The sequence below is a fragment of the Paraneptunicella aestuarii genome, assembly GCF_019900845.1.
GTDB classification, from domain to species: domain Bacteria; phylum Pseudomonadota; class Gammaproteobacteria; order Enterobacterales; family Alteromonadaceae; genus Paraneptunicella; species Paraneptunicella aestuarii.
The window spans coordinates 1,557,131-1,672,473 of sequence record NZ_CP074570.1; the positions used below are offsets into that span (position 1 = coordinate 1,557,131).

The 115,343-nt window shown below is 44.0% G+C and carries 102 protein-coding genes and 1 tRNA gene (2 of these 103 running past the window's edge); 64 read left to right on the forward strand and 39 right to left on the reverse strand.

Annotated elements, in window-relative coordinates:
• From ileS to KIH87_RS06490, 9 genes are all read left to right on the forward strand, one after another.
• On the forward strand, positions 1-658 hold the final stretch of the coding sequence (gene ileS, locus KIH87_RS06450) for an isoleucine--tRNA ligase (protein WP_232360712.1). It extends 2,171 nt beyond the left edge of the window; the window shows 658 of its 2,829 coding nt (coding positions 2,172-2,829); its start codon lies beyond the left edge, outside the window; the stop codon is at positions 656-658.
• Positions 651-1,157 (forward strand): signal peptidase II, encoded by a 507-nt coding sequence (lspA, locus tag KIH87_RS06455; protein WP_232360713.1) that lies wholly within the window; start codon positions 651-653, stop codon positions 1,155-1,157. Before ileS ends, lspA begins: the two co-directional genes overlap by 8 nt.
• Positions 1,147-1,587 (forward strand): FKBP-type peptidyl-prolyl cis-trans isomerase, encoded by a 441-nt coding sequence (fkpB, locus tag KIH87_RS06460; RefSeq protein WP_232360714.1) that lies wholly within the window; start codon positions 1,147-1,149, stop codon positions 1,585-1,587. Before lspA ends, fkpB begins: the two co-directional genes overlap by 11 nt.
• 20 nt (positions 1,588-1,607) lie before the next feature.
• On the forward strand, positions 1,608-2,552 hold the full coding sequence (gene ispH, locus KIH87_RS06465) for a 4-hydroxy-3-methylbut-2-enyl diphosphate reductase (protein ID WP_232360715.1): 945 nt from the start codon (positions 1,608-1,610) through the stop codon (positions 2,550-2,552).
• 591 nt (positions 2,553-3,143) lie between these two features.
• On the forward strand, positions 3,144-3,725 hold the full coding sequence (locus KIH87_RS06470) for a PilV family protein (RefSeq protein WP_232360716.1): 582 nt from the start codon (positions 3,144-3,146) through the stop codon (positions 3,723-3,725).
• On the forward strand, positions 3,722-4,606 hold the full coding sequence (locus KIH87_RS06475) for a PilW family protein (protein WP_232360717.1): 885 nt from the start codon (positions 3,722-3,724) through the stop codon (positions 4,604-4,606). The genes KIH87_RS06470 and KIH87_RS06475 overlap by 4 nt, the downstream gene beginning before the upstream one ends.
• Positions 4,603-5,169, forward strand: a complete 567-nt coding sequence (locus KIH87_RS06480; RefSeq protein ID WP_232360718.1) for a PilX N-terminal domain-containing pilus assembly protein — start codon at positions 4,603-4,605, stop codon at positions 5,167-5,169. Before KIH87_RS06475 ends, KIH87_RS06480 begins: the two co-directional genes overlap by 4 nt.
• A gap of 17 nt (positions 5,170-5,186) precedes the next feature.
• Positions 5,187-9,284: a pilus assembly protein PilY gene (locus KIH87_RS06485; RefSeq protein WP_408635794.1), complete on the forward strand. Its 4,098-nt coding sequence runs from the start codon at positions 5,187-5,189 to the stop codon at positions 9,282-9,284.
• A gap of 22 nt (positions 9,285-9,306) precedes the next feature.
• The gene (locus KIH87_RS06490; RefSeq protein WP_232360719.1) at positions 9,307-9,786 is read left to right on the forward strand and encodes a type IV pilin protein; all 480 of its coding nucleotides are present in this window, start codon (positions 9,307-9,309) and stop codon (positions 9,784-9,786) included.
• Positions 9,787-10,005: 219 nt separating this feature from the next.
• On the opposite strand, the gene KIH87_RS06495 is transcribed toward KIH87_RS06490, so the two are convergent.
• Positions 10,006-10,614 (reverse strand): GspH/FimT family pseudopilin, encoded by a 609-nt coding sequence (locus KIH87_RS06495; protein ID WP_232360720.1) that lies wholly within the window; start codon positions 10,612-10,614, stop codon positions 10,006-10,008.
• A gap of 142 nt (positions 10,615-10,756) precedes the next feature.
• On the opposite strand from KIH87_RS06495, the gene KIH87_RS06500 reads away from it, so the two are divergent.
• From KIH87_RS06500 to truB, 7 genes are all read left to right on the forward strand, one after another.
• Positions 10,757-11,095: a P-II family nitrogen regulator gene (locus tag KIH87_RS06500; protein ID WP_232360721.1), complete on the forward strand. Its 339-nt coding sequence runs from the start codon at positions 10,757-10,759 to the stop codon at positions 11,093-11,095.
• Positions 11,096-11,293: 198 nt separating this feature from the next.
• Positions 11,294-11,370, forward strand: a tRNA-Met gene (locus KIH87_RS06505).
• A 279-nt stretch (positions 11,371-11,649) separates the two neighbouring features.
• The gene (gene rimP / locus KIH87_RS06510; RefSeq protein ID WP_408635803.1) at positions 11,650-12,078 is read left to right on the forward strand and encodes a ribosome maturation factor RimP; all 429 of its coding nucleotides are present in this window, start codon (positions 11,650-11,652) and stop codon (positions 12,076-12,078) included.
• Between the two features lie 50 nt (positions 12,079-12,128).
• Positions 12,129-13,622: a transcription termination factor NusA gene (nusA, locus tag KIH87_RS06515; RefSeq protein ID WP_232360723.1), complete on the forward strand. Its 1,494-nt coding sequence runs from the start codon at positions 12,129-12,131 to the stop codon at positions 13,620-13,622.
• Positions 13,623-13,648: 26 nt separating this feature from the next.
• Positions 13,649-16,291 carry a translation initiation factor IF-2 gene (infB, locus tag KIH87_RS06520; RefSeq protein WP_232360724.1) on the forward strand — a complete coding sequence of 881 codons (2,643 nt, stop codon included), beginning with the start codon at positions 13,649-13,651 and terminating at the stop codon, positions 16,289-16,291.
• 106 nt (positions 16,292-16,397) lie between these two features.
• Positions 16,398-16,820: a 30S ribosome-binding factor RbfA gene (gene rbfA / locus KIH87_RS06525; protein ID WP_232360725.1), complete on the forward strand. Its 423-nt coding sequence runs from the start codon at positions 16,398-16,400 to the stop codon at positions 16,818-16,820.
• A gap of 6 nt (positions 16,821-16,826) precedes the next feature.
• Positions 16,827-17,759 (forward strand): tRNA pseudouridine(55) synthase TruB, encoded by a 933-nt coding sequence (truB, locus tag KIH87_RS06530; protein ID WP_232360726.1) that lies wholly within the window; start codon positions 16,827-16,829, stop codon positions 17,757-17,759.
• A 23-nt stretch (positions 17,760-17,782) separates the two neighbouring features.
• On the opposite strand, the gene KIH87_RS06535 is transcribed toward truB, so the two are convergent.
• Positions 17,783-18,187 carry a helix-turn-helix domain-containing protein gene (locus tag KIH87_RS06535; RefSeq protein ID WP_232360727.1) on the reverse strand — a complete coding sequence of 135 codons (405 nt, stop codon included), beginning with the start codon at positions 18,185-18,187 and terminating at the stop codon, positions 17,783-17,785.
• A 462-nt stretch (positions 18,188-18,649) separates the two neighbouring features.
• On the opposite strand from KIH87_RS06535, the gene KIH87_RS06540 reads away from it, so the two are divergent.
• The 7 genes from KIH87_RS06540 to KIH87_RS06570 all read left to right on the forward strand — a co-directional run bounded on the left by KIH87_RS06540 (position 18,650) and on the right by KIH87_RS06570 (position 24,056).
• Positions 18,650-20,266 carry a methyl-accepting chemotaxis protein gene (locus KIH87_RS06540; RefSeq protein ID WP_232360728.1) on the forward strand — a complete coding sequence of 539 codons (1,617 nt, stop codon included), beginning with the start codon at positions 18,650-18,652 and terminating at the stop codon, positions 20,264-20,266.
• 42 nt (positions 20,267-20,308) lie between these two features.
• Positions 20,309-21,490: a hypothetical protein gene (locus tag KIH87_RS06545; protein WP_232360729.1), complete on the forward strand. Its 1,182-nt coding sequence runs from the start codon at positions 20,309-20,311 to the stop codon at positions 21,488-21,490.
• A gap of 12 nt (positions 21,491-21,502) precedes the next feature.
• On the forward strand, positions 21,503-21,928 hold the full coding sequence (locus tag KIH87_RS06550; RefSeq protein ID WP_232360730.1) for a type 2 periplasmic-binding domain-containing protein: 426 nt from the start codon (positions 21,503-21,505) through the stop codon (positions 21,926-21,928).
• Between the two features lie 162 nt (positions 21,929-22,090).
• On the forward strand, positions 22,091-22,360 hold the full coding sequence (gene rpsO, locus KIH87_RS06555; RefSeq protein WP_232360731.1) for a 30S ribosomal protein S15: 270 nt from the start codon (positions 22,091-22,093) through the stop codon (positions 22,358-22,360).
• 138 nt (positions 22,361-22,498) lie between these two features.
• Positions 22,499-22,846: a DUF3024 domain-containing protein gene (locus KIH87_RS06560; protein ID WP_232360732.1), complete on the forward strand. Its 348-nt coding sequence runs from the start codon at positions 22,499-22,501 to the stop codon at positions 22,844-22,846.
• A gap of 141 nt (positions 22,847-22,987) precedes the next feature.
• Positions 22,988-23,455, forward strand: a complete 468-nt coding sequence (locus KIH87_RS06565) for a YhfG family protein (RefSeq protein ID WP_232360733.1) — start codon at positions 22,988-22,990, stop codon at positions 23,453-23,455.
• Between the two features lies 1 nt (position 23,456).
• The gene (locus tag KIH87_RS06570) at positions 23,457-24,056 is read left to right on the forward strand and encodes a putative adenosine monophosphate-protein transferase Fic (protein ID WP_232360734.1); all 600 of its coding nucleotides are present in this window, start codon (positions 23,457-23,459) and stop codon (positions 24,054-24,056) included.
• An 18-nt stretch (positions 24,057-24,074) separates the two neighbouring features.
• Here KIH87_RS06570 and KIH87_RS06575 read toward each other — a convergent pair whose 3' ends face one another.
• The 7 genes from KIH87_RS06575 to KIH87_RS06605 all read right to left on the reverse strand — a co-directional run bounded on the left by KIH87_RS06575 (position 24,075) and on the right by KIH87_RS06605 (position 33,551).
• Positions 24,075-25,580 carry an ATP-binding cassette domain-containing protein gene (locus KIH87_RS06575; RefSeq protein ID WP_232360735.1) on the reverse strand — a complete coding sequence of 502 codons (1,506 nt, stop codon included), beginning with the start codon at positions 25,578-25,580 and terminating at the stop codon, positions 24,075-24,077.
• A 236-nt stretch (positions 25,581-25,816) separates the two neighbouring features.
• The gene (locus KIH87_RS06580; protein ID WP_232360736.1) at positions 25,817-27,457 is read right to left on the reverse strand and encodes an ABC transporter ATP-binding protein/permease; all 1,641 of its coding nucleotides are present in this window, start codon (positions 27,455-27,457) and stop codon (positions 25,817-25,819) included.
• A 26-nt stretch (positions 27,458-27,483) separates the two neighbouring features.
• Positions 27,484-27,588 (reverse strand): cytochrome bd-I oxidase subunit CydX, encoded by a 105-nt coding sequence (cydX, locus tag KIH87_RS06585; protein WP_232360737.1) that lies wholly within the window; start codon positions 27,586-27,588, stop codon positions 27,484-27,486.
• Between the two features lie 55 nt (positions 27,589-27,643).
• Positions 27,644-28,780 carry a cytochrome d ubiquinol oxidase subunit II gene (cydB, locus tag KIH87_RS06590; protein ID WP_232360738.1) on the reverse strand — a complete coding sequence of 379 codons (1,137 nt, stop codon included), beginning with the start codon at positions 28,778-28,780 and terminating at the stop codon, positions 27,644-27,646.
• On the reverse strand, positions 28,777-30,363 hold the full coding sequence (locus tag KIH87_RS06595; protein ID WP_232360739.1) for a cytochrome ubiquinol oxidase subunit I: 1,587 nt from the start codon (positions 30,361-30,363) through the stop codon (positions 28,777-28,779). Before KIH87_RS06595 ends, cydB begins: the two co-directional genes overlap by 4 nt.
• A gap of 438 nt (positions 30,364-30,801) precedes the next feature.
• Positions 30,802-33,336 (reverse strand): PilZ domain-containing protein, encoded by a 2,535-nt coding sequence (locus KIH87_RS06600; RefSeq protein ID WP_232360740.1) that lies wholly within the window; start codon positions 33,334-33,336, stop codon positions 30,802-30,804.
• 20 nt (positions 33,337-33,356) lie between these two features.
• The gene (locus tag KIH87_RS06605) at positions 33,357-33,551 is read right to left on the reverse strand and encodes a hypothetical protein (RefSeq protein ID WP_232360741.1); all 195 of its coding nucleotides are present in this window, start codon (positions 33,549-33,551) and stop codon (positions 33,357-33,359) included.
• Between the two features lie 142 nt (positions 33,552-33,693).
• Here KIH87_RS06605 and radA point away from each other — a divergent pair, with 142 nt between their 5' ends.
• The gene (gene radA / locus KIH87_RS06610) at positions 33,694-35,049 is read left to right on the forward strand and encodes a DNA repair protein RadA (RefSeq protein ID WP_232360742.1); all 1,356 of its coding nucleotides are present in this window, start codon (positions 33,694-33,696) and stop codon (positions 35,047-35,049) included.
• A gap of 22 nt (positions 35,050-35,071) precedes the next feature.
• Here radA and KIH87_RS06615 read toward each other — a convergent pair whose 3' ends face one another.
• Together KIH87_RS06615 and KIH87_RS06620 are read right to left on the reverse strand one after the other, a co-directional pair.
• Positions 35,072-35,437, reverse strand: coding sequence for a PilZ domain-containing protein (locus KIH87_RS06615; RefSeq protein WP_232360743.1), 366 nt, complete (start codon positions 35,435-35,437; stop codon positions 35,072-35,074).
• Positions 35,438-35,607: 170 nt separating this feature from the next.
• Complete coding sequence (locus KIH87_RS06620) at positions 35,608-36,753, reverse strand: iron-containing alcohol dehydrogenase (protein WP_232360744.1); 1,146 nt, start codon at positions 36,751-36,753, stop codon at positions 35,608-35,610.
• A gap of 205 nt (positions 36,754-36,958) precedes the next feature.
• Between KIH87_RS06620 and KIH87_RS06625 the strand changes: the two genes are divergently transcribed.
• Positions 36,959-37,801: an alpha/beta hydrolase gene (locus KIH87_RS06625; protein WP_232360745.1), complete on the forward strand. Its 843-nt coding sequence runs from the start codon at positions 36,959-36,961 to the stop codon at positions 37,799-37,801.
• Positions 37,802-37,853: 52 nt separating this feature from the next.
• On the opposite strand, the gene KIH87_RS06630 is transcribed toward KIH87_RS06625, so the two are convergent.
• The 4 genes from KIH87_RS06630 to KIH87_RS06645 all read right to left on the reverse strand — a co-directional run bounded on the left by KIH87_RS06630 (position 37,854) and on the right by KIH87_RS06645 (position 42,447).
• A complete protein-coding gene (locus tag KIH87_RS06630; RefSeq protein ID WP_232360746.1) occupies positions 37,854-38,528 on the reverse strand; it encodes a 3'-5' exonuclease in 675 nt (224 codons plus the stop codon).
• Positions 38,525-40,366, reverse strand: coding sequence for a putative nucleotidyltransferase substrate binding domain-containing protein (locus KIH87_RS06635; RefSeq protein WP_232360747.1), 1,842 nt, complete (start codon positions 40,364-40,366; stop codon positions 38,525-38,527). The genes KIH87_RS06630 and KIH87_RS06635 overlap by 4 nt, the downstream gene beginning before the upstream one ends.
• Before the next feature lie 101 nt (positions 40,367-40,467).
• Complete coding sequence (locus KIH87_RS06640; RefSeq protein WP_232360748.1) at positions 40,468-42,174, reverse strand: sodium:solute symporter family protein; 1,707 nt, start codon at positions 42,172-42,174, stop codon at positions 40,468-40,470.
• Between the two features lie 6 nt (positions 42,175-42,180).
• Positions 42,181-42,447, reverse strand: coding sequence for a DUF4212 domain-containing protein (locus tag KIH87_RS06645; RefSeq protein ID WP_232360749.1), 267 nt, complete (start codon positions 42,445-42,447; stop codon positions 42,181-42,183).
• A 203-nt stretch (positions 42,448-42,650) separates the two neighbouring features.
• Here KIH87_RS06645 and KIH87_RS06650 point away from each other — a divergent pair, with 203 nt between their 5' ends.
• The gene (locus KIH87_RS06650; RefSeq protein ID WP_232360750.1) at positions 42,651-46,109 is read left to right on the forward strand and encodes a PAS domain-containing hybrid sensor histidine kinase/response regulator; all 3,459 of its coding nucleotides are present in this window, start codon (positions 42,651-42,653) and stop codon (positions 46,107-46,109) included.
• A 73-nt stretch (positions 46,110-46,182) separates the two neighbouring features.
• Here KIH87_RS06650 and KIH87_RS06655 read toward each other — a convergent pair whose 3' ends face one another.
• Positions 46,183-46,725, reverse strand: a complete 543-nt coding sequence (locus KIH87_RS06655) for a hypothetical protein (RefSeq protein WP_232360751.1) — start codon at positions 46,723-46,725, stop codon at positions 46,183-46,185.
• A gap of 533 nt (positions 46,726-47,258) precedes the next feature.
• Between KIH87_RS06655 and KIH87_RS06660 the strand changes: the two genes are divergently transcribed.
• Complete coding sequence (locus tag KIH87_RS06660; protein WP_232360752.1) at positions 47,259-47,588, forward strand: hypothetical protein; 330 nt, start codon at positions 47,259-47,261, stop codon at positions 47,586-47,588.
• A gap of 84 nt (positions 47,589-47,672) precedes the next feature.
• On the opposite strand, the gene KIH87_RS06665 is transcribed toward KIH87_RS06660, so the two are convergent.
• On the reverse strand, positions 47,673-49,940 hold the full coding sequence (locus KIH87_RS06665) for a TonB-dependent receptor (protein ID WP_232360753.1): 2,268 nt from the start codon (positions 49,938-49,940) through the stop codon (positions 47,673-47,675).
• 447 nt (positions 49,941-50,387) lie between these two features.
• Between KIH87_RS06665 and KIH87_RS06670 the strand changes: the two genes are divergently transcribed.
• Entirely contained in the window at positions 50,388-50,612 is a 225-nt protein-coding gene (locus KIH87_RS06670) for a hypothetical protein (RefSeq protein ID WP_232360754.1), read from the forward strand.
• A gap of 136 nt (positions 50,613-50,748) precedes the next feature.
• Positions 50,749-51,591, forward strand: coding sequence for a LysR family transcriptional regulator (locus tag KIH87_RS06675; protein WP_232360755.1), 843 nt, complete (start codon positions 50,749-50,751; stop codon positions 51,589-51,591).
• 69 nt (positions 51,592-51,660) lie between these two features.
• Here the strand turns inward: KIH87_RS06675 and KIH87_RS06680 are convergent, their stop codons facing one another.
• From KIH87_RS06680 to KIH87_RS06710, 7 genes are all read right to left on the reverse strand, one after another.
• The gene (locus KIH87_RS06680) at positions 51,661-53,676 is read right to left on the reverse strand and encodes a flavohemoglobin expression-modulating QEGLA motif protein (protein WP_232360756.1); all 2,016 of its coding nucleotides are present in this window, start codon (positions 53,674-53,676) and stop codon (positions 51,661-51,663) included.
• Positions 53,660-54,679 carry a glutathione synthase gene (gshB, locus tag KIH87_RS06685; RefSeq protein ID WP_232360757.1) on the reverse strand — a complete coding sequence of 340 codons (1,020 nt, stop codon included), beginning with the start codon at positions 54,677-54,679 and terminating at the stop codon, positions 53,660-53,662. The genes KIH87_RS06680 and gshB overlap by 17 nt, the downstream gene beginning before the upstream one ends.
• Positions 54,680-54,825: 146 nt before the next feature.
• The gene (locus KIH87_RS06690) at positions 54,826-55,650 is read right to left on the reverse strand and encodes an SDR family oxidoreductase (RefSeq protein WP_232360758.1); all 825 of its coding nucleotides are present in this window, start codon (positions 55,648-55,650) and stop codon (positions 54,826-54,828) included.
• On the reverse strand, positions 55,634-56,890 hold the full coding sequence (locus KIH87_RS06695; protein WP_232360759.1) for an MFS transporter: 1,257 nt from the start codon (positions 56,888-56,890) through the stop codon (positions 55,634-55,636). The genes KIH87_RS06690 and KIH87_RS06695 overlap by 17 nt, the downstream gene beginning before the upstream one ends.
• Position 56,891: 1 nt before the next feature.
• Entirely contained in the window at positions 56,892-58,736 is a 1,845-nt protein-coding gene (locus KIH87_RS06700) for a Vgb family protein (protein WP_232360760.1), read from the reverse strand.
• A complete protein-coding gene (locus KIH87_RS06705) occupies positions 58,733-59,683 on the reverse strand; it encodes an NAD-dependent epimerase/dehydratase family protein (protein ID WP_232360761.1) in 951 nt (316 codons plus the stop codon). Before KIH87_RS06705 ends, KIH87_RS06700 begins: the two co-directional genes overlap by 4 nt.
• The gene (locus KIH87_RS06710) at positions 59,680-60,600 is read right to left on the reverse strand and encodes a bile acid:sodium symporter family protein (RefSeq protein WP_232360762.1); all 921 of its coding nucleotides are present in this window, start codon (positions 60,598-60,600) and stop codon (positions 59,680-59,682) included. The genes KIH87_RS06705 and KIH87_RS06710 overlap by 4 nt, the downstream gene beginning before the upstream one ends.
• 229 nt (positions 60,601-60,829) lie before the next feature.
• Here KIH87_RS06710 and KIH87_RS06715 point away from each other — a divergent pair, with 229 nt between their 5' ends.
• Positions 60,830-62,617: an anti-phage dCTP deaminase gene (locus KIH87_RS06715; RefSeq protein WP_232360763.1), complete on the forward strand. Its 1,788-nt coding sequence runs from the start codon at positions 60,830-60,832 to the stop codon at positions 62,615-62,617.
• 170 nt (positions 62,618-62,787) lie between these two features.
• Here the strand turns inward: KIH87_RS06715 and KIH87_RS06720 are convergent, their stop codons facing one another.
• Both KIH87_RS06720 and KIH87_RS06725 read right to left on the reverse strand, forming a co-directional pair.
• The gene (locus tag KIH87_RS06720) at positions 62,788-63,783 is read right to left on the reverse strand and encodes an AraC family transcriptional regulator (protein WP_232360764.1); all 996 of its coding nucleotides are present in this window, start codon (positions 63,781-63,783) and stop codon (positions 62,788-62,790) included.
• A gap of 69 nt (positions 63,784-63,852) precedes the next feature.
• Positions 63,853-64,518, reverse strand: a complete 666-nt coding sequence (locus KIH87_RS06725) for a hypothetical protein (RefSeq protein WP_232360765.1) — start codon at positions 64,516-64,518, stop codon at positions 63,853-63,855.
• 447 nt (positions 64,519-64,965) lie between these two features.
• Here KIH87_RS06725 and prfB point away from each other — a divergent pair.
• The 19 genes from prfB (at position 64,966) to KIH87_RS06820 (ending at position 87,458) form a co-directional block, all read left to right on the forward strand.
• Positions 64,966-66,064 (forward strand): peptide chain release factor 2 gene (prfB, locus tag KIH87_RS06730; RefSeq protein ID WP_232360766.1). Its coding sequence is split into 2 segments (ribosomal slippage): positions 64,966-65,040 and positions 65,042-66,064, totalling 1,098 coding nucleotides; the frame shifts between segments, so codons are not numbered across the junction.
• Between the two features lie 13 nt (positions 66,065-66,077).
• Positions 66,078-67,622, forward strand: a complete 1,545-nt coding sequence (gene lysS, locus KIH87_RS06735; RefSeq protein ID WP_232360767.1) for a lysine--tRNA ligase — start codon at positions 66,078-66,080, stop codon at positions 67,620-67,622.
• 1,242 nt (positions 67,623-68,864) lie between these two features.
• Positions 68,865-69,083, forward strand: coding sequence for a thiazolylpeptide-type bacteriocin (locus KIH87_RS06740; protein WP_232360768.1), 219 nt, complete (start codon positions 68,865-68,867; stop codon positions 69,081-69,083).
• A 501-nt stretch (positions 69,084-69,584) separates the two neighbouring features.
• Complete coding sequence (locus KIH87_RS06745; RefSeq protein ID WP_232360769.1) at positions 69,585-69,803, forward strand: thiazolylpeptide-type bacteriocin; 219 nt, start codon at positions 69,585-69,587, stop codon at positions 69,801-69,803.
• Between the two features lie 126 nt (positions 69,804-69,929).
• A complete protein-coding gene (locus KIH87_RS06750; protein ID WP_232360770.1) occupies positions 69,930-70,667 on the forward strand; it encodes an ABC transporter ATP-binding protein in 738 nt (245 codons plus the stop codon).
• Positions 70,668-70,672: 5 nt separating this feature from the next.
• Complete coding sequence (locus tag KIH87_RS06755; RefSeq protein WP_232360771.1) at positions 70,673-71,428, forward strand: ABC transporter permease; 756 nt, start codon at positions 70,673-70,675, stop codon at positions 71,426-71,428.
• Positions 71,429-71,484: 56 nt separating this feature from the next.
• Positions 71,485-74,229: a lantibiotic dehydratase gene (locus KIH87_RS06760; RefSeq protein WP_232360772.1), complete on the forward strand. Its 2,745-nt coding sequence runs from the start codon at positions 71,485-71,487 to the stop codon at positions 74,227-74,229.
• A 10-nt stretch (positions 74,230-74,239) separates the two neighbouring features.
• A complete protein-coding gene (locus KIH87_RS06765) occupies positions 74,240-75,397 on the forward strand; it encodes a lantibiotic dehydratase C-terminal domain-containing protein (RefSeq protein WP_232360773.1) in 1,158 nt (385 codons plus the stop codon).
• Positions 75,390-77,252 (forward strand): hypothetical protein, encoded by a 1,863-nt coding sequence (locus KIH87_RS06770; protein WP_232360774.1) that lies wholly within the window; start codon positions 75,390-75,392, stop codon positions 77,250-77,252. Before KIH87_RS06765 ends, KIH87_RS06770 begins: the two co-directional genes overlap by 8 nt.
• Positions 77,252-79,279: a TOMM precursor leader peptide-binding protein gene (locus KIH87_RS06775; protein WP_232360775.1), complete on the forward strand. Its 2,028-nt coding sequence runs from the start codon at positions 77,252-77,254 to the stop codon at positions 79,277-79,279. Before KIH87_RS06770 ends, KIH87_RS06775 begins: the two co-directional genes overlap by 1 nt.
• A gap of 54 nt (positions 79,280-79,333) precedes the next feature.
• Positions 79,334-80,848 carry a nitroreductase family protein gene (locus tag KIH87_RS06780; RefSeq protein WP_232360776.1) on the forward strand — a complete coding sequence of 505 codons (1,515 nt, stop codon included), beginning with the start codon at positions 79,334-79,336 and terminating at the stop codon, positions 80,846-80,848.
• Positions 80,845-81,834, forward strand: coding sequence for a lantibiotic dehydratase C-terminal domain-containing protein (locus KIH87_RS06785; protein ID WP_232360777.1), 990 nt, complete (start codon positions 80,845-80,847; stop codon positions 81,832-81,834). Before KIH87_RS06780 ends, KIH87_RS06785 begins: the two co-directional genes overlap by 4 nt.
• A gap of 5 nt (positions 81,835-81,839) precedes the next feature.
• The gene (locus KIH87_RS06790) at positions 81,840-83,000 is read left to right on the forward strand and encodes an ABC transporter permease (protein WP_232360778.1); all 1,161 of its coding nucleotides are present in this window, start codon (positions 81,840-81,842) and stop codon (positions 82,998-83,000) included.
• Positions 82,993-84,159, forward strand: a complete 1,167-nt coding sequence (locus KIH87_RS06795; protein WP_232360779.1) for an ABC transporter permease — start codon at positions 82,993-82,995, stop codon at positions 84,157-84,159. The genes KIH87_RS06790 and KIH87_RS06795 overlap by 8 nt, the downstream gene beginning before the upstream one ends.
• 21 nt (positions 84,160-84,180) lie before the next feature.
• The gene (locus KIH87_RS06800) at positions 84,181-85,305 is read left to right on the forward strand and encodes an efflux RND transporter periplasmic adaptor subunit (RefSeq protein ID WP_232360780.1); all 1,125 of its coding nucleotides are present in this window, start codon (positions 84,181-84,183) and stop codon (positions 85,303-85,305) included.
• Between the two features lie 3 nt (positions 85,306-85,308).
• Positions 85,309-85,989, forward strand: coding sequence for an ABC transporter ATP-binding protein (locus tag KIH87_RS06805; RefSeq protein ID WP_232360781.1), 681 nt, complete (start codon positions 85,309-85,311; stop codon positions 85,987-85,989).
• A gap of 52 nt (positions 85,990-86,041) precedes the next feature.
• Positions 86,042-86,485: a DUF2141 domain-containing protein gene (locus KIH87_RS06810; RefSeq protein WP_232360782.1), complete on the forward strand. Its 444-nt coding sequence runs from the start codon at positions 86,042-86,044 to the stop codon at positions 86,483-86,485.
• A 24-nt stretch (positions 86,486-86,509) separates the two neighbouring features.
• The gene (locus KIH87_RS06815) at positions 86,510-87,067 is read left to right on the forward strand and encodes a DUF7010 family protein (protein WP_232360783.1); all 558 of its coding nucleotides are present in this window, start codon (positions 86,510-86,512) and stop codon (positions 87,065-87,067) included.
• Between the two features lie 166 nt (positions 87,068-87,233).
• Entirely contained in the window at positions 87,234-87,458 is a 225-nt protein-coding gene (locus KIH87_RS06820; protein WP_232360784.1) for a hypothetical protein, read from the forward strand.
• Between the two features lie 449 nt (positions 87,459-87,907).
• On the opposite strand, the gene KIH87_RS06825 is transcribed toward KIH87_RS06820, so the two are convergent.
• The 3 genes from KIH87_RS06825 to ygfZ all read right to left on the reverse strand — a co-directional run bounded on the left by KIH87_RS06825 (position 87,908) and on the right by ygfZ (position 93,213).
• On the reverse strand, positions 87,908-91,267 hold the full coding sequence (locus KIH87_RS06825) for an amidohydrolase family protein (protein WP_232360785.1): 3,360 nt from the start codon (positions 91,265-91,267) through the stop codon (positions 87,908-87,910).
• Positions 91,268-91,571: 304 nt separating this feature from the next.
• A complete protein-coding gene (locus KIH87_RS06830; RefSeq protein ID WP_232360786.1) occupies positions 91,572-92,057 on the reverse strand; it encodes an FKBP-type peptidyl-prolyl cis-trans isomerase in 486 nt (161 codons plus the stop codon).
• Positions 92,058-92,238: 181 nt separating this feature from the next.
• On the reverse strand, positions 92,239-93,213 hold the full coding sequence (gene ygfZ, locus KIH87_RS06835; RefSeq protein WP_232360787.1) for a tRNA-modifying protein YgfZ: 975 nt from the start codon (positions 93,211-93,213) through the stop codon (positions 92,239-92,241).
• Between the two features lie 126 nt (positions 93,214-93,339).
• Between ygfZ and KIH87_RS06840 the strand changes: the two genes are divergently transcribed.
• Positions 93,340-93,591, forward strand: coding sequence for an FAD assembly factor SdhE (locus KIH87_RS06840; protein ID WP_232360788.1), 252 nt, complete (start codon positions 93,340-93,342; stop codon positions 93,589-93,591).
• Positions 93,563-94,045 (forward strand): protein YgfX, encoded by a 483-nt coding sequence (locus KIH87_RS06845; protein WP_232360789.1) that lies wholly within the window; start codon positions 93,563-93,565, stop codon positions 94,043-94,045. Before KIH87_RS06840 ends, KIH87_RS06845 begins: the two co-directional genes overlap by 29 nt.
• Before the next feature lie 14 nt (positions 94,046-94,059).
• On the opposite strand, the gene nadB is transcribed toward KIH87_RS06845, so the two are convergent.
• Entirely contained in the window at positions 94,060-95,682 is a 1,623-nt protein-coding gene (gene nadB, locus KIH87_RS06850) for an L-aspartate oxidase (RefSeq protein WP_232360790.1), read from the reverse strand.
• A 529-nt stretch (positions 95,683-96,211) separates the two neighbouring features.
• Here nadB and rpoE point away from each other — a divergent pair.
• The 10 genes from rpoE (at position 96,212) to KIH87_RS06900 (ending at position 105,164) form a co-directional block, all read left to right on the forward strand.
• Positions 96,212-96,790: an RNA polymerase sigma factor RpoE gene (gene rpoE / locus KIH87_RS06855; RefSeq protein WP_232360791.1), complete on the forward strand. Its 579-nt coding sequence runs from the start codon at positions 96,212-96,214 to the stop codon at positions 96,788-96,790.
• Positions 96,791-96,891: 101 nt separating this feature from the next.
• Complete coding sequence (locus tag KIH87_RS06860) at positions 96,892-97,518, forward strand: sigma-E factor negative regulatory protein (protein ID WP_232360792.1); 627 nt, start codon at positions 96,892-96,894, stop codon at positions 97,516-97,518.
• Between the two features lie 13 nt (positions 97,519-97,531).
• Positions 97,532-98,500 (forward strand): MucB/RseB C-terminal domain-containing protein, encoded by a 969-nt coding sequence (locus KIH87_RS06865; protein ID WP_232360793.1) that lies wholly within the window; start codon positions 97,532-97,534, stop codon positions 98,498-98,500.
• Positions 98,497-98,982, forward strand: coding sequence for a SoxR reducing system RseC family protein (locus KIH87_RS06870; protein WP_232360794.1), 486 nt, complete (start codon positions 98,497-98,499; stop codon positions 98,980-98,982). Before KIH87_RS06865 ends, KIH87_RS06870 begins: the two co-directional genes overlap by 4 nt.
• A 283-nt stretch (positions 98,983-99,265) precedes the next feature.
• A complete protein-coding gene (lepA, locus tag KIH87_RS06875) occupies positions 99,266-101,062 on the forward strand; it encodes a translation elongation factor 4 (protein WP_232360795.1) in 1,797 nt (598 codons plus the stop codon).
• Positions 101,062-101,979 carry a signal peptidase I gene (gene lepB / locus KIH87_RS06880; RefSeq protein ID WP_232360796.1) on the forward strand — a complete coding sequence of 306 codons (918 nt, stop codon included), beginning with the start codon at positions 101,062-101,064 and terminating at the stop codon, positions 101,977-101,979. The genes lepA and lepB overlap by 1 nt, the downstream gene beginning before the upstream one ends.
• Before the next feature lies 1 nt (position 101,980).
• Entirely contained in the window at positions 101,981-102,667 is a 687-nt protein-coding gene (gene rnc, locus KIH87_RS06885) for a ribonuclease III (RefSeq protein ID WP_232360797.1), read from the forward strand.
• A 7-nt stretch (positions 102,668-102,674) separates the two neighbouring features.
• Entirely contained in the window at positions 102,675-103,592 is a 918-nt protein-coding gene (gene era / locus KIH87_RS06890; protein ID WP_408635804.1) for a GTPase Era, read from the forward strand.
• An 86-nt stretch (positions 103,593-103,678) separates the two neighbouring features.
• Positions 103,679-104,326 carry a pyridoxamine 5'-phosphate oxidase gene (gene pdxH / locus KIH87_RS06895; protein WP_232360799.1) on the forward strand — a complete coding sequence of 216 codons (648 nt, stop codon included), beginning with the start codon at positions 103,679-103,681 and terminating at the stop codon, positions 104,324-104,326.
• A gap of 40 nt (positions 104,327-104,366) precedes the next feature.
• Entirely contained in the window at positions 104,367-105,164 is a 798-nt protein-coding gene (locus tag KIH87_RS06900) for a TatD family hydrolase (protein WP_232360800.1), read from the forward strand.
• Here KIH87_RS06900 and KIH87_RS06905 read toward each other — a convergent pair.
• Complete coding sequence (locus KIH87_RS06905) at positions 105,161-105,775, reverse strand: AhpA/YtjB family protein (RefSeq protein WP_232360801.1); 615 nt, start codon at positions 105,773-105,775, stop codon at positions 105,161-105,163. The genes KIH87_RS06900 and KIH87_RS06905 overlap by 4 nt on opposite strands.
• Before the next feature lie 416 nt (positions 105,776-106,191).
• Between KIH87_RS06905 and serB the strand changes: the two genes are divergently transcribed.
• The gene (serB, locus tag KIH87_RS06910; protein ID WP_232360802.1) at positions 106,192-107,187 is read left to right on the forward strand and encodes a phosphoserine phosphatase SerB; all 996 of its coding nucleotides are present in this window, start codon (positions 106,192-106,194) and stop codon (positions 107,185-107,187) included.
• A gap of 115 nt (positions 107,188-107,302) precedes the next feature.
• On the opposite strand, the gene KIH87_RS06915 is transcribed toward serB, so the two are convergent.
• Positions 107,303-107,893, reverse strand: coding sequence for a Yip1 family protein (locus KIH87_RS06915; RefSeq protein WP_232360803.1), 591 nt, complete (start codon positions 107,891-107,893; stop codon positions 107,303-107,305).
• A 221-nt stretch (positions 107,894-108,114) separates the two neighbouring features.
• On the opposite strand from KIH87_RS06915, the gene miaE reads away from it, so the two are divergent.
• On the forward strand, positions 108,115-108,870 hold the full coding sequence (gene miaE, locus KIH87_RS06920) for a tRNA isopentenyl-2-thiomethyl-A-37 hydroxylase MiaE (RefSeq protein WP_232360804.1): 756 nt from the start codon (positions 108,115-108,117) through the stop codon (positions 108,868-108,870).
• A 55-nt stretch (positions 108,871-108,925) separates the two neighbouring features.
• Entirely contained in the window at positions 108,926-109,363 is a 438-nt protein-coding gene (locus KIH87_RS06925; protein WP_232360805.1) for a nuclear transport factor 2 family protein, read from the forward strand.
• Here KIH87_RS06925 and KIH87_RS06930 read toward each other — a convergent pair.
• The 7 genes from KIH87_RS06930 to KIH87_RS06960 form a co-directional block, all read right to left on the reverse strand.
• A complete protein-coding gene (locus tag KIH87_RS06930) occupies positions 109,357-109,800 on the reverse strand; it encodes a type II toxin-antitoxin system HicB family antitoxin (protein WP_232360806.1) in 444 nt (147 codons plus the stop codon). The two genes, KIH87_RS06925 and KIH87_RS06930, sit on opposite strands and share 7 nt — an antisense overlap.
• Before the next feature lie 7 nt (positions 109,801-109,807).
• Complete coding sequence (locus KIH87_RS06935) at positions 109,808-110,008, reverse strand: type II toxin-antitoxin system HicA family toxin (RefSeq protein ID WP_332460732.1); 201 nt, start codon at positions 110,006-110,008, stop codon at positions 109,808-109,810.
• 212 nt (positions 110,009-110,220) lie between these two features.
• Positions 110,221-110,955, reverse strand: coding sequence for a coiled-coil domain-containing protein (locus KIH87_RS06940; RefSeq protein ID WP_232360808.1), 735 nt, complete (start codon positions 110,953-110,955; stop codon positions 110,221-110,223).
• Positions 110,956-110,992: 37 nt separating this feature from the next.
• Positions 110,993-111,232, reverse strand: a complete 240-nt coding sequence (locus tag KIH87_RS06945; protein ID WP_232360809.1) for a hypothetical protein — start codon at positions 111,230-111,232, stop codon at positions 110,993-110,995.
• 319 nt (positions 111,233-111,551) lie between these two features.
• Positions 111,552-112,322: a hypothetical protein gene (locus KIH87_RS06950; RefSeq protein ID WP_232360810.1), complete on the reverse strand. Its 771-nt coding sequence runs from the start codon at positions 112,320-112,322 to the stop codon at positions 111,552-111,554.
• 120 nt (positions 112,323-112,442) lie between these two features.
• A complete protein-coding gene (locus tag KIH87_RS06955; protein WP_232360811.1) occupies positions 112,443-114,353 on the reverse strand; it encodes an alkaline phosphatase in 1,911 nt (636 codons plus the stop codon).
• Positions 114,354-114,391: 38 nt separating this feature from the next.
• Positions 114,392-115,343, reverse strand: the 3' portion of a protein-coding gene (locus KIH87_RS06960) for an alkaline phosphatase (protein WP_232360812.1). 629 nt of this gene lie beyond the right edge of the window; the window shows 952 of its 1,581 coding nt (coding positions 630-1,581); its start codon lies off the right edge, out of view — the gene reads right to left on this strand; its stop codon occupies positions 114,392-114,394.

Genomic DNA, 115,343 nt, shown 5'->3' on the forward strand with positions numbered 1-115,343 from the left:
CTCTGTTGAAATGGGTAGCTTCTATCTGGATGTGATCAAAGATCGTCAATATACAGCGAAAACCGACAGTCAGGCTCGTCGTTCATGTCAAACTGCTTTGTATCATATTGCTGAAGCGCTGGTTCGCTGGATGGCGCCCATTACCAGCTTTACTGCACATGAAATTTGGCAGGAATTGCCGGGTGAGCGTGACGAGTTTGTCTTCACGGGTGAATGGTATGAGGGTTTTGGTGCTGCTGAAACCCAGGAAGGTTACGACAACCGTTATTGGCAACAGATTTTGTTGGTTAAAACTGAAGTGAATAGAGCGTTGGAACAGGCTCGCCGTGACAAAACTATCGGTAGTTCATTAGATGCAGCCGTAACTGTGTATGCTTCTGATGACGTCCGTGCTCAACTGGCGAAGCTGGAAGATGAATTGCGTTTTGTCCTGTTAACGTCTTTGGCTGATGTACAGCCATTGGATGCGGCTCCTGCTGATGCGATTGAAACTGAAATGGCTGAGGTTAAATTGGTTTTAACCAAAGCGCCTGGAACCAAGTGTGCGCGTTGTTGGCATCACAGAGAAGACGTAGGTAGTAACGATAAGTACGAGGATTTGTGCTTGCGTTGTGTCGACAACGTTGAAGGCGAAGGTGAATCGCGTCGTTATGCTTAAAGCGTTTAAGGAGACTGGATTACGATGGCTGTGGGTTGCAGCCATCGCATTTGGTATTGATCAAATCACTAAATTTATGGTGCTTGATGGCATGGAGTTATACCAGTCTATTCAAATCATGCCATTTTTTAATCTTACCCATGTACATAATTATGGTGCTGCATTTAGCTTTTTAAGTGACGCGGGTGGCTGGCAACGCTGGTTCTTCACATTAATTGCGGTGTCTGTCAGTGGATTGATTTTGTGGTGGTTACGTCAAACCAGCAAAGAGCAAGTTCTATTGCCTATTGCCTTTTCTCTTATTTTAGGTGGGGCGATTGGAAACTTGTTTGATCGCCTGGTGCATGGCTATGTCATCGACTTTCTTGATTTCTACTACCAAAACTATCATTGGCCAGCCTTTAATATTGCTGACAGTGCGATCTTTCTGGGTGCAGCGATTTTGATCCTGGATGCCTTTAAAAACCCTGATCCTATTGATGAAGAAGATGACAAATAAACAAGTGATAACCGACAAAAGTGAAGTAGTGCTGCATTTCGACTTGAAATTGCAGGATGGTTCGGCGGCTGACAGTACCCGTGTACACAATAAGCCAGCCAAGCTTGTGATTGGGGATGGTAATCTGACACCCAGTTTTGAAGCCTGTTTGTTAGGTTTGAGTGTGGGTGACAAGAAGTCTTTCACATTGGCACCAGAAGATGCATTTGGGATGCCTAATCCCGACAATATTCATCATGTGGATCGTGCCAAGTTTGATGCAGATACACCAGCTGAGCCGGGAATGATTATCACTTTTTCTCAACCCGGCGGTATTGAGATCCCGGGAATTATTCGTGAAGTGATTGGTGATTCTGTGACCGTGGATTTTAATCATCCATTGGCTGGGCAAACGGTCATTTTTGATGTTGAAATCCTGGAAGTGAAATAAGTCTGGAGCATGAGGGCATTATGAATATTCATTTGGCGAATCCCCGTGGTTTTTGTGCTGGCGTTGACCGAGCCATTACCATTGTTGAACGTGCTTTGGAGCTTTTCTCTCCGCCAATTTATGTGCGTCATGAAGTGGTTCATAACAAGTTTGTGGTTAATCGCTTGCGTGATATGGGCGCTATTTTTGTTGATGAATTACATGAAGTGCCCGACGACAGCATTGTGATTTTTTCTGCTCATGGCGTGTCGCAGCAAGTGCGTAAAGACGCTGATGAACGCGGTTTGCGAGTGTTTGATGCAACCTGTCCTTTGGTGACTAAAGTGCATATGGAAGTGAGTCGAGCCTCCAAGCGAGCTATTGAATGTATCTTGATTGGGCATCAAGGGCATCCGGAAGTGGAAGGAACAATGGGGCAGTACGACAACGACGAGGGCGGCATTTATCTGGTTGAATCGACAGATGATGTAGGAAAGCTGCAGGTGAAGAATCCCGACTTGTTGTATTATTGCAGCCAGACGACGTTATCGGTGGATGATACCTCTGACATTATTGACGCGCTGCGTGCTCGTTTTCCTAATATTGAAGGCCCCAGAAAAGATGATATTTGCTACGCGACTCAGAATCGCCAGGATGCGGTAAGAGAGCTGGCTGGCAATTGTGATTTGGTTCTGGTTGTTGGCGCGAAAAACAGTTCTAACTCTAACCGTTTGAAAGAGCTGGCGGAGAAAATCGGCGCTCATGCTCATTTGATTGACGACTCTGACGCTATTCAGGTGGAATGGTTGCAAGGTGTTGAGAATGTGGGAGTTACTGCGGGAGCCTCTGCTCCAGAAGTGCTGGTGAAAGGCGTGGTGGATAAGCTGGTTTCTCTTGGGGCTAAAAATGTTCAGGAAACCCTTGGACGAGAAGAGAACATTGAGTTTGCGGTTCCGAAAGAATTACGCATTAAGCAAGTGAGCTAGCGTTATCCTCACTGATTGAAATCACATTGATACTACAGGGTTTGCCAGTGATTTTGTTGGCAAACTCTTATGATTAGAGACTATCAGATCTTATTCTGATCCCGGCTAACACTCCTCCTAAATCATTGTGTTTAACCCTTTATTTCCTCTGATTCCCTTTTGACATTGTTTTTAGCCCTGTTTTTGGCGAAAAATTATTGTGAACTTCTTCTCAAATTTAGCTATTGCTTTCCTTGCTTGAGCATTTGTGAATTCTGGTTAGGTATTAAAAATATTACATAATTATCTTTGTTTGAATGGCGCTTTCCATAGTCTTATTTTAATTTAACTTATTGAATTAAAATGACTATATTTTTGTTTTTCTGTGTATGCCTTTCCTGTTTAGGTGTTCAAAAAGTAAAAACAGCTTCAAGTAAATTTATACCTAATAACCCCTGCTAATAACCTATCAACACCAATTTGCCCTTACCTTGTACTAAAATTTGTCGAAACAGTAATTGAATCTGGAAATTTATCGGGGTTGGAGAATCTGACAGCATGATGATGTCTTACCGTCTGTACGAGGTGCGAAATAAACAATCTGGAATTGGAATGATCGAGGTACTGGTTACCTTGGTCATTCTTTCTATTGGTTTATTGGGCGTGGCGTCATTGCAATTTATTGGCACATTTGCCAATGCTGATGCCTTAAGCCGTTCGCAGGCTGTAATGGTAGCCCAGCAGATGAGTGAGAGGCTTCGAGCCAACGCAGTGTTGTCAGCGGCGAGCAATGGAATGGTGGTTGATAATGGTTATTTTGACGATTCTATCTATAACTTTGAAAACCTTTCCTGTGGTAGTAGCGCATCCAATTTTGTTTGCCATTGTTTAAGCCATCCGCCCAGTATTCCTGATTGCCGTAATAATCAATGTACAGCGGCTCAGTTTGCCATTTTTGATGCTTATGAAGTGAGCTGCTCTGTGGCAAGCGCTAACCCTAATATCAGAATAGACGTGAACTGTGCTGACAATAATATTCTGGATGCGGATACCTGCAGTGCGGGTTCAATACACAGCATTATTTTGAAATGGCCAGTTCAAAATTGGCAAAACATTGAGCGTGTATTAAATCCTGAATGTAATGAGGGAGAGCTCAGCCCCCATGACTGCGTTGTGTTGGATGTTACTTTATGAGGCGTTTTGGTCGAACACTACCTTCCATGCATCAGCAAGGATTCACCATTGTCGAGTTGATGATCTCACTCACGATGGGGTTGCTTATTTCTGCCGCAGTGGTGCAAATGATGGCAAGTAATCAGGTAACCGATAGATTGAATCGGGCATTGGCATCAAGTCAGGAAAGTGGGCGTTTTATTATCAATCGATTACGTTCCGATTTATTAATGACAGGGCGCTATGACCCGATGGATCCAAATTTAAATACCTTGGTTGATATTGCCGATGAATCCGCTTTTGTGCAAAACCATCCTGTGGTTATTCCGAACGATTTCGTTAATAACCTGGGATTAGGCTCGGTTCAGGCCATTAACGGTGGTAATGACACCTTGGTGGTGGGTATGCAAGGGGTACGTGATTGTCGGGGTTACAAGTTAGGGTATCTGGACAATGAAGAGTTTTACGTGGTCAATGAATATTTCGTTGAAGACAACAAGCTGAAATGCCGGGGCTTTGATGGGCGAGTGTTAAGAGGGCAAAAAGTTGCAGCCGGAAATAATGGTGATGCGGCATTTACCTTGTTAGACAACGTGCTCAATTTTCAAGTGCTGTACGGGATAAGTGCTAATGCGGGCACAAATGACAATACAGGGAGACCGATAAACTATGTTACTGCCGATCAACTTTCAGCAGAACGTGTTTTAGGAAGTCATGTTGTGGCGATCCGTATTGCATTGGTTGTTGAAGGGGATGGTGAAGCCTTTATCGATCCGGTTCCTTCATTCAAGTTGCTGAACGAACCTGTTTATACCCCACCGGGGCACAGTTTGTACAAGATGTATGAAACAACCGTGACCCTTCGGAATATGAAGAATTTTGTGAGAGCTAGAAAGACATGAAGCAACAAGGTTTGGTTTTGGTTTTTTCTCTGCTGGTATTACTCAGCCTTACCATTTTAGGGGTAACGTCAGTCACCAGTGGGTTATTACAAAGTAAAATGGCAAGCAGTCTGGAAACACAATCTTTGGCATTTGATGCTGCCGAAGCCGCTATTTCCGGAGTGGTGTTTGAATCAGAAGATCAGGTTGTGTTAACCACTGCTGCATTAACCGACCCTTTGTCGGAAGCCCGCCAGCTGAATGCCATTGATTTAACCAATCAGAATCTCAGTTGTTTCGACACTATTAATTGGGTTGATAGACAAATTACAGAAGCGGGTTTGACGAGCGGTGTACGACAAGTAGTGGCGGGGGATTATAACAGCAATCCGAGTGTTGCCAGTTGGTCAAAAACGGCCTTTGTTCGCGAACAATCCTGTTTGGGATCCAGCAATGTGATTTCTGGTAGCAGTATCAGTTGCCATGTATTCCTGATTCGAGGTTGCGGACAGTTGGCAACGTCAAGTTATGCGGTGGCAAATACCTTAACTGCCGCCGTGTTTGCCCCTGCTTCGAGCAATTAATCTGGAGGTTTATAGATATGTTAATCAAAGGGTTAATTGTCAAAAGGTTTATAGTTAAACGGTTAGTCGTCAGTGCCTCTGCTGCATTATTGTCAGCCATGACTGCGGTGTCTGTGTGGGCCGATGATCTTGAAATATATCTGGGGACGGCTGGGCAGCAAGTGACTTATGATCCGAATGTGCTGTTTATAATGGATACATCAGGAAGTATGACAGACAAGGATGGTGGAACCGAGTCACGCATGTTGCGGGTACAGAATGCGTTAAAAGAAGTATTGGGTTCAGCCACAAACGTTAATGCTGGATTGATGCGCTTCTCTGATTATGGTGGCCCTGTGCTTTACCCTATCAGACCTATTGATGATCCTGTGGTACCTGAATTGGTAGTGAGCGTTAGCCAATCCAGCGACGATGCACATGAAGTTTCCGGTGTGGTGACTCTGGATGCGAATTCTTTGGTGTTATCTCAGGGAACCAACACGGTAACATCAGGGTTTCGTTTTCAGAACGTTAATATTCCTCAAGGCGCGACTATATCCTCGGCTTCTTTGAAGTTTGTTTCTGATGCTAACAATATTCCTGTTACGACGATGCAAATTAGTGGTGAGTTGACGACTAACTCAGCCACTTTTGATACTACTGCCAGTAACATTTCTAATCGTACACTGACCACAAATAATGTGCTTTGGAATACGGCTAACGAGTTTCCTAATGTTGACGAACAAATATCAACGCCAGATTTAACGGCGGTGCTGCAAGAAATTGTTGATCAACCCGGCTGGTGTGGTGGTAATGCTGCCAGCTTTATTATCTCTTCATCCAGTGCTGATCCCGCAAGTGGCAGGCTTGCCGAAGCGATTGATAGCGGGAACGGAAAGGCACCTCAATTGGTCATTGAGTATGACCATTTAACGGCAACGGGTTGTATTCAAGGGGAATTGGCTTATCAGGTTGCATCTGAGTCAAACAACGCGGAAGAAACCACTAACGGTTATCAGTCGACAGGTAGTGAGCTCACTTTTAACCCAAGTTACAACAGCTATATTGGGATGCGATTTAACAATGTGGGCATTCCTCAGGGAGCCACTATTTTGGATGCCTATGTTGAATTTACGGCATATCAAAATAGAACCGGAAGTGGCGCCTCATTTGTGATCAGTGCCGCCAATGAAGCTGATCCGGGAGACTTCTCTTCTTATCCACGTTATTTGTTAAAAAACAAAGCCAAAACTTCTTCCGTGACATGGAGCAATATTCCCGCATGGTACAAAAATAGTAAGTACCAAAGTCCGCCAATTACTACCGTGATACAAGAGGTGGTTAATCGAGGTGATTGGGCTGCCAATAACAATATGATGATTATTGTGTCTTCCATGGCGGGTAATCGTGGAGCCTACTCCTATAAAGGTAAGCCTTCAGGGGCACCAAGGTTGATCATTCGTTATCAGGGCAATGCTACGCCAAATTCTATCGCGACAGTACGTTCTCATTTAATTAATAAGGTGGATGAGTTAAGTGCCAGTGGTTATACCCCTATAGTCGATACCTTGTATGAGGCTGCCAGTTACTATGGTGGTTTACCTGTGTATTACGGATTGACCAGGGGGAATTCAACCGTAAGCAGTACGGTTCGACGTAACACTCGGGTTAGTCATCGTCTGTCTTATACAGGTTTGGATTCCGTATTACCGAGTGGTTGTACCGAAGATAATCTCAGCGACTACGATTGTATCAATGAATATATACCTACAGGCGCAGTCTATAATTCGCCTATCACCGATCTTCAGTGCCAAACCAATAACCATATAGTGCTACTGTCAGACGGTGAAGCCAATAACAATCACAGCGTTGACGAAATCGAAGCGCTATTGGGGGCATTTTGTTCCGGTAGTGGCGGCGAAAAGTGTGGATTGGATTTGGTACGCAATATTTCTGAATCTGATGAATCAAAAATCAATACTCGGGTTACAACTCATACGATTGGCTTTGCGGCCAATGCAACAGCGAATAACTTCTTGAATCAGTTGGCATTACAGAGTGGTGGCGGTTTTTACACTGCGGATAATAGTGATGACCTGGTGACGGCTTTCCAAACCATTATCAAGAATGTAAAAGATGTCAATGCAACCTTCGTTTCTCCCGGTGTCGCTGTTAACCAGTTGAACCGCTTAACCCACAAGGATGAGCTGTACTTCGCATTATTTAAGCCCGCAGAAGGTACGATGTGGCCGGGCAATCTGAAAAAGTACCGTCTGGATAGTGACGTTGTCAGAGATAAAAATGGTGCGCCTGCGGTGAATGATAACACCGGCTTTTTTGATGAGAATGCACATAGTTACTGGTCTGTCTTGGCGGATGGAAACGATGTGAGAAGAGGGGGCGCAGCGAATACGCTGGATTTGGTGCGCAACATCTACTTCTTTGAAGGAACCGGAGGTATCGTTTCTACTGCCAATAAAGTATCTGAAGATAACACCAATATTACTGCGCTGGATTTAGCTGTCGCCTCAGAAGCTGATCCTGCAGCAACTCGCGAAGCCGTATTGAAGTGGGCGCGAGGGGTGGATGTTTTGGATGATGATGGAGACGGTTCGACTACCGATGTGCGTTTACAAATGGGGGATCCCATTCATTCACAGCCGGTTATTGTTAATTATTCTGATACTGACAGCGCGGTATTGGTGGCAACCAATCATGGATTCTTGCACTCCATCGATCCTGACACCGGTGAAGAGAACTTTGCGGTGATCCCCAAGGAGCTGATGGCAAATCTGTATGATATTTATCAGGATAATTCCAGTTTTAACCATATTTATGGCCTTGATGGCGATATGGTATTGCGTGACACCGGAACCAGTAAATACCTCTATTTGGGTATGCGCCGTGGCGGTAATAATTACTACGTGTTTGATATTACAAGTAAAACCTCTCCAAGCGTTGCCTTTATCATCGATGGAGGTAGTACAGGATTTGAAAAACTGGGACAAACCTGGTCAAGACCCACCTTAACCAAAGTCAAAATTGGAACTGCGGTGAAAGACGTCATGATTTTTGGTGGCGGTTATGATGAAAATCAGGATAGTAAGGAAACTCGTACACCTGATGTGGTGGGTAACGCGGTGTACATGGTTGACGCTAATACCGGTGCTCTTTTGTGGAGTGCCAGCAATGCCGATGCGACTCTGAATTTAGCGGATATGAAATATAGTATTCCTGCTCGTATATCCATAATTGACAGGGATCATGATGGTATTGCAGATCACATGTACGTTGTTGATACCGGAGGACAAGTATTCCGGTTGGATATTCACAACGGTGAGAGTGGGGCTGACTTGGTGACAGGCGCTCTTTTGGCAACTTTCTCTTCTGATGGCTCTGCTGCTGATAACCGCCGCTTTTATTATGCTCCCGATGTATCAGAGATTAGCCTGGCAGAAGAGCATTATTATGCCGTTGCTGTGGGTAGTGGATATCGTGCGCACCCTTTGAACACGGTTATTCAGGATTATTTCTATATGATAAAAGACAAGGGCGTTTTTGAGTTTGATGTTGACGGAAACTATACCTTCCCTGCTGTGCCATATACCGCAGCTGATCTGTATGACGCCACTCAGCATTTGCTGACTTCCAGTGATGACAACCAAAGAGAAATAGAAGCCAGCACTTTTGCGGAGAAGAAAGGCTGGATGATTCAATTGGCAACGGGCGGTGAGAAAGTATTGGCATCGCCATTAATATTGAATTATCGCTTGTTCTTTACCACCTATTTGCCTGCCACACTGAGTACAAGCCAATGTGCACCTCCTACCGGAACCAGTCGAGCCTATCTGGTTGAATTGGTAAACGGCAATGCAGTAACAGATCTGAATAAGAACGGTATTAAGGAGCATGTTGACAGATATGCAGATTTAAAGCAGACGGGGATTGCGCCAGAGACTAAAATACTGGTAGAAGATATGGTTAAACCCGTTGTATGTTTAGGTACTGAGTGTACCGAAATTGTCGATGATGGTGATGAATGCGGTTCCGCATTTGAGTGTCTGGCAGAAAATATCTATGGTCGATATGAAAGATTACAACGCAGTAGTTGGCAGACAGAAAATGAACGTCAGTAAGGCAATAAAAAAGGAAGCGGCAATGCCAAAGCCTGGATCATCTAAATTTATGCAAGGATATTCTTTAATGGAATTGATGATTGCTGTGGCGATTGTTGGCTTGTTGGCGAGCATTGCTTATCCAGGTTATACCAATTTTCTGGTCGCCAGCAATCGCAGTGCAGGACAAGCGGATCTTATGGCATTAGCCGCAGCGATGGAGCGTCATAAAGCTTCTGTCTTTACTTATCGTGGTGCGGCTTCTGGAGGCGGTGACACTGGCGCACCTGGTATTTTTCAAACCTACTCACCTTCTTCCGAACCTGAAGCCAATAAAAAGTACGACTTAACTATTAGCACTGTGTCAGCAAATGGCATCAGCTATGTAATAAGAGCTGTGCCCGTTGGTAGCTCCATTCAGTCCGGTGATGGAGATCTTTATTACTTCAGTGATGGGCGTAAAGCCTGGGATCAGAATGGCGATGGTACGCTGTCTATCGCTGAGTATTGCTGGAGCTGCTAATTGATCCTTTGACTTGTTTCGGCGATATCTATGTTTCCAGATGTAAGCGGAAGTGGTGAGTTTCATTTTTCCGCTCTATTTTTCAGTTCTATTTTTTCTCCTCATTTTTCACAGCTCTGAGTTGATTTTCACTTTGGCATCGCATGGTGTTACAAGCTGCTGGAGAATACTGCCCATACGCACTTTGGTGCCTTAAGAGGGAGGAGACCATATATGGGGTTAAATACAAATCAGCGCTGAACCCGAGTTGTCTTCGTGAATACCATCATTGTTGGTATCCTGACTCATTTTCACTCTTCCCTGTAAGCTTATAGTTAAAGCGCGAGCAAATTTGGCATCATGGCTTTCGTGGCAAAGAAGCAGTGTACTGGGGGAGGCGACAGCGCCATTACCTTGAAAACTGATACTCCCAATTGGCCCTGATAAATCATAACCGTCAATAATGATGCCTGAACCTGCCTGAATTTCTTCATCAGCACTACGTTGACCATTACCATCCAGATCCAGAAATACCATCTTGGGATTATTCCAATCAACGCTACAGCTTGTGAAGTTTGTGGTAGGGCACATTACTGTTGTTGCTTGCTCATTTATGGCTATGTGGCGAGCGGTTTGTACAACAGCACTGATTTCATTGATTTGGCCTATGATTCGGTTCTGGATCAGAATGTCTCTTACCATCGGCCCAACCGAGGTAATTAATATTCCGGAGATCGCCAAACCTATCATTAATTCAATGAGACTGACTCCCTGTTGCGCGCTAAGGCTTTTTATCAATAATTTACCGCGCGTTAATTTACTGAATTCCCTGAAAATTTGCTTATGCATAATGTACCTACAAATTGCCACTCTATTGATTCTAGCTTTTTTTTCTAAACACTGGGTATATTGGAATGCATAATGGTAGCGAAGTGGATACACTTGCGTTTTTAATATGTTGTGCATGAACTGAGTTTGAAGAGGAAATACAATGAAAAAGATTGAGGCAATCATCAAGCCCTTTAAAATGGACGATGTTCGCTCTGCACTAGGCGAAATTGGTGTGTCTGGATTAACCATGACCGAAGTAAAAGGATTTGGACGTCAGAAAGGTCATACTGAATTGTATCGAGGCGCTGAATATCAGGTGGATTTCCTACCGAAGATAAAAATCGATCTGGTAGTCACTGATGATTTGGTCGACAGAGCTATTGAAGCGATTCAGGAAGCTGCTCATACAGGTAAAATTGGCGACGGAAAGATCTTTGTTTATGACGTTGTCAGAGCTGTTCGAATAAGAACAGGTGAGCAAGACGAAGAAGCTATTTAATAGCAAACTTATGTGCTTGGTGAAAAATATCACACTCTTTGCTTCTTAATACGTGCGCTATTTGTACAAAGTGCTCAATGTATCGGCAAACAACCGGTTTATCACAAAAAAATCATAAATCGGCTTGCGTGATGCCAGCTCCTATGTATAATACGCACCACATTGAGGCGAGGCAGCTCGCTACAATACGAGATCAGACGCGGGATGGAGCAGCCTGGTAGCTCGTCGGGCTCATAACCCGAAGGTCGGTGGTTCAAATCCGCCTCCCGCAACCAATTTAGAATCAATGTAAAGCAGATTGATTGTTAAATTAAGTGGACTCTACCAAAAGGATAGCTAAAATAGTTAATGGATGAACTGTAAAGAATTGAGTCCAGACAAAAGCCCCGCATGCACGGGGCTTTTTGTTATTCCAAATTTGCACTTTAAGCACCTAACTTATTGTCTTATATGCAAATTTAAGTTACGGATAAAGCGGTAATAATCTGGGCTGTAAGCCCTTTTTTTATTTTTGGAGCTTGGCTTTGTCAAAATTTGACGAAAAGTTGACCGAAATGTTGACCCCGGCGGTTGAAGCGTTGGGCTTTGAATTGTTGGGTATTGAATTTGTCAGGGCGGGTAAGCATTCGACGTTACGCTTATTTATTGATGGCCCTAATGGTATCACTGTTGATGACTGTGCTGATGTCAGCCATCAGGTGAGCGCCGTATTGGACGTTGAAGATCCCATTACTACTGAATATAACCTGGAAGTGTCTTCACCTGGTATGGATAGACCATTATTCAAGGAGCAGCATTACCAGGCTATTGTCGGACAGGAAGCAGCTATTCGCTTGCGTGTTCCTATGGGCAATAGACGTAATTTTAAGGGAGAAATACTGGCCGTTGAGAACGGAATTGTAAAAATTCAGGTTGACGGTGAAGTATTTGAACTCGTTTTCAGCAATATCGAAAAAGGCAATTTGGTTCCACGCTTTGAATAAAGTGTTGGGTATTAATGTCACCAGAAAATACTGAGTGAGGCGACAGGACAATGAACAAAGAAATTCTGTTAGTGGCAGAAGCTGTCTCAAATGAGAAGCAAGTTCCCAGAGAAAAAATTTTTGAGGCGTTGGAATACGCACTGGCAAGTGCAACAAAGAAAAAAAATACCGGTGACATCGAAGTGCGTGTTTGTATCGATAGAGATACTGGTGACTTCGAAACATTCCGTCGCTGGTTAGTTATTGCCGACGATCAAGAACAAGAAAATCCTTATGCGGAAATGACCATTTCTGCTGCTCAATTGGATAATCCTGAAATTCAGTTGGGTGATTATGTAGAAGAGCAGATTGAATCAATCCAATTTGACCGTATTACCACCCAAACTGCCAAGCAGGTTATTGTACAGAAAGTACGTGAAGCTGAACGAGCTCAAATCGTTGATGAATACCAGGATCGCTTGGGTGATTTGGTTACAGGTACAGTTAAGAAAGTTAACCGTGATAACGTCATCATCGACCTTGGCAATAATGCAGAAGGTGTGATGTATCGTGAAGATATGCTGCCAAGAGAAACCTTCCGCCCTGGTGACCGTGTTCGCGGTTTATTGTTTGATATTCGTCCTGAATCCAAAGGCGCTCAGTTGTTTGTCAGCCGTAGCAAGCCTGAAATGTTGGTTGAATTGTTCCGCATTGAAGTACCGGAAATTGCAGAAGAAACGCTGGAAGTTAAATCCGCTGCTCGTGATCCCGGTTCTCGTGCCAAGATTGCGGTAAAAACCAATGATAAGCGTTTGGATCCTGTTGGAGCCTGTGTTGGTATGCGTGGTTCGCGTGTTCAGGCTGTATCAGGTGAATTGGGTGGTGAGCGTGTAGATATCGTGCTTTGGGATGAGAACCCGGCTCAATATGTCATTAACGCAATGGCGCCTGCTGAAGTTGCTTCCATCGTTGTTGATGAAGACAAAGGCACAATGGACGTTGCGGTTGAATCCGATCACTTGGCTCAAGCAATCGGTAAGAATGGTCAAAACGTTCGTTTGGCAAGTCAGTTAACCGGTTGGGAGCTGAATGTCATGACAGTGGAAGATCTGAATAAGAAACATCAGGCCGAGAATGAGAAAGTTCTTTCTACCTTTATGAATGGTCTGGATATTGATGAAGATTTTGCATTGATATTGGTTGATGAAGGTTTTACTTCATTGGAAGAAGTGGCCTATGTTCCTGTGAGTGAGTTAATGGCTATTGAAGGGCTGGATGAGGATACGGTTGAAGAACTTCGTAACCGTGCTCGTGCAGTTTTAACTACTCAAGCGCTGGCTAACGAAGAATCATTGGAACAAGCGGAGCCAAAAGAAGAGTTGCTGGCTTTGGATGGAATGGAGCGCCATATCGCACTCATATTAGCAAGTCGAGGTATTGTAGACTTGGAATCTTTAGCTGAACAAGGCATAGATGATATCTCAGACATAGAGGAATTGGACGAAGAAAAAGCGGGTGAGCTGATCATGGCCGCTAGAAATATCGTTTGGTTCAATGAAGAATAACAACATCAGCAAATAGGAGCATAATCATGGCAGAAGTGCAGATTGAAAAGCTTGCCACCGACATAGGTACGACAGTAGACCGATTGTTGCAACAGTTTGCTGATGCTGGGATCTCTAAAGCATCAGGTGACACTGTCACTGAGGATGAAAAACGCCAGTTACTGGATCATCTCAGTAAGCAGCATGGTACTGGTACTGTGGCAGAAGCACCGCAAAGAATGACGCTACAACGTAAAACCACCAGCACTCTTACTGCGGGTAAGTCTCGTCAGGTTAAAGTTGAAGTTCGCAAGAAACGCACTTACGTTAAGCGTACTGAAGTAGATGAAGCGCGTGCTGCTGAAGAAGAAGCGCGTCGTTTGGAAATGCAACGTTTGGAAGATGAACGCATTGCCGCTGAAAAAGCCGCGGAAGAAGCTCGCTTGGCAGCGGAGAAAGCCGCAAAAGAACGTGAAGATGCTGAGCGTAAAGCTAAGGAAGAAGCTGAGCGCAGAGCAAGAGAAAAAGCTGAACGCGAAGCTGCCGCTGCAAAAGATGGCGAGCACAGTGAGAAGCATCAAGAAGCTGAATTATCTGCAGAAGAGAAAGCAGAGAAAGAATTAGCTAAAGAAGAAGCTGAGCGCCTGAAGAAGCAGCAGGAAGAGGAAGCTAAACGCAAGCTTGAGAAAGAAGCGAAAGAAGCTGCAGAAAAAGCACGTAAATTAGCGGAAGAAAACCGTAAGCGTTGGGAAGAAGAAGAAGCTCGACGTAAGCAGGAAGAAAACGAAGAAGTCCATATGCATAGCAACCGCTATGCACAGGAAGCCGAAGACGAAGAAGACTTCGAAATCGAGCGTAATAACCGTCGTCGTTCCCACAAAGGCAAGAAAAAAGCGACTGACAAGTTACGTCAAGGCTTTAACATGCCAGCTCAACCGGTAAACCGTGTTGTACGCTTGGGCGAAACCATTACTGTTGGTGAATTGGCGAGCCGTATGGCCAAGAAAGCCACTGAAGTTATCAAGTCCCTGATGAAACTGGGTGAAATGGTAACCATTAACCAGGTATTGGATCAGGACACCGCAATTCTTGTGCTTGAAGAAATGGGCATGGAATATGAGCTGGTGAATGACAATGCGCTTGAAGACGAATTGTTGGCTCAAACGGGTGAAGGTGAGAAAACCACCAGAGCTCCTGTTGTGACTATCATGGGTCACGTTGACCACGGTAAAACATCATTACTTGATTACATTCGTCGTAGCCAGGTTGCTAAAGGCGAAGCGGGTGGTATTACCCAGCATATCGGTGCTTACAGTGTACAAACTGACAGCGGCGAAATTACCTTCCTGGATACTCCGGGACACGCGGCGTTTACCGCAATGCGTGCTCGTGGTGCAACGGCAACGGATATTGTTATCCTGGTTGTTGCTGCCGATGACGGCGTAATGCCTCAAACCAAGGAAGCGGTACAGCACGCCAAGGCTGCAAATGTGCCTTTGATTGTTGCTGTGAACAAAATGGACAAAGAAGCGGCTGACCCAGATCGCGTTAAAACCGAGCTATCTCAATTGGAAGTTATTTCTGAAGAGTGGGGCGGTGAGCATCAATTCGTTAACGTATCTGCTAAAACAGGTATGGGTATTGATGAGTTGCTGGAAGCGGTATTGCTACAAGCAGAAGTTCTGGATTTGAAAGCCGTTCACGATGGCCCTGCTCGCGGTATCGTTATTGAATCCCGCCTGGATAAAGGACGAGGCCCGGTTGCTTCTGTTCTGATTCAGGAAGGTGAACTTAAAACCGGTGACATCTTGTTGTGTGGTATCGAATACGGTCGTGTTCGTGCGATGCGCGATGAGAACGGTGATGAAGTCAAGCTTGCTGGCCCGTCCAAGCCTGTTGAGATTTTAGGTTTGTCTGGTGTACCTAAAGCGGGTGAAGATGCCTTGGTAGTACAAGATGAGCGTAAAGCTCGTGAAGTTGCCAGCAAGCGTCAAATCAAGCAGCGTGAAATTAAGCTGGCTAAACAGCAGAAAGCGAAACTGGAAAACATGTTTGCTAACATGGAAGCTGGTGACGTAAGCGAATTGAACATCGTACTGAAAGCGGACGTTCAAGGTTCTGTTGAAGCGATTTCCGAGTCTCTGCAAAAGATGGCTACCGACGAAGTTCGCGTGAACATCATTGGTAGTGGTGTTGGTGGTATCACCGAGACCGACGCAACGTTAGCTGCTGCGTCAAACGCGATTGTTGTTGGCTTTAACGTTCGTGCAGACGGTTCAGCGCGTAAAGTTATCGAAGCTGAAGAAATTGATTTGCGTTATTACAGCGTTATCTATGATTTGATTGAAGAAGTCAGACAAGCCATGAGTGGTATGTTGGCACCTGAATTCAAGCAGGAAATCATTGGTTTGGCAGAAGTACGTGATGTCTTTAAGTCACCTAAACTGGGTGCTATTGCTGGCTGTATGGTCATCGAAGGGACAGTTAAACGTAACAGTCCAATTCGTGTACTACGTGATAACGTGGTTATCTATGAAGGTGAGCTTGAATCACTGCGTCGCTTTAAAGACGATGTACAGGAAGTCCGTAACGGGATGGAATGTGGTATCGGCGTTAAGAACTACAACGACGTAAGAGTGGGTGACCAAATCGAAGTATTTGAAACGGTAGAGGTTAAGCGCGAGCTATAATCAATACAAGCCGTAAGAAATAATAATGGGCAGGCTTGATTCGAGTGCTGCCCATTTTTTTCCCTGCTAATTGGTTTTCGCAATAACCTTGTATAGAGGTAGAAAAGTGGCAAGAGAATTTTCTCGTACAGATAGAGTGGCGCAACAGATCCATAAGGAAGTTGCCAGTATCTTGCAAAATGAATTTAAGAAACGTGATCCCGGCTTGGGATTCGTTACCGTGTCTGGTGCAGAAGTGTCTCGAGATTTGGCTCACGCCAAGGTCTTTGTGACGTTCTTTGAATCAGATGACGAAAAAATAAAAGCTTACATGAAAAGCTTGGATGAAAATAAAGGCTTTATTCGTTCCTTGTTGGCAAAGCGCATTCGTATGAGATCCGTACCAGCGTTGCAGTTTAAACAGGACGTATCCATTACCGAAGGTATGCGTATTTCTAATCTTGTCAGCCAGACAGTGTCTGACGATATTGAGAAAGCGCGCAAGGCCGGTCGTGATGTTGATCCGGAATCTGAGCAGGATAGCGAATAACCAAGCATGGGAAGACGTCGTAATAAAGGCCGTGATATCAGCGGTGTATTTCTTCTTGATAAGCATTTAGGTGGCTCTTCCAATCAGGTATTGCAGCAACTAAAGCGCTTATATGATGCCCAGAAGGCCGGGCATACCGGAGCGCTGGATCCTTTGGCAACCGGTATGCTGCCAATCTGTTTGGGAGAAGCGACCAAGTTCTCGCAATACTTGCTCGACGCTGATAAAACCTATGAAGTGACTGCTGAACTGGGTATTAGAACGACCACCTCTGACGCTGATGGTGAAGTAGTTGAAACCAACCCTGTTGATGTGTCAGAACAGCAGCTATTGGCAGCAATGGAACCGTTCAAAGGCAAGACCCAGCAAGTCCCTTCCATTTATTCAGCTCTGAAATACGAAGGTAAGCCTTACTATTACTACGCTAGACAAGGTATAGATATCCCGCGCAAATCGCGTGAGATCACTATCTTTGCATTGGAGTTATTGCGCTTCGATGGCAAGTTTGCCGACATGAAAGTACGTTGTAGCAAAGGGACTTATATACGCAGTCTGGTTGATGATATTGGTCAGGCTTTAGGTTGTGGCGCTTATGTCACGCGTTTACATCGTACCGAAGTGGCTAATTATCCCGCTGAACAAATGATGAGTTTGGAAGTGCTAACAGAAAAGCTTGAAGCTATTCCAGAAGAAGAGCAGCAATCCTATCTGGACTCATTGTTGTTGCCTATTGATGCGCCGGTCAGTAATTTGCCTGTGTATCATCTCAGTGCTGATGAAGCTCGCGATCTGAGCTTTGGTAGACAAGTGAAGGTACAAGCAGAAAATGCGGATTTAGGGCTTTGCAGAGCCTATGAAGCGCAATCTGAACGCTTTCTGGGATTGGTCGAAATAGAACATGGGCTTCTATCGGCAAAGCGTTTGGTATCTACCCAATAACTTATTAACATCTCCTCTATTCTTTAATGTTTATTATCTGCTGCAAATGTTTGCCGATATTCTTTCGGCGTACATTTGCAGAATCGTTTAAAGGCTGAATAAAAGGTTGTTTTCGATTTAAACCCTGCGGCATAGGGAATATTACTGATGGGAATTTTAATATTTCCTAATAAAACCTTTGCTTTATTTACTCGGTATTGATTAATAAAATCAAAAAAGTTAAGCCCGCCTGTTTCATTAATTGCTTGAGATATTATGTTGGTTGAAAATTCCAACTTCACTGATAGTTTCGGTAAAGACAAATCATGCTCAAGATAAGCTTCTGATGTTTCCAGATAATGTTTTATCTCGTTGAAAATAATTTCACTCTGCTGTGCATTTATCCCTGATTTCAAATACTTTTCATTTCTTCCGGCTAAGGTTTGCATCGACAAATCTCGCACACTTCCAAGCTCAGGTTAGTTAGTCTTTTAAGTTTAGTTTATGTTTCAATATTTCTCATAGTTACCTTGATGCCACTTTGTTGCTCGCTTTAAGTAGCGGTATGAAGAGCTAATTGATAGGTTGTCTTGGTTAAAATGATACTCAATTTGTAATTGTCTTTTCTTCAAAGCCTTTTCCCCTCTTTTTATGTTCTTAATTATTTCGTCCCTATAGGGAAGTTACTTACTTTTTTTTAATTGTGTCATTATCAAATCAGGTAATTGTTTCTGATTTAAAGGTTTTTTAAAAAATTGTTAAATTTAAATTGAAGCAATCAAATTATGTAGTTTGTGACTTTTAAGTCTCATTCACAAAAGTAGTGGTAATTAAGTGGTGCCAAAAGAATCAATGAAAAGAAGTAATGAATTAGACGTAAAAACTCAAAGCCTATTGGGAAAAGTGACGCTATGAGAATTGCAAAGCTGAGCATTATTAAAAAAATACTGCTAATTCCAGCAATTGGAACAATCAGTTTTATTGCTTATTGGGTGCTGGTTTATGTGACCTCCTCCAATAACGCAAGCTTGCTTGAAAACGCCAGTTCCATTCAGTTTCCCTTAGTGAAACTGTCGGCATCAGTATCTAACAATGTCAGCAAGATTGAAGTGTCGTTTAGTTCTGCGGTGACAACTGGCGATGAGGACATGTTATCTCAAGCGCAACAAACGGCCGATTTGGTGAGAACCGATCTGGTCACAATGAAAAATCTGTTCAAGGCCAGAGCAACAGAAATTCATGAACTGGAAGAATTATTTTCTGATTATTTCCAAAAAGGCAGTGCGCTTGCTAGCGGCATGGTCAAACAAGATATTGATTATAGCTTGTTGCCTCAAATGGGAGAGGAGTTGAAAGCGTCGTATGAGATATTGAAGCAAAGGCTCAAAAGCTTTGAAGTGGCTCGTAACAAGGAATTTGAAGATTCTATTTCACTGGCCAACACCTACAGTTCTCGTCTCATTTCCATCGGCATGATAGTGGGGCTGATAACCGTTGCATTGTTACTCCTTACCAGTATTCCTATTGGGCGCGGTATTCATAAGTCTATTGAGGAAATAATTCATTCGCTTCATGACATTGCAGAAGGTGATGGGGATTTAACGGTACGTCTGCAAACCGACAATCAGGACGAAATAGGGGAGTTGGTTGAACGCTTTAATATCTTCGTGAGCAAACTTCAAATCACCATACGTGAAGTGTTGGATATCGCCGAGCCTCTTTCGGTTACGGCGACTAAAGTCAGAAGTTCGGCAGAAGAAACCAGTCAGATAACCAAACATCAAAAAGATAGTGCTCAGGTCACTATTAATTCGGTTTCTGAAATGAACGCGTCGGTACAGGATATTGCCAACAACGCCTCTCTTACCGCTGATTCAGTTAACAATGCTGCTGATTTGACTCAGGAAGGAGCAGCGGTTGTGGAAGAGACAATCAATTCTATTATCGAGCTGTCCAGCAAGATTTCAGATGCAGCTCAAGTGATTTATCAGCTGGAATCTGATGTTGAACAAGTAAGCAAAGTGCTGGATGTGATCCGCAGTATTGCTGAACAAACCAATTTACTGGCGTTGAATGCCGCCATAGAAGCCGCCCGTGCGGGCGAACAAGGTCGCGGTTTTGCCGTTGTTGCCGATGAAGTTCGCACCTTGGCATCCAGAACACAAACCTCAACAGAAGAAATTCAACAAACCATCGAAAAGCTTCAAAAAGCCTCACGAGAAGCCGTATCAACAATGAATGCGGGAACTGACATGGTGTCGGTGAGCGTTCAAAAAGCGGGAGTGGCAGGAGATTCATTGAGGTCATTGGAAGACACTATCAGCAATATCAATAGCATGACAATGGCTATTGCCACTGCCACCAAACAACAGGCCGTTGTTGCCAATAATATCGTCGTTTCTATTGAAGATATTGGTGCCACGACTGAGAAGAACAGCCGCACCGCCAGCGATTTGGTGAATGTCAGTAAAGAACTGGCCGTGATGGCTAAGAAGTTACAACAAGTTACCAGTGGATTTAAGGCATAAGCCAAAAATCAGATGTTGGGTAATTCACATTGGAATATAGCTATGAATTTGAAAATTCGCACACGAATCGCCTCTTCAGTGGTATTGGCAATGCTTTATTGTTCTTCGGCAAATGCAGATTTAACCTTCAATGGTTTTGCTTCGTTTGTGGCAGGTAAACATAGTGAAGATGATGCACCATATCTTGGGTACGACAATGAAATTTCATTTTCTCCCGATACCATGATCGCACTTCAGGTGGGCAGTCAGCTCAATAACGATTTTAGCGTGACTACTCAGTTCGTCGCCAAAGGTAACAACGATTACGATCTGGAAGTGGAACTGGCTTATCTAACCTATGAAATAAAAGGAAATTGGGATGCGCGTATTGGACGCATACGTGCCCCTTTCTTCTATTATTCTGACTTTCTTGATGTCGGTGTGGCGTATCCCTGGATTAGTCCGCCAGAGGAAGTATATAGAATACCTTTTTCTTCATTTGATGGTGTAGACACCCTTTATCGAGGAGTTCATGGCGACTGGTCGTCAACATGGCAAGTTTTCTATGGTTCGCTTTCTGAAAATTTAGAATTGGCGGGACAATCCCTCACTGTGGAAGCGAATGACTTAATGGGATTAAACGTAACGATAGGGAATGACTGGGTCACTTTCCGAGGTGGTTATGTTCAAGCAGATGTTACCCAGGAAATCCCCGATGCTATGGCGCTTTACTTTGCCACCTTGGCTGGCGCTGGATTTGGTACATTGGCTGCGCATGTAGACCCTCGCACTTCCAACACGGCCAATTATGCAGCTATTGCTGCCATCGTTGATTACAACGATTGGTTGATGAATGTGGAATACACCAGTATTAGCTGGGACAGACCTTCTTTTGTTTATAATGACTCCGCCTGGTTTGTAATGCTGGGGCGTCGCTTTGGTGATGTCACTGCTCACATCACATACGCGAATAGGGAAGATGATCCTGAATTCGAAGCGAATACCATTCCAACCGGTGTTGTTCCGCAACTGGATCAATTATCCGGCATTTTGAATTCGTTTTATCGTAATGACAAAGTCAGCACGGTTACCGTGGGTGTTCGATACGACATTGACGCTTCAATCGCGATGAAACTCGATATCACCAACATGGACAATGAAGTGGCTAAGCCTTTGTATGTAGGACAGCCAGATCCACAGGAAGACGGTGTACTGGTGCGTTTCGGCGTCGATGTGGTGTTTTAAGGAGGTATGGCGATGAAAAAGTGTAAAGGGTTGTACCTGCTAAGTATCATTTCAGTTTTATTGTTTTCATCATTCTCCCATGCGGGGCTGGTAGTGATCGTGAATCCTGGTAATGCTAATCAACTGGATCAAGGCGCTGTAAAGCGGATCTTTCTGGGCAAACAGGCAGAATACCCCGATGGTTCTGAAGCTGTGCCTTATGGGCAAGAAGATGAGAGTGCCATTGTTGAAGATTTTAATAACAAAGTGTTGGAGCGTTCTGCTAACCAAATGAAAGCCTACTGGTCAAAGCTGATTTTCACTGGCAAAGGCTCGCCTCCTGAAAAACTGGCTAACGACGCAGCCGTGGTGAGCAAGGTAGCGGGCGATGTCAAAGCTATCGGTTTTGTTGATAGTCAAAGTGTTAATGACAGTGTGAAGGTGGTACTCAGTTTTTAAAGGTTCTTAGAGCCATTAAACGAGCCATTAAACAAAGGGAAAAGGAGCGAATTTCACTTGCTTATTCTGCTTAAAGCACTATAATTCGCGTCCTTTCGACTGGCTGAATTAGTGATCGGCGAGTCATTTTGGGAGACATCCCTATTATTTTGGAGAAATACAATGTCACTAACTAAACAAGAAACTGCACAAATTATCAGCGATTACGCTGTTAAAGAAGGCGACACTGGTTCACCTGAAGTACAAGTCGCTTTGTTGACTCACAACATCAACAAATTGCAAGGTCACTTCGATTCACACAAGAAAGACCACCATTCACGTCGTGGTTTGTTGCGCATGGTTAGCCAACGTCGCAAATTGTTGGATTACCTGAAAGGTAAGAGCCAAGAGCGTTATCAAGATTTGATCAAGCGTTTAGGCTTGCGTCGTTAATCTTAAAACGATTTTGTTTGAAAAAAGCGCCTTCCGGCGCTTTTTTCTTTTGTGGTGTACGCTAATCAGTATTCTGTAAACTCTTTAACAAAAACCTTCTTCAATACTTGTAATATGGCTAAAGGAACTTGATGCGTTATGGCTTTAAGTGAATTTGAAATCAAGAAAGTAGAAAAGGCCGTAGATGCATTTCTGGCTATTCGCAGACCTCCACCATCAATCAGAAATCAATTAGATATTGGTTGGCGTTTGGAGAAGCTATCAGTGTTCATTTTTGAAACTCGGCCTGTATGGCGAAATCCTTCAGAATATATGGATTATGACTTCGCCAAAGCGACTTATGTTCGTACTCAAGGGGTGTGGAAAATCTATTGGATGCGAAGAGATTTAAAGTGGCACAGCTACGAGCCCAATAGCTCAGTGAAAACTATTGAGCAGTTTTTCAAAGTAGTCAATGAAGACCTGTATGGGTGTTTTTTCGGCTAGTTGTTTAATTGTTGCGTTACTGAACCCACTTTAAATTATCTATCCAATCTCTAATGATTGGGTTAAGAGTGTTTGCTTTGACTCCACATAGCTGATGTACATGATATACTTGAGAACATGCTTGGTGAGCAAGGGGACTGTATGAGTATTTCAATAACTAAGGTTTTGAATTGTAAAAATGCCGAAGAGCTAAAGTTGCTAGGTTCATATTTGAAACTGAAACGAACCATTGAAAGCGAACTGGGTTTTAAGCTTCGAGTTAAAGGTTTTAGGGAGCTTTTTGATCGTATTCACGCCCTTAAGGGAATTGTTTCTAAAAAGAAAGATGAGCTTGAAAATATGGCTGACATTTTGCCTTTTATTGAGGCAAAACCTCAAGCTATTAGAGCTATCGGATTCAAACTTGAAGCAAGGACACCACATGAACTAAAGCGTATGCTTAAGTCATTAATATCACTATTTTCAAATACAAGCTTCAGCGCATATGAGCGTTATGAGCAAACAAAATTCAATAATTTCATACATAGTTCCAGACTCGAGGGGATACAGATCTCTGCACAATCATCAGAGCAATCTTTGGAGAGTGTTTTAGCTAAGTATAGAGTTTAGTATGGATAAGTATGATGCCTCCAATGACCATTACTGTTACAAAGGCAGTTCAACGTTAGTTAATTTACTAAATATTGAAGATATGAAGACGTTAGAGGCTGCGGAGAGAGAAATTACAGCCATAACAGTAAAGAGAGTTACTTTTTCAAAACCTCCTTACAGTCTGGATTATATGAAAAAACTGCACAGAGAGCTTTTTTCAGATTTATACAGTTGGGCAGGTCAAATTCGTACCGTAGATATTGCGAAAGGGGGGACTCGCTTTTGTAATTGCTCACGAATTGAAGCTGAATCTAAAAGAAGATTTGACAGTCTAAATAGAGAAGATTGGTTAAATGGACTTGAACGAGAACTGTTCTGTGAAAGATTAGCTGAACACTATTGTGAGCTCAATATGATTCACCCTTTTAGGGAAGGTAATGGAAGAGTTCAGAGACTGCTGTTTGAACATTTGGCTCTTGCTGCTGGCTATGAGTTAAATTGGGAGAATGTAGGTAAGCACGAATGGGTTCAAGCCAATATTGATGGGGTTCAAGTAAATTATGAGCGAATGAATAATATATTTTTAAATGTAGTTCAGCCGATAAATAGTGGCTTCTAAACAAAGCTCTCAAATTCTTCACCCCAACTCAACAACCTTAACCACCTTCAAAGTCGCTGGCTGAATATGGCTGGCGATGATAATCAGTCGGTTTTGTGCCAGTTGATTGATTTGTGCTGCGATGGCTTCTTGTTGGTCGGTGTGCAGGCTTTCAAAGGGTTCGTCCAGCAGTAGCATTTCATGGTCGCAGAGCATGGCTCTTGCTAGAGCCAGGCGTTTTAATTCGCCGCCTGATAAGCGTCTTCCGCCTGCGCCTATCCATTCATTTAAGTTCGAGAATGATCCCAACCCTACTTTATTGAGGGCGTCTTTTAATGCTTCGTCTGTGGCGCCTGGATTTCCCAATCGTAAATTGCTGGCGAGTGTGGCGCTTAGGGCGTTGGGATTCTGTTCGACATAACACCATTGTTGAATACGACCTTGTGGTAGTGAAATGTCATTGCGTTTTCGTTCGCCTAAATGGGGCAGTAACCCGCAGCAGGCTTTTAATAGAGTGCTTTTTCCAACGCCTGAGCTACCTTTGATTAGGACGATGTCGTGCTGATTAGCTTGTAGGTCGATGGCTGGTGTTGCTGGAATATCGGCTTTAAATTGGCTTAATGAGATTGATGTTAAAGGTTTTGCGTTCAGCTCTATGGCTGGAGCCACAGTTTGCACAGGAATGTTGTCAAAATGCTGTTTGGCGTTGAGGTAGTCGGTGAGTGCCGATTGTGATGATAATCCGGGTGTGAGCCAGTCTCGGGCTGAAAATAACAGCATGATGCCGATTAGCAGCAAAGGTGAGCCTAAATCATCACTTGTTACTGATTCATTTGCGTATTGCCACAAGGCGAGAAACAGTGCGGCATAGCTATAAAGCTGAATTAACCACATGGCGTGGTTGCTGATATCGTCGATTTTAGTGCGAATTTGCCATATCGCATCGGCTTGTGGGTGATTGAGCTCTGGCATTTGATGCCAAATCGCCGAGCTAGCCAAAAACGCAGATGACTCGCGGCGGAACTCGGTCAACTGCTGAAACAGCTCTTTGCTTAGCGACAATCCCTTTAAACACAGCCATGAAATAATGAGCAAGTAGGCGACGATTGCGCCAAGCATGTAGAGCGACCAAGTGGGCAGTAACCACATAATGATAACTTGGCTGATAGTCAGCAGTATTAGCGTACTGGCATTGTGATTTATCCAGCCGATCCAGATATTGGCAATGGCTTCACTATGGTGAGCCAGCGCTTCTGTGGCGAAGGATTTATCGCTAATCAGATTGTGTTTGAGTTTGGCAAAAAGCTTAATACGTAACTGCTTAATGCTGTCGAGCAGGGCTTGATGCCCCAGCCACATTTGTCCATAACCGGATGCGATACGAATAAATGCCATTGCGCGAATGATCACGGCGGGTAGCATGTAATTGAAGTTAACGCCTGCTATGGCACAGGCGGCGATAAACCAGGAAGAAACGATGAGTAGCGTAAGCCCTGAGCTGGCGTGAAGGATTGCGAGAATGAGCGTCAGGGCTTGTTTTAGCATTTAACCTAAGCTACGCATAAGAAAACGTTTTGAGATGGCTATTTTCAGCGACTTCTTCGTTAAATTTACTTGCAATAGGTTGGCTATTGCTGCGTAAATCTGCCTCGAATTCGCAGAAAAGTAGCTCATCACAAAATACTTTAGGGTCATATAATAGATGTTTAACTTGTAATTCATTGAAATATAAGTGTTTATTTTTCAATCTTGAGCGTTTTCTTATACGTAGCTCAGGTTATTTATCTTCTGTCTTTGTTTTCCGTATTTACTTCGTTCAAGAGCCCATCACTCATATGCCAACTACGATTAAACCAGGCTGAGTTTAGCGGTTTATGGGATGCCCAGATCACCGTTTTATCCTTAAAGTTATCCCTTAGCAACTGACTAATGCGCTGATGTTGCTCATTGGTCAAATGGGCTGTCGGCTCATCTAGAAGGATAATATCTGCATCACATAATAGCATTCTTGCAATCGCAATGCGCTGTTGTTGTCCTCCTGATAGGACGGGGGCTTCACCCATCGGAGTGTCCAAGCCTTGAGGTAACGACTGAGCCCATTCTTTTAGTTCAACGAAAGCTAACAATTCCCATAATCTGGAATCGCTAATTCGACGCCCAAGCGTCAGGTTCTCACGCAAGCTACAAGGCTTTAATATGGCATGCTGGGTCAGCATGGCAATATTGGCATTGAGCACATGGCTGGCAGGGCGCTGTGCCATTAACGCTTCCAGGAACACGGTTTTACCTGAACCTGAAGCACCTTCCAGTTGTACCCAATCGCCAGCGCTGAGTTGCAGTTCATCGGCTGTTACAACAGGCGATTCAACTTTCACATTACGCCAATGAATGCCACTGAACTGATTAGGTCTTTGAATGGGGTATTCGACCTCGTAAATGGGCATTAAATGTTGAGCAGCAGCAACAGCGTGAGCCTTCTGGTGATACTGTTTTCCCAGTCGTTTTAATTCAGCGAAGATTTGTGGTGACACGAGCAACAGGAACAAACCCTGATGTAACGCTAAATGCGCACCAAGTTGCACTTCGCCTAGTAGATTAAAGCCAACAAACACTGCAACCAGTGCTACTGCCAAGGTTGAGAAAAAATCTAAAACCGAGCTGGAAAGAAATGCCACAGACACCACTTTCATGGTACGTTCGTTCAATTGCTCGCTCGCTTGTTCAAGGGTTTTCTGCTGTGACTTATGGGCGTTGAAGACTTCCAGTAAGGTTAATGCCTTCAACCTGTCTACAAAGGTGCTGCCCAGTTTTTCCAGCGCGGAAAAATGCTGACGATGCAAATTCGCTGCGCCTTTGCCCACGATATACATAAATAACGGCACGACAGGAATGGCAATAATCAAGGCTACTGCTATCACCCAGTTCACCGGCCACATAATGGCAACGGCGATAAAAGGAGTGATGGTCGCCATCTTTTTCTGAATTCGGTATTTGGTGATGTAGTCGCCCACGGCAGGGATCTTGTCTAACCAAAGTTGTTGCCAGAAATAGTGGCTTTCGTTGCGTATCATGGCATGGCTGCCACGTTCCATTTGATGCTGTAATCTTGCTTGCAGCGTTGAGCATATTCGACCATGGGTCTGATTGATTAGATTGTCTTTAATTTTGTGTAATAACAAAATAAACACAAAGGCTAATCCGAGCAGGCGCACGTCTTCCATCTTCGGGGATTGAGATTGCACGATCATCGTATCGGCAATATTCGCTAACCACCAAAACGCGCCAACTTGCAAAGCAAAGATAGCCAGTGACACTATCATTACTGTTTGTAGTGGAGCGTGAAATACGGCGCCTTGTTGTTTAAGCCAACCTATTAGCTGGCGTTCTTCATCACGATGAATAATATGTTCGTTACTGCTCATCACGTTTAGTTAACTACCTCTAAAAACTAATCGTTTCTGTCCATATCTTCGTTTGATTCCAACCACATGGCATTGATAATGCCGAAGGCACATGCCAATAAAACGCCTAAAATCCAGGTGAAATACCACATAATGTTCTCCTCCTAATACTTAAATACACACTCAAATAAGGGCTTAAAACAGCACTTAGTAAATGGCATGACTTTGGTCAAGTTGTTCTTGTTTGATGCGTCCACGCATAACCCAAAAACTGTAAGCTGTGTAGCTCAACACAATGGGCACGAAGAAGCAGGCAACAAAGAACATGACTTTTAATGTGAGATGACTGGATGTTGCATCCCACATGGTCAGACTTGCATTTAGCATCGTGGTGCTTGGCATTAGGAAGGGGAACATAGAGAACCCGGCAGTCAGTATTATACCTGCTAATGTCAGCGCACTACAGACAAAAGCGAGCCCACTTTGTCGTTTATGTGAAAAAAGTGAACACCCCAGGCCACCTAAAATTCCCAATAAGGGCGCGGCCATCATCCAGGGGTAAATTTTATAGTTGTTCAACCATGCGCCGCTTTCCTGAACCACGGTTTTATTCAGTGGATTGGAAGTGGCTGTGGTATCAATAGTTGAAGTCACCACAAAGCCATCAATGCCAAACGCAATCCAAACGCCCGCAAGGCAGAACAGGATGACGGTTAGCAGCGATAATTTAACTGACAACTTACGCGCTCTTTCTTGCAAGCCTTCTGCGGTTTTTAGTTGCAACCAGGTTGAACCGTGGTTTAGCAACATGGCAACAGAGACTAGCCCGACAAGGATCGCAAAAGGATTCAATAATCCGAAAAAGCTACCTGTGTAAGTGGGGTGGAGTTTGTTATCAAATTCAAAAGGCACACCTTGCAGCAAGTTACCAAAGGCAACGCCGAAGATGAGTGAAGGAACAAAACCGCCTGCGAATAATGCCCAGTCCCAGGCTTGACGCCATTGAGGGTTAGGTAATTTGCTTCGGTAGTCAAAACCGATCGGGCGCATCCATAATGCTATTAACGTTAACGCCAAAGCCAGATAGAAACCTGAAAACGCCGTGGCATAAATGATAGGCCAAGCCGCAAATATAGCGCCTCCAGCAGTAATAAACCAAACCTGATTACCATCCCAGTGAGGGCCAATGGTGTTGATCATGATGCGTCTTTCGTTGTCGGTTTTACCCAGCAAGGTGAGCAGGGCACCGACACCTAAGTCGAAGCCGTCGGTAATGGCAAAGCCAATAAGAAGAACGCCGACCAGTACCCACCAAATGATTCTGAGTGATTCATAATCGATCATGATTGAAACCCTCCAAGTTGTTCGTTTTCTAGCTTTTCGCGCTCTTTTTCTTCCAGTTTATCTTTGTGATATTCACTTGGGCCTTTCTTGGCAAATTTCTTCATCAGGTAAAAACCGACAATGAACATCACTAAATAAAACGAGGAATATAGAACCAGCGTTGTGACGACTTCTGCAACGCTAAGGTTCGAAACAGACGCATGTACTGGCAGAATTTCTGCGATAGACCAAGGTTGGCGTCCAAATTCAGCCACAAACCAACCTGCTTCTGATGCAATCCAGGGAAGGGGTAAGCTGAATAGAGAAGCTTTTAGTAACCAGCGCGGTTTTGTGATCTCATGCTTGGCGCTATACCAGAACGCAAGGGCAAACAGCGCTAACATGGCGAAACCTGAGCCAACCATCAAGCGAAATGCCCAAAATAACGGTGCGACCGGAGGAATACTGTAATCTACTGCTTTTTCCAAGGCTTCAGCGCTAGGCTGAGTAATGTCGTCGGTAAATGGTTGTAGCAGCATGGCGTAACCAAGGTGCTCTTTATGAGCTTCAAACTCTTCCACTTGTGCTTCTGACGCAGTGCCATTACGCACCTCATCCAGCAAACGGTAAGCTTTGACACCGCTCAAGATGCGATCCCCGTGGATGGCTTTCAAATCTTTGATGCCCATGACTTCTTCATCAATGGAACGAGTGGCGATTAAGCCCATAACCCAGGGAATTTGAATGGCGTATCGTGTTTCTTCATTTTCGTCATCGGGTATACCGACAATAGTGAAAGGGGCAGGAGCTTCGTGAGTTTCATAGGAGGCTTCGATAGCCGCCAGTTTGACTTTCTGCACTTCGCCAAGCTCATAACCACTCTCGTCGCCCAGAACGATAACGGATAACACCGATGCTAGCCCAAAGCTGGCTGCAATAGCGAAAGAGCGACGAGCAAAGGCGATGTCTTTTTTCTTAAGCAGGTAATAGCTGGAAATGGCGAGAACAAAGATGGCTCCAGTAACGTAGCCTGCCGCGGCAGTATGAACAAATTTAACCTGCGCTACCGGGTTGAATATCACATCGGCGAAGCTGGTCATTTCCATTCTCATGGATTCGATGTTGAACTCGGCTCCTACAGGATGTTGCATCCAGCCATTGGCTATCAGGATCCAAAGTGCTGAGAAGTTGGAACCAAAGGCCACAAGCCAAGTGGTGATAAGATGTTTCACCTTCGACATCTTGTCCCAGCCAAAGAAAAAGAGGCCGACGAAGGTCGATTCGAGGAAGAAAGCCATTAATCCTTCGATCGCTAAAGGTGCGCCAAAAATGTCACCCACGTAATGAGAATAATAAGACCAGTTCATGCCGAACTGAAATTCCATGGTTAAACCCGTTGCAACGCCCAGAGCGAAGTTGATGCCAAACAGCTTGCCCCAGAATTGGGTCATTTGTTTGTAAATTGCCTTGTTTGTCATTACGTAAACCGATTCCATTATGGCTAACAAAAATGTCATTCCTAATGTGAGCGGCACAAAGATAAAGTGAAACATTGCTGTGAGGGCAAATTGCCAGCGAGAGAGTTCGATGAGAGTTTCGTTCATGTTAATTCCTCGGAGAATCGTCCTTAATCTACTCAAGTGTAGGGCAGACTCGGTATTCAGCGAACCGAAATTGTGCGCTTCAGATGCGTTGCTGAGGTAAGAGCATTATGCATGCCAAGAGTTATTTTTTCTGGACGTTTGCTGATTTTATGTGCGATTGGAGGTAAATTTACCCGGGGTGTAATTAACTTGTTAAAAGGATGAAATTGAAGTGTGTATGGAGTGTTTTAATAAAGAAAACGACTTGTCATAAGTGGCATCGCATTGTCATTTTTGACTTGTTTTTGTGTCATATATGGCATTGCGAACGACATAAATGCTTACATCTTTCTCACTTTGAACAGTAAATCAACAAGCTCAAGACGTGAGTTTTAGACCATCAGATCAGTCTAACCAGGTTAACTATGTGGTTGATAAATGAGATCGGTACAGATGAGATTAATGAATTTCTCTTAGGGCGTGACTGTCTTCACCCTTGTTGCGAATGATGTGTTTTTCTAAAAAACCGCAACGTCTCATGGATTCATCGGTGACATCAATAATGTCGCCAACCCCGGTGACTTCCCACAAGTCTTTTTCCAAAGACTTTGCTTTATGCTGCGCATACATATTGACGTAACTCATTTCCAGACGAAGCAGGTCAGTATCCGGTCTGCCTGTGCGAGCCACAAAGATACGTATCGCGAAGAAGCGTCCTTGTTTTATGGCCTTGGCAATAAAATCCTGCTGTTCTTTTTCATCGCTGAAATGATCATAAAACACGCCTTTGAACGCTTCTTCCGGAGTGGCTGCATCGGGTTTATAAGCAATAAATAACTCACGGGCTACCGGGTTGGTGCTGGTAGACATGGTTTTTAATGTTTCCGGGATATATTGGCTGTCTTTCTTGTCTGCGCTGTACAGAGGCAATGCGGTTTGTGTATCTCGTTCCGGGCATCCATGGGTAAACATAGGAAGAAGGCGGTTGTAATGAGCTGGTTTGGTCATGGCATCCGGAACCAGGTGAATACCGCGTTTTTTCAGGAAAAAGCCAATGTTTAGTACATTGTTGGCATAGATGTTTTTCAGCGCTTCGCCAATACCCGGAAACTCTTCTTCGTCCAGATCGGATTTTAGCTTCTTGCGATTGTTTTTAATCAACTCACTAAAGAAACGATAGGCTACCGGAATGGAAGTGGAATCTTCTTCTTTGAAGGTTTTGAGGTTCACCACTTTGCCATCTTTTGAAATATTTCTGACTTCATAGAGTAAGCCTGAAAGCTCATATTTCTTTGTCATGGCCTGGAGTTTTGGCAAAGCCATTTCGATGATGGCATAGGTATGGCCATCAAATGGTGTTTCTAATTCCAGTCTCATGCCGCCGGGTGAGACATCATCAGTGATCCCTTTGTAGATTTTGCCCAAGTGAGACAACTCAATCGGTGTTCTTAATTGGTAACGATTCTCTGCACGCAGGTTTTGGTATTTAAAGCGAAATACCGATAAAGGATCGGGCTTGCCGGTTTTGGCATGACCGAACTTTTTAATAATTGGAAGATGGTTTTTCGCTACCTGATACTTTTGATAGGCAATGGTCGAAACCGGATCGGTAATATCTGTAACCAGCGCGATATGGCTAATATGTTTAAGCTTCGCCAAAAGCCTTGGGGCGGGAGGCTGGTTTTCCTTACGCACATTGTCGCCGATATCATCGGGCAGTGACAGCGGCCTGAAACTCTGGTTTGATGAAGCTGTGGTTAGCTGGACTTTATAAATACGCCAGCTTGCCTTGCGAGAAGCAAAACCTTGATAAGCTTTTCTGATTTCATCGTTTGAAGCCAGCTCAAAATTGCTGGCTGAATAAAAGAAGACTTTTTCGTTGCTCACATTGTTGAAGGCGTAAACGAAAAATTCATTCATGCCAGATGTGATGGCTTTGGTAATTCGTCTACTGTTAAGCAAGTTGCTAAAACAGAGTTGATTTTGTTCATCCGACCAATAATAAATCGAGGACTTATTACAGTCATTGCTAAGAATAAAGCGAGGACGGTAGATTTCGTCAATATGCTCAATGTAAACCGGGATCGAAGTAAAGTTAGGAATGTAGTATTGCTCGTAACTTTTACTCTGAATCGCTTGTAGCGTGTTGTCGATATTGACCTTGTAACGACGCTTGTTACCTTTGATGAATTGAGTCAGGAAGGTTTCAAAATTAGCGTGTTTGGGATCTTCACTGCGTTTTAGACCTATGCGCTGTTCGTCGTCGTTACGTTCTATTTTCACAACCTTGTATGGGATGCCGTTTCGGCGATCCAGTGCATACTCACTTTCCAGCCCTCGGAAGAAAACATGGTAAGTCTCATTCATCTTAAAAATGGATTTGCTGTCTGTTTTAATGCGCAAACCGTTCACGGAAAGGTCGATTGAGGTGGCCTGTACCGATTTGTTGAGCTCTGAGAATAATTCCACATTGATAGCAAAGTTCATACGTTCTTCGCTACGTTGCGCATTACTGGCGAAGCAATGGGTAGGAACAATGTAGCTGACAGGTTCTTCTTCTGGTTCAGGTTTCGCTACCTGTTTATTGGCTGAAGTGTAAAGCGGGTTATTTTGGTGAGGGTCATCACTTTGACGTTCTTTTTGCTGCATTACCCGAAAGTTGTTTTCGGTGTTGTTTACGGCTTCATACACACCCAGTGTATATTCACCAAAAATACGCACCTGAGATTCAAAGACTTCTCTGGCAACATCATCCATAAAGTGGGTAGTACCTTCGTGATCATGTGGGTGGCATTCGCCATCAACTCGGCCTCTGAGGTCTATGATTCGAGTACAGGGACGGGCAAGACGCTTTAGCTCCATTTTCAATAAAAAGCGCTTGGGTTTGGGCACTTTGGCAGCGACCTGATCCAGAATTTTATTGAAATCGGGCTCTTTTACAAAGGGCTTCAATTGCTCAATGATATCTCTATATTGTTCTAAGTCCTGATTCATCAAATCGATAACCGCTATACTTATGACCGCTCATTATTTGGCTGGCTTATTTGTTGCGTTTTTTGGTTGCGTTTGTTGCAGATCGCTTCGGCTTGCAAGCATTGCGCTTCAACTACAAGCTTATCGGCAGCAGGGCAAAAATCCTGCAGCCCGATAAGATTATTTCTAATTTCATAAATATGCAAATTATTTGCAAATGCGCTATTGAGCCACATTATTTCCTGCCATATATCTTGCGATACCTATTACAAAACGCCTGTCAAAGGTTGTACTTCTCTTATCAAGTTCAGCTAGAATCAACGCATTTTTCAACCTTTCTTGCAAGGATAATATCAAAAGGGAGCAACAGAGAGCACAATGGCGAAATCAAAAACGGCTTATGTATGTAATGACTGTGGTGCAGATCATCCCAGATGGCAAGGTCAATGTAATGCTTGTGGTGCCTGGAACACATTAACTGAGATTGTGTTGGCAAGTGTACGAGTCGATTCCGGACGTAGTGGTTATGCCGGCAGCACTCAGGCAAAAGTACAAAACCTGAATGAAATTGATTTGCAGGCATTACCGAGATTTGCTTCTGGTTTTCAAGAACTGGATAGGGTACTCGGTGGCGGAATTGTTCCCGGCGCAGCCATGCTTATTGGAGGCTCTCCCGGTGCGGGTAAAAGTACCTTGCTGTTACAGGTAATGTGTAAGTTGGCTGAAACGCGCAAAGCGATGTACGTGACAGGGGAAGAATCGCTTCAGCAAGTTGCAATGCGCGCTCAACGACTGGGTTTGCCGACAGATAAATTAAGGGTATTGGCGGAAACCAATGTAGAAAGCATTTGTAATCTGGCGCAGCAGGAAAAGCCTGAATTGATGGTGGTGGACTCCATTCAGGTCATGCATATGGCGAATATTCAATCTGCCCCTGGCAGTGTGTCTCAAGTACGAGAGAGTGCGGCCTATTTGACCCGTTATGCCAAGCAGTACAATGTGGCTATCTTTTTGGTTGGTCATGTGACCAAAGACGGTAGCCTCGCTGGCCCTAAAGTGCTTGAGCATTGTATTGACAGTTCCATGATGCTGGATGGTGATAACGATAGCCGTTACCGCACGCTACGCGGCAATAAAAACCGTTTTGGTGCGGTTAACGAGTTAGGCGTGTTTGCCATGACAGAGAAAGGCTTAAAGGAAGTACGTAATCCTTCTGCTATTTTCCTGAATCGTTCTGAGTTGCATTCGCCGGGTTCAACGGTGTTGGTTATTTGGGAGGGAAGCCGTCCTTTATTGGTTGAGATCCAGGCCCTGGTAGATTACTCACAAACTGGAAACCCTCGTCGTGTAGCCGTGGGAACGGAGCAAAACCGATTAGCGATGTTGTTGGCGGTGTTGCATCGTCATGGCGATGTACAAATGTCGGATCAGGATGTTTTCATTAACGTTGTGGGTGGTATTAAAGTGGCGGAGACGGGCGCTGATTTGGCCTTGTTGCTGGCTTTGGTATCCAGCTTCAGAAATCGTCCTTTACCCAGAGATTTGATTGTGTTTGGTGAGGTTGGGTTAGCTGGAGAGATTCGTCCGGTTCCTAATGGTAGTGAACGCTTATCAGAAGCATCAAAACACGGATTTCGCAAAGCAATTGTGCCAGCCGCGAATGTGCCCAAGCAGGATCTGGGCATGGAAATTATCGCGGTGACTCAGCTCAAGGATGCTTTGGAAGCGATATAGCGCACTTTTAGTTCTTACCCTTCTATTCATCACTCACTGCTACCAGCGTATGTAGTTCTCGATGTAGCAGTGAGTCGTTTCCCATATTGAGTTCTATTAATCGACGTAGTTCCGTCATGCTGTCGATGTCCATTCTGTCGCTTTTTAAGCCCAAATGCTTGGCACCTATGTGGGTAATTTGCCCCTCAAATTGTATTGATGCTACTGACTCCATGAAGATATTTAGATTAATAGAATCTCCTGCTTGGCCTTTAAATTGTTCTGGAATGGTTATGAGAGCGCCTTTGAGGGAAATATCAATAAGGTGACTAGACCAGACCTTGTCCTTTGAATGTAGCTCCACCTCTCCTGAAAGGAGAATGCGGGTAAAGTTACGTCGTTCACTCATCTGGATGGTTACTTAAGCAACTGAAATGTCATGCGATTAAGTATAGTTAAGAATGAGCGTATGGAGAGAAATTAAAGGAATAGGTAAGACTAATGAGCCGCCCCCAGCCACAAGAACGTGGCTGAGAGTTGCTGATGCACTTATATTGATGGTTGATATGTTTGGTTGTGCTAAGCTACAGCCTCTTCCAAAATGGCACGGCAATGCTTGATGGTTACCGATTGCGTTTCGCCTAATCGCGCCAATCCATGTGCTTTCAGGTTTTTAACGATAGCGTCGATGGCTGTAGCTTTATCACCATTGTGTTCGGTTAATTGCGTTGCGACATCCAGGCTATGATAGAAGTCTTCGATTGCTTGAATAGTGCGCTCAGCCAGGTCTTCGCTGCTTTGAAGTCCAAATACGTTGCGTCCCATTTGCTCCAGTTTGGCGCGTTTCGATTCAATTTGATTGCGTAGTAACCATGGTTGGATTATTGCCAGAGAACGGGCATGATCAACGCCATAGAGCGCGGTCAGTTCATGTCCTATCATGTGGGTTGCCCAATCCTGAGCCACGCCTGAGCCAATCAAACCGTTTAATGCCTGATTTGCCGCCCACATCAAATTGGCTCGCCATTGGTCGTCTTGTTCATTGAAGGTCTCGCCCAGTCTTTTTAGAGCTTTAAGCAATGCTTCTGAGTAACCGTCTTGAACCAGTGCATTTTCTGGGAAGGTAATATACTGTTCACAGGTATGAACCCACGCATCCACGATGCCATTTGCCACCTGACGAGACGGAAGGGTTTTAACCACATCAGGATCCATGACTGCAAATTTGGGTTGAACCAGAGGAGAAAAAAAGACCAGTTTTTCCTGTGTGTCTTCATTACTGACAACCGAACCTGCATTGGATTCTGAACCTGTGGCTGGCAAGGTTAAAATGGCGCCAATAGAAACCGCATCTTCTATTCTCAGGCGCTTTTTCAATATATCCCAACCTTCACCATTATATTTAGCTGCGGCAGCAACATATTTGGCTCCATCAATGACTGAACCACCACCCACGGCCAGGATAAAATCAATATTATGCTCTTTTACCTGAGCAACAGCTTTGTCTAACACTTGAATCGTCGGGTTAGGTTGGACACCAGAGAATTCTTGCCAGTCATGATCTTTTAACGCATCGACAACCTGATCATAAACCCCGTTTTTCTTAATGGAGCCACCGCCATATAGCACCAACACTTTTTGGTCGGTAGGGATAAGGTCGCTAATGGATGCGATTTGTCCTTGTCCAAATTGAATTTGAGTTGGATTAGAGTAGGTAAATTTCATGATGAATACTCGAATGAATTAGAAAAGAGGGATCGTTGTTTGACGCTGAAAAGTATAGAGGAGGCTTGCAGAGTGAACAAGTTAGGAATTGATTGATGACGGGAGACTTTTTCAAAGATTTCCCACGAGTTATGTGACTTTACATTCAAGGCTTGGTATTTTCACGAGTATTAAATTTACTCACCTGAATTAATCTGGAACAGGTATGAAGCAGTTATTTCTTTTGATAGCGATTGTGGTCTTCTCGTTCACTGCTTTGGCTCAAAACACTCCTGGCAAATTTAACTTAAACAAAGCGCCTTTCTCCATTGGCGAATCGATTAAATTTGATTCTCAAATATTACAGGAAAATCGGATTGTAAATGTCTATCTTCCTGCAAGCTATAGCGAAAATACTGATCGTAACTACCCGGTTATCTACCTTCTTGATGGCTCAAGAGATGAGGACTTTATTCATATCTCAGGGTTGGTTCAATTTGGCTCTTTTTCCTGGATTAACCTGATGCCGGAATCCATCGTGGTTGGTATTGGTAATGTAGATAGAAAGCGGGACTTCACATTTCCTAGCCGTAACAAGCAGGATAAAGAGGAGTTTCCTACATCCGGAGGTTCTGCCAGATTTATCGAATTCATAGAAAAAGAGTTGCAGCCCTTAGTGCAAACACAGTACCGAGTGAGCGAAAGTACGACTATTGTTGGGCAATCTCTGGGAGGTTTGTTAGTAACGGAAATTTTGTATCGCAAACCTCAGTTGTTTGATAACTACGTGATTGTGAGTCCAAGCTTATGGTGGGATGACGAGTCTTTGCTTTTGGAAAAACTTCCTGAGCATTTGCAGGCTTCATCATTCAAGGGAAAAGTATTTATTGCTGTAGGAAAAGAAGGCCAAATTATGGAACGAATAGCGCGCCATTTGCATGTTAAATTATTGAAGTCGCTTCCTCAGAATGAGCAGTTGGCGTTTCGTTTATATGAACAGCAAAATCATGGTGATGTATTGCATCTGGCCGCTTATGACGCATTTAGCTTTTTATTTCAGGTTAAATAACCTTCACAGATCATCTCTACATAACCCCATATATGGGGTTATGTAGCCAGTTTCAACTTAAATGCAGAGCCTTGGTTCTGATGAGCTGTTGCAGTTCTTCATTGCCTTTTGGCGAGAATTGGTGCAGTTGAACCAGAGCAAGTTCGATAGTCGCCATAGCATCATCCAGAGCATTGTGCGCTGGAGCTTCCTCCAGTCCATAACGATGGCGGCAGGATTTCAGCGTGAGCGCTCCGTTGACGATTGGATGTTGTTTCTTTTCCAGTAAATAGCGTTCCATCTGCAAGGTATCGAAATAAACAAAATCCGGAAACTCTATGTTTAATTGAGTACAGGCGCGTTTTATCGCTGAAGAATCGATGAGGGCATTGTGAAATACCCAAATATGCGAGTTTGCCATTACAAACAACTTTTCCAGAACTTCCTTCAAGTCTGCGCCTGCAATAATATCTTCATTGATGAGCCCATGAATTGTCGGGCTTTGGTGTAGATTGGCATCGGTACTTATGATGCTATGAAAGGCACTGGATAATTGAATCGCCTGGTGTTCACAGGCTACCCAACCCACAGAAACAATCTCGGCATCCTGCTCAAGGCTGGTGAGTTCCAGATCCAATGCAAGTAAGGGCAGCTCTTTAATGGCAATGTTGCGCCATTGTTCCGGTAATTCTGTATGAGTGAACAAGGAACGTTTAATGCGTTTAATCACGGAGGCTATACGGTTCAACTTGCAATCCCACCACTAAATTTCATTATTAAGCCTTGTTGTGCTTGCCTTATTTGCTGAAACGCTGATTTGAGTTGATATCTTTCGATAGATGATAGTTCGCTCATTGAGACAAGATTGTCTGTCGTGTTGTATGTAAGTTGATGACGCCATCTCAGTCGGTTCAGGAAGAACCAGATTTCTTTCAGATTACTACGATCTTTATTGTTCAATCCGCAACTATTGGTTAGAGCATTTAACCTGTCTACTGTGCTGGGTGCGGTAATACCTTCGGCTAATGCATAAATTCGGACGATGTCATTCACAATTGCTACAGCTTTTTCCTTGATGTTGATGCAGTCTTTGGATGGTGCTTTCTTTTCATAGGAAAATTGTCTGAATAAGGACAGCGGCACATCGACGCTATTGGCATGTCGTGCCAATGAGGCGATAAACATCGACTTTTGTAAGAGCCTGGTTCTGCTGCGAATAAACTCTTCGAATAGTTGTTCGTTACCCGATACGCAGCGAACATCCAGAAAAATATTAAAATGCATGATGGCGTCGCTGGTGGGGTTTTCTGACCAAACCCGAGCTCGCTCAATGGCTTTGGAAATGGACTTTCGTAAATCGGGATTGGAAGCCATGATGTTGCCGCCGCAGAATTTGATACCGCATTTCGCTAAGCCACTACATACGTAATCTGAAAAATCGGCGAAATATTGGCTTTCCTCGTCACTGGGATCTCTTTCCATTAAAAGGGCATTGTCTTGATCCGAACCGAGGTTCTGATCGCCCCTTGCTTGAGAACCATACACCATCCAGCAGTAATCCATAGGGGGCATTCCGTGCTGACTGGTGAAAAAGTCTATCAGCTTACGGGTCATGATATCTGTGGCTTGTGAAAGCACTTTTCCTGCGATATCAAAATCGCTAAAACGGCTGGCATAGGTCTTAAAATAATGGGGAATTTGCCATGAAGCATTGACCAGCTCATACAGGTTGTTGGCTTTTGAAATATCATCAATCACTAACAAAATATTGCTACGTTGGGCACGTAATATGTCTGAGGATGTCACCATGCCCAATACCGTGCGTTTACCTTTCTCGCTATTAGATTTAACAATAGGTAAATGGTGAATATTGTGTTGAGTCATCATGCTCAAAGCATCCAACATGGTTTTATCTCCGGTTGTTAAATGCGGATCCATGGTCATGATTTCAGAAACCGGGTAGCTGGGTGGCAACCCTTGAGCCACAACTCGGCTTCTAATGTCTTTGTCTGTGATGATACCTGCCAGACCGTTTTCGTCTGTGATCAATAAGGAAGAGATTTTCTGTTCAGTCATCAAGCGAGCGCAATCTTCAATGCTTGTGTGAGCCGTAGTTGTAACAGGTGCTCGCTGTAGTTGTGTATCAATACGTTGATGCAACCAGATATTGGATGATTCATCCAATGGGTCGGAGTGAGTTTTTTTGTCGTATCGCTCAAAGAAACGAGGGATAGACGGGTTGGTTTTTTGCAACCGTTTTATGGTGGTTACCGGCAGAAAATAGATTAAACCTGCTTCTTCAACATCCATCCTGAAATCGGGTATGTCATCCTCATAAAGAAGATGTAATCCAAAATAGTCACCTGCGCCGATAGGGCGGCTATGTCCTTTTTCGTGAACGATAAAGTGACCACTTTGGATTAAATACACATAGTCAGTGGAAGGGGGCATCACTTCCTGATGATTCTGAGCAGTGACATAAACCAGGTTGGCCTGCGCTGCTAATTCATTTAAATCATCATTCGCCAAGGCATCAAAAGGTGCGTGGCGTTTAAAGAAATCCAGAACTTGATTTGGAATATCCATCTCTGTTTACCTTTATGATTCAAGCCATAAAAAAAGCAATGGTTCCAGGGAGTGAAACCATTGCTTGTTATTATGATTCAATAATTTGTCTGGGCACAATCTTAGTGATCGTGCGCTTCTCCAGCACCTTTAGGATAACGGATGCTTTCAACCAAATCTTGAATGTCTTGAGGAGCTTCGCCTACAACTCGGTACACAATGAATGCGACACCGAAGTTGATCAACATACCGATCGTACCGATACCTTCAGGTGAGATACCTAATAGCCAGTTTTCAGGTTTGTTTGCACCAGGGTTAACAAACTTGAAGTAGATGATGTAAGCAGCGGTGAAACCGATACCTGCTAACATACCTGCAACGGCTGCCTTGCTGCTCATACGCTTGTGGAAGATACCCATGATAATGGCAGGGAAGAAAGACGAGGCTGCCAAACCAAAGGCGAATGCGACCACCTGAGCAACGAATCCTGGCGGGTTAATACCCAGATAACCTGCGATAACAATACCCGTTGCAGCCGCGATACGCGCATACATCAGTTCTTGCTTATCGGAGATATTCGGCATGATATTTCGTTTCAACAAGTCATGCGAGACCGACGTTGAGATAACCAGTAGTAGGCCGGCGGAAGTTGACAATGCTGCTGCAACACCACCTGCGGCTACCAATGCGATGACCCAGATTGGCAAGTCAGCAATTTCAGGGTTGGCCAGTACCATGATGTCACGGTCAACCTTCATTTCATTGCGTTCGTCACCAGAGTAGAACATCTTACCGTCGCCATTCTTATCTTCCCACTTGATCAAACCGGTTTTCTCCCAGTTCTTGATCCAGCTAGGCGCTTCTGCGTAATCAGTACCCGTTTGCTCAACACCATTGATAGTATTGATCATGTTTACACGAGCAAATGAAGCAAGCGCTGGCGCTGTAGTGTAAAGAATTGCGATGAACAACAATGCCCAACCCGCACTCTTACGAGCATCACGTACTTTAGGTACTGTGAAGAAGCGAACGATAACGTGAGGTAAACCTGCAGTACCCACCATCAAAGCGGCAGTAATACAGAATACGTCAATCATGCTCTTCTTGCCGCTCGTATATTCGGTAAACCCGAGCTCCGTCGAGAGTCCATCCAGCCTCTCAAGCAAATGCACGCCTGAACCATCAGCTAACGTGGCACCAAAGCCCAATTGTGGGAATACGTGACCCGTCATGATGATTGAAATGAATACTGCTGGAACAAGGTAGGCGAAAATCAATACGCAGTATTGAGCAACCTGAGTATAGGTAATCCCTTTCATACCACCCAATACCGAGTAGAAGAAAACGATTGCCATACCGATAACTACGCCCGTTGTAATATCAACTTCCAGGAAGCGGCTAAATACAACACCTACACCACGCATCTGACCAGCAACATAGGTAAAACATACGAAGATTGCACAGATAACCGCTACGGTACGAGCTGTTTGAGAGTAATATCTGTCACCGATGAAGTCTGGCACTGTGAACTTACCAAATTTTCTCAGGTAAGGAGCCAAACATAATGCCAGAAGTACATAACCACCTGTCCAGCCCATCAAATACACAGAACCGTCATAACCCATGAAAGAGATAAGGCCGGCCATTGAAATGAATGATGCTGCTGACATCCAGTCTGCTGCGGTTGCCATCCCGTTCATGACAGGGTGTACACCGCCGCCTGCAACGTAGAATTCTTTTGTAGAGCCCGCACGAGACCATACTGCAATACCGATGTAGAGAAGGAACGTTATCCCCACTACAAGAAAAGTCATACTTTGAATGCCCATTACGTTCTACTCCTCGTCTACACCAAATTCTTTGTCGAGGTCATTCATCTTCTTCACGTAGTAAAAGATTAGCGCCACGAAAATATAGATTGAGCCTTGTTGAGCAAACCAGAATCCAAGTTTAAAACCAAAAAAATGGATACTGTTTAGGGCTTCGACAAATAATATGCCGGCGCCATAAGATACTACAAACCATATGGCGAGTAGCTTGCCGAGTAGGCCAATGTTTCTGCGCCAATAGGCGACTTTTTGTTCTTCTGACTGGAAAGCCATTCTCATTCCTCCTACAGATTTGAGTACCTTGGCAAATTTTGCATTGTTGTTAATAAAATGTAGCTAAGGTACGCCTGAGTGCAATTTAATATTAACTTGCCCACAGTAAAATCGGACTTTGGTCTCACATGGCAACTTGATGATTTTACTTGTGTTAGAGTTAGCATAGACGAATACTTTCAAAGTTAAAGGTGACGCCCGCAATGACCCTTGGATGGTTTTTATTAGCCTTTGCTTACCTGGTGATCCTGTTTTGGCTTGGACGGTGGGGAGACAAACATAGTGTTAACGCCAAACGGCTCACATCGCATCCTGCCGTGTACAGTTTGGCTTTGGCTATTTATTGTACAGCATGGACTTTCTATGGCGCTGTGGGTGAAGCTGCACGAAATCAGTGGAGTTACTTGCCAATATTATTAGGACCAATATTGCTCTATACCTTTGGTCGCCCATTCTTATACAAACTGATATTGGTCAGTAAAAAACAAAACATCACCACGATTGCTGATTTTATCTCGTCTCGATATGGCAAACGTCAAACGGTTGCCTTACTGGTGACCTTGATCGCGCTGTTGGCGACTATTCCCTATATCGCCTTGCAGCTTAAAGCGATAGGACTGGCATTTGTTATCATTGCCGGCGAGAAATATGCTCAGTACGTTATTCTTCTGGCGACCTTTTTCATTGCTTTATTCAGTATTTACTTTGGTACTCAGCGCACAGACGTTACGGAATATCGACATGGTTTAATGCTGGCAATCGCATTTGAATCGCTGGTGAAACTCATTGCACTGATGATGGTTGTGGTGGCTGGCTGGTGGTTCGTGGAAGGCGATTTACAAGCCAGTATGAATACCTTGGAAGGGGGAATTTTAGATGAGAGCTTTTTCAGTGACGAAGGTGTGTCATCGGTTTTATCGTTGAGTTTTTGGGCTCAGACCATTGTCGCGGCGGCGGCGGTGATTTGCTTACCTCGTCAGTTTCATGTTGCTATCGTTGATAATCTGAACTTAAAGCACCTGAAAACCTCTCAGTGGCTGTTCCCTTTGTATCTCGGCACGATGGCGGTTCTCATTCCAATCATTGCCTCAATGGGATTGAATACCTTTGGTGTTGACGGAGTACCTTCCGACAGCATCCCCCCCGACACTTATGTTATTCATTTAGCTCTGCAAAGCGGCTGGCCAATGATCACCGGCTTTGTCTTTTTGGGCGGGTTGTCTGCTGCTACTGCAATGATCATTGTTGCTACACTGACATTAAGCACAATGGTGACGAATGATGTTATTTTGCCCAGAATATTAACGGCTTCGCCTCATGAATCACGCCCGGGAATTTATACTCAGAAAATTCTCTGGATCCGGCGTTTAGTCATTGCCGCGTTGTTGATTTTGGCATTTTTATATCATCAACAACTTTCCATTAGCACGCCGCTGACCAATATCGGTTTGCTGGCATTTTCATTGGTTATACATCTACTCCCTTCGATTGTTGGTGGTTTGTACTGGAAACGAGCCCATGCTCAAGGAGTTTATGCCGGGTGGATAGCCGGGTTTACTGTGTGGATGCTGTGGTTGTTTATGCCACTGCTGAGCGGTGACAATCATGAACATCATCTACAAAGTGAAATGATGAGTCTGGCGGCGATTTCCAGTTTGTTTGCCAACATCGCGGCTTTCATCTTGTTCTCCTGGCTTGCACACCCGCGCTTAGCCGACAAAATCCAGGCTCATGCTTTTGTTGAAACCCACGAACATAAAGTCAATTCAATGGTGGCGGCAGACCATGTCTCCAATGATGACTTAATCACAGTGTTGAATACCTTTCTGGGCATGGATCGTAGTCGCCAGCTATTGCAAGACTTTGAAAAGAAACATGATTTGGTAATTTCCGGAGTCGATGCTCCCGATATTGCATTTATTCAATTCTGTGAAAGAGCCTTGGGCGGTGTGATAGGGGCTTCCAGTGCCAACGTATTAATCAATTCCGTAGTGAGCGGTGAGCAGCTTAATTTCGAGCAGGTCATCCAGGTTTTTGATGAAACCGCGCAAGCCATCAAGATTAACCAGTCTGCGTTATTTGCTTCTTTAGAAAGCCTGGAGCAGGGCATTAGCGTTATCGACAAGGAATTAACATTAGTAGCCTGGAACCAAAAATATCTGGATATGTTTGAATATCCAGAAGGCTTGGTGAGCTTCGGCACGCCTGTGGAACAGTTGGTTCGTTACAACGCGGTACGCGGTGAATGTGGTGTTGGTGAAGTGGAAGCGTTGGTACAAAAGCGTATTGAGCATTTACGCAGCGGCAGACCCCATAAGTTTATTCGCGAGCGCAGCGATGGGCGAGTGATTGAAATGGTAGGAAACCCGCTACCAAGAGGTGGGTTTGTTACCAGTTTTAACGACATCACTGAGCACATCGAGCTGCAAAAGGCGTTGGAAGAAAGCAACATTGACTTGAAGAAACGTATTCAACATCGCTCCGAAGAAGTGCAGGAAATCAACGTTGAATTGCGCAAGGAAATCGAACGCCGTAGTGCAGTTGAAAAGCAATTAATGTCTGCTCGTAGCGCGGCAGAAGAAGCGAATGCCAGTAAAACGCGTTTTCTTGCTTTGGCAAGTCATGACGTTTTACAGCCACTGAATGCTGCAAAGCTGTATTTGTCTGCCTTGAAAGAGTACGAGTTGAGTCCTGATGTCGCGACTATCTTTGAAAAGATCGACAACAGCGTTAGCGCCAGTGAGGCCATGATATCGACATTACTGGATATTTCTCGTCTGGAACAGGGGGATATGAAGCCCTCTTTTAGTGCCGTGAATTTGAAGAAAATGCTGTCTTCTCTCATCGACGAGTTTAGCTTGGCTGCACAAAGGAAAGGGCTCGCACTTTCATTCAATGTTCCTGAATTATGGGTCAATACCGACGCCACTTATTTGCATCGGATTGTCAGAAATCTGCTCTCTAATGCATTGAAGTATACCAATATCGGAAAAGTTGAAGTGACGGCGATGACTGCTGAAGCAGGAAGCAAAGTGTTATTGCAAGTTCGTGATACTGGGGTCGGTATTCCGGAGGAAGAGCATGACAAGGTATTCACCGACTTCTATCGTGTTCAAAATAGCCAGGCTGAGGGGGTTGGCTTGGGCTTGAGTGTGGTATCTCGTTTGGCAGAGAAAATTCATGCTGAGATCTCTGTGACCTCCAAGCCTTTCCAGGGAAGCTGTTTTTCTGTTTTGATTGATGCGGCGGAACCACAATCAGAGCAGCATCATGGGCCTAATTTATCTAAAGCGGGTTTTAAACAATTACGTGTATTGTGTGTTGATGATGATCAGGAAAATCTGGAAGCCATGAAGACACTGTTGTCGAAATGGCAATTGGAAGTGGACTGCGCAACCAACTGTAAGAAGGCTATGGAATTGGCTAAGGAAAACGAACCACAAATGTTGTTGTTTGATTATCAGTTAGGTGGTGATGCGACAGGGCTGGACATGATCCAGCACTTCAGACGCACATTCAATAAGCCACTCCCTGCTGTATTAATCACAGCCAACCGTAGTGACGTAGTGGTACAGGCCGCTGCTGAGAATAAAGTGTATTACCTGACCAAGCCGGTTAAGCCCGCCAAGCTTAGGGCATTATTGCAGAGTATTAAAAAATAACTCTGTCATAGAAGAGGTTATTGAAATTAATCAGGGAGCAATAATGGATATTGCTTCCTGATCGTATTTTGGATTAATTTGACTGCAATCTGATATTTTTAATTTCATCAATAATCTTATCTGCTAATGCATTTAAAAATGTCAGTTCATCGGATTTTTCACGCAATGAGCCAGAGACAATTTTCAAGTTGAATGTAAAGCCAGCTTTGTAAATTAAGCGATTTCTTGAGATGGTGGAAATTACCTTGTTGCCTTCTCTAATTTCTATTGTATAGCCAAAGAATGGCGTACTCAGTGAATCGGATGGAAATGGAGACGCATCTCCAACAAAACGTCTTTGGTAATCCAGGAAGATAAACAAATTGTTTGCCGATTCATCATTTGTTAGCAAATTAGCTCGTTGCAATCTGTCTTCAATTTGAGGAATGATGATTTTTTTCATTTCTTCCTCGGTGTGATACTCAATTTCAGGTGTAACAAGTTGAGATAGCTTGAAATGAATATTGTCGATTTTAAATTGATTTGTGGTTTTAAATATTGGTGCTGAGGGGGTACTGCCGCAACCTGTAATGATTAATGTGCTGATAGCAAATAAAATTCCTAAAGCCCTTTTCATAAAACTACTCCGGATTAATAAAATTTATGAACGCGCCATTCTAGCTGAGATCATGCATTTAAAAAGAATTTTTAATCGCGATCAGATAAAAACTATGCTTCAGAAATAACGATAAAATTATTGCTAATATCTTCCATGTTTTCGTATTTAACCTCAGCTGCGCATAAGAAAGCGAATAATAACAATAAGAAACTCAATATATTTCAAACTGTTATTGGTCATATGAGCCCCCATATGCCACTAGAATATTTTGAGGAACGTTACTTTTTAGTGAATTCGAGGCGAGTTTACGCGCCAATAGCGAGACTATTGCAAGTAAACTTAACGAAGAAGTCGCCGAAAATAACCGACTCAAAACGCTTTCTTATGCGCAGCTGAAGTTATTTAATGTAACTGTTTGATGTTAAGCAGAGTTTTTTGCAATTTTATTTGAAAATTACTCAAATTTTACGATTCTGGTCTATCTTTTAAAGTAGTCCTGAGTATCGGGGTATCGTTTTTAGTTTGGTGTAATATCCCCAATGGAGTAAAAAATGACTGAGAAGCCTTTTCTGGTTAGTGGCAAGAACACAATTATTCACAAGATGCGCAAGCTGGATTTGTTAATTATGAACGGTGAAGATAATCCGTTGGTAATTGTGACTCATCGGGGCATTAAAGAATATACAGGCGAAGTTCCGGAAACTAAACGCGATGCCAAAATGCTGGATATGGAATTAATTGATGTGACCAGTAACGAGATTTTTAGTGATGAAAAAACCTTGTTGTTTGTTCAAACCTTGAATAGTAAAGAATACAAGATTGATTACAGCAAAGTGGGCACGCCGCACTTTATTACCATTCATCAGGACAGTGTACTTTAGTTTGCACAAAATACTTTTCCGATAAACAAAAAGCTCACCGGGGTGAGCTTTTTTGTATCAGCTATAACAGCCAGTCAAAGCTTATCAAAGTTCAATTTCTTTAAAGAAACGTAAGCCGAATTCGCTTCTGTCATTGCTACGAACAATGCCGACAAAGCCAGTTTGTTGCAGACGGCCCTGGTCGTATATTTCGTTGAAGATGTTTTCACCATAAAGGGTTAATGACCAATCACCCTCTTCCGACTCATATTTGGCGTTGAAGCCAACCAGAGTACGCGCATCAATGAGTTCGTTAGGGTTGTAGATAGATTGCCCTTGCATTTCATCACGGTAAGACACATCAGCGCTGAATGTCATGGAACCACCCGTGCTCATATCCATGTAGTAGGAAGGTGCAATCATTACTGTCCATTCAGGAGTTTGTGCAGGGGAGTCACCCTCGCCAATACCGATTACGCCCGGATCAACCTGAGTGATTTCTGCGTCGATAAAGCCGATAGCTGAGCGGATTGAGAAGTTGTCTGTCACTTGCCAACTGGCTTCCACTTCAACACCTAAGGCCTCAGATTCACCCGCGTTTTCTACGATAGTAACGAACCCACCGCCAGATGTTGGATCAGAGAAAGGCAGAGCCAAATCTGTGTATTCTGTGTAGAACATGGCAAGTAACATTGATAGGTCATTAGTGACTTTGCCTTTTAAGCCCACTTCGTAGTTAATCGCAGTGGTTTCATTAAAAGATACAAACTGTGCTGAGCCGCCAAACGGACGAGGAGGGAAGCCGCCAGTTTGATAGCCTTTTTGAACCTGGGCATATACATTCATGCCATTTTCAAACTGATATGCCGCATTTAAGTCCCAAGTGACTTCGCTGAAATCAGCTTCGACATATTTTCTGCCTGTCACAGGATCGATAAAGTCAAAGGTAGGGAACCAGGCGTTGGCGTCTTTTTTGTCTTTGGAATAGCGAACACCACCGCCAATGCTCATGCGATCAGTCAAATCATAAGACATGTTCAAATAAGCTGCGTAGGCATCGGTTTCCTGATTCAAATCGAAATAGCCGTAGCCGCCGAATGAGGGGGTAACACCGTCGCTCATTAAACCATCTGGCGTATTAAAAGGACTGAATACCCAAGGGCCAGAACGTGTGTAGCCATCTTCGTTGAAATAGTAAAGGCCAGAGACAAAATCCATGTTGTCGTAAGTGCCGTTAATCTGTAGTTCTAATGAATACTGATCTGCGCCGCCTTCTTCCGGGAATTCTGACAAATGTAATGGTGATGCATCGTCATCCAAACCGCCTTCGTAATTCGAAGTACGATAGCTACCGATAAACTTGGCAGTAATAGCACTGTTGACAAGCCATTCAGCCGTAATTGAGGTGCCCCAACCATCATGGCTGTTAGATTCAATTCCTGGCAGTGTTGTGCCCAGATCATCAGGATCTGCCGGGATCATATCCGGTGTTAATAATGGGAAATCGCCGTTGAAGATGTCGTTAGGATCTAACGCATTAGTGAATTCAATTGTGTAAGGAGATTGACCTGATTCGTTGTCTACGGCATCGAAAGAAAATATCAATGAAAAGTCAGGTCTGACATGCCAATTAGCCGCCAGGCGACCACTGAATTCTCTTTCTTCACCGATTTCTTTTTCAGGATTTTCCAGATTAACCGCATGACCAACGCCATCACGAGTTTTAAACGAACCGCTGGCGGAGAAACTAAGATTGTCGGTCAGCTCAGCATTAATGTAAATGTCTGCCGCAACACGACTGCGAGAGCCGGCTTTTAGTGCAACACTGGCAATATGCTCATCGCCAGGCTTTTTGGTGATAACGTTAACCGCACCGCCTAAAGTGTTACGTCCATACAAGGTACCTTGTGGGCCACGTAATACCTCTACGCGTTCAATATTTGGCAATGAAAGGTTCGCACCCATTTGGCGACCCAGATAAACCCCATCCAGATACACGCCAACACCTGGGTCGGTGGTGATGATATGATCCTGTAAACCTATGCCGCGAATGAAAATAGCTGCGTGGGCTGCGTTACCGACACCGTAGCGGCTAATGTTCAGGTTTGGAACATATTTGCCTACATCGTCCAGATTGCCAATATTGGCATCATCTATCATGCCTGAGCCGATAGATGTAATGGCTGTTGGTGTCTCAAACAGGCTTTCGGTACGTTTCCGAGCCGTTACCATGATTTTTTCCAGATCTTCAGCTTCGGCTTTAACTTGAGGTGTTTCTTGAGCTTGAAGTGAGGTAGAAAAGAAAAGTTGAGTTGCTGCGGCTAACAAGCCTAATTTAAACGTTTTAGTTTTGAATGTGTTGGTTAAATGCATTCAGGTACTCCGCATGAAATTTAACAAATTTTAATTTTTATAATGTTATTTTTTCTTATTGAGAGCGAAATTCTTACCAGTTGGTGAGGCTTTTTGGATAGGAATTGGGTGTTAACACTCTAATACACAAATAAGAAATGTAATCTTCCTGTGCGGGGTTAAAGTTTATACCGAAATAGAAACATGACATAACAGAAATGAAAAAAAATTTGTGTGTAAATGATGATACTGCAAACATAACTTGACCATTTGGTTATATCTGTATCACTTTCACAGAAGCCTATGAATTTCCAAGACTTACTAAATCAATTCTTTTTCTCTTCAAGATAAAGTTATTTCATTTTTCTTTTTAGCTGACCGGGCTAATACTTCAAGCGAGGATATTGCTTCCAATATTCCAGAGCGTGCTTTAGTTACCTAACTATTTTTTGAAAGTGAAAGAAAGATATGAAATACATTGCTATTGTCTGTGCAGCGTTGTGGTCATTACCAACATTGGCTGGAGACATGTCTGATGCGCCAGCAGAACTGGTTGCTGAACTGAAACAATATTGTACCGAAGTGGCTCAGGAAGAAGGCATTGAAGAACAAGCCAAAGCAGCCTATGTTCTTGAGTGCGTCAACGGCGAATTGGCATTGGAAGGTTATAAGAAGTTAAGCAAGCTGTCTTAATACTTCCTGACAAGTTAGAGCGACTTGCTCTAAAGATTTCCTGGGGTTAATTGCTTGTTCGTTAAGCCATTGACCCTTGGAAACTTGTAAATCATTCGCTTTACTGTAACTTAAAGAATATTCATATCAGATTTCAATGAGAACAATGGATATTCGCTTCCTCGCAACGTTTGTTGAAGTTGCCAAGACACGCCATTTTGGTAAAGCCGCAGAAAACCTGTATCTAACTCAATCCGCTATTAGCGCACGTATTAAGTTACTGGAAGAATATTTCGGTACATCGTTGTTTTATCGCTACCGCCACGGTATTCGACTGACTTCTGCTGGCGAAAAGCTGCTACCTCATGCTGAAATTATCAATAAGACACTAAATGACGCTAAAAAAGCGCTCGCCGAGATCGACTTACACTTTTTAGTGGTAGCAGGCACTCCCAATGCGTGGGAATTTTCCATGCAACAGTGGCTGTCTGCAATGAAGCAACATTTCCCAGAAGTGTCATTGCGAGCCGAGGTAATGAATAACGATCATCTATCGCGCCAATTACATGAACGTACTATTGATCTGGCTTTTACTTTAGAGCCATTAAAGTCAGAAGAATTTGGTACCTCTTTACTGCAAGAATCTAAATTAGCCTTATATTCCACCAAGGAAGAGCTCTCCGAAGAAGAGTTTGTTTCGTACATCATGATTGATTGGGGAGCCAAGGCTGCAGAATATATGGAAAAGCAGTTTCCTGAAACTCGCCGCTCTCATTTCAGAACCAGTTCTGTGCAAATCGGTTTGGATTATATGTTGACGAATGGGGGCTGTATTGTTTTGCCTGAAATATTAGCTGCCGACTATGTAGAGCAGAAGAAAATGCATTTGGTCAAGCCGTTACCCGAATTATCTATCAGGCTGTATTTGAACTACATGCGTGATGTAAAGCAATTGGGTTTATCTGACTATATTACTTTCTTGAAAAATACTGTCGAATAGTCTTGTTCTGAGTCTTAGAGGCAAATCAAATACAAGAAGACAGATAAAAGATAGAAAAGCAGCCTGAGATCAGGCTGCTGATGGTTTTATCGGTGACGTTTGGATCGTATTGATCAAATAGCTCAAAATCTCTGAGTTAGGTTCCGGTTTTTGTAAAAACGTTGGAATATAGTCAGGTTTGGGCAGCCAGTTTCTAGCGATTAACTCATTCAACAGCGGCAAGTATTTAAAGCTGGTTTTACCAATAAACAGCGCGGAGATATCCTGCTGATGGTACAAGCGAACTGCTTCTGCTAACCCTTTCAAATACAAATAGTCTTTTGTGAATCCACCACTACGGTGAACTCGCACCGCCAGCTTAAAGGCGTCTTCCTGAGTCATGCCGAATTCTTCCACCAGATAAACACAGGTGTGCTTAAAGTCGTGATGTTTCAGCATTTCTTTTACCGCAATAACGCGTAACGACAGGGTTTTTAAACGCTCCAGGCGCAAATTACCGCTCAGGTATTCGTTAAGAATCGCCAAGCCTTCCTGAGTCTCGGTATTGCCGGGTAAACCCAATGAGAAGATTCTAAGTGGCTGTTGAGCGGCATTTAACGTTGTCGCCATATGCACGCCTAATTCGTGATGGATCAGGGCATTGGCTTCATACTCAGACATATTCACTTGCTTGTTAACGTATACCGTTCTTTTTCCGTTAGACACCATGGCTTGAGCAACCAGCTTATTGGATGACTCAACGCGGCATTGCATATCCCACTGCTCAGCGGCCTGTTTGAACATGCTCAGTAATTGTTCTGTTCCGATGTTTTTCGGTTCCGGTGTCTCGAATTCACAAGCGTGTAACAGGAACAAGGCATTCCGCTCATCGTCCAGTGACGGTTCACCGTAATATTTCAGTGAATCGTATACAAACTGCGGTTGTCCTGCATTGACCAGCATATCAATCTTGCTGGACAAAGCGTCAATGACATCACGATACATCTGCTGAATAGCGGCATCACGGACTTCATCTACCGGCAAACGATACAGCTGTTCCCTGAATTGATAGGGATCGATTTTTAGCGGGCGATAGATAAAATTCGGTTCGTAATTGCCTTTTTGTGCGAAAAAGCGTTTTCTTTCCTGCTGAATATTCAGCGGGTTGATGTAATTTAACGTCTCAAGATCAGACGCTAAACGATGCAGTTGACGATCCAGTTTCAAAAGTGACGGCTCGATAACATCCGACAACATATCCGACTTTTGAGCACGTAATTTCTTGGTATGGCGACGACTGAAAAAGGCAGCGGTGTCGGTCAGACACTCTTTAAAGCCAACATTTAATTCATTCAGGATCTTGGGGTAAGGCTCACCAGAACGTTCATCCATGTACACTTTTTTCAATTCCGTTGGAATGACCAACGTGTTTTGGAAACGTCCGTTTATATGGGAAATCAGATAACCCCGGCCATAAAAAATTTCATTACAACCAGCGTGTACTTTGTTGTTGGACAACTCAATACGGTTTAATCCACGACGGAAGTGATGAATGACATTGCCCCAACGATCCATATCGATCTGATCAATACCTAAATTGAAAGTCGGCGTGGTTTGGGCATGACGCTGGTAGTTATAGGAATGCACATCAAAAACCAGGCAAGAACCAAACATGGTTTCAAGAACACTGATTAAGGTGTCGACAATACGATAAAAGCATTGGTGACGATCAATGCTGACTTTGCGATCCTTGGTGGGCAAAGCCGATTTCCATACCTGCTTACCCCATGCTTTTTTATAGATACAGGTAGCCAGTGGACGGTTTAAGTCGTACTGGTAGCGTGAATCATTGGCAACAATGGTAATCGGCATGGATTGTATGAATTGATCCGTGAACGGATCTTCTTCATACAGGCGTTCGGCCTCATTCAACAGGCAATGCTCAGCGATTTTGTCGGTCATACGATGTCCCGCATGAATCGCTGTACAGATTACTGGTGCATAGGCTTCAATCTTTAAAGTAAGTGAGCCGTCTTCCAGCTCACATTCAAAGGTTTCTTTCGCCTTTATTTTTTGCCTAAGCGCTTGCTCAGATAATTTCAGCATCTTCTATTGCCTTACGGAAAGCATGTTTACGCTCGATCACGCGCTCGCGTGCAGAGACTACATTTTCAATGAAATCAACCACCTGGGTTTGTAGCTTGACGCGGTTCAAACGGTTAATACGAGTAATGCCACCCGGGCTCAACACGTTAACTTCAATCAGCTTGCCGTTAATGACATCCAACCCGACAAAATACAAACCGTCGCGTACCAATTGAGGACCAATGGCACGGCACAGTTCTTTTTCTTCTTTGGTCAACACGTGTTTGACTTCTTTACCACCTGCGTGAATATTCGAACGAATATCATCGGCAGAAGGCACGCGACGCATAGCACCAATGGGTTCGCCATTGAGCATCAGAATACGAACGTCACCGTTTTCAGCACCTTCAACATATTCTTGCAAGATGACGTAGTTGCCGTTCTTCTCGCCACCGATATAGAAATCGAGCAAGGAACGGAAGTTTTGCTTGGCACGTTTTTCTACAACGATAACACCCTGACCACCGAACCCGTTTAAGGGTTTCATGATCATCTTTTCTCCGGGTGAATCTTTAAGTACCTGCTCCAGATAATCACGGTTCTTTGATACGTGTGTGGCAGGGACAAAACGGCTGGCATCACCACTAAATGACGCTGGGTACAGTTTGTTATTGGCTACACGCAGGCCATCAATATCGTTAAAGATAAAGGTGTCGTTGCGTACTGAGTCTAAAAAGTTCAACGCGATAGTGTCCAGCGGCGGGTTAGCGCGCATAACAATGGCGTCGAAACCTGCTAACGGTAATTTACTGCGTCGGAATTCTGCTCTTCTGTAGAAGTTAACAATGTTGCTTGGGATTTTCTGAGATTTCTTCAACACATTACAAAATGCATGTGCAACACTGTCTCGAATAGTCAAACTATGCGGGGTTGTGATCGCAACCGTTAAGCCTCGGCTAGCCGCTTCATGTATTATTCTTAACGTTGTATCTGTTTCAGGAGAAATGTTCTCCCATGGGTACATCAAAAAACAAATTTTCACTATAGGTAATCACACTATTTATAAGGGCTGGAAACGCCCTGGGACTTCGTTAGTTGGCGCGATTATGTGGATTCGCAATTTACCTGTACAACAATGAATATTTATCGTGACGACAAAAAGTGTTGATATTACTGAAATTCTTTTTTGGCATTTTTGCTCATTATTTGTACATAGCGCGCTGGTAATAAGGTGTGCAGCCAATAGGCAATTTTTGAAACTCGTCCCAAACGCAAATTTGATTGCTTTTTAATCAATGCGGAAATAATTTGTTGAGCGGCATATTCAGGTGAAAGTTGCTCTCCATTGGTACTTTTTTTCATTGCCCCCGGTGATGAAACCCCATTATTTACCTGTGCCATTAATTCAGGCCGTGACTTCACAAACGATGGCGAGACGATGGTGACATGGATACCGTCATCAATGACTTCCGAAGCTAGCGATTGAAAGAAACCTTCCATTGCGTGCTTGCTGGCACTATAAGCCGAACGACCGTATAAGGGAGCGAAGCCTGCGACACTGGATATAGCCACAATTTGTCCTTTACGGGCTTTCAGCGACGGCAAGCATAAACGAGTAATGTCTACGCTCGCGGTGAAGTTCACCGCCATAATGGTGTTAAACAGGCTTTCAGTAGTATCTTCAAATTTACTCATATGAGTGATACCGGCATTGTTGATCAGGATATCAACGCCACCAAAGTGGGAGGTGACTTGCTCTACCGCTTTTTGCAATGCTTCCTGATTGGTCAGGTCAACGGAAACTGGTAGCAGGTTGTCGCTTGCGAGCAACCCCTCTACATATAGATCCAGCGCCGCTATTTTGGCTCCCAGCTCTAATAGCTGTTTACCTAATGCTTTACCTAATCCGCCCGCACCGCCGGTAATAACCACGACTTTGTTCTTGAATGAGGAGCTATGTGACGAGATAGTAGAAGAACTATTTTGATTGACCATGTTCAAAGTTTTCCAAGCGGCGAATGTTACTCATGGCGACTAAACAGGTGAGGGCGCTAAGTACAATAATCCCGGCGATAATTTGCAATGCAATAAAAGGGGTAAAAGCCTGTGCCAGTATTCCAGCACCAATACCACTGGCGGCAGGAATACATTGGCTGATAATGCTATAAAAGCTCATGATGCGACCGCGATGTTCATCAACCGAATAAGCTTGTAAACCGGCTACGATAAAACTGATAGCAATGCCGCCGCTAATAGAAGCCAATATTAAAACCAGCACAGACAGGCTTAAATTGTCTTCCTGACTCAAATAACCCAAGCCTGCGCCTGCCACAGTAATGGCAAGCAGCATATTTAATCCAATGCGCCCTTTGTTTTTCAGCCACATGGCAGACAAGCCACCAACAATCAGGGAAAAAGCGATCAGGCTGAGATAATTGCCTTGCGCGGTTTCGTTTAATCCCAGCATCTGCTTGGCAATGGTGGGCAAAATCACTTGCATGGGCCCCATCAATAAATAGGTAATAGTGGCAAGCAATAGAAAGGGTTTGATGAAATCCGAGCGATGTACAAAAGTCAGGCTGCTTTTTATTTCCTGAACGGCTTTTTCCGCTGGTTTGCCGTCGAAGTTAAATCTAAGCGGTAACAACAATGAGCTGGAAACGACAAACAATACAGCCGCAACAACAAACACGGTCTGCCAGTCGAAATGAACTTGTATTTGTTTCAGTATCATGGGGGCGAGGCCGAAGCCTGTCATGACCATCAAATTCAGAGCGATAGTAGCGCCTGTAAGTTTATTGGGTTTGACATAAAAGGGCAGAGTAGCAAAACGCGCAGGAGCCACAAATGACCAACCCACACCCGAGAAAAAGGCGGCAATAAGCAACAGTGGCTGTTTGGTTTCTTCTGTACTGTTGAGCGCGATGGATAGCAGAACCAGGCTCACCAGATAACTGTTCTGTGCCGTTAAGATCACTCGTCGTGGAGAATAGCGGTCACAGTAAACGCCAGCAAACCAGCCCAAAATCAGCGGTGGGCCAAAGCATAAACCATAGCCAATCCCTGCCAGCGCATGTGAGTTAAACCATTCCAGCGCCAGAAAGATGATGCTGTAGTTGATGATGTGGCCACCAATAAACGCCAGCAAGCAAGACGCCAGATAAGCCATCAGAGGCAAATTGGATGGCTCGTCTGAGAATTTGTCAGAAGAGCCTGGTTGCCTTGCTGTGGTCATGTCATTCGTTTCCTGAAGAAGTCGAAGCGTCAGTTGTCTGCTGCTTCTTTTCTTCTAATCTATAATCCGGACGTAAGCGGATCAGCGTGGGTTGTCCATCTTCAATATGCCAGCTTGGGAAGCTGGAATTAGAAGTGAATACATCACCGTTAGGCGCAATTTCCACATCGCGAGTGAAAGTGACGCGCTTGGGCATGGGGTAGTGCGACCATTCATCCAAATCAATGTCGTAACTGTAAAGGGCATCGGATGTGTTGCCATTGATCCAGACAATGTCTCGCTCGCGGTCAACATTCAGAGAATAAGGCGTTTCGCTACCGAGCGGTTGTACCGGCAATGGGAAGTTAGTGAAGGTTTCTTTAATCGGGTCGAATTTCACAATCATGGATTCCGGGAAGGCTGCAATCCACAAGTTGCCTTTAGAGTCGCTACGCAAACGGCGAGGCCCCACAAAAGGCGTGTCATACATTTTGATTTCCAGCGTTTTACCATCAATCTTGCCAATGCTGTCGGCGTGTAGACGAGCAAACCAGACGTCACCATTAGGCGTGATATCAATGCCATAAGGTAGTGGCATACCCGTAGATTGTTTGTCGATAGGGAACCAGTTAGCCAGAGGCAAGCCCCAATCCATCAATTTCAAAATGATACCCATACCGTTAACGGTCAGGCTTTCTCTTGCGCCACGGTTGGGTAAGTCGAACATGGTGAATTTGCTGGTTTTGCGGTCAAACAGTGCGATTTGATTGGAAAGTGCCATCGTAAACCAAACACGGTCTTGTTGATCGATTCGCACCGTATGAGGGTAGTAACCATTTTCCATTTGGTGATTAATAAATTCCTTGCTGACGGGATCGAATTCCACCAAACGTTGTTGATAAGAAGTGGTAATGAAGATGTGACCGTCTTTGGGCGATTCCGCAAAAGAATGAATACCGGAAAAGGCTTCATGCTTGGGGAATGAGCTTAAGCGTTTGCCCATTAAACCGCCGTGCTTGTCGAAGTTCTCGCGCTTCATGCGGTAAACCACATACTCGCCCGTATTGGGATTTACTTCGTACAGGCGGTCTTGCAGGTTGTCGCCTACATAAACCATGCCGTTTGAATGGTAGAGTAAATCGTGCATTTGCGAGAAGGCATCGCCAATCGGCCATTCGGTGATGTCGGTGTCTGGCAAATAGGGCGACCACGGCGTGCCTTCCGGGATCAAGCCTGGGTTTTGATATAGGCGGCTGTATTCTTCAAACAGCAACTTGGGTAAACGTTCCTGCGCATCGTCGTGTAAGCGGGAGCCATAGCCGACCATACGGTAGATGATTTCGTCCCAGCTTTCCTGTTCTCTTGGGCGACGGAAAAAGTGTGAACCTTGCTGATGGCAGAAGCCGCATTGCATGATGTAATGCTTTTTCAATGACGCGTCATTGTCCAGATTCAACTCGGCTAACCAGGTATTAGCCGGGCGAGACTCAGCTCTGCGCAATGGATCATCAATGAGTTTCATGACCGCTGTTTTGGCTTCGTCGGAATTCATACTAAAGGTGGTATCTTCCATGTCGGGTGCGCGCAAGCGAATACGCACCTTTTGCCCAGGGTAAGTGTCGAAATGCACTTTGCCTTCCGGGTTGGTGAATTTGGTGTAAGAAGCATCTGCCTGGTTCAGCACTTTATCGGGCGGATAGCCTGAATCTGAAAGATCCAGCGTGTGGCCTACAACAGGCGTTTGCATCACCATGACATTTGGAAGAGGTGCTCCCTTTACATCCGTAACAGTAATCGTTGTGGCCATTGCATTTTGCTGCAAGCCAAATCCCAATCCTAATACCAGCAGTTGGGTTAATCGCTTCATGCTTGTTCCTCTTGTTGCTGCGCCAGAAATGCATCCAGAGCTTGAGATGAGCTGTAAATGGGTTGATGTGAGAAGGTGTTCTTCAATTTGCTGTTATCTAACACCGGACGATATTTGATGAATTTTGTTTGCTCAGGCCCGTATTGCGTCAACCCTAGTGGCTTGGCGATAGCAAGCACCGCTTTGATCAGCAATTCCGGCAATGGCAAATACAGTTTTTGTAAGCGTTGGGCGATTTGCTTCATGGTCATAATGCCATCGCCCGCAATGTTGAATTGCCCGGTAATATCACTTTGCAGACCTTCAATAATGTAGTCCACCACATCTTCCGACCAGATAAAGTTAAATGGTCCGGGATAACCCATCAGGCCGGTAATCATCTTCTGTTTGAACAGATCCACAACCGGGCCTTCAAAGTTCGGGCCTAATATCGCGCCGGGGCGGAATACGATTTGTTGTAGTTCAGGATAACGCTCACGATAGTCTGCCATGATGCGTTCAATTTCAGCCTTATGGGATGAATAAAAGTAGTCTTCATTACCTCTGGGCGGACGCGCTTCGGTAATAATGTCCTTGTTCTCGGGATGATAACCGTAGGCCGCACCGCTGGTGGTAATAATGAATTTTTTCACACCACTGGTAATGCAGGATTTCAATAAGCGCTTGGTGGCTACTACGTCAATGTCATAAGCCATTTCTCGGGTTAAGCGAGCCGAAATTTGTAGTACAGAAGCTAAATGAACTACGGCATCAGGTTTGATCGTTTCTACCCAATCGGTGAAGCCCGGAGCGCGTAGGTCAAAGCTTTCATAATGAAGATTATTCGAAGCTTTAAACGGATTGTTTTTGATATCCGTTGCATACAAGCTCAATGACGGAACTTGTACTAACTTTTCTACCAATCTGCGCCCCAAACTCCCGGCAGCACCCGTAATAAGAATCTTCACGATCTTGTCTCCTGAACAGTAGGGGACAACTCCACACCCCAACGACTAAGTAGGAAAGAAACCAACAGCCCCGACACAATATGCCAGGTGCCCCAAAATGCGCTAATGAGCGCCATACCTGCTTCGCCATTGAATTGGGTAAAGACAATGGCAATGGCTAAGGACGAATTCTGCATACCCACTTCAATGGTGGTGGCCTTGATATCGCGAGTGCTTAAGCCTGCGTATTTGCCCGCTCCAAACCCAAGCAAAAAGGCAATGGCGTTATGGGCTAAAACCACGGTAAATATCAGGCCAAAATGCGCCATAAAGGCATCCTGATTGCGATAAATAGCAATGGTAATGAAAGCGGCAAGTGCTAACAGGCTGGTGATTTTCAAAACTTTATGTAGCAATTTCGCGAATTCAGGCCAGCGATGTTGAATAAACAAGCCAATCAACAAGGGCACAGCCAATACGATGAGCAGGTTGATAAACAGCGCTTGCCCGCTGACGTCAATCGAGGTGATCAGCGCGGCGGTTTCAGGGTTTACCTGCGACCAAAATACAAAATTAATGGGCAACATAAAGGTAGCCAGCGCACTGGCAGCGGCTGTCATGGAAATGGAAAGTGCGGTATTGCCTTTGGATAAATGGGTGACAAAGTTGGAAATGGCACCGCCGGGGCAAGAGGCCACCAAAATCATACCCAGTTCAATGCCGGCTTGCAGATCGAGCATCAAGGTTAGCCCGGTGGTTACGGCGGGAAGTGCAATAAACTGAGCCGACAAGCCTGCAATGATGGCTTTGGGCATTTTCAGAATGGCTTTAAAATCGCGCCAGTGAATATCCAGCGCAACACCCAGTATCATGCTTGCCAGCACAATATTTAGCACCCATTGGGAATTGGCGTTGTAGTAAACTGCTCCTACTTCCATCCTATCTCTTCAACCCTGCCTTAAAAGACATTGACTCATGTGAATAGAATGTAAATTAACAGGTATGAAAAAAAATGACACTGGATGCCATCTTTTTGGCGTTTTGGGTTAGGAAAGGGGAATTTGCTATTGAACTATTGGATGTTAATCCCAATTTATGGCTGAAATTAATACTATTAGGGTTCGTAGTTTGAGCTTTGAAAACTCTGTAAATTAAAGGAGCCTTTGGGTGAAATTATCGTTCTCTGGGACATTTGTTCAATTAAAAGACAAGCTATCTGAATTGGGAGGTAGTTGGGATGAACCTATGCCTAACAAAAAGGTTTTCCGTTTAGCTGGAGGAATACTAAACTGGTTTGAGTCAACAGGAACAATTCAGTTTCAAGGAAAGGCGCCGGGAAAGGGGCTCCTTGAACAGCGAGTCCCTAGTTTACTTTATCCTGACCAATTCGAAGAGCAAACTATAAAGGAACAAGGTACTAAAGAATTGGAGGCTGAGGTAAGTGGCGTATCCCCTAAGTCTCAAAGTGCAAATAGAACTATTGAACGTGAATATCTTGAATCTAATATTAAAGATAGCGAATTGATAATTGGAATAGTAAGTGCGGTGGGAACAGAGAATAGGTTGGTGACTGAACCACTGCAAGATGGGCTGGAAGGGTTTGGATATTCAGTGGTAGAAATTCGCGTGTCTAGTATTTTGCCTGTATTTGACAAATCAGGTATTTCTAAAGAGTACAAGAGAATTCGCCACTATATGGAACATGGGGACTTGTTGCGAGAGCAATGTGGAAACAATGCGATATTGGCTGCGGGGGTTGCCTCCAAGATACAAGAAGAAAGAAAGGGGCAGAGTTCGAGGAAAACGGCATATATTATCAATTCATTAAAACATCCGAGTGAAGTCGAATTACTACGCAAAATATATGGGGATGGTTTTTATTTGTTTGGTATACACGCAGATATAAATCGTAGACGTAATTATTTAAAACAGAAAAACTGTACTGAAGTAGAAGCTAACGAGCTCATTCAAATTGACGAAGATGAAAAAATTTCTCATGGACAAAAAACAAGAGATACCTACCATTTGTCAGATTTTTTCCTCAACTTAGGCCGTAATCAAGATCAGGTTAAGAATGCAATTAAGCGGTTTTTAGAACTTATTTTTTCACACCCATATAAAAATCCTACATTTGATGAGTTTGCTATGTTTATGGCGTTCAACAGTTCTGTTCGTTCCGGAGATCTTTCTCGTCAAGTAGGAGCTGTTGTTTGTAAAGATGAACAAATAATTGCAACTGGAGCAAACGATGTACCTCAATTCGGTGGCGGTTTATATTGGGCTCGGTCAGATCCTAATACCGGTGAAGTAAAAGATGCGCCAGATGGCAAGGATTATATGAGGGAGGAAGATTCAAATAAGAGGACGCAATCGGAAATTATAGAAGAAATTTCAAAGTTAGTGGTCGATGACAACTTAATAGAACCACAAAAACATGAGCAACTGATTCAAGTTCTTAGGAAAAGTAAGATTGCAGATCTTACCGAGTTTGGGCGTATCGTTCATGCAGAAATGGAGGCTCTATTATCTTGTAGTCGAGCAGGTGTTTCTACGAAAGATACAACTCTTTATTGCACTACATTCCCATGCCACAACTGCGCAAAGCATATTATTGGAAGTGGGGTAAAACGAGTTGTATATGTTGAACCTTATCCGAAAAGTAAAGCATTAGAGTTTCATTCGGAATCTATTCAATTAAAGTCAAATTTGGATGGGGAATCAAGCCATAATCTCGTAGATTTTGAGCCTTTTATTGGGGTTGGTCCTCGCAGATTTTTAGATTTGTTTTCTATGAATCTAGGTTCTGGTTCAAAATTACGAAGAAAAGAGAAGGAAGGAGTGGCTGTTGAATGGATAAAAGAAAATGCTGTATTGAGAACTCCTTTAATTTCCAAATCATATATCGAGATAGAGAGTGCGGCATCTGAAATATGGAATGAAACTAGCTTGTCCTAAAGACGAGTCATTTAATGGGGAGAAGGAATGGTAGGAATACAATAGTCATCAAAGTTGGAATTGATATACTTCAATGACTGTTGCTAATGGATGGAAATATATTGAGATTCATGAGGAATATACATGATAATTTTGCTTGCCGTTTTCCCATTGCATCCAAATATTAGCCCTCACCCCTTCAAACAACTATCCCGAAACTGTTTTGGGGTTTGGTCTGTCCAGCGTTTAAAGGCGCGTTGGAAGGCGCTTTGTTCTGAGAAGCCGAGCATTTGGGCGATGTAGACAATCTTGGTATTGGTGTTGCGTAAGTAGCTGAGTGCCAGGTCTTTGCGGATGGAGTCGATAAGTCCGGTGAAGGTGAGTTGGTGTTCGCTGAGTTTGCGTTGCAGGGTTCTAACGCTGATTTGTAAGTTCTGCGCTGCGTCTTCTATTTCCGGGACGCCAAGGGGAAGTTGGGTGGTGATGAACTTGGTGACGATTTCTACTGGAAGTCGTTCTGCCAAGTTGTTGACCATCTTGCCTGCGTGCTGGCAGAGCAGGTTATGAATTTCGGGTTCGTGCTTGGTAAAGGGGGTGCTGGCGAGGGATTTGTCTACTTTGATACCGTGATAATCCCATTCAAATTGTACATCACAACCGAAATAATCCTTGAATTGCTGTAGGTCGGATTGGCAGCGGTGGCTGAAATATATGGCTTGCGGTCTGATTTTGTTGTTGGTCAGGTGTTTTGCCAGTGCCACCCAGCCTGTAATTATTTCTTCAACGGTGTTGTGGCTGCAATGATAGGCGGGCATCCATTTCAACAGAATATAATCTTCTTGCACTTCTTGTAGCGGCGCGCCCAGGTTGCCTACCAGAGTTTGATATTTGCGTTGATTTTCCAGTGCGGATTTTACGGATTGTGCAGTATAGGCAATGTAGCCTAGTACGCCCCAGCGATCCGGTTCGATGACTTTACCAAAATCAAAACCGATAGTTTTACATTGCAGTTTGTTTTCTGCCAACTGATATAGCGATTCGTAAATGGTGGTGCTAACGAGTTCGCCTGATTGATTCAGTTGTTTTTCCGACAGTCCGGTTTTGGCCAATAGAATGTCACGGTCGATGCCTTTAACAGATAAGTAGTTGATGAGGGATCTAACTGTGTCGAGGGCGATTTTGGGCATGACGGAGTTCTTATAATTTATATCTGCGCGGGTTAAAAATTGCGGATAAATCAACATAAAATCGGCCTGCTAGAGCTGAATTTTATAATGGTTATCAACTGCTTGAGATTGATATAACACAGGCAAAAAAAACTGTAAACTGCTCACTTCCTCAACCTGATGTCGTAACCATTGTTCCAGCATGGCGGGCGGGAATAGCTTGCTACGGATATAAAAATTAATAAGTGAACCGACAACAGGCCAGTCTGAACCTATGATGCTGTGTACTTTATAACGTGTTCCACCTGCCTCGGCGATAAATTCATGGTGAATTTGCCCAACATGCATTCCAGCAATTTCGGGCTTTATTAACATGCCGTTAGCTGAAAATTCGATAACGCGCCCAGCCCCTTTGCTATTGAATGAGCCAAACCATTCTTCTCTTGCCACCAATGCACCTACATGCATTCCTGTTTGACCATTTGTGGCTGGTTCCATGAGTTTGATACGCCCATGTTCTGTTGGATGAAATAAGTGGTACAGCGGGTAGGTTGTGCCATTTAAATCAACGGTGGAGATAGGAAGTTGTTGATAAAACCAGGCCAGCATATTTGGTTGAATACCGGATAAAAACAGGTGTTCGATTTCAATATGAAGGCGTCCGTCGTCTAATACTTCATAATGGAATTGGGCATTTCTATAGTCGGGTAAGTGCCAGGGAAGTGTTCTGGGGGAATCTCTTTCGAGATGAGGCATGGGTTTTAGCCACAAGAAAGCCATTATCAAAAGGAGTGAGATAATGCTTGCGAATACAATTTTTACTGCCAGTTTCATCATGTATTTTGGGCTGCGATTTAGCATATACAGCATATTTTTTGAAATAAAAAGCCAGTCACGAGTGACTGGCTTTTGCTTCGGTTTTTCACTTATTTTCTACGGCTCAGGGTTACATCTTTGGCTTAATGCCCAAGGTGTAATCGATTAACGGTAATATAAATTAATTAAAAAATAGTGACTTCGGACGCCAAGCTCGTTGGCATATAAAGTTAATAAAATGTAAACGCCTTGTTTTGATGATGGATTTCGGTGTTATTTGGTGGCTAATTCGGTGCGGTTTGATGCTTATCCCGCTGTCATTAAATGTTCTTTTCCGGTAAAATCCGCGCCTGAAAAAATAGTGACTAAACAGTTTATTAAGGTTTTATGTTCGAAATAAATCCCATTCACAATAGTTTGGCGGATATCCGGGAGCGTACAGAGCTTCTTAGGGGGTATCTTTGACTATGATGTTAAGGTGGAAAGGCTAGAAGAAGTCAGCCGTGAGTTAGAGTCTCCCGATGTGTGGAATGAGCCTGAGCGAGCACAAGCGCTAGGCAAAGAAAAAGTCGCACTGGAAAATGTGGTTGAGACCATTCAAGAGTTAACTCAGGGAACGGAAGACGTTGAAGGTCTAGTCGAATTGGCCGTTGAAGCCGAGGATGAAGACACCTTTAATGAAGCGCAGGCTGAATTGCAGACGTTAATTGCCAAGCTGGAAGAGCTGGAGTTTCGTCGCATGTTCTCTAAACCTCTCGATATTAATGACTGTTATCTGGATATTCAGGCGGGTTCTGGCGGTACAGAAGCGCAAGACTGGGCCAATATGCTGTTGCGTATGTTTCTGCGCTGGGGCGAAGAACATCAGTTTAAAACCGAACTGATTGAAGTCTCCGAAGGCGAAGTCGCCGGTATTAAATCAGCGACTATTCGTTTTGGTGGCGAATATGCTTATGGCTGGTTGCGTACTGAAACCGGCGTTCATCGCTTGGTGCGTAAGTCACCGTTTGATTCCGGTAATCGTCGTCATACCTCATTTGCATCGGCCTTCGTTTATCCTGAAGTGGATGACGATATTGAAATCGAAATTAATCCGGCTGATTTACGTATCGATACCTATCGCGCGTCGGGTGCTGGTGGTCAGCACGTAAACCGAACCGATTCAGCCGTTCGTATTACTCACTTACCAACCAACACTGTGGTGCAGTGCCAAAACGAACGTTCACAGCATAAAAACAAAGATCAAGCGATGAAGCAGCTTAAAGCGAAGCTTTATGAGTTGGAGCTGCAAAAACAGCTTGATGAAAAACAAGCGATGGAAGACAGCAAGTCTGATATTGGTTGGGGAAGTCAGATCCGGTCTTATGTATTGGATGACTCTCGAATCAAGGATTTGCGCACAGGAGTTGAAACTCGAAATACACAAGCCGTACTCGACGGTGATTTGGACAAATTTATTCAGGCCAGTTTGAAGTCTGGACTTTAACGCAGGAATAACCATGACCCAGCAACTAGATGAAAATAAGTTAATCGCTGAACGCCGTGCAAAACTGGATGAAATCCGCAAAGAATGCAAGGCGAACGCTCATCCAAATGGTTTTCGTAGAGAAGATTACACTGCTGATTTACAAGCCGAATTTGGCGAGCTGGATAAGGAGCAGTTAGAAGCGAAGGCTAAACGGGTAAGTGTAGCTGGGCGTATTATGGCTAAACGTGGGCCATTTTTAGTATTGCAGGATATGAAAGGGCGCATTCAGGCCTATGCCTCTAAAGACGTGCAGCAAGATCTGAAAGCCCGTTACGGTAACCTGGATCTGGGTGACATCATTGGTGTTTCCGGTGAGTTGCATAAATCAGGCAAAGGCGATTTGTATGTGAATATGGAGCAGTATGAGCTGCTGACCAAATCACTGCGTCCTTTACCTGAGAAATTCCACGGTTTGGCGGATCAGGAAACTAAATATCGCCAACGTTATGTGGACTTGATTATTAATCAGGAAACCCGTGATACCTTCCTGATGCGTAGCAAAATCGTAGAAGGCATTCGTCATTATTTGTCGAAGAAAGACTTCATTGAAGTTGAAACGCCCATGTTGCAAGTGATCCCGGGTGGTGCAACCGCCAAGCCGTTCATTACTCACCACAATGCCATGGATATCGATATGTATTTACGTATCGCGCCAGAATTATATTTGAAGCGTTTGGTTGTGGGCGGTTTTGAGCGTGTGTTCGAGATTAACCGTAACTTCCGTAACGAAGGTTTGTCGACTCGTCATAACCCTGAGTTCACCATGATCGAGTGGTATCAGGCTTATGCAGATTACAACGATTTGATGGATTTGACCGAAGATATGCTGCGCACATTGGCGCAAGACGTATTGGGTACAACCACTATTGTTAATACTGTGAAAAACGCTGACGGCGAAGTTCAGGAAACCATCGAGTATGACTTTAGTCAGCCGTTTACGCGTATGACAATGTCTGAGGCGATTATGAAGCATTATCCACAAGCCGATGCGCAAGTGGTGAATGATCCTGAAAATAATCTGGAAGGTTTGCGCGCACTTGCCAAGACTCTTCATATTAAAGAGCCAGCGGTGGAAGGCATCTGGGGGCCTGGCAAATACTTGTGTGAAATCTTTGAAGCGGTAGCGGAAGAGAATTTGATCCAGCCGACCTTCATTACAGCTTATCCGTGGGAAGTATCGCCATTGGCTCGACGTAATGATGAAAATCCTTTTATCACGGATCGTTTTGAGTTCTTCGTGGGTGGACGTGAGTTAGCTAATGGCTTCTCAGAGCTGAATGATGCAGAAGATCAGGCTGCTCGTTTCCGTAAGCAAGTGGAAGAGAAAGAAGCCGGTGACGACGAAGCTATGCATTTTGACGAAGATTATATTCGTGCGCTGGAATACGGTATGCCTCCAACGGCAGGTGAGGGTATTGGTATCGATCGTCTGGTGATGTTATTTAGTGATTCCCCAACCATTAAAGACGTTATCCTGTTTCCACATATGAAGCCTGAAGGTCAACCTCAGGGCTAAATAGCAGTGTTTAATTGTCAGTCACCCATAGAGATTTATCGCAAACTCGCCGTGGATACTTCCATGTAGGCTCCACAGCCGCTTCCCTGCGGCTGAGGGTTTGCTCCTAATTCTCTACAGGTGACTGGTAGTTTGAAACAGGTATGTAGTAGACGTCTCTCGTATTTGCATAAATAGAATAAATGCAAAATAAACGGCGCTATGTTAGTGACATTACTAACAACAAAAGCGCCGTTTTTTTATGTCTGAATGAAAGTGTCGTGCTTGATAGGACCGACCAACAGGTTACATAGATGCCTACACGTCGCATATCATCCATAGCTGCATGGCCTCTCTTCCTGCCCATCTATTCCCATCTACGCACATTTATGCATATCTAAAGCTTGTATTGCCTCTTCCTCCAGGTGCAGTTTACGTACTGATACTTTGTTTACAGAGTTGAGAAAGTGTCCCTGAGAGCATTCAAATCTGAGGCTCAATCTTTACTCCTATAGCTCGGCTTACTTATATCTTTTCTCCCTAAATAGGGTTTGTATATGTTTTTTTGAGTATAAAGATGTTTCGATTTTTCGGATGAAATATGAGCGTTTTTTCGGTTTTTATAGAGGCGTGTAAACTTCCTCAAAGTGTCAATATTGTCAATTTTTAGTCATTTGTGAAACGCTTTGTAGAAACGACAAGTGGTATATTTTGCAAGATCTTAAACGTCATAGTTTTTAAAGTGGTTCGAGCGGAAAGGCGAATAAAATAATTTCTCACCTCTTAGCCTGCTTCTTTACCGATTTAGGTTTGTTTTGCTATCAGGTTAGACCAGTTGTTCTAATGATTATTTTGTTTTGGTTGTTTTTTATCTATTTGATATTTAATGATTAATTTAAATTTTTCGGGGGCTGCATCTAAGTTTGGATAAGTTTTATTAATGATAAGGTTCCAGGTTTTAGGAAACATTTTCGCTTATTTCTCAAAAGTATGCTTTTCTTCAGTTTTATTACAAATTTTAGAATGGTTTTTGAATCATTATTTACGTTTTTGTAGGATGGGTTTTTTAAGTAAGAAAATTATTTGACTTGAAATGTGAAGGTTGACATACTCGAATCAGCAAGCTTGGGATGGATATTCTTTTTAAGTTCTTTCTAAGTTTGCACCCTAGCGAATTACGCTTGTACTGGGGCGTCTTAATAAGTAATTGTATTTTTAGTTATTTATTTAAGGCTAAATAAATTAAAAAATAGGAACAATGTTATGTTACTAGAAAACATTAATTTTGATGATTTGAACGTTGAAGAAATGAACCTTGAAGGTTTGGAAGTTGCTAACGTGACTAATGCAATGGCTCTTCCTGAAACTGGCGCTTCTAGCGGTAGTTCTTCTAGCGGTTCTTGCTCTACTTGTGGCTCTTCATCTTGCTGCGGAAGCTGCGGCGGTGGCGATGTTTCAGTAGAAACCAGCGTTGCTAAATAAGGTTAATTAAGCCTTAATCAAGTGCACACCTTGCTAGTTGTCGGGTGTGCCTTTACTCACTTGTTTTCGACATACATAGGTACAGAATTTTTAGATTAGAGCTAATGTTTTTTAAACATTCAAACATCTTTTAGTTCCGTTTTTTACTTAAAGGTGTTTCCGTTTCTTCTAGGTTGGAGTAGTAGGCAGTTTTACGGAGTAGTAATTAAATAACGTTTTTATTTTTGTGTTTTATTTATTTTGTTTTAAAACGTTATGGAAGAAATTGGAAGCACTTCATGTCTTCGGTTCCGTTTTTCCTTTCCATTTTTATGCCTGCTACTTAATGGTGTTTTTTTATAAGTGTATTTTGTTTATTTAAATTTTCTATATTGTAAATATTCAAATTGACAAAAGTGTTTGTCTTGGCATACTCGAAAAGGAGATAAAATTTATCTCCATGTAATATAAGCCTCAGTATTTTCTGTTGGCGAAAATGAATTAAAAAATAGGAACGAAGTTATGTTACTAGAAAATATTAATTTTGATGATTTGAATGTTGAAGAAATGAACGTAGAAGGTTTGGAAGTTGCTAGCGTTGCTAATGCAATGGCTCTGCCTGAAACTGGCGCTTCCAGTGGTACTTCTTCTTGTGGCTCTTGCTCTACATGCGGTTCATCTTCTTGCTGCGGAAGCTGCGGCGGTAATGACGTAGAAGTATCTACAGAAGTTAGTAAGTAATTTCTGATTAGTTACTTTTAAGCAGGCGCACTTTTAGATACGAAATATTAGAATGATGCGAATCAATACGAATATTTCCAAACCTGAAAGTGCGCATTAAGAATTAAGTAAACGGCAGTTAAAGTAATGCAGAAACAGAGTGAAGAAGTGATCAAAGTTACCTCTATAAGTAAGACTTATGGTGCAAAATATGCCCTAAATAATGTATCGGTTTCTGTATCCAAAGGGGAAACTGTGGCACTAATTGGCCCCAATGGAGCAGGTAAAACCACATTTATAGAAACCATTTTGAATTTAAAACAACCTGATTCTGGTGAAGTAAGTGTTTTTGGAATTGATATTTTAACGAATAAGAAAAAACATTTACCAAGAGTGGGTGCTCATTTACAAGAAGTGAGGTTGTTTCCTAAGGTCACGCCTAAAGATTTTCTCGAATTCTTCACAAAACTGTATGACAAAACCGCTGATGTTGACGACATCATCGCTTCTCTCGAATTGACTGATTTTGTAGACAAAAAAATCGGTGAATTATCGGGTGGTATGCGTCAACGCGTTTCTTTGGCATTGGCAATGGTCAATGATCCTGAACTGATTTTACTTGATGAACCGACAGTGGGATTAGATCCCATTGCCAGACAGGATTTTTGGCGCTTAATTGAAAAATTGCAGGGACAAGGCAAAACCATTCTTTTTACTACTCACTATATGGAAGAGGCCACCACGCTAGCCGATCGTGTCGTGATGATTCATCAGGGGCAGGTGGTATTCGATGGTACGCCATCGGAAGTTATTGGTAAGGCCGCAGAAATTAACGGCAATCTTGACCAAGCCTATTCTCATTACGTTCAAGCAGCAAATGGATAATTAGAATGATTTCAAAGAAGTTTCGCGCATACCTTGTTCTGGATTCCAAAGTTTACTTTCAGGAACCCATGGTTCTCTTTTTCGCACTGATTTTTCCTGCTGCTATGTACTTGGCGTTTGGAATGTTGTTCGGTGAAACCACTTATGGTTCTGGTGGTAACAGCTATTACGATGAATACACCGCGTCGTTTTTAGGCATTATTTTATTAAATACGGCACTCTTTAATATTTCCCCTTCTCTTGTTGTATATAAAGAACTGGGATTTTTCCGCCGTTTAATGATCACACCTTTGAGCATTAACTCCATTGTTTTCTCTACTTTGGTTAAGGCTTTCATTATTTTTGCTCTGGGTATGACAGAAGTCTTCATCCTGGGTTGGTTGATGTTTGACCGTATCCTTCCTGAATATGTTTTCCAACTGATGTTAGGGTTAGGTGTTTCCGCATTTAGTTTATTCTCTTTCGGATTTATGTTGGGCAGTTTGTTTAATCGCTCTAACTCCGCTTTTTCTGCCAGTGTATTGATCTTCCAGCCCATGCTGTTTTTGTCTGGCGCTTCAATTCCGTTAGATACCTTCAATGACTGGTTCATGATGATCGCGAATGTGGTTCCCATGTATCACGTGGTTGAATTACTGCGCCTTTCCTGGAGCGGCAACCTCTTTACCGAGGCTGCAATTGTACCGGTAGTTGTGTCTATCATTCTGGGTTCAATCTGTATTTTTGTTTCAAACAAAACCTTTGAAAAATCAGCTGTTTAGCGTCCCTTTGGGATGTGAGCTTTCAGTAAAAATTATCAATAAGGGTTAGTTGCGTTATGGCTGTAAGGACATCAAAAAACCGTCCTGATAACACATCTTTGAAAGACGGGTTTGTACTGCACCCCAATTACCTGATTCGGGTATGTGGTGAGCCTGCTAATTTAATTAATGGCACCACAACCGGGGCAACCAGCGAACATCTGGAGCGTATCTTCCAATTATCTGAATGGTTGCAAAACCATAAGGAAGATTACTGCAAGTATGTGGAAGAGCGTGTTCAAGGCTTGGATGATCGTCAGCTCTCCAACAAACTTCTGAAATTAAAGCGTAATATTTTTAATATTCGCGCCATTAATCCTGAGTTGCTGGAAGAAGTTAAAACGGTTTTTGATGCTGACAGTTTTCAAAAGGTGTCCGAAATAACCGAGCGCATTAATCAGTTATTTGATTATCGAGCGCAGTTGGAAGAGGTCTACAAAGAAGAAAACGAAACAGTCTCTTTGCACTTAAAAGAGATTTGGGACAACGCGGCGAATTTGCAACATGCGCTAAGCTATTCCAACACCAAGCTGTTTTCTGATTTTGCTTCTTTATATCGCGACCCGAATAAAAAAGTGAAGCCTAAAAAACGTCGACAGCTTGAAGCCGGTTTGCTTCGCTATGCTTCTCGCAGCTCATTAAAGACTAGTCCTTTATCCACCTTTACTCCTGTGTTTGTGGGTAAGTGGCGTCAGGCTCAAGATCCCGATAATGTCACAATGAGCGGTGAACTTGAAAACCGCATGGAAGTTAAGGCGGGTTTGTTCCAAGCCATGCTGGACAGCTTGTTAAGCAATTATGAGAAGGTCAAAACGACGTTCCCGCTTAAAGTTAATCCGAGTTTGTCTATTCAAGGTGATCAGATCTTTTTAACCAAGTTGTCTGCGGGCGCGAGCGTAAACGGACGCGTGTGGGGAACGGGTGAAACCGAGATTAAATTCAAGATTAATCAGGTTATCCAATGCATTTTGGTTGCATTTCAAAAACTGGGTAAAGCCAGTGCCACTGTGCCTGAAATCATTGCAGCTGTTCTGCAACTCGCGCCAAAACTGGAACAAGGCTTTGTTGATAAAGCCATAGGACAACTGTTTGATATGCAGTTGTTTGTTACCGATAGCAAGTTCTTCGGACAGGTTGAGCTGTTGGCGTGGTGTAAACAGGTTTTACAAACCGCAAATGATGAAGCTTCGCAACAGGCGTTGCAGCGACTGGACAATCTGGAAGCGTTATTAAAGCAATTCCCTTTCAATTCTCCCGAAGAAAGGTTAGCGACTGGTCGAGCAATTAATGACGAGATTGCCGCTATTGCAGAGTGCTTAGAGGCAACGCCAAGTGAAGAATTAGCTCATCCGGCATTCTTTGAAAATAGCTATCTGGTAGATGATTCTGTCTGCATAGATGAAAACATACTTGCGCCTTTTAGCGATGATTTTCACATGCTGTCGGACTTGTCTCCCTTTTTCGATATTCACCAATTGGCGCAAACTAATTTTGCAGATTTCTTTTTAGATCGCTTTGGGGCTGAAGGTGAATGTGATGATGTTATCGCTTTCATTAAAGATTTCTCTGATCGCTATGGCGTAGGACAACCTGATTTTGTTCCTGACCCTGAAAAGCTGTCTCCCTCATCAGATATTACTCGGGGCTTTAAACAGGCCATCGTTGATTTTGTCAGTGAGCTTCTGGATACCGTATTTGCCGACGATGAACAGGGCAAGCGTGTTGAATATGTACAACTGAACTCAGAATCATTACAGGCACATATTGAGAAACTACCGCAAGCGATTCGTAATCGTGTGGTTTCCCATAGCTATTTAGGGCAAATCGCCAGTAAAAATGATGACAAACTGTTTGTGATTAATCAGGTCTTCAGTGGACATTCTGGCTTATTGTCTCGCTTCCTTGAAGTGCTTGAAGAAGACGATCTCAAAGACATTCGTGATTATTTAAATGATGTTTCCCGTGATGGTACTTATGCCGAAATTCCCGGGTTGTTTGGTTTTAACGCCAATAAGCATCCTAAGCTGGCTGAACGTGAATTATTACTGGAACCTTTCCCGTCAAATCGTGAAGAAACCGAGAAGCTATCGTTAAAACAGTTGAAACTGGTTTACGACGCAGAGACTCACAAAGTCTTCTTTAAACAGCCCGACGGCAAGCTGGTTGATTGCTTATACCACGGATTTTTAATGCCGCTACTGTTGCCGAATATGCACCGTATTCTGACTTTGTTGAATATGAACGGTGTGTTGATTTACGTGTTGCCTATCCTGCGTAGTGGTCGCTTTAGCACGCGTGAAAAGATCGGTTTAATTCCTCGCGTTTCTGTTGGCAATACCGTGTTGATCCGCAAGTCTTACATGGTGCCTCGTGAGCTGTTGCCTTCTGTAGAATTAAGCGAGCTGGAGTTTTTTGAAGCCATTCAGTTGTTCATTAAGGAACATAAGCTGCCGAGTGCGGGATTTATTCGAGTATCTCCCTTTGATACCAACCCGGGCTCTACAGACAGTAAACTGGATTGGGCGAATCTTGATTTCAAGAATATGAAGCCTTTCTACGTGGATTTCCGTAATCCTCGTTTGGTGCAGCTATTGTATCTGGCGTTGAGCCGTAATGATTATCCTATCGTGATCAGCGAAACCTTGCCGGATGTTGACGACCAGCATTTACAGGTTGATGGAAAGTACCACGTTGCTGAGTTCCAATTTGAAATGACCAGAAAACCTGTTGTGTCAGGTGCAGAGTCAGAAGCACCGGAATAGGGAGTCAGTTATGTGGAATGTGATCCGAATTGCCTATTTCGATAACGACAAATCAGCATTGTTGCAAAACCCGGTAAAAGACGTGGTGGAGCATATTCAGCAGTTGGATTTACGTGTCTTTATGACCAGCCATTGGAAGTTTGGCCCTCATGTAGATCTTGTGGTGGATTGCGATGTTGAACAGTTTAATAACGACATTTTCCCCTATGCCAAACAACATATTGAAAGCTGGTTAGCTGACAATCCTGCAACGGCAGAGCTTAATGCACAAGAATACGAGCGTTTATCGTATCAGTTAGCAATGAGTGAATTAGAGCCACCCCCTTACTTGCCATTATTAGAAAATAATCAGGTAACCGTGGGCTTATATCAGCGTAGTCAAGCCATCAATATTGCAGGTTTTCACGATACCAAAGAACAGTTTCTGGTCGATAGCACGGGCTTATTGTTTCATTTGATGGGACTGAAAAAAGCCAATAGTGACGTGTTTTTTGTCTGCCTGATTTTCATGATGGCATCGGTGGCAGCCAAGTTTAAGCCTGATGGTATCAAGCGAGGTTACATCTCTTATCGCTCTCATGCTGAATATTTCTTTGAAAATTTTGACAAGCAGGACGCCTTACGAGGCAAGTTTGATCTGTTGGACAAGAAATATGCGCCATTGATTGATAGCAATTTGCCGTTTGTGGTGGACGATAAATTTACTGAAATGAGCTTGCCACCTTCGGTGCAATCCATGTTGCAGTATTGGAATCATATTGTGGTGACAACCTTTGACAATAATCGTCAGGTGGTCGATCAGAATTACGAACAAATTATTCGTGAAGATAGTGAAGTATCCAGCACAGAACAGAATTTTGCTGATTTGGCAGAGTCTGTTTCCAGTCAAGTGCCGGAAGACGTTAATAAACCCAGCCGGGATTACAATACGGGCAAAGTGGTTAACACGGCGTTGCAGCATGAGGAAGGGCGTCAGTTATTCCGCTCTCATGACTTCATCACTTATCGCACAACAGTGAATTACTTTTATCTGTTGTTGCCAGTGTTAGATATCACACCCGTACAAAAATTTTCCTTGTGCCACATTATCGCCAACTCGGTTGAGCGCGTGTATGGCATATCCTGGAAAGATGTGATCCCTTCAGCGGTAGGAGGGGAAAATGAGTAACGCAGCCGAACAAGATTTATTCGCACGTAATTTGCGTCTGAAAGGTCATATCTATTTTAATAAAGTCGCTGACGGCGTTTATTTCCAAGGGCAATCTGGTGGCTTTATCTTAAAAGGTGACGGCATTTATCCATTGGTTGCCAAGATCATCAGCTTTATTGATGCCGGTTTTAGCTTGCTGGATATTCAGAGCAAATTGCCTGAAAAGCTACGTCCATTCTTCACCAATCTGATCACGCAATTGGCGCAGCATCAAATGTTGATGCCTCGTGACGCTGAGCAGCTAGTGCCTGAATCATGGATGGCATTTACTCATTTCCGTGATCTGTTCCGTTATTTAAGCGAATCCTCTGCTGATTTCATCAACCTGTTTCCACAATGGCAAGAGCAAAAGATTGCCTTGGTGGGCGATGGTTATGTGTTGAAATCTGCGCTGGAAGGGGTAGCGACTTCGGGTATTCAAACGCTAACTGTAGTGATGACCAAAGAAACCATTTCCCGTCAGGAAATCAAAGATGCGCTGGACTATTACTCTGCAAAGCTTCCAGGTTTTAGCGCCGAGCTGATTTTAGCTTCCGAAGGCGCGACGACGGATGTGAGCGGTTTCGATCAAATTCTGTATTGTTCGACTCAATTGCAGGCAGGTCATAGCTATTATCATCATGCTGAACAGGCGTGTCTGGTTGCAGGCTTGTTATACGGGCAAGCTGTGGTGTCACCCTTGTCCAGTGTTTCTGGCACCGGATTCAATGACATGGCAGAGCAGTTAACCAGAGTCAGTGCCGACAGTGACTTAAGCTTCCCGCAAGCGGGGCTTTCCATGTTGGGTAGCATTGCCGCTTTGAATGTCATCAAAGGCTTTTTCGATATTGATGTTTCAGGTTTGAGCAACTACGTTTATCGAGTTTCCAGCCATTTGGAAATGTCTCGGCATCCCTTATTGCCAGTGGAAGTGAGCAGCGGCATTTCAGCGGATGAAGTCAGACAGTTTCAGGCTGAGTATGAAATGCCGGATGATCGCGAACTGGAACAATACGAACAGGTGAGGTTAGCTTTAACTGCCTATTTTGATCCTTTGTTGGGTTGCCTTGATGAATCTGTCGGTAAGGAAGTAAAACAGGTGCCTCTGTTCCATTCCAAGCTAAGACTGAGCTTCCCAAGCTCCATGGATTGCGCTGCGAAAGAGGTGATGAGCTGTGGCCTAAATGCGGCAACTGCGGGATTACGTGCGATTGCTCAGGCATTATCGTTACGCACCGCGACTCAGTTGGGTGTTCCTGTTTCCCGCATTACTACAGATTTTGACCAGCAAAGCTGGGAGAAAAACGCTTATGCGCGATTGGTGTCGGAGCAGCCTGAATTTGTGCAAAAAGCGCTGTCTGCGCGTATTAATCTGATGCAGTTGGACGATGAAGAAATGCAATTGCTGTTGCACTTTCTTCAATCTGTTGGTTATCGCCATGATGCCCTGATTTTGTACTGGGATGAAGCTTGTTACTGCTTTGTTGCCAGCATTCAATTGTTAAATTCAGACACTGCCTATTCAACAGTTGCTGCAACGGCAGAACAAGCCATTCGCGACTGTTTGTGTGGTGTTTATCTACAGGCTCAGTTTGATGAGGCAAACGTTATTGAATCGGCGATTGATTTGGCGTTGCCAGAAGTGCAGTTTACTGATCAAACTGGCGAAGTATTACGAGAGTTATTACATCATTCTGCTGCCAAATTGCCAAAACTGGAACGCGTGCAAGGTGACGTGATGTTAGCGACTCACGGCATTTATTCAGGCTATGCCTTATTAGCAGAAGAAAGCAGTGTTGAAGAGAGCTGTGTTGATAAAATAGGTGGTGTGTAATGGTAGTTGACGCACATCCAGCACTTAACACATTGAATATGCTTAATATTCATATCCTTCATGATGACAATTTACTGCATCCGGTATTGCTTGAAGGTTTAGCGGATGCAAAGCAGATCACTTGCATGGATTCGTATGAAATCCCTGAAAATGATCTTGCTGAGAATGTTGAACAATTATGGATTGCTGTAGCCAGTTTGCGTGAGCATGTCTGGTTCGATAAGGTTCAACGTGCAGCAAGAGCGCAACAGGTTCCGGTTTTGATCATTGGCCTGGAGCCCGGTTACATCTGGCTTGGGCCTTATGTGAAACAAGATGAATCAGGCTGTTTTACCTGTATGCGCCGTTGGGCACATAACAACAATCAGCAGCCGCATCATTGGGCTACGTTGAGTGATTCTGCACAAACGCGCCGTGACTGTTTGCCTTCTTCTTTAGCGCCGACAACAGCGAATCTGTTTACGCATTTATTGAGACATTATTTACAGGCAACGCTAGATAATAAATCCGCAAATGAAGGTAACAGCTTATATCGCCAAACTGTGCGTTTGGATCTGGTGAATGTGCGCAGTTCCGAACATGGTTTTATTTCTGTTGTTGATTGTCCAATTTGCGCCGATTTACCGGAAAATTCACCTGAAACGGCTGCATTTACACTGAAATCACTGGATAAAGCAGAAGGTTCAGATTCTCGTGTAGATAACCCTCATTTAAATCTGGAAAGCTTGAAAAAAGCTTTTTTGGATCGCCACGTTGGTTTGGTTCGTCACGTATTTTATAGCTTATCGTCGAACCTGATGCCTATGTTTTCTGCTGAGTTGCCTATCATGTACACCCATGAAACCGAGAGCGGTTATGGGCGTAGCGAAACTCGCCAAAATGCCGAAATGGTGGCAATTCTGGAAACCCTGGAACGCCATGCCGGGCATTCTCCCAAGCGCCATAAAACCACAGTGCGCGGTAGTTATCGTGAGTTGGCGGAACATGCCCTGGATCCTCGCGCCATGATTTTGCATGAACCTGAGCAATTGCAAGAAAACGAGTTTGTCTTGCATCCCTATACCGATGATCTTGAATACAACTGGGTGTGGTGTCAGTCGTTATTCCACAACAAGCAAATTTTGGTGCCTGAGCAGTCTATTTTCTATTACTTGCTCAACACGCCTGATGTGAAAGTAAACCGCTTTATTTATGAAACCTCTAACGGTTGTGCTCTGGGCGGAGCCTTGGAAGAAGCGATTTTCTATGGCTTGTTGGAATTGGTTGAGCGTGACGCCTACCTGACCACCTGGTATGGACAGTTTACGCCCAGAGAAATTGATTTACGCAGTATTGACGATGACCGTATTCAGGCGTTGATTCATCGTGTTGATGCCAGAGGATTGTCGCTGCATGCCTTCGATATGCGAGTGGGCATTGATGTGCCTGTTGTCTGGTGCATGATTGTTGATGATGCTGACGATGCACCGGTTAAATCTTACTGTGCCGCCGGCGCGCATTTACTACCTGAAAACGCGATTTATAGTGGCTTGATTGAAGTTACGACGTCGATGGGTGTGTATCAGGAGTCCATGCCGCCATTAAAAGAAAAGGCGTTGGAAATGCTCAACGACGATTCCAAAGTGGTGGAAATGCACGACCACGTATTGCTGTACAGCTTGCCTGAAACCTATGAGCGTTTGAGTTTCCTGTTTTCCGATGAGCCAAAGGGCACATTGGAAGAGATTTACGGCAGTGATTATCGCAGCAAGATCAATCGCAATATCACCGATGATCTCAACGATTTGATGGACAAGGTGCGAGATTATGCCGACGACGTGATCGTGGCAGATTTAACCTTCAAAGAGCTGGAACCGCACCAACTGCATTGCGTTAAGGTGATTGCTCCGGGGCTTATGCCTGTGACCTTTGGCCATCAGTATCGTCGTATCTCATTGGAACGAGTGAACAAGTTTGCGCGCGCTTCAGGTAAACCACCTTTTGCCAGCGTTGCCGAGTTAAACCCATTCCCACATAACTTCCCTTAATCAGTATCAGGTAATCAGGGGAGCCAATATTAAATGGGCGCTAAGGTGAATGAGATGCAAACGGCTAAATTGACAACACTGACATTAAAAGACGCTTGGGGGCTGGCGACAGATCGCCGCTTCGACAACCTGAATATGCCTATATTGCAGGACAGCCGTCATTACGGCGCGAAAGCGGATAAGTCGTCAAAAATGGCTAAGTTGGTGTTTTTGAATACCAATGTGCCTCGTCAGGCTCAGTCATTTGCTGATTTCCTGGCTGGAAAGCCGTGTTCGTTATCTGAATTGTCTTTTGCTGACAAAATGAGTTTGGTGCTGCGTTATTTGGCTTCTCCGGTTCGATATGAACCGTTAAATCGTCCAGATGTGCATTATCCGGTAAGCTCTTTTGGTGGTTTGTTTTCCTGTGGCATTAAGTTGATTGTTAGACATGAAAAAGAAAACCAGAGTCAGTCGAACAACGTAGACGTTTATCACTATCACGCTAACTACCACGCGCTGGAGCAGGTGGCTTCTAATGTGAATTACGGTACTGAATTGGCGGCGGGCGAATGTCATATCGCTATTGTTGGCCATTATTGGGCGGTTGCTCGCAAGTATGGTGAATATTCCCCTTATGGCGTGGTGCTGGATGCGGGAATCGTACTTACGCAGTTGCAGTATTTATTAGCATTGGCTGGCGTTGCAGCCACCACAGAAAAGACTGATTTACAGATGTTACAGTCATTGTTGGTTGAATCCGATAGCGTTCAGCAAACTTTGGCGGCCTTGAGTCTTTCCATTGACGATGAACATAACGCGTTAGCCTTTTTGCAACAGACACAAACGCATCGAGTGTCTATCTGGTCTGAGCCGGAAGGTATTCATGAACGTTTCCACAACTTGCAAAGCTTGTTAGATATTTTCGCCACGCCTTATGAGGTTTGTGAAGCTGCTCATTCTAAACAGACACTGTCGGAACAAGCTCTAGCTGAATTACCACAGGACGATGTGCTGGATGTCTTGGTTCGCCGTTCGGCAGCTAACGATGCCACTGGATTTTCTCAAATTAATAAAGTGCTGGATGCGGGCTTCCTGACTCGATTTTTGTCTGTGTTGACTGGATTGAAAAGCCGCCGAGAAACTATGCCCGCAGAATCCGCTTTGCAGGTGAAAGTGGCCTGGATAAATCCATATGGCCCGGCAATTGGTATGTACGATGGCGCAGGTGAACTGCAATACCAGCCTAATCAGACCGAAGCCTTTTTAGATATCTTGCGCGACTGTCTTTATAGCGATAACCAGAAATATAATCTGGCTTCGATGGCCTTTGAGCTGTTTGTTACGGTTGATACCGCACAACTGGAGCGGGATTACGGTGACGCTGCCATACGGTTGGCGCATATGGCGGCCGGAGCCTTGGGGCATGATATCTGCCTGGCTGCGTCTTTGTTTGACGCTTTCGCTCGTCCGGTACGTATGTTCCGCGACACCAAATTACAGCAGCGACTTGGACTGGAAGGACAGCTAGTGGTTCAGGTTCTGGTTGGTTTTAACCGCCATCACAACTTTGCATTGAAACTATTATGAGTATGAATTACACACGAAACTGGACAGCATTTCACATTTTCCTGCACGACGTTGAGCAGCAGGAGCGCTTTATTCGTGAGTGGTTGTCGGTGAAGGTGAAAGACATTAAAGCCTCTGGCAGCGCTGATGCCTGGTTCTTCTTGCGCTACTGGGATGGCGGCCCTCATGTTCGTGTTCGCTTTTTGAATCTGAAAAATGCAGAGGCTTTGCAGCAGGAAATCCAAAGCGCAGCGCAGCAATATATCAGTGTCACGCCTCTGACGGCAGAGCAGTATTACGGTAATCACAGTTTTGATGGTGAGCCTGTGGATTTTGCTTCATTGCAATGGCATGACGACGGTTCGGTCGAGATGTTTGATTATGAGCCTGAATTCGCTCGTTATGGCGGTGAACTTGCCATTACGGTGAACGAGGATCTGTTTTATATTTCCAGTGAAATTGCTCAGGCCATTATCGCAGCGACACAAGGCAAGATTGAACAGCGCTTGCAGCTTTCCATGAAAATCATTGCTTGTAGTATTTTTGCCATTAACCCAGAGCCAATGGCCTTGCAGCAATTCGCAACTTATTATGCTGAGTTTTGGCGCGGGCATGCTGGCGGTATTAATCCTGGAAGCCCAGATGTACAACTACAAGCAACATTAGAAACCTTTCGTCAGGAAACCATTAACAATAGCTCTGCTGGCGGCTCTTCTGGTGGCTCTTTTGGAGTGATAGGCACTTGGGTTAATTTTCTTAAGAAAAGTGTTCCACAATGGCAAAAGATATACGAGGATGGAGGTCTGATTTCTCCTGTTGATGGAAGTAAGGTGTCTTCAACAGAACAATTTCATATGGCGATAATGAGCATGGTGGGTTCCCAGATCCACATGCTGAACAATAGGTTGGGGGTAACCCCGGCTTACGAGTTTGTGCTGGCTTCGCGTATTCGTGATGCTCTGGCGACAAACGCTTCTGCAACAAGTTCTCCAACAGAGATAGGTTAGCGCTTATGTTGGGTGATTTGATGCTATCCTGGGCCAATATCAAGCGTAACAAGCTGAGAACCTTGTTACTGCTCTTCACTATTTGTTCCGGTTTCCTTATTTTCGGTGTGCTAGGCACGCTTAATTTTTCCATGTCTGGCGGTAGCGATACCTTTGCTCAAAGCCGTTTGATGGTCATGAGTCAAGGCGGCTTGGTGAATCCGTTACCGCTTTCCTATCAACAACGCATTGCCAAGATTGATGGTGTTGAATCGGTGGGGCACGCCACCTGGTATGGCTTGCATTATCAGGACACAGATCAGGATATTATGTCTTTTGCCGTGGATGCGGAAAACTGGATCCCACAACACCCTGAAATGGTGATGGAGCAAGGGGCGGTGGATAACTTCCTGCGTACCAAGAATGGCTTGTTGGTGAATTATCACATTGCCAAGCGTTTTGGCTGGCGAGTCGGCGATGTCGTCCCGCTGAAAAGTATTTTATTCCAGCCCAGTTCTGGTGAAGGTTTCTGGTCTTTCAAGGTGAGTGGTTTGTTTACGACAACGGATGAGTCTGGCGGTCGTAAGTATGTCATCGCTCATTATGATTTTTTGAATGACAGTCGGGTGATTTGGCAGAACACGGTGGGCACTTTCATTGTTGTGCCAGAAGAAGGCGTGGAGCCAAATCAGTTGGCGACTCGTATTGATGATCACTTTTTGCGTTCATCTAATAATACTTTTTCTGCGACGGACAAAGCCTTCCACGATGATTTCTTTAAGCAGTTTGGTGATGTGTTTTTCATTATCAAAAGTGTCGTGTTGATTTCGTTTTTATCTATCGTATTGGTTGTTGCCAGTACCATTGCACTCACTGTGCGCCAACGCACACGAGACATTGGGGTGTTGAAAGTGATTGGTTTTTCCAATGCACGTATTTTCGGCATCATTTATGGCGAAACCTATATTTTGGTGGCCATTGGTGCTTTGGTTGGCTTGGCGCTGAGCTTTGGCGTGAACAAAGCCATGATTTATTACTGGCCGATTATTCCCGATATTAATTTGCCTTCCTTCGTTGTGCTGCAAGCTATTGGAATTGCGCTGATGCTAGGTGCGATTGCCGGGCTTATTCCCAGTATTCTGGCGTTGAAAATGAAACCAGCGGAGGCATTTAAAGTCCATGAGTAAGCTTGGTTTATATTTGCATTTCTTTGCTATTTCTACGCGTTTCATGTTGAAACAGAAGTGGATGTCGTTGACCTCAACTCTGTCGATTACCTTGGTGGTGATTGTGCTGATTGGTTTTTTGTCGATGGCGAAAGGCTTTGAAAAAGCACTGACGAACTCGGGTTCAGAGAACATTGGCATTGCTTTAAGCTCTAATGCTCAAACTGAGATCACCAGTGATGTGAGCCAGGAGCAGGTAGAAATCCTGCGTGGTTTGGTGACTCAGGCGTATGGTTCCAAGCAAGTGATTTCGCCTGAATTGGTGATCATTGTTTCTGGTAATTTGCGTGGCTCGGATAAGAAAATCAATATCAACCTGCGAGGGTTATACGAGAATGCTGTGTCGCTACATGAAGGCTTTGAGTTGGTTGCCGGTCGCATGTTTAGACCCGGTACGGCTGAGTTGATTGTGGGTGAAAATCTGTCGCGCCGAGTATCTGGTTTGGATATTGGTAATGAAGTTCGATTGGGTGGCGTGGATTGGCGCATCGTCGGTACGTTCAAATTACAGGGTAATTTGTTTGAATCGGAAGTGTGGGGCAGTGTGCAAACGGTACAGAGTGACTTTGAGCGTCAGAACCAGTTTCAGTCTGTAAGAATGCCGATTGTTGACGAAGATTCCTTGATTAACCTGATGCTGTTGATTGGAGACGAGCGTCGTCTGGATCTGATCCTGCAAACAGAAAAAGAATATTTTGTGCAACAGTCCAGCAGCACGGTTGGGTTGATTAAATATATAGGTTGGCCGCTGGCGATTATCCTTTCGATTGGTGCGTTTTGTGGCACGTTCAATACGTTGAAAATGGCGGTGGATGCCAGACAGCATGAATTGAAAATCCTGAGTTTATTGGGCTTTCAGCGCAGCATCGCGTTTTTTATGTTGATGTATGAAGCGTTTATTTTCTCCTTGATTGGAGGTGTGTTGGGCATCGTTATTTCCTGGTCGCTGTTTGACGGCCTGTTGGCTTCTACTTTTGGTAGCAGCTTTAATACGGTGTCGTTTGCTTTGCATGTGGATAGCCTTACGTCGTTGCAAGCATTTGGACTGGCTGTAGCGGTAGGATTGTTCTCGGGATTAATTCCTGCGTACTCGGGCATGAAAGTGCGAGCCGGGAAGTAGTAGTAAAAAAGATAGACGACCATGACTGACAAAATACAAGCATTAAACGAACTTCGAATTGACCGCTCTGGGCAGAAAGTCCGTCGTGCCAATAGAAATAAAAAAGCGCTGGCAATAGCTCTTGTTGTTGCGTTGGGTGCTGGCTATATGGGGTGGCAGGAGTGGTCGGCGGATGATCAATCTTCGCACACAGCACGTTCTGTTAGTCGCGTAGATACTTCTTCTAACCAAGGAGGACGTGCAGAATCTAATGTTGTTGTTTCCAATACGTCTCTTTCCACAACCAGTTCATCGGATAACGACGTTAACAAAAAGCCTTCGATAACTGGCAGTATTCTTGAAGTGTCGGGGCATATTACGGCACAACGTATTGCCACGGTTTCAGCCAAAACCATTGGCTTGATCAACGAAGTATACGTGGAAGAGGGCGTTAAGGTTGAGGAAGGTCAGGCTCTTGCTAAATTAGACACTCGCATTGCTGAGCTGGATTTGCAATTGGCTGAAAGTCGTCGTGCTTTGTATAAAGCCGAAGTAGAGAAACGCGAAGCTGAGATTCTGGATGCCAAGCGCAAGTTAAAAAGACAACAGGACTTGATGAGCGAGAATTTCTCGAATCAGTCAGACATCGATACTTTAACCATTAATATCAAAGTATTAGAAGCGAATCTGGAAACCGCAAAAACCAATGTATTGCTGAATGAACTTGAGATTGAGCAGCTGCAAAAACGCTTGTCGGATCATACTATTCGAGCACCTTTCTCGGGCGTTGTCACAACCAAAAATGCACAGCCGGGGGAGATCATCTCGCCAAGTTCCGCGGGGGGCGGTTATACCCGTACTGGTATTTGCACCATTGTTGATATGGCATCGCTGGAAATTGAAGTGGATGTGAATGAGTCGTTCTTGAACATGATCAGTGAAGGGCAACGAGTACAGGCTGAATTATATGCTTATGAAGATTGGCATTTTGAAGGACGAGTCAAGAAGATAGTGCCAACTGTTGACCGCTCCAAGGCCACGGTGCGAGTGCGCATCGAAATCCTGGAAAAATCCGAGCGCATCTTACCCAATATGGCGGTGAGAGTCAGTTTTATGGAAGACCAGGCACAAGCTATAGCCGGGCATGCATTGACAGGAATGAAGTAAACCATGATAAAACTACAAAACGTTAAAAAAGCTTATCATCGCAAAAACGCTGATGTCCGGGTGTTTGATGATTTGAACTTTTCTATCAATGAAGGTGATTTTTACGCGGTAATGGGGCCTTCCGGCACAGGTAAAAGCACCTTTTTGAATTTGGTCGGTGGTGTAGACAGGGTTGATTCAGGTGAATACTGGTTCAATGGCGAACGTATCGACGGATACACTGAAGGACAACTTTCAGAGTGGCGTTCACATCATGTTGCTTTTATTTTTCAGTCATTTAACTTGCTGAAAATATTAAATGCCGCAGAAAATGTTGAACTGCCTTTGCTTCTGACAGATTTGCCCAGTGCAGATCGTAAACGTCGAGTGATGAAAGCCTTGGAACTTGTAGGATTACAGGATCGTGCTGAGCACTTACCCGATGAATTGTCTGGAGGCCAGCAACAAAGGGTAGCCATTGCACGCGCGATTGTTTCTGACACGCCTTTGATTTTGTGTGACGAACCAACGGGTAACATTGATGCGGAAGCCACCGAAGAGATTTTGGAAATATTACAGCTATTGAATAAAGAGTTTAAGAAAACCATTGTGATGGTGACACACGATTTACATGCTGCCGAGTATGCCAACCAATTGTTTTCTCTTGAAAAGGGTAACTTTGAAGAAAAGTTCGCTCAGAGCTGATGAGAGTAAACAGGCTTGGGTAAGCAAATCGACAATAATGGAGAGTGAAAGTATGCGAATTCAAAAATTGAAAACTTTGTTGGCGATGAGTTTCATGACGGTGCTGATGTCTCCCAGTGCATTGGCGGCAAATTACAACCTGACCGTAGTGGCAACCGGGATCAGCTCAGAAGCGGGTTCGGTTAGAGCGGTGTTGTGTACGAAAGAAGAAGCGTTTCCCAACACCTGTGCAATTCGAGAAGCGGTGCCTGCGAAAAAAGGCGTTGTGAAAATCGAGTTTAAAGATGTACCAGAAGGCGAGTATGCTTTTGCTGCGTTCCATGATGAAAATGATGATGGGCGTATTGATTCCAAGGGCAGAATGCCGTCGGAAGGTTTGCTCTTCAGTAATAACGCCATGGGGCGAATGGGGCCGCCTTCCTTTAAGCAAAGTGCTTTTGAATTGTTGGATAACAAGCGATTGATGGTGCAAATCCGTTATTTGCAGAAGAAGTAATTCTTTAATATGAGTAGCCTATAGATGAGTAGTGAACAACATTTGGAGCAGTTAAGACAGGATTTTGAGCGCACGACGAATCGCGCGGTGTCTTTACCTATTTCTGGCGCTATCGTTTGGACTGTGGTGGGTATTGCCAGCCTGTTTTTAAATCAGTATTACGCTACTCTCTTTTTGTTGTTTGCTACCGGTGCGATATTTCCTATGGCGTTAGGTATTGCCAAGCTACGTAAAGAAAATATCACTTCATCAGTCAATCCATTGTCCAAGCTGATGGCGTTGGGTGTGTTAATGGTCAATCTGCTTTGGGCTGTGCATGTTCCTTTAATGATGAAAGCGCCGCAATTCGTGCCGTTGAGCGTTGGTATCGGATTAGGGTTACACTGGATTGTCTATTCCTGGATAGTGCAACATCCCGTGGGTATTATCCACGCCATAATGCGAACAGTATTATGTGTTTTGGTATGGCTATTCGTACCTGTGAATACATTAACCTTCATTGCGATCGCTGTTGTTGTCTCTTATGCAGTCAGTATTTATTTTATGTTGTCTCGTGACATCACTGGCTTGGATGATCATTAACTCATTGATTTGTAGCTATTAAACCTTATTTCTGAATGGGGTTTCAAAGCCCTGTTTGCTTCTCTTCATAATCCTTTTCTCTACAGAATGTTAGTTTCTCTGTTATTTTCTTAATCCGTTAACTTCCATTACAGAGTATAAAAATATATTCCTATTGAGCTTGTGTATGTCTCAATGGTGTCTATTATTACCTTCGTGTATTTTGCAATATCATTATTTAGCCATGTATGTAGAAAAAAGAGAACTGTTGGAACTGATCAGCGAATTGCCTGAGCAATGTGAGCTGGAAGAGTTGCAGTATAAAATTCATATTCTGGAAAAACTAAAGCACGCAGAACAAATCGCCCTGAGAAATGGTGGCGTTTTATTTGAGGAAGCAGAAGGTTTTTAAATAGACTTGTGTCGCTTTCACTAGCATGAAAATAATCCAGTAGCACGGAGTATTATTGCCCTGTTTGTTTGGCAGAGAAACAGCAGGGCAATATGCTCTTTCTTTTTCTCTGTACTTTTCCTTTTAATGTTTTCTTATGCGCAGCTCGGATTAAGCAGCGAGCAGGTGTGTCGTTATGTTCGATGGAAGGATGGGCTAGGTAAAGGTAGTGATGCACGGGGGGAATCAGTGAGTGAAGACTATCACATTAGGTTCGTTAAGTTACTAATGTTGCAAAGTAATTGGAATATTTAGCTGAAGTTTTTCACGTTTTTAGCCGAGGCTGAAGAGTAAAGGGACTCGAAGTACGTGTTATAGTCCTCAAGCATCTAGTAATTATAAAGACAGACGAGTTGTATGAGAGGTAAAGTAGCCATCCCCAATGTTTTGAGGATGGCTGAAAGATTGGACTAGTGAACCCAGTGGTATAGTTCAGCTTTGTTTTGCATTTCTACCGCTGTTTCTTTTGGCATGAATTGGACATTGTCGTCTTCGAAGAAGAACTTGTGACGTTTATGCTTGCTACCTACTTCATTCATGGTTGCAGATTCGTATACGCGGCCATTTAGCACGGTGTAAGTGACGAATTCGCTTTTACTAATATCGTTTAATACATCGCCATCAATAACAACCAAATCCGCTAATTTGCCGCTTTCGATGCTACCCATGTCTTTACCCATTCCCAAATGCGTTGCACCATCAATAGTGGCGCCGCGCAGTGCTTCCCAAGGCGTGAATCCGCCTTGAACCATGCTCCATAGTTCCCAATGAGCAGCTAAGCCTTCACGTTGACCGTGGGCACCAATATGAACACTAACTCCATTGTCTCGTAGCTTTTTCGCATAAGTGGCTACGCGAGGGTGATTGTATTGCTCGTCAGGTGCTGTTGTACGGCGAATCGCACGCTCATCTAACAGGAACGAAGGTGTGTAACGCAACAAGCGTTCGTTTTTCCATACTTCTGTTCTGTCATACCAGTATTCTTCACCCATCATGCCGCCGTATGACACGATAAATGTTGGGGTGTAACCGAATTTGGTTGAGGACCAGAGTGTTGTCAGGTCGTTATAACCATATGCAATTGGAATGGAGTGCTCCAGGCCAGTGTGACCATCTACCAGCATGCTCAGGTTTTGATGGAACTTACCGCCGCCTTCTGGCACGACCATCATGTTGAGTTCTCGAGCCGCTGCCAGAATTTGCTGACGTTGAGCACGAGCAGGTTGATTGTAGCTCTTAACTGAAATGGCGCCTTGGTCTTTTAAACGCTGAACATGGAATAGAGCATCTTCGTATGAATTTACCACCGATTTATGGCTGATAAGCTCGCCACCGTAAAGGATTTTCCCGGTAGAGAATATGCGTGGTGCAACGACGTTCCCTGCTTTTTGTTGCTCAGCAGCAGCGAAGATTTCCGTACTGTTGTTCGATGGGTCGTGAATGGTGGTTACACCAAATGAGACATTGGAGTACATCATCCAATTTTGCTGTGGAATGATTTCCTTGCGACCTTGAGCGCCATGAGCGTGAGCATCAACCAATCCCGGAACGACAGTTTTATCGGTTACGTCGATAATTTCAGTGCCTTTAGGGATATCAACATTCTTTCCAACAACAACGATGCGATTGTCTTTAATCAGTACCGTACCGCCTTCGATGACTTCTTGTTCCACATTGGCATTTCTCATGGTAACAATGTTGCCACCAACTAACGCTTTGTAACCCGTTGGTTTGTCTGATTTTTGTTTGAAGCTCAGATTTAAGCCTTCAGCTTCTGGCTCTGGTAATGCTTCTGGCGCCCCTGCAACGAAGTCAAATGCGTCTTTTAGATCACGTTCAAAGAAACGAGGGCCGTGGAACCAGCTGATTGTTTGGCTGTCAGGGCTCCAATTCAGATATTGACCAGCGCGGCTTGATAATTGTTTAACCGGCATGGCTTTGTTGCTGCCGTTGAGTGTTTGGCGCTTACCTACTTCAACAAAGGGGGTAACATACACTTTGTATTGTTCAATGAAAGCAACCCACTTTTTGTCATGAGACAAACGATATTCCTGTACCTTGTCGGCTCCGTATAAATGTTCGCGACGATCTTCACCGTTAAGGTCAACACTTGCTAATTGGAGTTCAGGGTAAGGTGCTGAAACGCTGTCGGTGAAATAAACGCGATCATTGTCTCCGGCAAAATGAGGGGCTGAACCTGATTTGCTTACACGCTTGGTGTCTTGGGTTTTGATATCCAGAACATAAATGCCTGGGTCTACTGACCATTTGGGAGGAAGTAGATAGCCACCAGTGAATTTCTCATAAGTGATTTTCTTACCGTCGGTAGAAAAGCTGGGACTAACATAATGCCCCGGCTCTTTGGTCAGGGTTTTACCTGTGCCGCCTTTGGCTGACACCATTTTGATGCTACCCAGTTCCTGATCATTCCAGGTGCTGTAAACAATGTATTTTCCATCGTTGGAGTAACGTGGGTAGAATTCATCGTGATCATCTTGTTTGGTTAAGCGCTTGACGTTTCCTGATTTCAGATCTTTTACGTAAAGTTTGCCTAAGGCTTGAAACAGAATTTGTTGTCCATTGGGCGACTTCTGTGACCAGCGCAGCATTTTTACGTCAAATTCGTCCGGTGCAACATCCACATCAAAATGAAGGGCATCCGCATATTGCAGCTTGGCTTCGATGTTGACTGGAATGTCGTTAATTGAGTTGTCTTTAATATTTAACTTGTGAAATTTACCGGCTGTCCAGTAAACCAGAGACTTGGAGTCTGGCGTCCAGTCAAAGTAAGGGAAGTAACCTTCGGAGCCAAAGCCTTCCTGGTTGTCGTGCTCCATGTTCAGAGTCAACATGGTTTCTTCACCATTGTGGACGTTTTTCAGGAACAACGCGGTTTTTTCTTTTACTCTGCGGAGGAAGGCAACATAACGACCGTCGGGGGATGGTGTGGGTACAACTGCACCACCTGTGCCTGAGATATAACGCTCAACTTCGCCTTCCAAGGTATCGTAACGATTGATAGCAAACGTTGATTTCAATGGGTCACGATTGTAGGAGAAGATGTGGCCGCTAGTGATATCGCGAGTGTAATAGATGTATCTACCGTCTGGAGAGAAACTTGGATCAGCTTGGTTTTTCTGATCTTGCTTGCCATTGGAGCGTTCTTGAATGGCAACGCCTTCACCGCCTGAAACGTGATACATCCAGATTTCACCAGCAGGAATACTACGACGAGACATAATGCCTTTTGTTGCTACCAGATACTGACCATCGGGGCTCCATTTAGGGGAGTGGATCAGGTTTTTCTTTTCTGTGCTGATTTGCTTGAGATTATTCCCTTCCAGATCCATCGTCCAGATGTTGGAAATGCCACCACGGTCTGAAATAAAGGCGATGGTTTTACCATCCGGGCTTACGGTTGGTTGAATGTTCCAGGCGAAATCTTGGGTTAAGGCTTTTGCCTTGCCGCCATCGATATTCATCATGTAGATGTCACCCAGCATATCAAACACAATGTGCTTGCCATCTGGGGTTACATCCAGGCTGGACCAGGTTGTTTCGTTCGTGTCTATTTTGACACTGTGCAAAGGAAATGGAGGATTAAGAACATCCCATTCTTTTTTCTCTGCTTCTTCGGTGGTTTTGGTTAGAGATGCTTCGTTTTCATTCTCTGAGCTTTTCTCAACAGCCAATGTTGTGAAGCTCAAGCCAAGTAAACAGAGACACAGTAGTCTTTTGGTATTTGGCAGGAGTGGGAACTGATTTTTCATTCGGACTCTCTACGTAGTTATAATTCTGATTTCTGTCGCTGACAGAAGGGCTTTTTGTCTGTCAAAGGCAATCTTTTAAAGATGGTTCGGCATAGTAGCCTAAATCCTTTACTTCGGAGGGGGATTATATTGCAATTTTGTGAATGTGAAGGGCAAAGATTGCTTTACGTTTATACAAAAGTGTATGGATTTGTGTCGATAATCGACAAAATGTGTATAAAAATAATCGAATTGATGTGGATAATGGTAAGAAATAGAAAGTTGCAAGAGAGCGCCTGAATATGACGCTCCCGGAAAATAGTTATTAGTGGTTATGACCACAGCCACCTGGACTATGAGCGTGACCGTGTTGCACTTCCTCTGCAGTTGCAGGGCGAACTGAAACTACTTCAACATCGAATGACAAATCGTGGCCAGCAAGTGGGTGGTTGCCATCAACAACAACGTGATCTTCACTTACATCAATAATAATCACCGACTGGTCGCCGTGATCGGTAGAGGCTCTGAATTGCATACCAACTTGAGGTTCCATACCTTCGAACATATTTTTCGGTACAGCTTGAACCAGTTGGTCGTGACGTTCGCCGTAAGCGTCTGCTGCGGGAACGGTGGTTTGCATTTTCTCGCCAGCTTCACGGCCTAATAACGCATTTTCCAAGCCAATAATCAACTGACCGTGACCAAACAGGAATTGAAGAGGTTCATCGCCGGCGGTGCTATCAATATCGACACCATCGGGAGTGGAGACTGTGTAGTGAATTGCTACTACAGTATCTTGAGCAATTTTCATAGGATTAACCATTTATCTAGAATGAGCGCTAATTGTAACTCATTGAGTTTGAGATTTTTGCACTATTTTTGATGTGCTTTTTATCTTATATCAGTGAAAAGGAACAAGTTCTCTATCAGCCGCAGGGAAGCGGCTGTTGATAATCCATGGATTGATTCGACGAGTCGTTTGGAATCGCGAGTTAGCCCTCAAGAGAATAGGGCAAAGGACATACTTGAAAGACAATATCGGGATTGCTTTGTAAGCGTATTGATGGTGACTCTTCCAAATCATTGGGCAGAACGGCAAATGCCCAGGTTTTTCCTGCTTCTGTTGTGTTTTTCTCTGTAGCGCTGCTCTCTGTTGCACTGTATAGCACCGTGCCGATGCGACGCCAGTTTTCTCCCAATTGAAGTTCCAGAGTTTCTCCCGGAGGAATTGACGCTTCTACTGCGCTCTCCAAAATGGCTCCGGCGCGTTTGTTTTTGCCTAGATATTTGGTACGAGCCACCACTTCCTGCCCCATATAACAGCCTTTTTTGAAGCTAATGGCGTTTAATGCCTGAAGGTTCATCATTTGAGGCACGTACTCTTCGCTCAGTTCAGCGTTGAGTTTAGGAATGCCTGCCTGAATATCTAGCGCATTCCACAGGTTTTCTTCGGCGGATGTGGCGCTAGACAAGATGTTTTCTATTGTTAAGGACTTCGGTAGTAAAAGCGCAAAACGTGTCACAGGTTGGGAAAGTTGAGTTAACCAGATATCGCCATTGGCATGAGAAGCATACTGGCTGGGTGTATTTTCATCTGGGCTTGCTAACCCCAACTTTTCCATTGCCGAGACGGGAAACTGTTCCGTGATAACACCCCAATATTGGTATTGTTCGCTAACATCGGTGAATTCAATTTTGGAGAAAACCGAATACTTCTTCAATTCTCGAAGGCTGTTCTCGGTGCACCCTTTGTCAGTGATAAGTAAATAGTGATCGTCAGCACACAAGACTTGAAATATCGCCCAGGTTTTCCCTTTGGCACTGCAATGAGCGGCAAGGGTTGATTGCCCGCTGGATAACAGGGTTAAATCGGCTGTGACTTGCCCTTGAAGAAATTGCTGTCTGTCTTCACCTGTGACCAGAATGATGGATTTTTCAGTAATAGGACAAAGAGTAAGGTCAGACATATTCGTTCTCGTTATTAAAATCTGTTGAGTGCGTTTATATGCTGGCAATATGGGGCTATAATCGCAACACTCAAGCAGATTTTAATAAATTTGCGTCTGGAAAAATGCAACTTAAGTGAAGATTGAATGTTTGATAAGAAACGTGTTTCTCGACTGAAATGGGCTTGCCGTCGCGGGATGTTGGAGTTGGATGTGCTGTTTATGCCTTTTGTGGAAGAAGCATTCGACGAATTAAGTGACGAAGATAAAGAACTCTTCGAGCGCTTATTAACGTGCGACGATCCGGATTTGTTTGCTTGGTTTATGGGACATGCCAAGTGTGAAGACCCCGAATATGCCAGGATGGTTAATGTCATTCTCGATAGAGTCAAAGTATAGAATTCAGGTAACGCCTGCCCGGTTTCGCGCTTATTCGATAGTTACCATCGGGGCGGTTTTTATTTCCTCTGTCTGGTTATGGCAGCCTGATTGGTTGCCTATGCAACTGTATATGCAGTTGCTTTTAACTCTGCTGTTATTGATTCACACATATCAATTATTGCGTAAGCGATGGCGCACAGGTTTTGTGTTGTCGCTCATGCCTGATGGTCGAATGCAATCTCTTTGTGAGTTAGATAACACGGGGAGTGATAAGCAGTTCGCTTTGTTGCTTAATCCGGGCATTCAGTGGCAGATCTCATCTCGCTCAAGGGCAATACCTTGGTGTTTATGGCTGCACCTGACTAACATGCAGCAACAGAAACTGTGGGTTTGTTTATATTCTGATGAACTGAGTGATGCTGATTATCGCAGGTTGTGTTTAGCGATCCGCTATCAGCATCACAGAGGCTAAGTTGCCAATTCAGATTAATGTGTTTTCGGATGCGTTTTCGAAACTATGGTGGGTGAAAGCACGGTTGGGCCAGATTCAGCAAGTTGATCCGGGTAATCCAGATTGTAGTGCAAGCCTCGGCTTTCCTTACGTTCCATGGCACAGCGAACGATTAATTCCGCGACTGTTAGCAAGTTACGCAATTCTAGCAGGTTATTACTGACCCTAAAGTGTGCATAGTATTCCTGTACTTCCTGTTTCAGCAATTCGATACGATGCATAGCGCGTTCGAGCCTTTTGTTAGTACGCACAATGCCTACGTAGTCCCACATAAACAGGCGTAGTTCGTGCCAGTTATGTTGGATAACCACTTCTTCATCTGAATCACTAACCCGGCTTTCATCCCAGGCTCTAATGGGCTCGTTTGACACTTCTTCATTCAAGCGAGACAAAATATCTTTTGCGGCAGCATGGGCAAATACTACGCACTCCAGCAAAGAGTTACTCGCCATACGATTAGCGCCGTGTAATCCGGTGTAAGCGACTTCACCGATGGCATAGACGTTGTCCAGATCGGTTTTCGCGTTCTTATCCGTCATGACACCGCCACAACTATAGTGGGCTGCGGGTACAACAGGAATGGGATCGCGGGTGATATCAATGCCCAGAGAACGGCATTTCTTATAAATATTCGGAAAATGTTTGATGACAAACTCTGCTGGCTTGTGACTGATGTCCAGGAACATACAGTCGGCGCCCAGACGCTTCATTTCATAGTCGATAGCTCGTGCCACAATATCACGAGGCGCTAATTCCAAACGCTCATCAAACTTATGCATAAAGCGGCTGCCGTCGGCGTGGCATAAATAAGCACCTTCGCCCCGTAGCGCTTCGGTTATCAGGAAATTCTTGGCTTGGGGATGATATAAACAAGTCGGGTGAAACTGGTTAAATTCCATATTGGCAACGCGGCAACCTGCACGCCAAGCCATTGCGATACCGTCACCACTGGCAATATCCGGGTTGGATGTGTATTGATAAACCTTACTGGCTCCGCCGGTGGCAAGTGTGACAAAGCGACTGCGGATCACTTCAACCTGTTCAATCTTTCTGTTCCATACATAACAGCCTAAACATTGTTTACTGTTATTTTGGCTGGTGATCAGGTCGATAGCGTTGAAACCTTCCATCAATGTAATGTTTGGGTGCGCTTGTACAGCCTCCGACAAGGTGTATTGCACCGCTTTACCTGTTGCATCAGCTGCGTGCAAAATGCGTCGGTGCGAGTGACCACCTTCACGAGTCAGGTGATAGCGAGTACCGCCTTGGGCATCGGTTTCTTCATCGAAATCAACACCAGTGTCAATCAACCAGTTCATACAGTCTTTAGCATTCTGCGCGGTAAACTCCACTATGTCCTGATCACAGATGCCTGCACCAGCCAGCATGGTGTCCTGGACGTGTGACGCAATGGAATCCTCTTCGTCGAATACTGCAGCAATGCCGCCTTGGGCATACTTTGTGGAGCCTTCAGACATTTTGCTTTTACTAATGACGACGACCTGGCAGTGTTGTGCCAGTTTTAATGCCAGACTGAGGCCTGCTGCGCCGCTACCGATGACAAGCACATCACATGAATATTCAACGGGTTGGTTCATAGGATTGAAGTTAATTGCCTTTATTACTGTTTAAATAAGGGTGATATGTCTAATGCTCAATGAAATTAATCATACCTGAATGATCTTGGCAGAAACGTACTTTTGCGTATGTTAGCGTGTATGCAAGAGGATCATTGTGCAAAACAAGGCGCTCATCATACCGTTAAGCGAGGGAAATTAAAAAAGGAATCCAACCGGTTTTGATTGAAAAATGTACATTGAAGTGCGTTTTTTGTCTGAATTTAATCTTAATGCAATTTATTTTTACATTTTTCAGAACTTTTTCATGGTGCTGTAGTCTATTAAGTTGCTTACTTGAGCCAAACACCCAAAATGTTCAGGGAAACTGCATATGGATAGCGGCCTTGATTAGGTGGTTTACATTTAATGCTTAGCCTGTTCAAGCGAGATGAATCGCTATAAACTTGCCTGCATTGTGAAAGCCGCTTTAATTAAAGCTGGTAGCAAAGTGTGCTAAACGATTTGATTCCCTCGGGTGACAAAAGAAGAAATAGGAGATACGGCTCGAATGAGCGAGCAAGCGACAGATCAGCAAATTGTTGAGCGGGTACAGCGTGGTGATAAGAATGCGTTTGGTTTATTGGTAACCAAATACCAGCATAAGGTTGCTCATCTTGTATCCCGATATGTGAAAAATTCCGGTGATGTTGCTGATGTGACACAGGAAGCTTTTGTAAAAGCATATCGAGCGTTAGCGAATTTTAGAGGGGAAAGTGCGTTTTATACCTGGCTATATCGTATTGCAGTGAATACAGCCAAGAATTACCTTGCATCGCAAGGGCGCAAAGCACCAACGAATGATGTTGACGCAGAGGAAGCAGACTTTTACGATGGCAGTGACTCGTTGAGAGAAAATTCAACACCTGAACGAGTATTGCTAACGGAAGAAATTAACCGATTGTTGTTTGAAACAGTGGAGAAGTTACCCGAAGATTTACGTATGGCGATTACCTTACGTGAAATTGAGGGAATGAGTTACGAGGATATTGCCAGTGTGATGGATTGTCCGGTAGGAACGGTGCGTTCCAGGATATTCAGAGCTCGGGAAGCAATTGATGCAGTGATTCAACCATTGTTGCAAAGATAAAGTATTACAAAGATTAAGTGCTACAAAGAGAACATGATCTTTGTCGATACACAGTAAGTGTGCTAATTGAATAATAAAATAAGCCGTGGCATTGAGGTATTATGACGCAACGTAAAATCGAGAGCCTGTCAGCGTATATTGACGGCGACCATCAGGATGGAAAGTTTCTCGAAGAGCTCCGTAGTGATCCAGAACTCATCAGTAAATGGCACCGTTACCATATAATTAAAGACGGACTGAAAAACGAATTACCGACCGAATTGCATTTGGATTTGTCTGACAGTATTGCCAAAGCCATTGAGAAAGAACCAGTGATTATGGCGCCCAAGCCATCGTTACTGAAAAGCTTTTTCGGTAAGGGATCAAAAGGTTCTGTTACGCCTTTGGTGCAACAAACCGGGCAGTTTGCGATTGCCGCGACTGTCGCCGTTGCTGTTATTCTCGGATATCAACAGTACAATACCCCTGTCGCTGAACAGCCATTTAGCGCCACTCCCGTTATTCCTGTTTCTGGTATTCAAGGTGGTTTGTCACCTGTGAGTTTGGAGCAAACTCGCTCTTTGCCGGGGAATGATGTTATGGAGCAAAGACGTCGCTTAAATGCTTATTTGAACGATCATAATCAACAAGTACGTCGGAAGAGTAATGTTGAACCTAACTCAAATACCCCAGATGATGCATCGAATGAGGGTACGAACAAAGATAGCGGACATCCAGATAATAAATAGATATGTTGCAAGCTTGCTACTGATAGCGAGCTTGGTTTTTACCTCTTTGGCTGATGCCCGCTCTGATGTTTCCCGAACGTCAGGCGCGGCAGTTGTATGGCTGGATAAGTTGCGTTCCAGCCTGCACAATCTGAATTACCGAATTACCTTTGTTGTCACAAAACCTAATGGCGAGTCCGAGCCTTATCTGTGGCGTCACGGTGTTCAGGATGGCATTGAGATGGAGCATCTTAGCCTGTTGAATGGCCCCGGGCGAGAGGCATTCCGTATTGGGAACAAAGTGAGTTACTTTGAGCCCAATGGGGAGCCTTACAGTATTCGTTCCAATTACATCAATGGGCCAATCCCTAAACAGTTTTTTAAGCCACCTGAATTGTTGCAAAATGCCTACGATATAGTGCTGGTCGGCAAGAGTCGTATTTCTGGTTTGCCTGCGCAGCAAATTCGTATCGTCAGTGCCGATGGCAGTCGATACAGTTTTACTGTCTGGTTGGCGTACGACAGCGGGTTACTGCTGAAATTGGATTTGCTGGATATGGAAGGCAAGCTCATCGAGCAAATTCAGGTGACATCCATTCATGTTTCCGATGAACCTGATGAGTATTTTACAAAAATTGAGCGAGATAAGTTGCCGGAAATTGCCAGTGTTCACAGGCATAAGGGATTTAGCCATCAATGGAAAATAGATTGGTTGCCTAAAGGCATGGCAATTATTAAAGAGGATGTGCATCAGTTGCCGATGACCGGGGAGCTGGTGGATTATGTTCTGCTCAGTGATGGATTGGTGGATGTTTCTGTGTATATGCGTGAGCTGCAAGGGCAACTGCCGGAAAGCGGCTGGTTACGCCATGAATCTACCACCTTGTTGTCACTTAATAACGGCACAATGGAAGTGACTATTGTGGGCAAGATCCCACCTAAAACAGCGAATGCTATCGCGAGTTCCATTAAACCTGTTCAGTTAAAAAATAGCCGTCGATGATTGAAGAAATAGGCGTTGTTAAACACGTTGATGGGCAGCATCTTATCGTTAGTACCGAGATGAAAAATGCTTGTCAAAGCTGCGCGCAACGTAGCCATTGCGGTACGGGAGCTGTTGCCAGAGCGTTAGCGAATAAAGAAAATCAGATCTTGGTTGCAAGGAATGAGTTGGATGATGATTTTCAGGCGGGTCAGCAAGTTCGATTGGGCGTGAGCGAAGAAAAGCTACTGGCGGCATCTTCAATTATGTATTTGGTTCCTTTGCTGGCATTAATTATCGGCGCTTTATTAGGGCAGCAGATTTTGCCGTTATTGGGATTTCACGCCGAAAGCTGGTTAGTTCTGTTTACAGTTGTCTGGATGTGGGGGACTTATCGAATCTTACGCATATGGACTCAATCCCGATGTCAGCAGCAATTTAACCCTGTTCTGCTTGGTAAGGCTGAAATGAACGAATTAGTTCAAGAAGACAAGCCCGTTTAAGCGTGCGATATAGCTTCTAACTATTCAAATTCCTGTTTTCATTTCAACAATCAGCGTAATTCATGACAAGTTACGCTTTTTCTTCACTTTCTCACCATATCTGAGTCGCTTTGTTGTTCATAAACTAGTAAAATCGCCGCCAATTGCGTCTGGCAGGACTTGACGCCGAAAAATAAACAACCCGAAACAGGATTGCCGTTGGCTGCTCATTCGCTCATTCATTCAAGAATAGCGGCCTTTAGTAACCTTGAATTAAAGATTTAGCCTGGAACTAACAGAGTTCATGCAACATAAAAATATACGTAATTTTTCTATTATTGCCCATATTGACCATGGAAAATCCACACTTTCAGACCGTCTGATCCAACATTGCGGAGGTCTGAGTGAACGTGAAATGGCAGAGCAAGTGCTGGATTCAATGGATTTGGAAAGGGAGCGCGGAATTACTATCAAAGCGCAAAGTGTGACCCTGAATTACACTGCTAAAAACGGTGAAACTTATCAGTTGAACTTCATTGATACTCCGGGACACGTTGACTTCACCTATGAAGTCTCCCGTTCATTAGCGGCGTGTGAAGGTGCATTATTGGTTGTTGATGCCGGACAAGGGGTTGAAGCACAGACCTTGGCTAACTGCTATACCGCTATCGAAATGGATATGGAAGTAGTGCCGATTCTAAACAAAATTGATTTGCCACAAGCCGATCCTGAGCGTGTTGCTCAGGAAATCGAAGATATTGTCGGTATTGATGCCATGGACGCTGTACGCTGTTCTGCCAAAACTGGCGTGGGTATCGAAGACGTATTAGAAGTCATTGTGAATCAAATTCCGCCACCAGAAGGTGAGTTGGATGCGCCACTCAAAGCGCTGATCGTCGATTCATGGTTCGACAACTATCAAGGTGTTGTGTCTTTGGTTCGTGTTAAGGAAGGCGTGCTAAGAACCGGCGACAAAATAAAAATCATGTCGAATGGCGTGGTACATCAGGTTGATCGTGTGGGTATTTTCACACCTAAAGCAACCGATACGGGCATGCTTAAAGCGGGCGAAGTTGGCTTTGTGGTGGCAGGTATCAAGGAAATACATGGTGCGCCAGTGGGTGATACCATTACCTTGTCCAAGAATGCTGCAACACAGCCTTTACCGGGATTTAAAAAGATTAAACCCCAGGTTTATGCCGGTATTTTCCCTATTAGCTCCGATGACTATGAAGACTTCCGCGACGCTCTGGCGAAACTAAGTTTGAACGACGCTTCACTCTTCTATGAGCCGGAAAGCTCAGCCGCTTTGGGATTCGGCTTCCGTATTGGTTTCCTTGGCATGTTGCACATGGAAATCATTCAGGAGCGTTTGGAACGTGAGTATGATCTGGATTTAATCACTACTGCACCAACGGTTGTTTATGAAGTGGTTAAAAGCGATGGCGAAGTTGTCATGGTTGATAACCCGTCGAAGCTGCCACCAATCAATGATATTGCTGAAATTCATGAACCTATCGTTGAAGCCAATATATTGGTTCCACAAGACTTTCTAGGTAACGTGATTACCTTGTGTATCGAAAAACGTGGTGTTCAAACGAACATGGTTTATCACGGTAATCAGGTTGCGATCACTTATGAATTGCCAATGGCTGAAGTGGTTTTGGATTTCTTTGATCGCCTTAAATCGACGAGCCGTGGTTTTGCGTCTCTGGATTATAACTTCAAGAAATTCCAGACCGCCGACATGGTGCGTTTGGATATTCTGGTGAATGGTGAGCGCGTTGACGCGCTGGCTGTCATTACACACAAAGAAAATGCGCAATATCGTGGACGTGATTTGGTTGATAAGTTAAGAGAGCTCATTCCGAGACAAATGTTCGATATTGCAATTCAGGCGGCAATTGGCAACCATGTTGTTGCTCGAAGCACAGTAAAACAATTGCGCAAGAACGTAACAGCCAAGTGTTATGGTGGTGACGTTAGCCGTAAGAAGAAATTGCTACAAAAACAAAAAGAGGGCAAAAAACGCATGAAGCAGGTGGGTAATGTTGAATTACCTCAGGAAGCTTTCCTCGCGGTGCTCAAGGTGAGTAAATAATGGCAAACTACTTTTCGTTGTTTCTGGTCATCCTGACAGTTGTATCTGGTTTGATCTGGTTGGCAGATCACTTTCTTTGGGCTCCCAAGCGTAAGGCAAAAATCGAAATCGCCAGGACAAATACTAACGGCGTGATTGATGATGCAACACTCCATGAAATTGCGCCAATTCCTTATGTGGTAGACACGGCGCAGCAGATATTCCCGGTTATTGCCTTTGTTCTGGTTCTACGCTCCTTCTTATATGAACCATTTCAAATACCTTCCGGTTCCATGATGCCGACCTTGTTAGTCGGCGATTTTATTTTAGTGGAAAAGTTCACTTATGGTTTGAAGGATCCGGTTGTTCGCAATAAGTTTATTGAAGTGGGCAAGCCTGAACGCGGTGATATCGTCGTATTTAAATTTCCTGAAAACCCCAGCATTGATTTTATTAAGCGTGTTATTGGTTTGCCGGGTGACACCATCATGTATAAAGGTCAACAAGTGTTTTTAAAACCAGCGTGTCCAAGTGGTGAAAATTGCGAGCCAATGCGCCCGGTCGATTTAAAGTTCGTCGATAGTGGTGCGTTTGAGCAGTTAGGCACGCCACTTGAGCGATTTGTTGAAGACCTGGGTGAGGTACAACACGAGATCCTTCGTAACCCAAGAGCCATCGCACCGGTTGATTTGTATTATACTCAAGGTAACGTACCCGTTTCGACATGGGTGGTACCTGAAAACCAATATCTGGTATTGGGTGACAACAGAGATAATAGTCGTGACAGCCGCTATTGGGGCTTTGTTCCTGATGAGTTGTTGGTAGGAAAAGCCGTTGCAATCTGGATTAGTTTTGAGTTTGAACGACCTGAAAGCAGCATTCTACCAACCTGGGTGCCGACAGGTGTCAGATTTAGTCGTATAGGTGGAATTCAGTAACATGGACAAGATGCGTCCCTATATCCAGTTGTGTGATCGTATCGGTTACCATTTCAAAGATATGGATAACATGATGCTTGCGTTGACTCATCGCAGCGCAAGCAGCAAGCACAACGAACGCTTGGAGTTTTTGGGGGACGCTGTTTTGGGCATGATCGTTGCCCGTATCCTGTATGATAATTTCCCCAATGTACCTGAAGGCAAACTCACCAGAATGCGTTCCAGTTTAGTAAAGGGGGAAACCTTGGCTAAATTGGCGAAACAATTTGATTTTGGTGATGTGTTGCAGTTAGGTGCGGGTGAGCTGAAAAGTGGCGGTTTTAGTAACTCGTCGATTCTGGCTGATGCGTTTGAAGCTCTTTTAGGTGCGATTTATCTGGAATCAGGCTTAGATACTTGCTTTGAGCTGGTAAAGAGCTGGTTCGGTGATCGTATCGGCAAGCTGGATCCCGATTTTCATCCTAAAGACAGCAAAACCCAGTTGCAGGAATATTTGCAAGGTAAGCATTTACCTTTGCCTGATTATGAGGTGGTCGATATTAAAGGCAAATCTCATGATCAAACTTTTTATGTTACCTGCAAGGTAAATACCTTGTCTGAGCCCGTATCCGCGATGGGGAAAAGTAGACGTAAAGCCGAGCAGGAAGCTGCTCGTTTAACTCTGGAAAAATTAAAGAATGCCGAATAATCCCGATATGCCACTTGATACCACTTATTGTGGCATGGTGGCAATTGTGGGACGCCCTAATGTGGGTAAATCCACCTTGCTCAACCAAATCCTTGGGCAAAAAATCAGTATTACTTCTCGTAAGCCTCAAACAACACGTCATCGCATCATTGGTATTGATACTGAAGAGAATCGTCAGGCCATTTATGTTGACACTCCGGGTTTGCACAAAGAAGAGAAACGTGCCATTAACCGTTTAATGAACCGCTCTGCTTCCAGCTCATTGGGCGATGTCGGGTTGGTTTTGTTTCTGGTTGAAGGAACTCGCTGGGAAGAGGATGATCAGCTGGTTTTGAGCAAAGTCACACAATCGGGCTTGCCTTGCTGGTTGATTGTTAACAAGACCGACAAGGTGAAAGAAAAAGATGACCTGTTGCCACATTTGCAGTGGTTATCCAGTCAGGGCAACTTTGACAAAATCATTCCATTATCGGCAAAACAACGCTCTCAGGTTGAAGGTTTGCGTCAGCAGGTATTTGCGAGCTTGCCTGAATCTGAACATTACTTCCCGGAAGATTACGTTACCGACCGTTCACAACGCTTTATGGCGGCAGAAATCATCCGTGAGAAACTGATGCGTTTTACTGGCGATGAATTGCCTTATTCCGTGACCGTGGAAATAGAGCAGTTCAAACTGGCTGAAAATGGCGTATATCGCATTAATGGCCTAATTCTGGTTGAACGCGAGACGCAGAAGCGTATGGTTATTGGAAAAGGCGGTCAACGCTTAAAGACCATTGGTAAAGAAGCGCGCAAAGACATGGAAGATTTGTTCGATAACAAGGTGTTTTTGGAGCTTTGGGTTAAGGTTAAAGCTGGCTGGGCAGACGACGAAAGAGCGCTGAGAAGCCTGGGTTATATAGACGATCATAATTTAGACCTATAATTTAAACCCTGTTTAATAGAAAGTCCCTGAATCAAGGCATATCAAACTTGAATCGATTGAACTCATTAATCAACAGAGGCTGAAAAATGACTACGCAATCTATTGCTGATATTCGTCGTGAATATGTGAGTGGTAAGTTGGATCGGGAAGATTTGAATGATGATCCCATGGAGCAGTTTCAGCTGTGGCTGAAAGATGCTGTGGATGCCAAGTTGCCAGATCCTACCGCAATGACTGTTGCGACAGTCGATGCCGAAGGCCAGCCGTCGCAACGTATTGTGTTGTTAAAAGATGTCTCGCAGGGTGGTTTCGTTTTTTATACCAATTTGCAGAGCCGTAAGGCGTTGGAATTAAAAGGGAATAATCGTATTTCTCTGCATTTTCCGTGGCATTTCCTTGAACGTCAGGTAAAGGTCTGCGGAGAAGCAGAGCCTTTGAGTACCATGGAAATTACCAAGTATTTCTTGTCTCGTCCCAAAGAAAGCCAGCTAGCTGCGTGGGCGTCAGAGCAAAGTCGTCCTATTTCGACGCGACAAATGTTGATGACCAAGTTTGAAGAAGTAAAACAGAAATTTAAGTCAGGTGAAGTACCTATTCCCAGCTTTTGGGGCGGCTATCGAGTTATGCCCCACGAGATTGAGTTTTGGCAAGGTGGTGAGCACAGGCTGCATGACCGTTTCGTTTATAGTAAGCAGGCAGATAGCTCTTGGGAAATAGAGCGTTTAATGCCCTAACAGCCATGCTTATCTATTAATATATAGGGCGAGCGTGCGCATGATCGATAGCCATTGTCACCTTGACTTTGATTGCTTTGATAGCGACAGGGAACCGCTCTTAAAACGCTGTAAAGAGCAAGATGTCGAACGGATCTTCATTCCCGGTACGCAAGTTGCCCATTTCTATAAGCTTCTGGAAATACAACAACAGTATTCTAATCAGAGTATTTACCCTCAAATTGATATTGCCTTGGGATTACACCCATATTTCTTGTCGGAACATTATGAACATGATCTGAAAGTGCTTGAAAAGACGATAGTCATGCACCGAGATAAGCTAGTGGCTGTGGGTGAGATCGGGCTGGATTTCTCTTTACGTGGGTCTTTAAGTGAGAAAGTCTCTAAAGATATTCAGGAAAGGGTGTTTCAGGCGCAATTAAATATTGCTAAGCGATTCCAACTGCCAGTTATCCTGCATCATCGTAAGAGTCATAATGAACTGATTCGGATACTGAAACAGTCCGGATTTGACCTTGGCGGTATCATTCATGCTTTCTCGGGTAGCTTACAGATAGCAGAGCAATATATTGAGCTTGGGTTTAAGTTAGGTGTCGGGGGGACGATCACGTATCCCAGAGCCAGAAAGACGCGTGAAACTATAAAGCATATCTCTTTGGAATATTTGGTGTTGGAAACCGATGCACCAGATATGCCCATTTATGGGCGTCAGGGAGAGCGTAACTCGCCAGAGTATTTACCTGAGATAGTAATGAGTTTGGCTGAATTGAAGGGAGAGAGTGCTGAAACGGTCATTGCTAGTTGCTCTAATTCATATAGAGAGGCGATGAGTCTCTAGAGCATTCTGGGCTTTTTCATCTTTATGGATTTCATGCGCCATAAATAGAAGCTACGAGTAAGGATGATGCCAACCAATAGAGCTAACAACATCATGACTAAAGCGCGTTGCAGATAAGCATTGTTGAGCTGTTCAATGCTGCCATTTGCCAAGCTGCCATCCAGAATCAAACGTAAATAACCAAGCTTTTGTCCTTCGCTCGTGATTTCACTGACAAAGGTGAGGGGCACCAGTTCTACATGGTTCGCATACAAACGAAGAAAGTGTTTATCTGCTGGATTACTAATAACTTCACGGCCTTCAGCATCGAAAATAGTGGCCGCTAATACATGCTGGTCATTGACGATAGCATCAATAATCAACTGCATTTTGCTATGGTTCTTCTTCAGTAAATAATCACTCAAAATGACTTGGTATTGGTTAACCAACCCCCGGCCAAGCTCATTCGCTTGTTTGTTACTGTAATTATTGAGCTGAGAGTAAGTGGTGTACCACACATAAATACAAACCAGTGATAGCAGGATTGCCAAAATCAGCAGAGCTATTCGCTTATAGATCGAATAGCGACTGGGGAGATCCAGTAAAATGTGAGGGGTTGAAGTAATCTTCATCGGGAATGTGTATAGCGTTTTTTTAACGTAAATAAGCATCAGTTCCAAGCTTGGAACCGGAGGTGTTATGTGTGTATTGCATTAACATTTCCTTTATTTTCATCAAGTTAAATTTTGATTTCATGATCTCCACTTCGGGTTCAGATTAAGGTAATTACCTGATAAAGACAATGTTTATTCAGTGCCTTCTATTGTAGGTGGTTATGTGTAGAGAGTGCAAAGTGCAATTGTGTGAATATACCTCTCTATGAGGAAAAGATAATTCTTATTAGTTAGAACAAGCTGGTGCTTTTATTTGCGATGAATTTCGCTACAATCCAAGACCAATTTCAAGTTAACTTCAATCCGGTAGTAAATTGTACTTATCTCCTCTGACTCAAACACAACGCTATTCGTCAGCATTTTTAAGAAAACTAATGACTGATGCGGGTGGTTTCACCATTGTTGAAAATGGCTTGGTTTCGCAGCAAGCGTTGTCTGAAAACAGTGACAGTTATGAAGCACTTTCTAATTTTAAAGCAAGCGAAGGTTGGCAATTAATTGTGATTGCCGACGCATTGAATTTAGAGAAGCTGGATAATGTTGCTCAGGCTTTGTCTGCACAAGTGATTACTGGTCTGTGGCATGTGAGCGAGAGTCGAGCCAGCCTGCCTGAGCATGCTCGACTGGTTGCAAAATGTGAGGTTGAGGTTACTGAATCCAATGGATTAAGTGCGCTAATTGAACAGGCTTCTCTGGCACATCAGGTTGAATTGGTTCTTTGCCAGAATGCACCCAAGCTGAATGAACCGGGTTTGCTGGTCATGGATATGGATAGCACGGTCATCAAGATCGAATGCATAGACGAGATAGCCATACTGGCCGGTGTGGGCAAAGAAGTCTCAGAAGTGACTGAACTGGCAATGCAAGGGAAGCTGGATTTCGCACAAAGCTTAACTCAGCGAGTGGCTTGCCTGGAAAATGCTGACGAAAGTATTTTGCAGACAGTACGTAATGCTTTGCCGTTAATGCCGGGTATTGAAGTGCTTGTAGGTCGATTGCAGGAGTGTGGCTGGAAGGTTGCTATCGCTTCTGGTGGATTTACCTATTTTGCAGATTACTTAAAAGAGCGTTTGGGATTAGAGGCTGCGGTCTCCAATACGCTGGATATTCAAGACGGCAAACTTACCGGCAAAGTGAGAGGTGATATCGTTGACGCCAAGGTTAAAGCTCAAACTGTAGAGTCTCTGGCACAACAATATGGCATTCCTATGCATCAAACGGTTGCGATGGGAGATGGTGCTAACGATTTGGTGATGATGGCAACAGCAGGGCTAGGAGTTGCCTATAAAGCTAAACCTGTTGTGAGAGAACAAGCTCAAACCTCTATTCGATTTTCAGGATTAGACACTCTGTTAGACTATCTTCGTTAAGATTTTTTAAAGAGAGCTGGTTTAGAAGAATTTCGAGGAAAGTGTTTTTAAGATGCAGGTGCTGCACCGAAGTGACAGCACCTGACAATTGGTTGATCTTTACATGTTTGTAGAATCAAACCGGACTAAATGCCCAGCCCCACAAAACAATAGAACCCGTCATTAGCACTACCAGGAAGATAAGCCCAACGGTAACCACTGAACTTGCGTAGATGAATCCCTTGTCTTCAGGAATATTCATTACAATGGGTACGCCAGTATATAGCAGGTAAACGGAGTAGCTGAGCCCTACCAAACCGACGGTAATAATGAACCATAGCTCAGGATAAAATGCTGCAAACCCTACCATAAATAACGGTGTGGCGGTGTAGGATGCAATTTCTAAAGCCTGAGTATAAGTAGGTTCAGAGTCGAAGGTTTTTGACATCCAGTGGATCATATAGGCAAGGCCGAATACACCGCCTACCAGACCCATGTATATGGCTGTAGCCATCATGATGCCATCTGCAGAGGAAAGCATAACGCGATCACCCACACCAATGCTCCAGCCTAAATGCACTGCTGAGTAATAACCCATAATGGCAGGAATTAATGCGACGATCAGAATATGAGAAAGACTAAAACTAACACTTTCGTGGCGCTGTTCAATGACTTGCCACTCTTCTTTTGGATGAGCGTAAATGCCCCACAGGTGGTTGAGAATCATAATTACCCTTACTTGGTGATTTTTAACAATACTATAACAACTTAATAACAAATGATATTCATATCTGTCAATAAATTGAGTTATCACAATTTATTTGTGGTTAATATGATTACCTTTTTAAAGGTAGCATATCCTGGTTTAAATCGCCAACCTTGGTTTACTGTGCGGGATCTCGTAAACTGCGCGCCTATAAACATTTTCATACACTGGCATTCATTTTCATGTATAGAGAGCTACTCGAACCCATTAATCAATTTTTGCATTGTGTAACGCCAGAAGCATGGATTCAGGAAGCCATAAAACCTGAAAGGCTGCCTGTTATATTGATTGATCACTTGGTGTGTGAGTTAAAAGCAGCTCAGTCTGCAATGTACCTGATCCGTAAATATGCAGTGAACAAAGACAGTGGCGATGCTCTATTAGCCTGGCTAAAACCTTTTGAAGATTTTACCTACCGCAAAGAAGGGGATTGGCGAACGCTGGTGAAACACAACAATTTGACTAAAGCTATGCTGCCTAAATCGGGTACGCCTTATGGTCAGGATCTCATTGATAAGATGGTGTTGTTAATCAAAGAAGAATTGCATCACTTTTATCAGGTCTTGGAAATCATGGATGAATACAATATCGAATACGAAAATATTACCTCAAGCCGCTACGCCAAAGGCTTGTTGCGCCATGTTAAAACCTACGAGCCAGACACTTTAGTCGATAAGCTTATTTGTGGAGCTTATATCGAAGCACGTTCCTGTGAACGCTTTGCTGCCTTAGCGCCCCATGTTGATAAGCGACTAGGTGACTTTTACGTTTCATTGCTGAGATCAGAAGCCCGCCATTATCAGGATTATTTGACCTTGGCGACAGAAATTGCTGGAGAAGATATTTCAGAACGCATCCGTTTCTTTGGCGAAGTAGAAGCTGAGTTGATTCGCACCCCTGACGATGATTTTAAGTTTCATAGCGGAGTGCCTGTCTAGGTTTTACCGATTTATCGTGATGTAAGTAATCGCTTCTTAGGTAGAGGGAATATACATGGACGAAAAAACGCTTTTTAAACATATTCAACAGCTTGAAGTTTCCTTACATCAACCCGATGTGCGTTCAAATCCGATAAAACTGGAAGCTTTGCTGCATCCCGAGTTTCAGGAAATTGGGCGTTCAGGAAACCGCTACAATCGTGTGGCGATAATGGCATTGCTTCTTGACGATGTTGATGAGTCTGAATCGGAAAAAGACGTCACATTGGTTAGTAAGAACTTTGCATTTGCTCTGTTATCACCATCTTTAGTACAGGTGACCTATAAGTCAGCAGAGAAGGTGCTGAACCGAGCTCAGGACAGCCGTGAGGAAGAGTTAATCAACATAGCTTATCGCTCTTCTTTGTGGCAACGGGCAGACGCTATTGACCAAGGAAAAGCCGAGCAATGGCAAGTGCGTTTCCATCAAGGAACGCCATTGGCTGACTATTGATGCTGTGCCATTTCATTTACCGCAGCTTTTGCTAGAAAATCAGAGCGGTCTTTGTAGTTTTGATGGCTTTGCACAAAGTCATCAACACGCTTTAACAATGGCTCATACATGTTGATATTAATGCGTTTTTGCTTGGGCTTAAGTGATTCAACATCAATATCCAGACCAACCCACAAGTCATAATCAGGATATTCCTCTGAATAAGATGTAAATCCAGTTTCCAGAGATGATATCAGGTGACCATCAGAAATTACTTCTTGTAGTAACTCTAAAATACAATACTTGGCTTGTTGCAACACATCTTGCTCAGTATCAGAAGCAGAGATACAGGCGTAGCCTAGTTTTTCAAATACAGGAACAACAATGCCAAAAGCTTCATCCGGGCTTGATGGTTTTTCAATTCCAACCATGAACAACATGCTATTTATATTCCTCATTTTTTTATCATCCCACATTGATACCAGAAGCGCGTTTGATACTGTGAATTGTGCCTCTTGGCAGGTTTCTTTTGGGATGAGGAACCGTGAATTTTATTCCGGTAACAGGTGAATACCAGATTTGATGGTCTCCTTTTCCATGCCTTACAAATACACATCCCTGAGATTTAAGCAATCCGATAAGTTCCTTTGACGTCATTGTATCCATACCCCTTTTGCATTAAATATACACACGCTTGTGTAAGTGTCAATGATTTGAAAGTTTTCGTTTCTAATGAATAGTTAAAATCATTGGTAAAGGGGGAAGATAGCAAAATGATCGTTTGGGAAAAGTTTCTTTAACTGTATAAAAACAAAACCCCATAATCATCACAATTATGGGGTTCCAGATTATCTATTAGCTTGATTTACATTGCGCTTCTACAATGCGCAGAGCAGCCCGCCTGTCAGAAATCCTCCGGCGATTTGTAGCCAATTAGGCGCTAAATCAACTTTCGGTGGAGCTTTTAACAAGTCGATGTAGAGCTTGTTCACTTCCAGGTACATGGCAAAGGCTTTTTCGTAACCTTCGGAATAGGCTTGGGTTTTTTGTTGTTCCAGTACCAGTTTTTCGTTGGTGAGCTGGTTGATTTCCTGATTCAATCCAATGATCTTATCTTGCAGTTCAGCTTGTTGTTCACAGGCGCGTTGACTGTTTTTGGCGGTTACAGCAAGCTTTATGTAATCAATAGGAAGGACAAGCGAAGGGATTTTGAATCCACCTTCGGCGGGGGGAATTTTCACAAGTCGAATGCCTTTTACATCTTCCAATCCATAGGTTTTCTTAAAGTTGTCGGCAATGCTTTGTTCGTCTACTTCTGCGATGGTTAGCTTATTCGCTGCGATTAGCTTTTCCTTGATGTCGGCAATTTCTGATTCGTATTGGCCAATTTGCGTTTGTTGTGAAGCAATTTTCTTGTCTAACTCATCTTGCTTGGCTGTCAGCGAGGCAACCTTATCTTCCAGTTGGGCTTTTTCTGCTTGCATGTCCGCTTGTTGTTTTTCTGCTGCGGCAATTTTCTCTTTGGCATCATTCCAGGCTTTAGAATACTGATAACCGCCAACGGCGACGATGATAATTAGAATAACAAGAGCCCAGTTCTTGATCGTTTCCATGTTATTTCCCTGACGTGGTTAAAATTGAAAGACAGATTTAAGCGGTAAGTGTGTGATCGTTGCGGTTGACACCGTTGTAATCACAGGCTTGATCCACATGGGACATCTCGCCATTTACCAACTCAAAATCAACTGTGTTACCACCTTCCACTGGGTTTTTCAGCTTTATACGGGTGTCGGTATTCTCTTCAAGCAAACGGATGGTAGATTGAATTCTAACAGCGGCATTCTCGTCGAGTTTGGTGGCTGTAGCGAAGTTTTCCTCGATAAGTGACATGTCACTCTCCTTATATTGAACAGACTAATACGACAATGACGATCGCCTATTTACGAACGTCAATGATGCCAATATTACGGCTTTTAATTAACCTAAATGGTAAGTAATTTGGAATGTTGACAATATCGTTACCTATTGGCAAGAAGATTATTATCGGAAATATCCTAAGTTATCCGGGGGAAATTACGGATATTTGTGCCGAAATTGTGAAGAATGGGGGATGTTGGAATAGGGGGAGAAGCACAGCCACATTTCTATGGCTGTGGAGTTTATAGGCGACAAATAGCGATATCTAAAAATAAGCGCATTACTCTGATTTTTAGTGATGATGTCCACCACCCAGTTGCTCGCCTTTATCGTTGTAGAATCCTGATGCACCATGTTCAATGAAACCAAGGTTAATCATTTTCATCAGGAAAGGATCGCTTTCGTTATCGCCCACATCGGCATAATCGGTTAGCTGATATTTATCCCAGGCTGCAAAAGCGGTATTAATGGTTTTTGCATCCAGATCTACCTTATTTAATGTCCAGGTTTTAGTGCCTGATTCCCCGCTTAGTTCCAGTGACTTGATCAGCTTAAGTTCCGGGATCCACTGTAATTTGGTGACAACTTTATTCTGGGGAGCGCTGCTGTAGTATTCCACAGTCCAGCAAGATTCTTTTTCGGTTTTGATTTTACTCAGTTGTTTGAATACGGAATTGGGCAGCAACTGATATTTATTATCCCAATTTATCTTTTCAGATTTGATTTCTTCAGAGGTGTATTCAATCCCGCGTTGATGAGCATCGAATTCTCTGTATAGCTTGATACGTTGATCTTTTTGATGCTCCCAAAGTTCAGTGATGTCTTTTTCCGGGAATTGATGACCAACCAGATTGTTTTTACGCCAAAGTACAAGCGTTTGGTGTCTGTGCTGTTCAGATTGACCTGACCGAGATAGGGTCTCAATGGTGTAATTTGCCGCGAGTTGATTTGGGGTATTGTTACAAACGTTTTGATTTGCAAAGGCTTTGCTACCTAAGAAAAGAAAGTTTAAACAAAGCAGGCTTACCAAGTTAATCAAGAGTTGAGCTGTGAGATTTTTCATTGCGGTTGATACTTCTATTTGAGGCTTATATAGAGCTTCTATTAAATACAACAATCCGGGATTTCAATAGAAATCCCGGATTTTCATCGATTAATTCAACGAAAATTATCCGTTTGAATTTTAGTTAAGAGCAGCATTTGCCTTGTTGACCAGATCAGCAGCGTAGTCCATAACGTGGAAGATAACGCTTTGCTCGTTGGTACCAGTCACCAGGTTTGCACCTGGGCCTTTGGCGTAAATACCCACATCTTCACCCGCGTGAGTTTCAGAACCTAGTGGTACTAAAGCCTCTTGGTGATAACCAGAAGCGGTGGTGTCGACATTGCTCAAATCAACACGACCCGTTACAGCACTGTAGTTGTAAGAAGCTTCTGCATCTGTTTCGTTGCCCAGATCCTTGAAACCTAAACCGTTGGTGTAACCCAAAGTAGTGTAAGGCATGTTATCGGCAGCCATGCTTGGCTCATCGGAACCGATAGGTACTACTTTACCCAGAATTGGGTTACCACGCTTAGGATAACCAGCGATAGTAAATACGTGGCTGTGGTCAGCAGTAACGATAATCAAGGTATCTTCTGCGCTGGTTTTGCTTGCAGCAGCTTGAACGGCTTTGGCAAACTCTACTGCGTCAGTTAATGCATTGTATGCGCTACCAGCGTGATGACCGTGGTCAATACGACCCGATTCAACCATCAGGAAGAAGCCGTCTTCGTCTTTTTTCAAGATGTCGATGGCTTTTGAAGTCATTTCCGTCAACGATGGCTCGCCTGCGATGTCATTAGCACGGTCAGCTTCGTATTGCATATGAGATTCGTTGAACAAACCAAATACGCGCTCGGCAGTTGCAGCGTTGATAGCATCAAAACCGGTTTGGTCGTAAACGTAGTTACCATTCGGATAAGCGGCTTTCCATTCTGCTGTCAGGTCGCGTCCGTCGGTACGATCACCTTCGGTGCTGCTGACTGCATCAGGGCTGTTGAATGCAGGATCTTTAGGTAAGAAGTGACGACGTCCGCCGCCCATGACAACTTCGATACCATCAACATCTAAACCGCTGTAACGCGCTTCAAGGTTGCTCTCGAAGTTCACCAATTGGTCAGCGATATCTTTACAACCTGCAGCAACTTGAGAAGCCGGCATGTCAGATACGTCTTCCCAGTTACGGTCAGCCGATTTTGCGTATGTTGCTGCTGGTGTTGCGTGTGTAATACGAGCTGTTGAGATAATACCGGTGGCTTTACCTGCAATTTCCGCCAATTCCAGCGCTGTTACCAACTCTTGACCTTGAGAAGAGGCGCAGTTTCCGCGTTCAACCGCTTCGGCAATACCAATGATACCTGCATCGGTTTTTACGCCCGACATCATAGCCGACATAGTTCCTGCTGAATCAGGGGTTTGAGCGTCAACGTTGTAGGTTTTAGAAAAGCCAGAGAATGGGAAATCGCCGAAGCTTAATACATTCTCTTCGCCCATCATGCCTTTGTCTTGGCCGTCCATAATACGGGCAGCCGTTACGGTAGAGATACCCATGCCGTCACCGACAAACAGGATGACGTTCTTGGCTTTGCCACGCATGTCCGCCAGTTGGCTTGCGTTTACTTGTGCGATTTGCAAGCTGGAAGTCGTTTCGCCTTTTGCTGCGTCTACATTACCCACAGTAACCGCATTCCACTGCGCTTTTGCTTCTGTGATTTCTGCACGACCAGACACGAACCAAGGGTTGTTGGTGCTGCTTTGTAATTGTGCTGAGCTCAATTCTGTTGCTGCTGGAGTACACACATATTCTGTTGCACTGATTTCATCTGCATCCAACACATTGTTGCGATTGGCATCAAGTCCTGAATCAATCTGAACGCCGCCATTAGCGCAGTGCTCACTGCCTACCGACAAGCTGGTTTGTGCTACCAGGCTGTTAATGCCTGCTGAACCTTGTGCGCCATCAGCGCCATTTGCACCGTCATCACCGTCGCTCATACACCCGGTCAAGCTCAGGACAGACGCCGCAATTGCTGTATAAATAAATTGTTTCATAATCTTATTCCGTCTCAATATGTTCTGTTACTTCGGGCTTAGTCGATTAGGCCAAGGGCTTGGTCGATTAGGTGGAATACCACGCTTTGTTCAATAACGCCTTGTGCGTATTGCGAGCCTGGGCCCATTGCGTGTAGAGAAATGTCTTCACCTGCGTGAGTTTCAGAACCTAGAGGAATGGTTGCCTCCTGATGATAACCTGATGTTGTGGTGTCTACGTTGCTGATGTCTTGACGACCTGCAACAGCTGCTTCGTTATACGATGCATCACCATCTGTCTCATTACCCAAATCGCGGAAGCCCAGGCCATTGGTGTAACCTAACGTGGTGTACGGCATGTTGTCTTTAGCCATGCTAGGCTGGTCTGAACCAACAGGAACCACTTTGCCCAGAATGGGGTTGCCACGCTTAGGGTATCCAGCGATAGTAAATACGTGACTGTGGTCAGCGGTAACAATAATCAGGGTTTCTTCAGGATTAGTTGCGCTAACCGCTGCTTGAACGGCATCTGCAAACTCAATGGTGTCAGTTAATGCATTGTAAGCACTACCTGCGTGATGACCGTGGTCGATACGACCCGATTCAACCATCAGGAAGAAGCCTTGTTCGTTGTTATCAAGCACGTCGATGGCTTTGCTGGTCATTTCGGCTAGAGAAGGTTCACCAGCAATATCATTGGCGCGGTCAGCTTCATATTGCATGTGTGATTCGTTGAACAAACCAAATACACGCTCTGTTGTTGCTGCATTGATGGTGTCGAATCCTGCCTGATCATAAACGTAAACACCGTTAGGGTAGGCTGCTTGCCATTCTGCGGTTAAGTCACGACCATCAGTACGATCCCCTTCTACGCTGCTTACTGCATCAGGGCTATTGAACGTTGCGTCTTTAGGTAAGAAGTGACGACGACCACCGCCCATAACCACTTCCATACCATTTACATCAACACCAGGAAAACGAGTTTCAAGGTTCTTTTCGAAGTTAACCAAT

Bases quoted from the DNA above. Each gene is read 5' to 3' on its own strand.
- KIH87_RS06570 (WP_232360734.1), top strand. From the start codon at position 23,457: ATGGATAAGTATGATGCCTCCAATGACCATTACTGTTACAAAGGCAGT.
- KIH87_RS06495 (WP_232360720.1), bottom strand. From the start codon at position 10,614: ATGCATAAGCAAATTTTCAGGGAATTCAGTAAATTAACGCGCGGTAAA.
- KIH87_RS06940 (WP_232360808.1), bottom strand. From the start codon at position 110,955: ATGGAAACGATCAAGAACTGGGCTCTTGTTATTCTAATTATCATCGTC.
- KIH87_RS06795 (WP_232360779.1), top strand. From the start codon at position 82,993: ATGAGTAAGCTTGGTTTATATTTGCATTTCTTTGCTATTTCTACGCGT.
- KIH87_RS06945 (WP_232360809.1), bottom strand. From the start codon at position 111,232: ATGTCACTTATCGAGGAAAACTTCGCTACAGCCACCAAACTCGACGAG.
- rnc (WP_232360797.1), top strand. From the start codon at position 101,981: ATGGACAAGATGCGTCCCTATATCCAGTTGTGTGATCGTATCGGTTAC.
- KIH87_RS06580 (WP_232360736.1), bottom strand. From the start codon at position 27,457: ATGAGCAGTAACGAACATATTATTCATCGTGATGAAGAACGCCAGCTA.
- KIH87_RS06475 (WP_232360717.1), top strand. From the start codon at position 3,722: ATGAGGCGTTTTGGTCGAACACTACCTTCCATGCATCAGCAAGGATTC.
- fkpB (WP_232360714.1), top strand. From the start codon at position 1,147: ATGACAAATAAACAAGTGATAACCGACAAAAGTGAAGTAGTGCTGCAT.
- serB (WP_232360802.1), top strand. From the start codon at position 106,192: ATGACTGATGCGGGTGGTTTCACCATTGTTGAAAATGGCTTGGTTTCG.
- KIH87_RS06785 (WP_232360777.1), top strand. From the start codon at position 80,845: ATGAGTATGAATTACACACGAAACTGGACAGCATTTCACATTTTCCTG.
- KIH87_RS06665 (WP_232360753.1), bottom strand. From the start codon at position 49,940: ATGCATTTAACCAACACATTCAAAACTAAAACGTTTAAATTAGGCTTG.
- rpoE (WP_232360791.1), top strand. From the start codon at position 96,212: ATGAGCGAGCAAGCGACAGATCAGCAAATTGTTGAGCGGGTACAGCGT.
- KIH87_RS06670 (WP_232360754.1), top strand. From the start codon at position 50,388: ATGAAATACATTGCTATTGTCTGTGCAGCGTTGTGGTCATTACCAACA.
- KIH87_RS06550 (WP_232360730.1), top strand. From the start codon at position 21,503: ATGAAAAAGTGTAAAGGGTTGTACCTGCTAAGTATCATTTCAGTTTTA.
- nadB (WP_232360790.1), bottom strand. From the start codon at position 95,682: ATGAACCAACCCGTTGAATATTCATGTGATGTGCTTGTCATCGGTAGC.
- KIH87_RS06870 (WP_232360794.1), top strand. From the start codon at position 98,497: ATGATTGAAGAAATAGGCGTTGTTAAACACGTTGATGGGCAGCATCTT.
- KIH87_RS06820 (WP_232360784.1), top strand. From the start codon at position 87,234: ATGTCTCAATGGTGTCTATTATTACCTTCGTGTATTTTGCAATATCAT.
- KIH87_RS06710 (WP_232360762.1), bottom strand. From the start codon at position 60,600: ATGGAAGTAGGAGCAGTTTACTACAACGCCAATTCCCAATGGGTGCTA.
- KIH87_RS06695 (WP_232360759.1), bottom strand. From the start codon at position 56,890: ATGACCACAGCAAGGCAACCAGGCTCTTCTGACAAATTCTCAGACGAG.
- pdxH (WP_232360799.1), top strand. From the start codon at position 103,679: ATGACTACGCAATCTATTGCTGATATTCGTCGTGAATATGTGAGTGGT.
- KIH87_RS06760 (WP_232360772.1), top strand. From the start codon at position 71,485: ATGGCTGTAAGGACATCAAAAAACCGTCCTGATAACACATCTTTGAAA.
- rimP (WP_408635803.1), top strand. From the start codon at position 11,650: ATGTTGACCCCGGCGGTTGAAGCGTTGGGCTTTGAATTGTTGGGTATT.
- KIH87_RS06725 (WP_232360765.1), bottom strand. From the start codon at position 64,518: ATGCCTCATCTCGAAAGAGATTCCCCCAGAACACTTCCCTGGCACTTA.
- KIH87_RS06815 (WP_232360783.1), top strand. From the start codon at position 86,510: ATGAGTAGTGAACAACATTTGGAGCAGTTAAGACAGGATTTTGAGCGC.
- KIH87_RS06575 (WP_232360735.1), bottom strand. From the start codon at position 25,580: ATGCTAAAACAAGCCCTGACGCTCATTCTCGCAATCCTTCACGCCAGC.
- KIH87_RS06845 (WP_232360789.1), top strand. From the start codon at position 93,563: ATGTCATTCTCGATAGAGTCAAAGTATAGAATTCAGGTAACGCCTGCC.
- KIH87_RS06655 (WP_232360751.1), bottom strand. From the start codon at position 46,725: ATGAAAAGGGCTTTAGGAATTTTATTTGCTATCAGCACATTAATCATT.
- KIH87_RS06500 (WP_232360721.1), top strand. From the start codon at position 10,757: ATGAAAAAGATTGAGGCAATCATCAAGCCCTTTAAAATGGACGATGTT.
- KIH87_RS06840 (WP_232360788.1), top strand. From the start codon at position 93,340: ATGTTTGATAAGAAACGTGTTTCTCGACTGAAATGGGCTTGCCGTCGC.
- KIH87_RS06900 (WP_232360800.1), top strand. From the start codon at position 104,367: ATGATCGATAGCCATTGTCACCTTGACTTTGATTGCTTTGATAGCGAC.
- KIH87_RS06545 (WP_232360729.1), top strand. From the start codon at position 20,309: ATGAATTTGAAAATTCGCACACGAATCGCCTCTTCAGTGGTATTGGCA.
- miaE (WP_232360804.1), top strand. From the start codon at position 108,115: ATGTATAGAGAGCTACTCGAACCCATTAATCAATTTTTGCATTGTGTA.
- KIH87_RS06750 (WP_232360770.1), top strand. From the start codon at position 69,930: ATGCAGAAACAGAGTGAAGAAGTGATCAAAGTTACCTCTATAAGTAAG.
- lspA (WP_232360713.1), top strand. From the start codon at position 651: ATGCTTAAAGCGTTTAAGGAGACTGGATTACGATGGCTGTGGGTTGCA.
- radA (WP_232360742.1), top strand. From the start codon at position 33,694: ATGGCGAAATCAAAAACGGCTTATGTATGTAATGACTGTGGTGCAGAT.
- infB (WP_232360724.1), top strand. From the start codon at position 13,649: ATGGCAGAAGTGCAGATTGAAAAGCTTGCCACCGACATAGGTACGACA.
- KIH87_RS06535 (WP_232360727.1), bottom strand. From the start codon at position 18,187: ATGCAAACCTTAGCCGGAAGAAATGAAAAGTATTTGAAATCAGGGATA.
- KIH87_RS06805 (WP_232360781.1), top strand. From the start codon at position 85,309: ATGATAAAACTACAAAACGTTAAAAAAGCTTATCATCGCAAAAACGCT.
- KIH87_RS06645 (WP_232360749.1), bottom strand. From the start codon at position 42,447: ATGGCTTTCCAGTCAGAAGAACAAAAAGTCGCCTATTGGCGCAGAAAC.
- KIH87_RS06930 (WP_232360806.1), bottom strand. From the start codon at position 109,800: ATGAGGAATATAAATAGCATGTTGTTCATGGTTGGAATTGAAAAACCA.
- KIH87_RS06955 (WP_232360811.1), bottom strand. From the start codon at position 114,353: ATGAAACAATTTATTTATACAGCAATTGCGGCGTCTGTCCTGAGCTTG.
- KIH87_RS06625 (WP_232360745.1), top strand. From the start codon at position 36,959: ATGAAGCAGTTATTTCTTTTGATAGCGATTGTGGTCTTCTCGTTCACT.
- KIH87_RS06825 (WP_232360785.1), bottom strand. From the start codon at position 91,267: ATGAAAAATCAGTTCCCACTCCTGCCAAATACCAAAAGACTACTGTGT.
- KIH87_RS06485 (WP_408635794.1), top strand. From the start codon at position 5,187: ATGTTAATCAAAGGGTTAATTGTCAAAAGGTTTATAGTTAAACGGTTA.
- KIH87_RS06755 (WP_232360771.1), top strand. From the start codon at position 70,673: ATGATTTCAAAGAAGTTTCGCGCATACCTTGTTCTGGATTCCAAAGTT.
- KIH87_RS06600 (WP_232360740.1), bottom strand. From the start codon at position 33,336: ATGAATCAGGACTTAGAACAATATAGAGATATCATTGAGCAATTGAAG.
- cydB (WP_232360738.1), bottom strand. From the start codon at position 28,780: ATGATCGATTATGAATCACTCAGAATCATTTGGTGGGTACTGGTCGGC.
- KIH87_RS06935 (WP_332460732.1), bottom strand. From the start codon at position 110,008: ATGGATACAATGACGTCAAAGGAACTTATCGGATTGCTTAAATCTCAG.
- KIH87_RS06680 (WP_232360756.1), bottom strand. From the start codon at position 53,676: ATGCTGAAATTATCTGAGCAAGCGCTTAGGCAAAAAATAAAGGCGAAA.
- KIH87_RS06640 (WP_232360748.1), bottom strand. From the start codon at position 42,174: ATGGGCATTCAAAGTATGACTTTTCTTGTAGTGGGGATAACGTTCCTT.
- KIH87_RS06860 (WP_232360792.1), top strand. From the start codon at position 96,892: ATGACGCAACGTAAAATCGAGAGCCTGTCAGCGTATATTGACGGCGAC.
- truB (WP_232360726.1), top strand. From the start codon at position 16,827: ATGGGAAGACGTCGTAATAAAGGCCGTGATATCAGCGGTGTATTTCTT.
- rpsO (WP_232360731.1), top strand. From the start codon at position 22,091: ATGTCACTAACTAAACAAGAAACTGCACAAATTATCAGCGATTACGCT.
- KIH87_RS06720 (WP_232360764.1), bottom strand. From the start codon at position 63,783: ATGCCCAAAATCGCCCTCGACACAGTTAGATCCCTCATCAACTACTTA.
- KIH87_RS06660 (WP_232360752.1), top strand. From the start codon at position 47,259: ATGACTGAGAAGCCTTTTCTGGTTAGTGGCAAGAACACAATTATTCAC.
- lepB (WP_232360796.1), top strand. From the start codon at position 101,062: ATGGCAAACTACTTTTCGTTGTTTCTGGTCATCCTGACAGTTGTATCT.
- KIH87_RS06780 (WP_232360776.1), top strand. From the start codon at position 79,334: ATGCAAACGGCTAAATTGACAACACTGACATTAAAAGACGCTTGGGGG.
- KIH87_RS06565 (WP_232360733.1), top strand. From the start codon at position 22,988: ATGAGTATTTCAATAACTAAGGTTTTGAATTGTAAAAATGCCGAAGAG.
- nusA (WP_232360723.1), top strand. From the start codon at position 12,129: ATGAACAAAGAAATTCTGTTAGTGGCAGAAGCTGTCTCAAATGAGAAG.
- KIH87_RS06790 (WP_232360778.1), top strand. From the start codon at position 81,840: ATGTTGGGTGATTTGATGCTATCCTGGGCCAATATCAAGCGTAACAAG.
- KIH87_RS06745 (WP_232360769.1), top strand. From the start codon at position 69,585: ATGTTACTAGAAAATATTAATTTTGATGATTTGAATGTTGAAGAAATG.
- KIH87_RS06810 (WP_232360782.1), top strand. From the start codon at position 86,042: ATGCGAATTCAAAAATTGAAAACTTTGTTGGCGATGAGTTTCATGACG.
- KIH87_RS06765 (WP_232360773.1), top strand. From the start codon at position 74,240: ATGTGGAATGTGATCCGAATTGCCTATTTCGATAACGACAAATCAGCA.
- KIH87_RS06490 (WP_232360719.1), top strand. From the start codon at position 9,307: ATGCCAAAGCCTGGATCATCTAAATTTATGCAAGGATATTCTTTAATG.
- KIH87_RS06905 (WP_232360801.1), bottom strand. From the start codon at position 105,775: ATGAAGATTACTTCAACCCCTCACATTTTACTGGATCTCCCCAGTCGC.
- lepA (WP_232360795.1), top strand. From the start codon at position 99,266: ATGCAACATAAAAATATACGTAATTTTTCTATTATTGCCCATATTGAC.
- KIH87_RS06925 (WP_232360805.1), top strand. From the start codon at position 108,926: ATGGACGAAAAAACGCTTTTTAAACATATTCAACAGCTTGAAGTTTCC.
- KIH87_RS06675 (WP_232360755.1), top strand. From the start codon at position 50,749: ATGAGAACAATGGATATTCGCTTCCTCGCAACGTTTGTTGAAGTTGCC.
- KIH87_RS06770 (WP_232360774.1), top strand. From the start codon at position 75,390: ATGAGTAACGCAGCCGAACAAGATTTATTCGCACGTAATTTGCGTCTG.
- KIH87_RS06650 (WP_232360750.1), top strand. From the start codon at position 42,651: ATGACCCTTGGATGGTTTTTATTAGCCTTTGCTTACCTGGTGATCCTG.
- gshB (WP_232360757.1), bottom strand. From the start codon at position 54,679: ATGTACCCATGGGAGAACATTTCTCCTGAAACAGATACAACGTTAAGA.
- KIH87_RS06700 (WP_232360760.1), bottom strand. From the start codon at position 58,736: ATGAAGCGATTAACCCAACTGCTGGTATTAGGATTGGGATTTGGCTTG.
- ispH (WP_232360715.1), top strand. From the start codon at position 1,608: ATGAATATTCATTTGGCGAATCCCCGTGGTTTTTGTGCTGGCGTTGAC.
- KIH87_RS06605 (WP_232360741.1), bottom strand. From the start codon at position 33,551: ATGTGGCTCAATAGCGCATTTGCAAATAATTTGCATATTTATGAAATT.
- cydX (WP_232360737.1), bottom strand. From the start codon at position 27,588: ATGTGGTATTTCACCTGGATTTTAGGCGTTTTATTGGCATGTGCCTTC.
- KIH87_RS06470 (WP_232360716.1), top strand. From the start codon at position 3,144: ATGATCGAGGTACTGGTTACCTTGGTCATTCTTTCTATTGGTTTATTG.
- KIH87_RS06800 (WP_232360780.1), top strand. From the start codon at position 84,181: ATGACTGACAAAATACAAGCATTAAACGAACTTCGAATTGACCGCTCT.
- KIH87_RS06540 (WP_232360728.1), top strand. From the start codon at position 18,650: ATGAGAATTGCAAAGCTGAGCATTATTAAAAAAATACTGCTAATTCCA.
- KIH87_RS06690 (WP_232360758.1), bottom strand. From the start codon at position 55,650: ATGGTCAATCAAAATAGTTCTTCTACTATCTCGTCACATAGCTCCTCA.
- lysS (WP_232360767.1), top strand. From the start codon at position 66,078: ATGACCCAGCAACTAGATGAAAATAAGTTAATCGCTGAACGCCGTGCA.
- KIH87_RS06775 (WP_232360775.1), top strand. From the start codon at position 77,252: ATGGTAGTTGACGCACATCCAGCACTTAACACATTGAATATGCTTAAT.
- KIH87_RS06830 (WP_232360786.1), bottom strand. From the start codon at position 92,057: ATGAAAATTGCTCAAGATACTGTAGTAGCAATTCACTACACAGTCTCC.
- KIH87_RS06620 (WP_232360744.1), bottom strand. From the start codon at position 36,753: ATGAAATTTACCTACTCTAATCCAACTCAAATTCAATTTGGACAAGGA.
- era (WP_408635804.1), top strand. From the start codon at position 102,675: ATGCCACTTGATACCACTTATTGTGGCATGGTGGCAATTGTGGGACGC.
- KIH87_RS06740 (WP_232360768.1), top strand. From the start codon at position 68,865: ATGTTACTAGAAAACATTAATTTTGATGATTTGAACGTTGAAGAAATG.
- ygfZ (WP_232360787.1), bottom strand. From the start codon at position 93,213: ATGTCTGACCTTACTCTTTGTCCTATTACTGAAAAATCCATCATTCTG.
- KIH87_RS06950 (WP_232360810.1), bottom strand. From the start codon at position 112,322: ATGAAAAATCTCACAGCTCAACTCTTGATTAACTTGGTAAGCCTGCTT.
- KIH87_RS06480 (WP_232360718.1), top strand. From the start codon at position 4,603: ATGAAGCAACAAGGTTTGGTTTTGGTTTTTTCTCTGCTGGTATTACTC.
- KIH87_RS06635 (WP_232360747.1), bottom strand. From the start codon at position 40,366: ATGGATATTCCAAATCAAGTTCTGGATTTCTTTAAACGCCACGCACCT.
- KIH87_RS06615 (WP_232360743.1), bottom strand. From the start codon at position 35,437: ATGAGTGAACGACGTAACTTTACCCGCATTCTCCTTTCAGGAGAGGTG.
- KIH87_RS06915 (WP_232360803.1), bottom strand. From the start codon at position 107,893: ATGATTCTCAACCACCTGTGGGGCATTTACGCTCATCCAAAAGAAGAG.
- KIH87_RS06560 (WP_232360732.1), top strand. From the start codon at position 22,499: ATGGCTTTAAGTGAATTTGAAATCAAGAAAGTAGAAAAGGCCGTAGAT.
- KIH87_RS06595 (WP_232360739.1), bottom strand. From the start codon at position 30,363: ATGAACGAAACTCTCATCGAACTCTCTCGCTGGCAATTTGCCCTCACA.